106 protein-coding genes, 3 tRNA genes, 2 pseudogenes and 1 other annotated feature (1 of these 112 running past the window's edge) are annotated in these 114923 nt (G+C 54.3%); of the genes and pseudogenes, 56 read left to right on the forward strand and 55 right to left on the reverse strand.

Translation table 11 applies throughout. From position 1 onward, the window contains the following. Positions 1 to 245: 245 nt before the first annotated feature. The 4 genes from ACH1XZ_RS15570 to trpS form a co-directional block, all read right to left on the reverse strand. Positions 246 to 1370: an ABC transporter permease gene (locus ACH1XZ_RS15570; RefSeq protein WP_395596288.1), complete on the reverse strand. Its 1125-nt coding sequence runs from the start codon at positions 1368 to 1370 to the stop codon at positions 246 to 248. Continuing rightward, positions 1370 to 4099, reverse strand: a complete 2730-nt coding sequence (gene rbbA / locus ACH1XZ_RS15575) for a ribosome-associated ATPase/putative transporter RbbA (protein ID WP_395596289.1) — start codon at positions 4097 to 4099, stop codon at positions 1370 to 1372. The genes ACH1XZ_RS15570 and rbbA overlap by 1 nt, the downstream gene beginning before the upstream one ends. Further along, positions 4096 to 5163 carry an HlyD family secretion protein gene (locus ACH1XZ_RS15580; RefSeq protein ID WP_395596290.1) on the reverse strand — a complete coding sequence of 356 codons (1068 nt, stop codon included), beginning with the start codon at positions 5161 to 5163 and terminating at the stop codon, positions 4096 to 4098. The genes rbbA and ACH1XZ_RS15580 overlap by 4 nt, the downstream gene beginning before the upstream one ends. Before the next feature lie 261 nt (positions 5164 to 5424). Beyond that, positions 5425 to 6432 carry a tryptophan--tRNA ligase gene (gene trpS / locus ACH1XZ_RS15585; protein ID WP_395596291.1) on the reverse strand — a complete coding sequence of 336 codons (1008 nt, stop codon included), beginning with the start codon at positions 6430 to 6432 and terminating at the stop codon, positions 5425 to 5427. Positions 6433 to 6958: 526 nt separating this feature from the next. On the opposite strand from trpS, the gene ACH1XZ_RS15590 reads away from it, so the two are divergent. From ACH1XZ_RS15590 to bglB, 7 genes are all read left to right on the forward strand, one after another. Next, a complete protein-coding gene (locus tag ACH1XZ_RS15590) occupies positions 6959 to 7297 on the forward strand; it encodes a YebF family protein (protein WP_395596292.1) in 339 nt (112 codons plus the stop codon). 95 nt (positions 7298 to 7392) lie between these two features. Then, a complete protein-coding gene (locus tag ACH1XZ_RS15595; RefSeq protein ID WP_395596293.1) occupies positions 7393 to 7860 on the forward strand; it encodes a MarR family transcriptional regulator in 468 nt (155 codons plus the stop codon). Between the two features lie 5 nt (positions 7861 to 7865). Continuing rightward, on the forward strand, positions 7866 to 8933 hold the full coding sequence (locus ACH1XZ_RS15600; protein ID WP_395596294.1) for an HlyD family secretion protein: 1068 nt from the start codon (positions 7866 to 7868) through the stop codon (positions 8931 to 8933). Beyond that, positions 8923 to 9984 carry a DUF2955 domain-containing protein gene (locus ACH1XZ_RS15605; RefSeq protein WP_395596295.1) on the forward strand — a complete coding sequence of 354 codons (1062 nt, stop codon included), beginning with the start codon at positions 8923 to 8925 and terminating at the stop codon, positions 9982 to 9984. Before ACH1XZ_RS15600 ends, ACH1XZ_RS15605 begins: the two co-directional genes overlap by 11 nt. A 79-nt stretch (positions 9985 to 10063) precedes the next feature. After that, entirely contained in the window at positions 10064 to 11734 is a 1671-nt protein-coding gene (locus ACH1XZ_RS15610) for a hypothetical protein (protein WP_395596296.1), read from the forward strand. A 235-nt stretch (positions 11735 to 11969) separates the two neighbouring features. Beyond that, a complete protein-coding gene (locus tag ACH1XZ_RS15615) occupies positions 11970 to 14384 on the forward strand; it encodes a hypothetical protein (RefSeq protein WP_395596297.1) in 2415 nt (804 codons plus the stop codon). Further along, on the forward strand, positions 14381 to 15457 hold the full coding sequence (gene bglB / locus ACH1XZ_RS15620; RefSeq protein ID WP_395596298.1) for a beta-galactosidase BglB: 1077 nt from the start codon (positions 14381 to 14383) through the stop codon (positions 15455 to 15457). The genes ACH1XZ_RS15615 and bglB overlap by 4 nt, the downstream gene beginning before the upstream one ends. 85 nt (positions 15458 to 15542) lie before the next feature. Here the strand turns inward: bglB and ACH1XZ_RS15625 are convergent, their stop codons facing one another. The 5 genes from ACH1XZ_RS15625 to ACH1XZ_RS15645 all read right to left on the reverse strand — a co-directional run bounded on the left by ACH1XZ_RS15625 (position 15543) and on the right by ACH1XZ_RS15645 (position 18493). Further along, positions 15543 to 15788 carry a DUF3343 domain-containing protein gene (locus ACH1XZ_RS15625; RefSeq protein WP_395596299.1) on the reverse strand — a complete coding sequence of 82 codons (246 nt, stop codon included), beginning with the start codon at positions 15786 to 15788 and terminating at the stop codon, positions 15543 to 15545. Beyond that, positions 15785 to 16546 (reverse strand): putative 2-hydroxyacyl-CoA dehydratase activator YjiL, encoded by a 762-nt coding sequence (gene yjiL, locus ACH1XZ_RS15630; protein WP_395596300.1) that lies wholly within the window; start codon positions 16544 to 16546, stop codon positions 15785 to 15787. The genes ACH1XZ_RS15625 and yjiL overlap by 4 nt, the downstream gene beginning before the upstream one ends. Before the next feature lie 8 nt (positions 16547 to 16554). Continuing rightward, on the reverse strand, positions 16555 to 17706 hold the full coding sequence (locus ACH1XZ_RS15635) for a double-cubane-cluster-containing anaerobic reductase (RefSeq protein ID WP_395596301.1): 1152 nt from the start codon (positions 17704 to 17706) through the stop codon (positions 16555 to 16557). 77 nt (positions 17707 to 17783) lie between these two features. Next, positions 17784 to 18254, reverse strand: coding sequence for a GNAT family N-acetyltransferase (locus ACH1XZ_RS15640; protein WP_395596302.1), 471 nt, complete (start codon positions 18252 to 18254; stop codon positions 17784 to 17786). Next, positions 18251 to 18493, reverse strand: coding sequence for a DUF2164 domain-containing protein (locus tag ACH1XZ_RS15645; RefSeq protein WP_395596303.1), 243 nt, complete (start codon positions 18491 to 18493; stop codon positions 18251 to 18253). The genes ACH1XZ_RS15640 and ACH1XZ_RS15645 overlap by 4 nt, the downstream gene beginning before the upstream one ends. Positions 18494 to 18700: 207 nt before the next feature. On the opposite strand from ACH1XZ_RS15645, the gene ACH1XZ_RS15650 reads away from it, so the two are divergent. Continuing rightward, positions 18701 to 19645, forward strand: a complete 945-nt coding sequence (locus ACH1XZ_RS15650; protein ID WP_395596304.1) for a TauD/TfdA dioxygenase family protein — start codon at positions 18701 to 18703, stop codon at positions 19643 to 19645. A gap of 65 nt (positions 19646 to 19710) precedes the next feature. Here the strand turns inward: ACH1XZ_RS15650 and symE are convergent, their stop codons facing one another. Next, positions 19711 to 20049 (reverse strand): endoribonuclease SymE, encoded by a 339-nt coding sequence (gene symE / locus ACH1XZ_RS15655; protein ID WP_395596305.1) that lies wholly within the window; start codon positions 20047 to 20049, stop codon positions 19711 to 19713. 291 nt (positions 20050 to 20340) lie between these two features. Here symE and ACH1XZ_RS15660 point away from each other — a divergent pair. Continuing rightward, positions 20341 to 20640: pseudogene (locus ACH1XZ_RS15660) on the forward strand (helix-turn-helix domain-containing protein); the annotation flags it as partial. A gap of 162 nt (positions 20641 to 20802) precedes the next feature. Here the strand turns inward: ACH1XZ_RS15660 and ACH1XZ_RS15665 are convergent. After that, positions 20803 to 22239: an aminotransferase-like domain-containing protein gene (locus ACH1XZ_RS15665; protein ID WP_395596306.1), complete on the reverse strand. Its 1437-nt coding sequence runs from the start codon at positions 22237 to 22239 to the stop codon at positions 20803 to 20805. Positions 22240 to 22417: 178 nt separating this feature from the next. Between ACH1XZ_RS15665 and ACH1XZ_RS15670 the strand changes: the two genes are divergently transcribed. Then, positions 22418 to 22582: a DUF1127 domain-containing protein gene (locus ACH1XZ_RS15670; protein WP_333500526.1), complete on the forward strand. Its 165-nt coding sequence runs from the start codon at positions 22418 to 22420 to the stop codon at positions 22580 to 22582. 39 nt (positions 22583 to 22621) lie between these two features. Here ACH1XZ_RS15670 and ACH1XZ_RS15675 read toward each other — a convergent pair whose 3' ends face one another. Beyond that, the gene (locus tag ACH1XZ_RS15675; protein ID WP_395596307.1) at positions 22622 to 23263 is read right to left on the reverse strand and encodes a LysE family translocator; all 642 of its coding nucleotides are present in this window, start codon (positions 23261 to 23263) and stop codon (positions 22622 to 22624) included. A gap of 47 nt (positions 23264 to 23310) precedes the next feature. Beyond that, positions 23311 to 24054, reverse strand: coding sequence for a helix-turn-helix transcriptional regulator (locus tag ACH1XZ_RS15680; RefSeq protein WP_395596308.1), 744 nt, complete (start codon positions 24052 to 24054; stop codon positions 23311 to 23313). 291 nt (positions 24055 to 24345) lie between these two features. Here ACH1XZ_RS15680 and ACH1XZ_RS15685 point away from each other — a divergent pair, with 291 nt between their 5' ends. Beyond that, complete coding sequence (locus tag ACH1XZ_RS15685) at positions 24346 to 25716, forward strand: NAD-dependent succinate-semialdehyde dehydrogenase (protein WP_395596309.1); 1371 nt, start codon at positions 24346 to 24348, stop codon at positions 25714 to 25716. Between the two features lie 69 nt (positions 25717 to 25785). Here ACH1XZ_RS15685 and ACH1XZ_RS15690 read toward each other — a convergent pair whose 3' ends face one another. The 4 genes from ACH1XZ_RS15690 to btsT all read right to left on the reverse strand — a co-directional run bounded on the left by ACH1XZ_RS15690 (position 25786) and on the right by btsT (position 30192). Beyond that, entirely contained in the window at positions 25786 to 26331 is a 546-nt protein-coding gene (locus tag ACH1XZ_RS15690; protein ID WP_333496099.1) for a YfaZ family outer membrane protein, read from the reverse strand. Between the two features lie 435 nt (positions 26332 to 26766). After that, positions 26767 to 27720 (reverse strand): GTPase, encoded by a 954-nt coding sequence (gene yjiA, locus ACH1XZ_RS15695; protein ID WP_395596310.1) that lies wholly within the window; start codon positions 27718 to 27720, stop codon positions 26767 to 26769. Between the two features lie 10 nt (positions 27721 to 27730). Beyond that, positions 27731 to 27934, reverse strand: coding sequence for a YbdD/YjiX family protein (locus tag ACH1XZ_RS15700; protein ID WP_106930447.1), 204 nt, complete (start codon positions 27932 to 27934; stop codon positions 27731 to 27733). A gap of 107 nt (positions 27935 to 28041) precedes the next feature. Continuing rightward, complete coding sequence (gene btsT, locus ACH1XZ_RS15705; protein WP_395596311.1) at positions 28042 to 30192, reverse strand: pyruvate/proton symporter BtsT; 2151 nt, start codon at positions 30190 to 30192, stop codon at positions 28042 to 28044. Between the two features lie 298 nt (positions 30193 to 30490). Between btsT and ACH1XZ_RS15710 the strand changes: the two genes are divergently transcribed. Both ACH1XZ_RS15710 and tsr read left to right on the forward strand, forming a co-directional pair. Beyond that, positions 30491 to 31501 carry an Ldh family oxidoreductase gene (locus ACH1XZ_RS15710; RefSeq protein ID WP_395596312.1) on the forward strand — a complete coding sequence of 337 codons (1011 nt, stop codon included), beginning with the start codon at positions 30491 to 30493 and terminating at the stop codon, positions 31499 to 31501. A 204-nt stretch (positions 31502 to 31705) separates the two neighbouring features. Then, the gene (tsr, locus tag ACH1XZ_RS15715) at positions 31706 to 33373 is read left to right on the forward strand and encodes a methyl-accepting chemotaxis protein (protein WP_395596313.1); all 1668 of its coding nucleotides are present in this window, start codon (positions 31706 to 31708) and stop codon (positions 33371 to 33373) included. Positions 33374 to 33488: 115 nt separating this feature from the next. On the opposite strand, the gene ACH1XZ_RS15720 is transcribed toward tsr, so the two are convergent. The 14 genes from ACH1XZ_RS15720 to ACH1XZ_RS15785 all read right to left on the reverse strand — a co-directional run bounded on the left by ACH1XZ_RS15720 (position 33489) and on the right by ACH1XZ_RS15785 (position 46485). Continuing rightward, positions 33489 to 33965, reverse strand: a complete 477-nt coding sequence (locus tag ACH1XZ_RS15720) for a hypothetical protein (RefSeq protein WP_395596314.1) — start codon at positions 33963 to 33965, stop codon at positions 33489 to 33491. Continuing rightward, a complete protein-coding gene (locus ACH1XZ_RS15725; protein ID WP_395596315.1) occupies positions 33962 to 34711 on the reverse strand; it encodes a winged helix-turn-helix domain-containing protein in 750 nt (249 codons plus the stop codon). The genes ACH1XZ_RS15720 and ACH1XZ_RS15725 overlap by 4 nt, the downstream gene beginning before the upstream one ends. A 106-nt stretch (positions 34712 to 34817) precedes the next feature. Next, positions 34818 to 35786, reverse strand: coding sequence for a Csu type fimbrial protein (locus ACH1XZ_RS15730; protein ID WP_395596316.1), 969 nt, complete (start codon positions 35784 to 35786; stop codon positions 34818 to 34820). Continuing rightward, entirely contained in the window at positions 35777 to 37990 is a 2214-nt protein-coding gene (locus ACH1XZ_RS15735; RefSeq protein ID WP_395596317.1) for a fimbria/pilus outer membrane usher protein, read from the reverse strand. The genes ACH1XZ_RS15730 and ACH1XZ_RS15735 overlap by 10 nt, the downstream gene beginning before the upstream one ends. Continuing rightward, the gene (locus ACH1XZ_RS15740; protein WP_395596318.1) at positions 37974 to 38729 is read right to left on the reverse strand and encodes a fimbrial biogenesis chaperone; all 756 of its coding nucleotides are present in this window, start codon (positions 38727 to 38729) and stop codon (positions 37974 to 37976) included. Before ACH1XZ_RS15740 ends, ACH1XZ_RS15735 begins: the two co-directional genes overlap by 17 nt. A 2-nt stretch (positions 38730 to 38731) precedes the next feature. Beyond that, positions 38732 to 39226 carry a Csu type fimbrial protein gene (locus ACH1XZ_RS15745; RefSeq protein ID WP_395596319.1) on the reverse strand — a complete coding sequence of 165 codons (495 nt, stop codon included), beginning with the start codon at positions 39224 to 39226 and terminating at the stop codon, positions 38732 to 38734. A gap of 228 nt (positions 39227 to 39454) precedes the next feature. Then, positions 39455 to 39991, reverse strand: coding sequence for a helix-turn-helix transcriptional regulator (locus ACH1XZ_RS15750; RefSeq protein WP_395596320.1), 537 nt, complete (start codon positions 39989 to 39991; stop codon positions 39455 to 39457). Then, positions 39988 to 40629 carry an EAL domain-containing protein gene (locus ACH1XZ_RS15755; RefSeq protein ID WP_395596321.1) on the reverse strand — a complete coding sequence of 214 codons (642 nt, stop codon included), beginning with the start codon at positions 40627 to 40629 and terminating at the stop codon, positions 39988 to 39990. The genes ACH1XZ_RS15750 and ACH1XZ_RS15755 overlap by 4 nt, the downstream gene beginning before the upstream one ends. 181 nt (positions 40630 to 40810) lie before the next feature. Beyond that, positions 40811 to 43105, reverse strand: a complete 2295-nt coding sequence (opgB, locus tag ACH1XZ_RS15760) for a phosphatidylglycerol--membrane-oligosaccharide glycerophosphotransferase (RefSeq protein WP_395596322.1) — start codon at positions 43103 to 43105, stop codon at positions 40811 to 40813. Between the two features lie 185 nt (positions 43106 to 43290). After that, on the reverse strand, positions 43291 to 43782 hold the full coding sequence (locus ACH1XZ_RS15765; RefSeq protein WP_395596323.1) for a YjjA family protein: 492 nt from the start codon (positions 43780 to 43782) through the stop codon (positions 43291 to 43293). A 68-nt stretch (positions 43783 to 43850) separates the two neighbouring features. Beyond that, positions 43851 to 44588, reverse strand: coding sequence for a DNA replication protein DnaC (dnaC, locus tag ACH1XZ_RS15770; protein ID WP_035893348.1), 738 nt, complete (start codon positions 44586 to 44588; stop codon positions 43851 to 43853). A gap of 2 nt (positions 44589 to 44590) precedes the next feature. Then, positions 44591 to 45130, reverse strand: coding sequence for a primosomal protein DnaT (dnaT, locus tag ACH1XZ_RS15775; RefSeq protein ID WP_312657123.1), 540 nt, complete (start codon positions 45128 to 45130; stop codon positions 44591 to 44593). Between the two features lie 114 nt (positions 45131 to 45244). Beyond that, complete coding sequence (locus ACH1XZ_RS15780; protein WP_395596324.1) at positions 45245 to 45718, reverse strand: threonine/serine exporter; 474 nt, start codon at positions 45716 to 45718, stop codon at positions 45245 to 45247. Next, positions 45709 to 46485, reverse strand: coding sequence for a threonine/serine exporter family protein (locus ACH1XZ_RS15785; protein ID WP_395596325.1), 777 nt, complete (start codon positions 46483 to 46485; stop codon positions 45709 to 45711). Before ACH1XZ_RS15785 ends, ACH1XZ_RS15780 begins: the two co-directional genes overlap by 10 nt. A 278-nt stretch (positions 46486 to 46763) precedes the next feature. On the opposite strand from ACH1XZ_RS15785, the gene pobA reads away from it, so the two are divergent. The 4 genes from pobA (at position 46764) to bglJ (ending at position 50502) form a co-directional block, all read left to right on the forward strand. After that, complete coding sequence (gene pobA, locus ACH1XZ_RS15790; RefSeq protein WP_395596326.1) at positions 46764 to 47948, forward strand: 4-hydroxybenzoate 3-monooxygenase; 1185 nt, start codon at positions 46764 to 46766, stop codon at positions 47946 to 47948. 3 nt (positions 47949 to 47951) lie between these two features. Next, complete coding sequence (locus ACH1XZ_RS15795; RefSeq protein ID WP_395596327.1) at positions 47952 to 48851, forward strand: helix-turn-helix domain-containing protein; 900 nt, start codon at positions 47952 to 47954, stop codon at positions 48849 to 48851. Between the two features lie 287 nt (positions 48852 to 49138). Beyond that, positions 49139 to 49867 (forward strand): helix-turn-helix transcriptional regulator, encoded by a 729-nt coding sequence (locus ACH1XZ_RS15800; RefSeq protein ID WP_395596328.1) that lies wholly within the window; start codon positions 49139 to 49141, stop codon positions 49865 to 49867. Beyond that, positions 49828 to 50502: a DNA-binding transcriptional activator BglJ gene (bglJ, locus tag ACH1XZ_RS15805; protein ID WP_395596329.1), complete on the forward strand. Its 675-nt coding sequence runs from the start codon at positions 49828 to 49830 to the stop codon at positions 50500 to 50502. The genes ACH1XZ_RS15800 and bglJ overlap by 40 nt, the downstream gene beginning before the upstream one ends. Here bglJ and ACH1XZ_RS15810 read toward each other — a convergent pair. Beyond that, positions 50499 to 50957, reverse strand: a complete 459-nt coding sequence (locus tag ACH1XZ_RS15810; RefSeq protein ID WP_035893338.1) for a YbaK/EbsC family protein — start codon at positions 50955 to 50957, stop codon at positions 50499 to 50501. The two genes, bglJ and ACH1XZ_RS15810, sit on opposite strands and share 4 nt — an antisense overlap. A 340-nt stretch (positions 50958 to 51297) precedes the next feature. On the opposite strand from ACH1XZ_RS15810, the gene ACH1XZ_RS15815 reads away from it, so the two are divergent. Further along, positions 51298 to 52641 carry a PTS sugar transporter subunit IIC gene (locus tag ACH1XZ_RS15815; RefSeq protein WP_035893337.1) on the forward strand — a complete coding sequence of 448 codons (1344 nt, stop codon included), beginning with the start codon at positions 51298 to 51300 and terminating at the stop codon, positions 52639 to 52641. A gap of 36 nt (positions 52642 to 52677) precedes the next feature. On the opposite strand, the gene fhuF is transcribed toward ACH1XZ_RS15815, so the two are convergent. Then, complete coding sequence (fhuF, locus tag ACH1XZ_RS15820) at positions 52678 to 53466, reverse strand: siderophore-iron reductase FhuF (RefSeq protein WP_395596330.1); 789 nt, start codon at positions 53464 to 53466, stop codon at positions 52678 to 52680. Between the two features lie 101 nt (positions 53467 to 53567). Beyond that, complete coding sequence (locus ACH1XZ_RS15825) at positions 53568 to 54632, reverse strand: GGDEF domain-containing protein (protein WP_395596331.1); 1065 nt, start codon at positions 54630 to 54632, stop codon at positions 53568 to 53570. A gap of 230 nt (positions 54633 to 54862) precedes the next feature. Between ACH1XZ_RS15825 and ACH1XZ_RS15830 the strand changes: the two genes are divergently transcribed. After that, complete coding sequence (locus tag ACH1XZ_RS15830; protein ID WP_395596332.1) at positions 54863 to 55102, forward strand: DUF1435 domain-containing protein; 240 nt, start codon at positions 54863 to 54865, stop codon at positions 55100 to 55102. A 38-nt stretch (positions 55103 to 55140) separates the two neighbouring features. Here ACH1XZ_RS15830 and ACH1XZ_RS15835 read toward each other — a convergent pair. From ACH1XZ_RS15835 to rsmC, 4 genes are all read right to left on the reverse strand, one after another. Continuing rightward, a tRNA-Leu gene (locus tag ACH1XZ_RS15835) sits at positions 55141 to 55226 on the reverse strand. Between the two features lie 36 nt (positions 55227 to 55262). Continuing rightward, positions 55263 to 55348, reverse strand: a tRNA-Leu gene (locus tag ACH1XZ_RS15840). A gap of 27 nt (positions 55349 to 55375) precedes the next feature. Beyond that, positions 55376 to 55461, reverse strand: a tRNA-Leu gene (locus tag ACH1XZ_RS15845). 225 nt (positions 55462 to 55686) lie between these two features. Further along, positions 55687 to 56718 carry a 16S rRNA (guanine(1207)-N(2))-methyltransferase RsmC gene (gene rsmC, locus ACH1XZ_RS15850; protein WP_395596333.1) on the reverse strand — a complete coding sequence of 344 codons (1032 nt, stop codon included), beginning with the start codon at positions 56716 to 56718 and terminating at the stop codon, positions 55687 to 55689. 102 nt (positions 56719 to 56820) lie between these two features. Here rsmC and ACH1XZ_RS15855 point away from each other — a divergent pair, with 102 nt between their 5' ends. From ACH1XZ_RS15855 to ACH1XZ_RS15895, 9 genes are all read left to right on the forward strand, one after another. Then, positions 56821 to 57234, forward strand: a complete 414-nt coding sequence (locus tag ACH1XZ_RS15855; RefSeq protein WP_395596334.1) for a DNA polymerase III subunit psi — start codon at positions 56821 to 56823, stop codon at positions 57232 to 57234. Then, complete coding sequence (gene rimI / locus ACH1XZ_RS15860) at positions 57203 to 57649, forward strand: ribosomal protein S18-alanine N-acetyltransferase (protein ID WP_395596335.1); 447 nt, start codon at positions 57203 to 57205, stop codon at positions 57647 to 57649. The genes ACH1XZ_RS15855 and rimI overlap by 32 nt, the downstream gene beginning before the upstream one ends. A 14-nt stretch (positions 57650 to 57663) precedes the next feature. After that, positions 57664 to 58344: a pyrimidine 5'-nucleotidase gene (gene yjjG / locus ACH1XZ_RS15865; protein WP_395596336.1), complete on the forward strand. Its 681-nt coding sequence runs from the start codon at positions 57664 to 57666 to the stop codon at positions 58342 to 58344. A gap of 93 nt (positions 58345 to 58437) precedes the next feature. Continuing rightward, positions 58438 to 60027: a peptide chain release factor 3 gene (gene prfC, locus ACH1XZ_RS15870; protein WP_035894554.1), complete on the forward strand. Its 1590-nt coding sequence runs from the start codon at positions 58438 to 58440 to the stop codon at positions 60025 to 60027. A 404-nt stretch (positions 60028 to 60431) separates the two neighbouring features. Beyond that, positions 60432 to 61028: a molecular chaperone OsmY gene (gene osmY, locus ACH1XZ_RS15875; protein WP_395596337.1), complete on the forward strand. Its 597-nt coding sequence runs from the start codon at positions 60432 to 60434 to the stop codon at positions 61026 to 61028. A 128-nt stretch (positions 61029 to 61156) separates the two neighbouring features. Next, positions 61157 to 61318, forward strand: coding sequence for a DUF1328 domain-containing protein (locus ACH1XZ_RS15880; protein WP_064547200.1), 162 nt, complete (start codon positions 61157 to 61159; stop codon positions 61316 to 61318). A 121-nt stretch (positions 61319 to 61439) separates the two neighbouring features. Next, positions 61440 to 62498, forward strand: a complete 1059-nt coding sequence (locus tag ACH1XZ_RS15885; RefSeq protein ID WP_395596338.1) for a patatin-like phospholipase family protein — start codon at positions 61440 to 61442, stop codon at positions 62496 to 62498. Beyond that, entirely contained in the window at positions 62495 to 63274 is a 780-nt protein-coding gene (locus ACH1XZ_RS15890; RefSeq protein WP_395596339.1) for a metal-dependent hydrolase, read from the forward strand. The genes ACH1XZ_RS15885 and ACH1XZ_RS15890 overlap by 4 nt, the downstream gene beginning before the upstream one ends. Positions 63275 to 63421: 147 nt before the next feature. Then, positions 63422 to 64699, forward strand: a complete 1278-nt coding sequence (locus ACH1XZ_RS15895) for a NupC/NupG family nucleoside CNT transporter (RefSeq protein WP_395596340.1) — start codon at positions 63422 to 63424, stop codon at positions 64697 to 64699. Here ACH1XZ_RS15895 and ACH1XZ_RS15900 read toward each other — a convergent pair. Together ACH1XZ_RS15900 and ACH1XZ_RS15905 are read right to left on the reverse strand one after the other, a co-directional pair. Next, positions 64694 to 65557, reverse strand: coding sequence for a YjjW family glycine radical enzyme activase (locus ACH1XZ_RS15900; protein WP_395596341.1), 864 nt, complete (start codon positions 65555 to 65557; stop codon positions 64694 to 64696). The genes ACH1XZ_RS15895 and ACH1XZ_RS15900 overlap by 6 nt on opposite strands. After that, a complete protein-coding gene (locus ACH1XZ_RS15905) occupies positions 65529 to 67079 on the reverse strand; it encodes a YjjI family glycine radical enzyme (RefSeq protein ID WP_395596342.1) in 1551 nt (516 codons plus the stop codon). The genes ACH1XZ_RS15900 and ACH1XZ_RS15905 overlap by 29 nt, the downstream gene beginning before the upstream one ends. Positions 67080 to 67337: 258 nt before the next feature. Here ACH1XZ_RS15905 and deoC point away from each other — a divergent pair, with 258 nt between their 5' ends. The 5 genes from deoC (at position 67338) to ACH1XZ_RS15930 (ending at position 72347) form a co-directional block, all read left to right on the forward strand. Continuing rightward, on the forward strand, positions 67338 to 68117 hold the full coding sequence (gene deoC, locus ACH1XZ_RS15910) for a deoxyribose-phosphate aldolase (RefSeq protein WP_395596343.1): 780 nt from the start codon (positions 67338 to 67340) through the stop codon (positions 68115 to 68117). Between the two features lie 137 nt (positions 68118 to 68254). Further along, positions 68255 to 69577 (forward strand): thymidine phosphorylase, encoded by a 1323-nt coding sequence (gene deoA / locus ACH1XZ_RS15915; protein WP_333011457.1) that lies wholly within the window; start codon positions 68255 to 68257, stop codon positions 69575 to 69577. A gap of 52 nt (positions 69578 to 69629) precedes the next feature. Further along, positions 69630 to 70853 carry a phosphopentomutase gene (gene deoB / locus ACH1XZ_RS15920; protein WP_395596344.1) on the forward strand — a complete coding sequence of 408 codons (1224 nt, stop codon included), beginning with the start codon at positions 69630 to 69632 and terminating at the stop codon, positions 70851 to 70853. Positions 70854 to 70952: 99 nt separating this feature from the next. Further along, the gene (gene deoD, locus ACH1XZ_RS15925; RefSeq protein ID WP_035894565.1) at positions 70953 to 71672 is read left to right on the forward strand and encodes a purine-nucleoside phosphorylase; all 720 of its coding nucleotides are present in this window, start codon (positions 70953 to 70955) and stop codon (positions 71670 to 71672) included. Positions 71673 to 71855: 183 nt separating this feature from the next. Further along, positions 71856 to 72347: an REP-associated tyrosine transposase gene (locus tag ACH1XZ_RS15930; RefSeq protein ID WP_395596345.1), complete on the forward strand. Its 492-nt coding sequence runs from the start codon at positions 71856 to 71858 to the stop codon at positions 72345 to 72347. An 86-nt stretch (positions 72348 to 72433) separates the two neighbouring features. Here the strand turns inward: ACH1XZ_RS15930 and lplA are convergent, their stop codons facing one another. Next, positions 72434 to 73450: a lipoate--protein ligase LplA gene (gene lplA, locus ACH1XZ_RS15935; RefSeq protein ID WP_395596346.1), complete on the reverse strand. Its 1017-nt coding sequence runs from the start codon at positions 73448 to 73450 to the stop codon at positions 72434 to 72436. An 18-nt stretch (positions 73451 to 73468) separates the two neighbouring features. After that, the gene (locus ACH1XZ_RS15940; RefSeq protein ID WP_395596347.1) at positions 73469 to 74101 is read right to left on the reverse strand and encodes a YtjB family periplasmic protein; all 633 of its coding nucleotides are present in this window, start codon (positions 74099 to 74101) and stop codon (positions 73469 to 73471) included. Positions 74102 to 74207: 106 nt separating this feature from the next. On the opposite strand from ACH1XZ_RS15940, the gene serB reads away from it, so the two are divergent. The 7 genes from serB (at position 74208) to ACH1XZ_RS15975 (ending at position 82360) form a co-directional block, all read left to right on the forward strand. Next, complete coding sequence (gene serB, locus ACH1XZ_RS15945) at positions 74208 to 75179, forward strand: phosphoserine phosphatase (RefSeq protein WP_185668259.1); 972 nt, start codon at positions 74208 to 74210, stop codon at positions 75177 to 75179. 10 nt (positions 75180 to 75189) lie between these two features. Continuing rightward, positions 75190 to 76572: a DNA repair protein RadA gene (gene radA, locus ACH1XZ_RS15950; protein ID WP_395596348.1), complete on the forward strand. Its 1383-nt coding sequence runs from the start codon at positions 75190 to 75192 to the stop codon at positions 76570 to 76572. Positions 76573 to 76691: 119 nt separating this feature from the next. After that, the gene (gene nadR, locus ACH1XZ_RS15955) at positions 76692 to 77918 is read left to right on the forward strand and encodes a multifunctional transcriptional regulator/nicotinamide-nucleotide adenylyltransferase/ribosylnicotinamide kinase NadR (protein WP_395596349.1); all 1227 of its coding nucleotides are present in this window, start codon (positions 76692 to 76694) and stop codon (positions 77916 to 77918) included. 473 nt (positions 77919 to 78391) lie between these two features. Further along, positions 78392 to 79168, forward strand: coding sequence for an ABC transporter permease (locus tag ACH1XZ_RS15960; RefSeq protein WP_395596469.1), 777 nt, complete (start codon positions 78392 to 78394; stop codon positions 79166 to 79168). Further along, positions 79165 to 79830, forward strand: a complete 666-nt coding sequence (locus tag ACH1XZ_RS15965; RefSeq protein ID WP_395596350.1) for an ABC transporter ATP-binding protein — start codon at positions 79165 to 79167, stop codon at positions 79828 to 79830. Before ACH1XZ_RS15960 ends, ACH1XZ_RS15965 begins: the two co-directional genes overlap by 4 nt. Before the next feature lie 3 nt (positions 79831 to 79833). Further along, complete coding sequence (locus tag ACH1XZ_RS15970) at positions 79834 to 80853, forward strand: galactosyltransferase-related protein (protein WP_395596351.1); 1020 nt, start codon at positions 79834 to 79836, stop codon at positions 80851 to 80853. Continuing rightward, on the forward strand, positions 80846 to 82360 hold the full coding sequence (locus ACH1XZ_RS15975; RefSeq protein ID WP_395596352.1) for a stealth conserved region 3 domain-containing protein: 1515 nt from the start codon (positions 80846 to 80848) through the stop codon (positions 82358 to 82360). Before ACH1XZ_RS15970 ends, ACH1XZ_RS15975 begins: the two co-directional genes overlap by 8 nt. Here the strand turns inward: ACH1XZ_RS15975 and ACH1XZ_RS15980 are convergent. The 5 genes from ACH1XZ_RS15980 to ettA all read right to left on the reverse strand — a co-directional run bounded on the left by ACH1XZ_RS15980 (position 82357) and on the right by ettA (position 90644). Beyond that, the gene (locus ACH1XZ_RS15980; protein WP_395596353.1) at positions 82357 to 83622 is read right to left on the reverse strand and encodes a capsule biosynthesis protein; all 1266 of its coding nucleotides are present in this window, start codon (positions 83620 to 83622) and stop codon (positions 82357 to 82359) included. The two genes, ACH1XZ_RS15975 and ACH1XZ_RS15980, sit on opposite strands and share 4 nt — an antisense overlap. A 15-nt stretch (positions 83623 to 83637) precedes the next feature. Continuing rightward, entirely contained in the window at positions 83638 to 85659 is a 2022-nt protein-coding gene (locus tag ACH1XZ_RS15985; protein WP_395596354.1) for a capsular polysaccharide biosynthesis protein, read from the reverse strand. Positions 85660 to 85727: 68 nt separating this feature from the next. After that, complete coding sequence (locus ACH1XZ_RS15990) at positions 85728 to 87401, reverse strand: polysaccharide biosynthesis/export family protein (RefSeq protein WP_395596355.1); 1674 nt, start codon at positions 87399 to 87401, stop codon at positions 85728 to 85730. A 30-nt stretch (positions 87402 to 87431) separates the two neighbouring features. Beyond that, entirely contained in the window at positions 87432 to 88601 is a 1170-nt protein-coding gene (locus ACH1XZ_RS15995) for a capsule biosynthesis protein (protein WP_395596356.1), read from the reverse strand. 375 nt (positions 88602 to 88976) lie between these two features. Further along, positions 88977 to 90644 (reverse strand): energy-dependent translational throttle protein EttA, encoded by a 1668-nt coding sequence (gene ettA, locus ACH1XZ_RS16000; RefSeq protein WP_395596357.1) that lies wholly within the window; start codon positions 90642 to 90644, stop codon positions 88977 to 88979. A gap of 343 nt (positions 90645 to 90987) precedes the next feature. Here ettA and sltY point away from each other — a divergent pair, with 343 nt between their 5' ends. Further along, the gene (sltY, locus tag ACH1XZ_RS16005) at positions 90988 to 92925 is read left to right on the forward strand and encodes a murein transglycosylase (RefSeq protein WP_395596358.1); all 1938 of its coding nucleotides are present in this window, start codon (positions 90988 to 90990) and stop codon (positions 92923 to 92925) included. A gap of 63 nt (positions 92926 to 92988) precedes the next feature. After that, positions 92989 to 93312 carry a trp operon repressor gene (gene trpR, locus ACH1XZ_RS16010; protein ID WP_035894574.1) on the forward strand — a complete coding sequence of 108 codons (324 nt, stop codon included), beginning with the start codon at positions 92989 to 92991 and terminating at the stop codon, positions 93310 to 93312. A 111-nt stretch (positions 93313 to 93423) separates the two neighbouring features. On the opposite strand, the gene yjjX is transcribed toward trpR, so the two are convergent. Next, positions 93424 to 93942 (reverse strand): inosine/xanthosine triphosphatase, encoded by a 519-nt coding sequence (gene yjjX / locus ACH1XZ_RS16015; RefSeq protein ID WP_395596359.1) that lies wholly within the window; start codon positions 93940 to 93942, stop codon positions 93424 to 93426. Between the two features lie 53 nt (positions 93943 to 93995). Here yjjX and gpmB point away from each other — a divergent pair, with 53 nt between their 5' ends. Further along, positions 93996 to 94643, forward strand: a complete 648-nt coding sequence (gene gpmB, locus ACH1XZ_RS16020) for a 2,3-diphosphoglycerate-dependent phosphoglycerate mutase GpmB (RefSeq protein ID WP_035894576.1) — start codon at positions 93996 to 93998, stop codon at positions 94641 to 94643. On the opposite strand, the gene robA is transcribed toward gpmB, so the two are convergent. Then, complete coding sequence (gene robA, locus ACH1XZ_RS16025) at positions 94640 to 95509, reverse strand: MDR efflux pump AcrAB transcriptional activator RobA (RefSeq protein ID WP_395596360.1); 870 nt, start codon at positions 95507 to 95509, stop codon at positions 94640 to 94642. The two genes, gpmB and robA, sit on opposite strands and share 4 nt — an antisense overlap. A 211-nt stretch (positions 95510 to 95720) precedes the next feature. Here robA and creA point away from each other — a divergent pair, with 211 nt between their 5' ends. Beyond that, entirely contained in the window at positions 95721 to 96212 is a 492-nt protein-coding gene (gene creA / locus ACH1XZ_RS16030; RefSeq protein ID WP_395596361.1) for a protein CreA, read from the forward strand. A 39-nt stretch (positions 96213 to 96251) separates the two neighbouring features. Here creA and arcA read toward each other — a convergent pair whose 3' ends face one another. Further along, positions 96252 to 96968, reverse strand: coding sequence for a two-component system response regulator ArcA (gene arcA / locus ACH1XZ_RS16035; protein WP_015966004.1), 717 nt, complete (start codon positions 96966 to 96968; stop codon positions 96252 to 96254). Positions 96969 to 97064: 96 nt separating this feature from the next. Between arcA and yjjY the strand changes: the two are divergent. From yjjY to ACH1XZ_RS16070, 7 genes and pseudogenes are all read left to right on the forward strand, one after another. Further along, positions 97065 to 97206, forward strand: a pseudogene (yjjY, locus tag ACH1XZ_RS16040) (YjjY family protein). Positions 97207 to 97606: 400 nt separating this feature from the next. Next, a complete protein-coding gene (locus ACH1XZ_RS16045) occupies positions 97607 to 98293 on the forward strand; it encodes a tRNA/rRNA methyltransferase (protein WP_395596362.1) in 687 nt (228 codons plus the stop codon). 205 nt (positions 98294 to 98498) lie between these two features. Further along, the gene (gene thrL, locus ACH1XZ_RS16050) at positions 98499 to 98567 is read left to right on the forward strand and encodes a thr operon leader peptide (protein WP_072129079.1); all 69 of its coding nucleotides are present in this window, start codon (positions 98499 to 98501) and stop codon (positions 98565 to 98567) included. After that, positions 98506 to 98623: a sequence feature (Thr leader region), on the forward strand. Its footprint overlaps the gene before it by 62 nt. Before the next feature lie 24 nt (positions 98624 to 98647). Beyond that, positions 98648 to 101110, forward strand: a complete 2463-nt coding sequence (gene thrA / locus ACH1XZ_RS16055; RefSeq protein WP_395596363.1) for a bifunctional aspartate kinase/homoserine dehydrogenase I — start codon at positions 98648 to 98650, stop codon at positions 101108 to 101110. A gap of 1 nt (position 101111) precedes the next feature. Continuing rightward, positions 101112 to 102041, forward strand: a complete 930-nt coding sequence (gene thrB, locus ACH1XZ_RS16060) for a homoserine kinase (protein ID WP_333496050.1) — start codon at positions 101112 to 101114, stop codon at positions 102039 to 102041. Between the two features lie 3 nt (positions 102042 to 102044). Beyond that, positions 102045 to 103331 (forward strand): threonine synthase, encoded by a 1287-nt coding sequence (gene thrC / locus ACH1XZ_RS16065; protein ID WP_395596364.1) that lies wholly within the window; start codon positions 102045 to 102047, stop codon positions 103329 to 103331. 246 nt (positions 103332 to 103577) lie between these two features. Beyond that, positions 103578 to 103871: a DUF2502 domain-containing protein gene (locus ACH1XZ_RS16070; protein WP_395596365.1), complete on the forward strand. Its 294-nt coding sequence runs from the start codon at positions 103578 to 103580 to the stop codon at positions 103869 to 103871. A gap of 87 nt (positions 103872 to 103958) precedes the next feature. Here the strand turns inward: ACH1XZ_RS16070 and yaaA are convergent, their stop codons facing one another. Beyond that, positions 103959 to 104732, reverse strand: a complete 774-nt coding sequence (gene yaaA / locus ACH1XZ_RS16075) for a peroxide stress protein YaaA (protein WP_395596366.1) — start codon at positions 104730 to 104732, stop codon at positions 103959 to 103961. Positions 104733 to 104798: 66 nt separating this feature from the next. Then, complete coding sequence (locus tag ACH1XZ_RS16080) at positions 104799 to 106229, reverse strand: alanine/glycine:cation symporter family protein (protein ID WP_395596367.1); 1431 nt, start codon at positions 106227 to 106229, stop codon at positions 104799 to 104801. A gap of 252 nt (positions 106230 to 106481) precedes the next feature. Here ACH1XZ_RS16080 and tal point away from each other — a divergent pair, with 252 nt between their 5' ends. The 3 genes from tal to ACH1XZ_RS16095 all read left to right on the forward strand — a co-directional run bounded on the left by tal (position 106482) and on the right by ACH1XZ_RS16095 (position 109602). Continuing rightward, the gene (gene tal, locus ACH1XZ_RS16085) at positions 106482 to 107435 is read left to right on the forward strand and encodes a transaldolase (RefSeq protein WP_395596368.1); all 954 of its coding nucleotides are present in this window, start codon (positions 106482 to 106484) and stop codon (positions 107433 to 107435) included. Positions 107436 to 107590: 155 nt separating this feature from the next. Next, positions 107591 to 108178, forward strand: coding sequence for a molybdopterin adenylyltransferase (gene mog, locus ACH1XZ_RS16090; protein ID WP_035896213.1), 588 nt, complete (start codon positions 107591 to 107593; stop codon positions 108176 to 108178). A 125-nt stretch (positions 108179 to 108303) separates the two neighbouring features. Further along, complete coding sequence (locus ACH1XZ_RS16095) at positions 108304 to 109602, forward strand: MFS transporter (RefSeq protein WP_395596369.1); 1299 nt, start codon at positions 108304 to 108306, stop codon at positions 109600 to 109602. Positions 109603 to 109709: 107 nt separating this feature from the next. On the opposite strand, the gene satP is transcribed toward ACH1XZ_RS16095, so the two are convergent. From satP to ACH1XZ_RS16110, 3 genes are all read right to left on the reverse strand, one after another. Continuing rightward, positions 109710 to 110276, reverse strand: coding sequence for an acetate uptake transporter (gene satP, locus ACH1XZ_RS16100; protein WP_395596370.1), 567 nt, complete (start codon positions 110274 to 110276; stop codon positions 109710 to 109712). A 132-nt stretch (positions 110277 to 110408) separates the two neighbouring features. Beyond that, positions 110409 to 111134, reverse strand: a complete 726-nt coding sequence (gene msyB / locus ACH1XZ_RS16105; protein ID WP_395596371.1) for an acidic protein MsyB — start codon at positions 111132 to 111134, stop codon at positions 110409 to 110411. A gap of 27 nt (positions 111135 to 111161) precedes the next feature. Beyond that, positions 111162 to 111566 carry a DUF2541 family protein gene (locus ACH1XZ_RS16110; RefSeq protein WP_395596372.1) on the reverse strand — a complete coding sequence of 135 codons (405 nt, stop codon included), beginning with the start codon at positions 111564 to 111566 and terminating at the stop codon, positions 111162 to 111164. A 369-nt stretch (positions 111567 to 111935) separates the two neighbouring features. Here ACH1XZ_RS16110 and dnaK point away from each other — a divergent pair, with 369 nt between their 5' ends. Further along, positions 111936 to 113858 carry a molecular chaperone DnaK gene (gene dnaK, locus ACH1XZ_RS16115; protein ID WP_395596373.1) on the forward strand — a complete coding sequence of 641 codons (1923 nt, stop codon included), beginning with the start codon at positions 111936 to 111938 and terminating at the stop codon, positions 113856 to 113858. Between the two features lie 88 nt (positions 113859 to 113946). Further along, positions 113947 to 114923, forward strand: partial view of a molecular chaperone DnaJ gene (gene dnaJ / locus ACH1XZ_RS16120; RefSeq protein WP_185668290.1) — the 5' portion only. It continues 163 nt past the right edge of the window; only the first 977 of its 1140 coding nucleotides appear in the window; it begins with the start codon at positions 113947 to 113949; its stop codon lies beyond the right edge, outside the window.

Genomic DNA, 114923 nt, shown 5'->3' on the forward strand with positions numbered 1-114923 from the left:
ATGGTAGTGTGGGGTCTCCCCATGCGAGAGTAGGGAACTGCCAGGCATCAATTAGTGAAGAAGCCCATCCTGACGGATGGGCTTTTTTGCGTCTGTACCAAATGAAAGTACGGTGATGTTCCCGGGGTCACTACGTTCGCCCGGGCTACAGACGGCGCTGGTCGCCCGGACGAGGCGTTCAGCCGACTCCGGGATGGTGCACACTGCCGGATGGCGGCGAAAACGCCTTATCCGGCCTACAAATCTTATGCCATTTCCCCAATCGTCTTACGAAAACGTACCAGCGCAATCCCAAAGAATGCTCCGCCAATCGCCAGCAGCGTTAAAAACTGCGGCCAAACGATAGCAAAATCCGCACCGCGATAAAGAATAGCCTGCGCCAGGCTCACGAAATGCGTCGTAGGCATGGTGAGCATAATGTCCTGCACCAGCTGTGGCATACTCTCTCTCGGCGTCGAACCGCCGGACAACATCTGCAGCGGCAGCAATACGAGGATCATCAACAACCCCAGTTGTGGCATTGACCGGGCAATCGTCCCCATAAAAATGCCGATCGACGTGGTCGCAAACAGACTTAGCGCAACCCCCAGCATAAACAGTGGCACCGATCCTTCTATTGGCACTTGCAGGATCCCCTGCACCATCAGCATCAACGACAGCCCCGACACCACCAGAACCACCAGTCCCATCGACCAGACCTTGGCGAGCATAATCTCAAACGGCGTCACCGGCATCACCAGCAGGTGCTCAACCGTGCCGTGCTCTCGCTCTCGGATCAATGCCGATCCGGTGAGCACGATCGCCAGCATCGTAATGTTATTGATGATCGCCATCACTGCGCCAAAACGTGCCTGCTCAAGATTCGGGTTAAAGCGCATCCTCACTGCCAGCTCCACCGGCAGCGCACTGTTATCCCGATACCGCGCCACGAAGCTGTTCACCTCCCCGGTGATGATGTTCTGGATATAACTATTGCCGGTAAATGCCTGGCTCATGCGGGTGGCATCGACGTTAACCTGCAAATCCGGCTGCCTTCCTGCCAGTACATCCCGTTGAAAATTAGGTGGAATATTGATGGCGAAGGTATAGCGCCCGGCATCCAGCCCTGCGTCCATCTCGTCGGCGGTAATCAGCTCGGGTTCAAGGAACCACGGCCGATAGAAGCCGTTGATAATCCGCGACGAAAGCTGCGATTTATCCATATCGGCGATAGCAATCGGCGCCAGATGCAGCGAGCCCGGCATCACCGTTGCCGAAGAGTAGACCGAAACGGTAAAGGCGAACACAATCAGCGTCAGCATCGCCTTATCGCCTAACAGGCTGCGCAATTCCTTCACGCCGAGGTTATAAATATTGCGTAATCCGCGCATCATCCCTCCTGTTTTTTCAGCAGCCACACGCTTAATCCCAGCACCAGCGGCACGGCAATCAGGAGCGGAATGAACGAGGCCCACAGGTCACCTAGCCCCAGCGCTTTAGAGAAGGTGCCGCGGGCGATGGTCAGAAAGTGGCTGGTCGGGTAAATCTGGCCAATCCAGCGGCCTGGCCCTTCAAGCGACGCGACCGGATCGATCATCCCGGAGAACTGGGTGGCCGGAATCAGCGTAATGATCGCCGTCCCGAAGATGGCCGCAATCTGGCTCTTCATAAAGGTGGAGATCAACAGCCCCAGCCCGGTGGCGATGGTGACATACAGCAGCGCCGCCAGCGTCAGCGTCAGGAAACTCCCCTTATGCTGCACGCCAAAAACGAACACCGATAGCGCGCAGAGCAGCAAGAAGTTGAACATCCCGAGCACGATGTAAGGCATCTGCTTACCGAGTAAAAACTCGGTGCGGGTGGTGGGCGTCACGTACAGGTTGATGATCGAACCCAGCTCTTTCTCCCGTACCACGCTCAGCGCGCTGAGCATCGCCGGGATCATCATCAGCAGCAGCGGGATCACCGCTGGAACGATCGCCGGAAGGCTCTTCACATCCGGGTTATAGCGATAGCGTGTCTCGATAGAAATCAATGAGGTATCGCGATTGGCGGAAGGCTGCCGTCCGGCCATCTCCTGTAACCACGAAAGGTGCATCGCCTGCACGTAGCCGCGTACCGTTTCTGCGCGGTTTGGCATCGCGCCGTCAACCCATACGCCTATCTTTACCGGCGTACCGCGGGCAATATCGCGACCAAAGTTTGGCGGAATTTCGATAGCGACCGCCAGTTCGCCATCGCGCATTCGGCGGTCCAGTTCATCGTAGCTGTGCAGCGGCGGCTGCTCGATAAAATAGCGCGAGCCGGCAATGTTCTGCGACCAGCCCTGGCTGCTGACCGTTTGGTCGCGGTCGAGCACCGCAAAGCGCAGATCCTCTACGTCCATGCTGATCCCATAGCCCATGATAAACATCAGGATCACCGTTCCCAGCAGCGCCAGCGTCGATCGCACCGGATCGCGGCGCAGTTCCAGCGCTTCACGGCGGCTGTAGCTGAACAGGCGACGCAGACTAAAGGCCTGACGCGGCGGTTCGCTCTCGGGTTTAACGGGAACATCCACCATTTCCGCAACCGGAACGGGGTCGGAAGCCTCCTGTAAGTAGGCAATAAATGCCTCTTCCAGCGTGGCCGCGCCGCGTTTTTCGACCAGTGTCTGCGGCGTATCGCTCGCCAGCACTTTGCCCGCGTGCATCAGCGAAATACGGTCGCAGCGCTCGGCCTCGTTCATAAAGTGGGTGGAGATAAAGATGGTGACCTTATCCTGGCGCGCCAGGTCGACCATCAGCTGCCAGAACATATCGCGGGCCACCGGGTCCACGCCGGAGGTCGGTTCGTCGAGGATCAGCATCTCCGGGCGATGAATAACCGCCACCGCCAGCGACAGACGCTGGCGAATACCGAGCGGCAGCGCGGCGGGCAGGGCGTTCTCCACTTCGGCGAGCATAAAACGCTGGCTCATTTCGGCAACCCGTGCGGGAATTTCGTCATCCGGGATATGGAACAACTTCGCGTGCAGCTCCAGGTTCTGCCGTACGCTCAGCTCGCTGTAGAGCGAAAAGGCCTGCGACATATAGCCCACCCGGCGACGAGTCTCGATATCTTTTGGATCGACCGGCTGACCAAACAGCCAGGCTTCCCCTTCACTGGCGGGCAGCAGCCCGGTCAGCATCTTCATGGTGGTGGACTTACCGCAGCCGTTGGAGCCGAGAAAGCCGAAAATCTCGCCGCGGGCGATACGAAAGTTCACGTGATCCACCGCGACAAAGTTGCCAAAGCGCATGGTCAGCCCCCGCGCTTCAATGGCGATTTCTTCTTCGCGGGTATCGCGCGGTGGGATGACAACCTGCTGGTGTGCCTTGCGCTGCGCCTCCGGCAGCAGGGCAATAAACGCCTGTTCCAGCGTCTGGCTGTTGGTGTGGGTACGCAGTTGTTCCGCGCTGCCGGTGGCCAGCACTTCCCCGGCGTTCATGGCAACCAGCCAGTCGAAGCGCTCTGCTTCTTCCATATAGGCGGTGGCGACCAGCACGCTCATCTCCGGCTGGCGTTCGCGGATGCTGTCGATAAGCGCCCAGAACTGCGAACGAGAAAGCGGGTCCACGCCGGTGGTGGGTTCATCAAGGATCAGTAACTGCGGATCGTGGATCAGCGCACAGCACAGGCCAAGCTTTTGCTTCATCCCGCCGGAGAGTTTTCCCGCCGGGCGGTCGCGGAACGGTGCCAGCCCGGTGCTTTGCAGCAGTTCGTCAATGCGCGCTTCGCGCTCGCTTTTATCGTGACCAAACAGCCGCGCGAAGAAGTCGACGTTCTCGTAGACCGACAGAGTGTGATAGAGGTTTTTGCCCAGCCCCTGCGGCATCCAGGCGATTTTTGGGCAGACATCGCGGCGGTGCCGGGCATCGCGCATGTCGCCGCCGAGCACCATCACGTTGCCTTGCTCAATCACTCGCGCACCGGCAATCAGAGACAGCAGGCTCGATTTGCCCACCCCATCCGGGCCAATGAGTCCCACCATACGGCGGGAAGGGATGGTCAGCGTGATATCGTGCAGCGCGACGGTCGCGCCAAAATGCTGGCCGACGTGCTCCAGCCGGGCGACGGCGGGGTGGATATCCTGTTTCATTGCGGCAACCTCACCATCAACGCGGCAGGCCACGGCTGTTGGTTATCCAGCCGTACGTAGGCCATCCCCGGCAGGCCGGTTTTCACATACTCAAGGTGCTCGGCCAGCAGCTCTGGCGGAATGCGCGCTTTGACGCGGAACATCAGCTTAAGCCGCTCATCGCTGGTTTCGACAGTTTTCGGTGTGAACTGAGCAACGCTTGCCACAAAGCTGATATTGGCGGGGATCACCAGATCCGGCGCGGCATCGAGGATGATGCGCACCTCGCTGCCGATGGCGAGCAGTCCGGCCTGCTCGGTGGGCAGGAAGAAGGTCATGTAGACGTCGGCTAGGTCGACCATATTCAGCACGCGCCCCCCGGCGGCCAGCACTTCGCCCGGCTCGGCTACGCGGTACTGGATGCGTCCATCGCGTGGGGCTTTCAGTTCGCTATCGTCGATATCGGCCATGATACGGCGTTCGGTGGCCTGGGCAGCTTCGACGCGGGTTTGCGCCTGGATGATGCTGGTACGGGCGGCTTCAATGGCGGCGCGGGCAGCAGAAACCTGCGCGCGGGCGGACTCGAGTGCCGCCCTGCCACTTTCGGCGGCGGCACGGTCATCGTCGAGCTGCTGGGCGGAGACGGCGCCGCGCTGCGACAGCGTGCTGGAACGGGCGTGACGTTTGGAAGTAGAGTCCAGCTCTGCCTGGCGCTGTTTGACGATGGCTTCGCTGGCGCGCATTTCACTCTGACGCTGATCCAACAGAGCTTTGGCGGCGGCGACGGCGCTCTGCGCCTCTTTAATCTGTGCGGCTGCTTCCAGGCGCTGCTCGTTCAGCACCCGCGTGTCCATGCGGGCCAGCACCTCACCCTGACGGACAAACTGCCCCTCTTTGACGATGATTGATTCGATACGTCCGGCGGTCTTGGTGGCAATGTCCACTTCCGTGGCTTCAATTCTGCCGTTGCTGCTGGCGAACCCTGCTGGTAACCCCGGCGGACGAAGCATCCACCACGCCACGGCGGCAATCACCACCGCGATACCGACGATATACCAGGCCCAATGCTGCTTGAATTTGTCCATACGCTACCCGCTCTGTTCCCTGTTGCTGAGTGCGCGCGTTTCGTCTTGAAAGAAAGGAAAGGATGCTGTGAAGAGTGCTACTCATGTGGTCATCGTCAGCAATCCTGGCCGTAAATGAAACACGCATAAATATAGCTACTGTCAATGTCATACTAACACCGGCATTCAGTATGTCCATGCCGTTAACATGGGTTTGCGGAAGCATTAACACAATTAATCAAAGTGGATGAGAGCTCGGCAACGCCTGAGCCCTCATCGCGTTCAGAATAGCACCGGCAGCCCAAGCCCGCGTTTAACCGCGTGCAGCGTCTGCTGAGTGACCTCGTGCGCCCGTTCGCTGCCCTGGCGCAGCAGTTCCAGCAGCATGCCTTTATCCTGAATCACGGTCGCACGGCGTTCACGGATAGGAGCCAGCAGTTCCTGTAAGCACGCTTCCAGCACGTTTTTGCACTGTCGGTCTCCCAGTCCGCCCTGCTGGTAGTGCGCCTTCATGTCTGCGACCAGCGCTTTATCGGGATGGAATGCATCGAGATAGGTGAAGACCACGTTGCCGTCGACTTGCCCTGGGTCGGCTACGCGCAGGTGGTTGGGGTCGGTGTACATGGCGCTCACCGCCTGATGGATCTCTGACTCGCTGGCGCTCAGGGTCAGCGTATTGCCGAGCGATTTCGACATCTTCGCGCCGCCATCAATGCCCGGCAGACGGCTGACGTCGCTCAGCAGCGCTTTGCAGTGGCGCAGCACCGGCTCGGTGGTCAGGCTATTCATCTTGTGTACGATCTCGTTGGTTTGCTCGATCATCGGCAGCTGATCGTCGCCCACCGGCACGAGATCGGCGTTAAAGGCGGTAATGTCGGCGGCCTGGCTAATCGGATAGGCCATAAAGCCGACCGGCAGCGAGCGGGAGAAACCTTTCTGCGCAATCTCGTTTTTCACCGTCGGGTTACGCTCTACGCGCGCCACGGTGACGATATTCATATACAGCGCGGTCAACTCCGCCAGCGCGGGCAGGGCGGATTGCAGGCAGATGGTGGTGCGGCTCGGGTCAATGCCCACCGCCAGATAGTCGGCCATCACTTCCAGAATATGGTGACTGATTTTTTGCGGATTGCTGCCGTTGTCGGTCAACCCCTGCAGGTCGGCAATCAGAATAAACTGCTGATGTTCATGCTGTAGTTGCACGCGCTGGCGCAGTGAGCCGACGTAGTGGCCGAGATGCAGTTGGCCGGTTGGACGGTCGCCGGTCAGGATAGTATGGGTGGTGTTCATCAGTCGTTCCTTATGAGATATAAAGCCGAAAGACGAGACTGAGAAACAACAAAGCCGCCTTTCGGCGGCTTTGAAAAAAGATAACGTAACCCGAGCCGCCTGTTATGAAGGCAGCCACCAACGGTTGAAGCGGGTAACGGTCACGTTTGTGTTCATCTTTTTATCCTGCCACCAAACCGCCTGCGCTGTCTACCCCTTCACCATAAAACGGCGTTATTTCTGAATAAGGGTACACAGAAATATATAAAAATTGTCTTTTAGTAATATTAGACTTCATTATTTTGATGGTGTAAAAATAAATAGGATTATTAATAATAGAGGCGGCATAAAACAATTAAAGGAGATTATCGACAATCAGTATGCATATATTATGGTAACTCATCTTTTTTACTGAGTTATTTATTCGATATTTACGCAACAATACCAACGGGCGGGTTTACATACCCCCTGATGTTTCTAGAATACCCCGATGTGATAATACATTAACTCAACATAACCTACCTTCAGCATGAAAAAGACATTATTAGTGACTGCACTATTTTGTGGCCTGCTGACTGCGGGCATTTCGACGATATGCGTTGTCCATGAAACCTTCCACGATACGACATCGGCCTGTCGTCCGGATTTTTCCCGTAAAGCGCTGCTGCGGGTGAAAGAGGACTATTTACGCGGCCGCTTCCCGCGCTGGTATCAGGAAAAAAGTCAGCTCGGCACCATGACCCCCGAACTTCGCTTCGGCGAGGTGACTATCGAAGATGAAGAGTACCGGGTTCCTTTCACCGCGCGTGGCCCCATCACCTCGCTGGCGCGTATTGGCTTTGTTAACTGTACTTCCATGGACGTGGAGTACATGGCGGCCAGATAGCCCCGTTTTACAATCCATGCGGTTTAGCCTCTCTGTTCCTTGATACTTATCATGGTAAGTATTATCGTAGTGATACGAAATAACCGGAGAGTGTGATGACCGAAGATGAGCTGTTTGCCCGCCGCCCAATGGGTATGCGCATGGCGATGGTGGTACGCCAGTGGCGTTCAATCATCGATCACGCGATTACCGATACCGGCTTGACCCAGTCTAGCTGGACGGTACTAATGCAGCTTCATCAGTTGGGTGACAACGTTTCGGTCAGTGAGCTTGCACAGACGCAGGGTATTGAAATGCCGCCGCTGATGCGCACGCTCACGTTACTGGAACAGCAGGGCTACCTGCAGCGCACCGTCTCACCGTACGACAAACGCATTCGCCTGCTGACGCTCACCGACGAAGGTCGGGCTGTGCTCCAGACGCTAAATCAGGTGATTGAAGCCTTCCAGACGCGCGTCGCCAACGGCATTCCCGCCGACGACATCGCGAAGTTTAGCGACACCCTGAATCAAATAGCCTGCAATCTGCGGAATATCCGCGAAGAAAATAATAAAACCGACTAAACACCATGATGACGCCAGAACAGAAGTTTGCCCGCTGGGTAAGGGTCAGTATTGCCTCTTTCCTGCTAATGTTTCTCTATTTTATCGTTGCTGATATCTGGATCCCGCTAACGCCGGACTCCACGGTGATGCGCGTCGTGACGCCTATCTCTTCGCGCGTCTCCGGCTACGTTTCGCAGGTCTACGTGCACAACAACAGCACGGTGAAAAAGGGCGATCTGCTGTATGAACTGGACCCAACCCCGTTCCAGAATAAGGTCGATTCCGCTGCGTTAGCGCTGGCGCAGGCCAAGCTGAGCAATCAGCAGCTTGATGCCCAGATTGCCGCCGCACAGGCGAACCTCAAGACCGCGCAGCTCACGGCCCGCAACGACCGCGTGACCTACGATCGCTACCAGAGCCTGAGCCGTATGCAGAACGTCTCGCAGTCGGATCTCGATAAAGTCCGCACCACCTGGCAAACCAGCGAGCAGTCGGTCAGCGCGCTGCATGCGTCTATCCACAACCTGCAAATTCAGCGCGGCGAGCGTGATGATAATCGCAACGTCACCCTTCAGCAGTACCAGACGGCGCTGCGGGAAGCGCAGCTCAACCTCGACTGGACCAAAATCCGCGCCGAAGCGGACGGCACCGTCAGTAACCTCCAGCTTAGCCCCGGCCTGTATGCCTCGGCGGGTAGCGCGGTGATGGCGGTGGTGAATCAGAAAACCGATATCGTGGCCGATTTCCGTGAAAAGAGCCTGCGCCATACCAAACAGGGTACCGATGCGGCGGTGGTGTTTGATGCGCTGCCGGGTCAGGTGTTTGACGCGAAGGTGACCAGCAGCGATGCGGGGATCCTCGCCGGCCAGGAAGCGGTCAACGGCGAACTGTCGCAGCCGGAGCAGTCCACCCGCTGGGTGCGTGACGCACAGCGTATGCGCATTCACGTGGCGCTGAACGAACCGCTGGATAAAACCCTGCCAACCGGCGCGCGCGCCACGGTGCAGCTGTATAACAGCGAGAGCGGCTTTGCCCGCTTCTTCTCAGGGCTGCAAATTCACCTGATTAGCTGGCTGCACTATGTCTATTAAAACCCTCGCGCAGGTCTTTACCCCTCACGGCAACATCGTCTACACGGCGAATGATTTCCGTCAGACCTTGCGCATTGCCTTTGCCGGTATGGTGGCGCTGAGTATCTCGACGTTTTACGATACTCACTACGGCGTGTTCTTCGTCGTTTACCCGCTGCTGTTAATGTCTTTAGTACCGGTATTTAACCGCCACGTCGCCAAGCAGTTTATCTTCAGTGCGTCGTTGAACTGCCTCGAAATGGTACTGATCATCGGCTATCTCAGCCAATGGCCAGTGATTATGACGGCGGTAGTGTTTGCGCTGTACGTGGTGCGTTTTCGTTTTATGAGCCAGGGGCCGCTGTTCCTGTTTGGCTCGATGGGCGTGGTCTGCCAGAGCGTGATGCTCAACTTTATGAGCTACCCTACCGCCAACTGGCACACGCTGCTGTTTTCCAATATTGAGGCCAGCGTGATGGCGGTGGTATTGAGCGCGCTGATGCATTACCTGATCCCGGATGTCGAACCGCGTAAGCCGCCGCCGCTGATTGAAAAAGACGCGGCGCGGGTACGCCACGAATCGCTGCTCTCGGGCACGGTGGCGACGATTATCTTTGTCATCTTCCAGGTAAGCGACCTGAGCGACTCGCTGTCGGCGCTGATGGCCGGGATTTTGATCCTCTTCCCAATGCACTATCGCGGCGCGGTGATCAGCTCCATCTGGCGCGTGGCGGGCGTGGTGCTGGCCTGCCTGTACATTCTGGTGATACAGCTGATCCTCTACGATCACAGTAGCCATATGCTGTTGATGATGCCGCTTATCGGCTTAGGGCTGGCGTTCAGCGCGCGGCTGCACGTGATGGAGAAAGTGGGGGCGGGCGTCGGTTTCGCCAGTATCACCACCATCGGCATTATGTTTGGTCAGAACCTCCAGCCGGACGGTGACCTGGTGTTCAGCGATGTGTATCGCGCCACTTCGGTGACCATCTCGCTGCTGGCGACCCTGACGATGGTGTTTATCCTGCACCGCCTGCTCAACTGTTTCGCCCCAACGCGCTTTATTGTGAAGTAGCGCACTTCAGGACGCTGAATCTTCTCCCCCATTTGTGCTAACAATAGCCGCTCGCCGAGGTGGCGTGAGGGAGAAGACGATGTGGAAAACGCGTGCGCTGGAACTGAATAATCAAGAGTTCTGGAACTGGGAGAAAGCCTGCGAGCTGGTGCAGTGGGCGGCCCGCCATGATTTTAATACCGTGATTGTCGGCCAGGTCGACCTGTTCGACAAGCTGGTCTCGCCGAAGGGCTACACGCCGCACCAGTACAACGATCGTCTCTCCAGCCAGCAGCGCGCCCGCTGTGTCTATCTCAACCGTCTTGCCGGTTACTGCCACAAGCAAGGGCTGCGTTTTTACCTCCAGGCTAAAGAGCTCAGCTTCCCCGCCGACCTGCTGGCGGCGCACCCGCAGCTGATTGATAAAGACGGCAGCATCCGCTTTGATGTGGAATTCTGGTGTCAGTATCTGGCGGATAAACTCATGCTGCTGTGCCAGCAAATTCCCGCCATGAGCGGGCTGCTGGTGGCGCTCTCTAATACCGACGGCCTGCTGCCGGTTTCTCGTCCCAACTGGGAATTGACCGGGCAGGACGACCCTTCGCCGCACATCGACCCGCGCAGCCTGTCGCGCTATACCCAGTGCTTTAGCGCCATGGCGCGGGCGATGATGCGCGAGAACAAACATCTGGTGCTGCGCGCCTTCCCGGCGGGTAACCACGACATCGCCAACGTGATGGAGGCGGTTCGCACCCTGCCGGAATGCGTGTCGGTGTCGATAAAACTCACGCCGGAACGCTTCTGGCCGACGTTTCCCAATAACCCGGCGCTGCTCGACGTGGAAAATCGCGACGTCTGGGTGGAGCTCGATCTGGTAGGCGAAGAGGTGGGCTGGGGCGTGTTTCCGTTCCCGCGCATCGACGAGCTACAGGGGCGTCTGCTGTGGTGCCGTGGCAACAGCAGCATTAACGGCGCGGTATGCAAAACCAGCTGGGAAGGGGTCGACAACCACTGGGTGATCGGCACGTTGAGCGAGTGCAATCTGGTGGCCTGTAGCCAGATCCTCTCGCGGGAAAATGAACATCTGACCCGCGCGCTAATGCTGACCCACTGGCTGGATGAATGCTACGGCTGGCGGCCCGATGAGGCGACGTTCGAGGAATTTCAGTCACTGATGGCGCAGGCCGGGCAGGTGCTGTATCAGGCCATCTACGTGCGCGATCACGTCTTCCACCGCCACAGCCAGGTACCGGCAAGCTACGGTCAGGCGGTGTGGAGCCTGTACGGCCAGCTCAACCGCAACCACTGGCTGCCGGGTTCCGAGCGCGACATTTTCTTCAGCGCCAGCGACGTGGAGACCTCCGGGCGCAACCTGTCGCTGATTGCCGAAGAGAAAGACGGTGCCTGGCAGGCGGCGGTCACGCTGCGCGAACAGGCGCTGGCCTTTGCCGAACGCGCGGCGTTCCCGTATTCACTGCAAAAACGCTGGCAGGAGGAGTGGCAGGGCTTCGACCTCTACTGCCTGCTGTTCCGCCACGCCCAGAAAGCCTTCTTCACCCTCCACTTTGCGCGGCTGGTGGAAAACAGCTGGAGCATGCGCGAGATTTGCCAGGTTAATATTCAGGAGCTGTACCGCTGCGCGGCGGAAATGGACAGCTTCTGCGCCCAGCACACCGACGCGTCGCCGGGGCTGCACGTGATGTTCGACCCAACCCGCGTGCGCATGCTGGCCGACAGCCTGAGCCACGAGCTGACGCAGTTGAAAGGGTAAAGTGTGATGGCGATCACCATGCCGTTGACCGCTGTGGCGGGGAAACGTGAATTTCCCCGGTTCATCATGGGCAGATAGCTATCATCATGTGATATCCATCACGTTTTATCCCCGAGTCCGGTCAGGATTGTGAATGACCGGGCAGTTCCGCAAAACCCCGTCCTTATCCGCATAGCCTGCGGTTTTTCATTTCCAGAAAATAGTGCGCAATTACTTAGCGGTTATTGAGGAAAGCATGATGAGGCTGGTTGCGGGCAAAGCGCTGACGCGTTTTACGGTGTCACTGCCGCACAATGAGCGGTTTGCGGAGTTTTTCACGGGCGAAGCGGTCGATGAGCCGATGGACTACCGGTTCGCCAACGGCAAAGGCCCGGCGGCGGAGTCATTTTGTCGACGCATCTTCCGCCGAGACTTTGCGCAGCGCGCCGTGTCGCTGGAGAAGGCGTTACCGGCGGCTGAAGTCAGCTGGACCGGACGCAGCGATACCGTCACTTTTTCCGGCGTGCAGACGGTCGCCACCCACAGCCAGCGCTGGCTGCGCGTCACCCTGCATGCGCCGCAAACGGATCGCTATCCTTTCGAGATTGCCACCTGCGGCGGCGCGCGTATCTGGAGCGGCAACGAGCAGGTTGTCTGCTTCACGCCGTTTACCCGCAATACGCTGCAAACGCAGGCCGTTGAGATTCCTCTCCAGCAGGGGGAGAACGCGCTGCTTATTCACCTCGACGAGCTGTTTGAGCGCGACGCCATTTTTGCCTTCCGCATGATCTATCTTGGTGAGCACCCGCTTGAGGCGGGGTTACCAACGATGGATACGGCGTATGTGGAAACGCTGGCGCAGTTTATGGACGCGCTGCCCGCCACCATCACCGTGCGCAACCAGCGTCTGGCGCTGACCTGCCCGGCGAATCTGACCCTGACGCTGCGCGGCGCGGTGCACAGCCTCGGCAACGACTGCATTCCAACGATCCCGCTGGATTTCGGCCTGGTCACCACCGGCAACGGCGAGCTAACGCTTCCGCTTCCCGCCTCTATCGACATGGGCCACTACCGCCTGACGCTGACCGCCTCGCTGGGGGAGGTCACCATGAGCCGCGCGCTTAGCGTGACCGTGCTGCCCCAAGAGGCGTTGCCCGGCGGTGAAGGCGTGCTGGAGACCCGCAAACGCGTGGCCCTGAGCTACATCGCCGAGCACGGTGTGCCGCGTACCGGGCGTTTGCTCGCCATGCTGCACGTGGGCGATACCGGCCCTCTGGCGCAGGAACTGCTGATTCGCACCCTGCAACGCATCAGCGCTCGCCAGGACTGTTCGGATTTCTCGATGGTGCCGCTGCTGTGGATCTGGCATGACTTCCACGGCGAACACTTCCCGGCGGTGCTGTGGAAACGCGTACGCTCCGCGATTGTCGGCTATCGCTATTGGTACGACGAACTGGGCAACGACGTAATGTGGTACTGGAGCGAAAACCATGCGCTCTGCTTCCATACCGCGCAGTACCTCGCCGGACAGATGTTCCCGGAGGAACGCTTTATTGCCTCTGGCCGCACGGGCCGCGAACAACAGGCGTTGGCCGCCCAGCGCCTGAACGCCTGGTTCGATGCCGTCGAGCAGCAGGGCTTTGTCGAGTGGAACTCCGCGCCTTACTACCCGGTGGACCACATCGGCCTGTTCGCGCTCTACCAACTGGCCGACGATGCCGCGCTGCGTCAGCGCGCGCGCCATTTGATCGACCGTCTGATGCAGACCAGCGCGCTGCACTACCAGTCCGGCATTGCTGCGGGCACCATGGGCCGGGTGTATGAGAAAGAGCTACTGGCAGGCCAGATGACCGAGCTTTCCGCCTTCGGCCACGTGGCCTGGGGCGGCGGGCACGTCAACCGCAAGTGCGCCTCGCTGCCGTTTTTCTGCCTGAGCGACTACGTGCCGCCGTTGGAATCGGCACGCAACGCGCGTTTAACTCACGGTACGCTCAGCGCCCACTACCAGTGCGGCGGCGGCAACATTGTGGCGTGGAAACAGCCAGCGGTAAGCCTCTCGAGCTGCGTGGATCACCACAGCGGCGAGCGCGGGCATCAGCAGCATTTGGTGGATGTGCAGTTTGCCGCGTGTCCCGATGCCCGATTGTGGGTAAACCATCCGGGCGACGTTGCGCCGGGCAGCGAAGCGCGTCCCTCCTTCTGGGCGGGCAACGGCGTACTGCCGCGCGTGATGCAGGTGGAGAATCAGGCGATGCTGCTGTGGCAACTGGACGCGCGCGACGCACTCGGCTGGACGCACTTGCATCTTCATGCCGAAGCTTTTGAGGAAGTGCTTCCGCTGGCGCAGGGCTTTGCCGTGCGGGCGGGTAACGCCTTTGTCGCCGTGCTGTGCTCGCAGCCGCTCACCGTCAACGGCGATGAGGTGCGTGCCGAAGGCCGCCGCGTGGCGTGGTGGCTGGAGGTGGGCGAGGGTGATTTTAGCGCCTTCTGCCAGCGCGTTCAGGCGCTGCGCATTGAACATCAAGGCGATGTCGCGCGGGTGATGGATAGCCAGCACACGCTGATGCAGCTCGACGAACAGGGTAACTGCCAACACAACGGCAAGGCCGCCGCGTTCCCGACGCTGGTGGGCAATGAAATTCAGGTCACGCTGTCAGGAGACGCGCAATGAACAACGCAGCATTAAACGGCCTGCTGGAGCAGGTGGTTCAGGGCTTCTGCCGCCTGAAAAATATGGGTGAAGTCGGCACCAGCGGCGGTGAAGGCTTTGCCATCCACTTCGAAGAGTGGGAATGGGAAGTGGGCGTCGGCCTGTACGGCTTCTGGCAGTATGCTCGCCAGCAGAATGATGCCCGCCTCCAACAGTCGATCCTCACCTGGTATGAAGATCAGCTGGCAAAAGGGCTGCCGGAAATCCAGATCAACACCACCGCGCCGATGATCACCCTCGCGCTGGTGGCCGGGCACAGCGGGCGAGACGATCTGCTGAAGGTGGTGAACGACTGGGCCGACGCGCTGTTGCGTACTCTGCCGAAAACCGAAGAGGGCGGCTTCCAGCACGTGGTGAAAGAGCAGCCGAACACCGGTCATCTGTGGGACGATACGCTGTTTATGACCTGCCTGTTCCTCGGCACCGCAGGTGTGGTGCTTAAGCGCAAAGATCTGATCGACGAAGCCTCGTACCAGTTCCTGCTGCACACCCGCTACCTGTGCGAACCGGCGAGCGGCCTGTGGTATCACGGCTGGACGTTTGTCGGTAAACATCACTTTTCTGGAGCCTTCTGGGCGCGCGGCAACGCGTGGATCACCGTGGCGATCCCAGAATTTATCGCTCTGCTCGGCGACAGCCTGGACGCCAGCGTGAAGCGCTATCTTTCGGTGGTGGTCGCGCGCCAGGTGAATACCTTGTGCGATCTTCAGGCCGACAACGGCATGTGGCACACGCTGCTCGACGATCCGTTATCGCCGCAGGAATCTTCCGCCACGGCGGGGATCGCTTACGGTATGCTGCGCGGCGTGCGAATGGGAATCCTCGACGAGAAGGTGGCCGAAAACGCGATGCGCGCCTGGCACGCGCTACGCGACAGAATCGACGATGGGATCTTACTGGAAGCGTCGAAAGGGACGATGGTCGGGCCGGATCTGCAATATTACTGTGATATCGCCATGGCGCCGGTGCCGTATGCGCAGGCGCTGATGATGCTGTTATTGCTGGAGTTACAGCAGGAGAAATGGTGCCGCTAATTGCCTGATGGCGCTGCGCTTATCAGGCCTACGCCGCCGTTTGTAGGCCGGGTAAGGCGCAGCCGCCACCCGGCAAAACACCAAACTACGCCGGGAACGTATGCAACAACACAAACCCTTCGCCGCAGCGATAAATACTCTCCGTTGCGCCGGGCATCACCCAACGTAACTCGCTGCCTTCCTCGCAATGCAGATAAATACACAGCCCGCAGCCGCCGCGAAGCTGGCGCGGAATATCCGCCACCCGGAAGGATATCTCTGCGGCCTGGAGCGCTTTGCGGGTTTGCACCACGCCCAGCGTTGAGTGGAACAAAAACAGATACTCCGTCATTTTCTCATCCGTTGCCCAATCATCGCCGCGCCAATCGCCCCGGCAAACTGCGCGTCGGGATGCGTGTGCACCGGCATGTTCACGTGCTCTGAAAGCATCCGCCCAAACGCCGCGCAGTGGCTAACGCCGCCGGTAAACAGCAGCGGCCCTTGCGCCGACAGTCGGCTAATAAAGTTGGCGCTACGTCGCGCCATCGCGTTAACCACCCCCGCCAGAATCGCCTCCGGCGGGACGCCCGCGGAGCGCAGGCTAATCACTTCGGATTCAGCAAACACCGTGCACATACTGGTAATGGCGTGCGGCTCAACCCCTTCCGTCAGCGCATCCAGCTGCTCGACGCTGGCCCCTAGCGTGCGGGAAATCACCTCCAGAAAGCGCCCGGTCCCTGCCGCGCATTTGTCGTTCATCAGGAAATCGGTGAGGTTGCCGTCCTCATCCAACTGAATCACCTTACTGTCCTGACCGCCGATATCAATCACCGTACGGGTTTCCGGCAGCAGCAGCCGCGCGCCGCGCCCGTGGCAGGAGATCTCCGTCACCTGCTTGTCGGCAAAATCAACCAACTGGCGGCCGTAACCGGTAAGCGTCAAAAATGGCCGCACTTCGAGCCCGGCGCGCAGCGTTTCCCATGCCTCAACAATCGCATCGGCGGGGCGAAACGGCGTGGGTGAGAGGAAACGACGGCGGATAACGCCGTCTTCCAGCAGGATACCTTTGGTGGCGGTCGACCCTGAATCAATGCCTATTGATAACGTCACGTGCGCTCCTACAGCATTTCAATAAAGGCCGCCACGCGGGTGCTGAGCTGGCCGATATCCGCGGTGGAGTAGTCGGTCTCGATGGCGATATAGGGAATGTTGTGCTGCTGGCGCACGTGGCGCTTAATTGCCATCGATTCAACGGCATAGGTATGACAAGCCTGCAAAATCACGTCGACGACGCCATCGGCCTGATACTCTTCCACCATCTGGCTGAGCAACGTTAAACGCTGGTCGTTCGGCGAGATGCACGAGCAGCCGATGGCGAGGTACTTGTCGGTGAGCGCGTCGTACACGTCGCCGTCCTCGTCGACGCAGCGCTCGGTGGCCTTCGCGCCGGTGCAGTTTTCAAAACCGACTACCCAGCCGCCGTTGTCCTCAATGGCTTTGACCACTTTCTCCGCCGCGCCGCCGATCGGGCAGCCGGTGATCAGAATGCGCGGGCGCGCGTCCAGCCGCTTGCCGCTCTCCCACTCCTGACGCACGCGCTCGGCCATGCCGTTCAGCTCATTAATCAGCGCCTCTTTATCGAAGCGGAAGGTTGCGCCATACACCACTTTCAGAATGTCGCTGCCGCTTAATGCCGGTGGATTGAGCTGCCCGACGCGGTAGAAGTTGGCCAACGCCCGGCGCTCGCGGTTCTTGAGGGCGATCGCCTCGCGCAGCGATGCTTCGGAAATATGCGTGCCGAAACGTGCTTCAACCGCCTGCTGAAGACGCAGGATTTCCGCCTTCCACAGCGCGCGGGAAGCCGCGTCGGCGGCGCTGTTCGGCAGCTGCATAACGTGCACTGGCTTAAACTCGGCCATGTACTCGTACATCTTCTTTTTGCCGTCGCAGGTGGTTTCACCCACCACCAGATCGGAGAAATAGAAGTAGGGGCATTTGTCAGTTTTGCCAAAGCCGTAGCTGCTTTTGATAAGCGGGCACAGATTGCGTGGTAGGTCTTTCTCCGCTTCTTCGATGGTTTCATCCGACGTAGAGCAGAGCGACACAACGACCGCGCCCGCCGCCATCGGGATCTCCTGCGGCATAAAGGTGCAGTAGGTGCCGACCAGCGGCGTGCCTTGCTCTTTGAGATCCATCACGGTGAGAAAGCCTTTCTGGCGGGCTTCGGAGAACTGATCGAAAATGGCGGGTAGATCGGTGATAAGCGACATGATTTTCCTTCCCCGTAACACGGGAGACGATAAAATGAGTCGCCATTATAACCCTGTTTAAAGTATGGTTTTGTTGATCATGCCCCAAGCTCTCGGCTGTAGACCCGCGAAGATTCTCCCCACGGATGGTAGCCTAACCCGTTAAATATGAACCCTGATTTCTCGTAAAACCCGTCGATGTCGGTGCACAGATGCAGCTGGCTAAACCCCAGCGTGTGGGCGTGCCGCGCGATATGCTCAATCAACCGCCGCGCCACCCCCTGCCGACGATATTCCGGCTCGATATAGAGCGCACACAGCCACGGGTACAGCTCGCCGCGGCTGATAAAGTCGTTGGTAATCAACCCCGCGCAACCAATGATCCGCTCGCCGTCCTGCAGCCAGTACCATTGCGGCAGCGGATTTTTCGCCCCCGGCGTGCGGCGCAGCGCATCGTCGTAAACCATCATCGATGCTTCCGAGGCCCACTGCTGCTGGAAATAGGCGATAACCGCCTCCATCTGCTCGGGATGGTCGCGTAAAGAACGAATAACGTACTGTGAACTCATAGAATTTTCTTCAGATCCATCTCTTCCTGAATGCGCTCGCTCCACGCAAAGTGGGTGCGAATCGCCTCATCAATGCCAGCGTTATAAAAGGCTGGCCCCAGCTTCTCGATAATAAAATCGATAAAGAACTCCGCGTCGAACTGCTCCAGATCGAGGTCGAACTGTTTGGCGCAGTAATCCGTTAGCTGATCGCGCAGCTTCTCGCGTTCGGCGGGGGTGAGGGTGATTTCCGTGCTCATAAAGACTCCTGTGCTATTCCCGGCGGCGCTGCGCTTGGCCGGGCTACCAGCTTGTAGCCCGGGCGAGGCGTTTACGCCGACCCCGGGGCGGCTCGATGCCGAATAATGCAATCCCATCTGCGACCTATCAATATCACAAACTCGACTTTGTGACCTGGCGGAATATTTCTATATTCGGGTTTCTGACGATTTTAAAGGGGCGCAATCATGACTGCTGTGAACACTGCTGATACCGATTTTCCTTTACTGAACGTACGCCGCGTAGCGGGCAATATCGGCGCGGAGATCCGCGACATTCGCCTCTCTGCAAACCAGGATGCTGACACTTTCGCCCAGCTCGACGCGGCGCTGGTCAAATACAAAGTGCTGTTCTTCCGCCAGCAAGGTCACCTGACCGATGCCGAGCATCAGGCTTTCGGCGCGCGCTTCGGCAAGATTGTTCCCCACCCAACGGTACCGTCCCCGGAAGGCACCAAACTGTTCGAACTCGATGCCTCCAAAGGCGGCGGCCGCGCCGACTCCTGGCACACCGACGTCACCTTCGTTGACGCCTTCCCGAAAATCTCCATCCTGCGCGGCGTCACCATCCCGGAATACGGCGGCGACACCGTGTGGGCCAACACCGCCCGTGCCTACGAGCAGTTGCCGGAGACGCTTAAGCGCTTCGTCGACACCCTGCACGCAGTGCACAGCAACGATTATGACTACGGCGCCGAGCGCGTGGTCGTCGAAACGCACCGCCTGGCGCATCACCAGAAAGTGTTCGTTTCATCCCTTTGGGAAGCCGAGCACCCGGTGGTGCACGTCCACCCGGTCAGCGGCGAACGTGCGCTGCTACTGGGGCATTTCGTCAAACGGCTGGTGGGCTTCAGCTCACGGGAATCCGCGCAGCTGTTCGAACTGCTACAAAACCGCATCACCCGCCTCGACAACACCGTGCGCTGGCAGTGGCAGCAGGACGACGTGGTGATTTGGGACAATCGCAGCACCCAACATTACGCGGTCAACGACTACGGCACCCAGCCGCGCGTGGTGCGTCGGGTAACGGTGGAAGGGGAGATTGCGGTGGGGGTGGATGGCAGTAAAAGCCGCACGGTTTCACGACCGCAGGATGCGGCGAATGGGGAAGGTGCGGTGGAAAAAGTATCGTAAAATTGTAGGCCGGGTAAGCGCAGCGCCACCCGGCAATAACACGCGCTCAATCGCGCAAACTGACCTTACGCCTCCCGTCGGCGAGCCTTACTCGAAATCACCCCAATAAACTCCTGCACCTGCTTTTGCTTACGCGCAGATAGCTTGCTCACCTGCCGCAAAGAGCGTGTTAGTTCAGGCTCTGGTTGCTTTGCGGTGATCACAATACAGCCGTTCATCACCTTTACATCCACCTCGGTACCGGTGACAAAACCGGCGGCTTCCAGCCACTGGCCCTTCATGGTGAGCGCGGGAATGCGGGTGTAATCCGGATAACGACTCGCATAACTCACGGTAAGGAGACGGTTATTGGTTGGGGAGACTTCTGGATCGCACGGATCTGCAATAGAATGGACGGTAGTCATGATGGCTATTCTCCTGGAATAGTGATTGTGATTAGCGAGGCGCTCGTGTTCCACCACGGGTGCCTTGCGAAAAATAACACCTGTAAAAACAACCAGTAAATAAAAATAAAGCCAGCTAAAAATAGACAATAATAAACGCGTAACTGGAAATATAAATACGGGAATTAAATCGAAGGGAAATATAAAGTGGGCCGGATAAGCAAAACGCCATCCGGCAATAATATTTGTGAAGCATATTAACACCCGCGCTGAATTCGAAAAGTTGACCCGCTATTACAGGGAGAACAAAGAATGATCACGGACGCTGATGAAAACCCGCTTATCGACTTCCTGGCGAGCAAAATCGCGGACTACGAAGATAACAGCGAACGTTTTGCAGAATTCAACAAGGCCATCGCTGAGATGCCGGTCGGCGTTGCGCTGCTGCGTACGTTGATTGACCAGCACAAGCTGTCTTATGCTGATCTTAAAGAGGAGATCGGCTCTAAGTCACTGGTGAGCCAGATCCTGTCCGGCCAGCGTTCTTTGACTATCGCTCACATTAAGGCGTTATCTGCGCGTTTTGGTGTGAAACCGGAGTGGTTCTTTTAACCGTCATAAAGCGAGATGGGGCTGCTTTCGGGGCAAACCCGCTGCCTGATGGCGCTTCGCTTATCAGGCCTACATGAGATCTGATGTGTAGGCCGGGTAAGGCGTAGCCGCCACCCGGCATAAACGTGAAGCGCCACGTTATCAGTAATCTCAGACCTGCCATCAACGATGGGCGGTGGTTTCATCCCACTCCATCGCCACTTTCACCGCCATCCCCAACTGCACCATCACCTCCCGATGCTTCTCAATCGGCGGCAGCGCGCAGTTGATCCGCAAGCAGTTCCGGTATTTCCCCGACGCGGAAAACAGCGATCCCGGCGCCACCTGGATCTTCATCCGGCACAGCTGCTGGGCGACGCACACCATATCCACCTGTTCGGGCAGTTCGACCCACAGCATAAAGCCGCCTGTCGGGCGAGTAACGCAGATCCCGCAGGGGAAGAACTCGCGCAGCCAGCAGGTGTAGATCTCCATGTTGCGTTGGTAGATCTGCCGCATCCGTCGGACGTGGCGGTGGTAGTGGCCTTCGCGGATAAAGTTAGAGGCGGCAAGCTGGGTTGAGGGTACGTTGGTGCCGCTGGCGGCGTACTTCATTTGCAGCAGCTTGTCATAATAGCGGCCCGGCGCTATCCAGCCAATGCGCAGGCCGGGGGCAATGGTTTTGGTAAACGAGCTGCACAGCATCACCCGGCCGTCGATGTCCCATGAGTGGATGGTGCGTGGGCGCGGGTACTCGGTTGCCAGCTCACCGTAAATATCATCTTCAAAAATCACGATATCGTAGCGCTGGGCAAGGCTCAGCACCGCGCGCTTGCGGGCGTCGGGCATGATAAAGCCCTGCGGGTTGTTGCAGTTGGGGACGAGGATCACCCCTTTGATCGGCCACTGATCCAGCGCCATTTCCAGCGCTTCGATGCTGATCCCGGTGTTGGGATCGGTTGGGATCTCAATGGCCTTCAGCCCTAACCCGCGCAGCAGCTGCATGGTGCCGTAATAGGTGGGGGATTCAACGGCGATAATGTCGCCGGGCTGGCATACCGACAGCAATGCCAGCGAGAGTGCGCTGTGGCAGCCGCTGGTGATGATCAGCGAGTCGGCGGTCACCACCGATCCGCTGTCGAGCATCAGGCGGGCGATCTGTTCGCGCAGTTCGCGGCGGCCGGCTAGCTCGTCATAGCTCAGCACATCAATGATGTTGTGCTGCACCACCCGGCTCATCTCGCGCCAGAGCGGCTTCAGGCTGGGCTGGGCGACGTCCGGCGAGCCGCCGCCGAAAGGGATAATGGATTTATCGCCGCGGGCTTCCAGCATATCCAATACCTGATCCCACTGGGTTATCTCCACCGGGCGCTGTACCGGGCGCGACATGTGCGGCACCGGCGGCTGGGCTTTCTGCGGGGCGACGAAGTAGCCAGAACGCGGCTGCGGGGTGATCAGTTGGCGCTGCTCCAGCGTCTGATACGCCTGCTGCACGGTGCTGATGCTGACGCCGTGTTCCTGGCTCAGGCTGCGCACGGAGGGCAGCTTCTCGCCGTGGCGATACAGCCCTTGTTCAATCCGCTCGGCCAGCAGGTTGGCCAGATGTTGGTAACGCGTCATTGCTGTATCCCCAGTTATCGCCATACAGATGAAAAAACCAGTACAGTCAGGCGAGAAAAACCGCACGCAGATACCGTTTTAGCGAATCTGTATGTTAAATAAAAGTGTTTTTTGAATCTGTATTGCAGGGCCCGAAATCCGCGAAGATAAAGCCTCTGACAAGGTGAGGAGGTGGAGTATGGAATTTCACGAGAACAGGGCGAGACAGCCTTTTATCGGCTTTGTGCTGGTGGGACGTTTTATCAAAAAATGGTGGATACAGCAGCAAACGCGCCGCATATTGCAGCGAATGAGCGACGAACAGTTAAGAGATATTGGGCTGCGACGCAATGAGCTGCGTTAAAATACGGGCAGCGTGGTAACTGACGCTGCCCGACACCGTTTATCCCATGATTAACTGCCAGACAATCCAGCCACCGAAGCCGATCAGTATGCCACCGGCGGCACGTTCAATTTTCCAGACAAGATTGCCCAAACGGCGCTGAACCTGCGGCAGCGCGATCAGCACGATCAACAGCAGATCCCATAGCAGCACGACGCTGGTCATCCAGATCCCGCATATCGCCTGCTGCGCCACGGTTACGTCCGGGCCCAGCAGCGCCGTCATCAGCGCCAGATAAAACAGCGCATTCTTCGGGTTCAGCAGTGAAGAGCCCAACCCTAATAATAGCTGTTTGGTTAGCGAAGGCCGCGCCGATGTGACGTGCTGCCACGCCAGCGGCCCAGCGCGGCTTTGCAGCAACTGACGACCCACCCAGAACAGATAGCCCGCACCCAACAGTTCGATAAAGGTAAACAGCAGCGGCATCTGACGCAGCAGCCCCGCGCCAACGACCACCAGTAAAATGTACAGCCCGTTTCCCGCCGCAATACCAAAGCACAGCCCAACGCTGCCGCGCAGCCGATAGCGGATGGCGTAACCGACGAGTAAGAAGAAGTCCGGCCCCGGGCTGAGCAGCGCCATAAAGTGCGCCAGCGCCAGTGCGGGAAATGCCGGAGGGAATAACGATGTGACCTGTTCCATAGCGACCTCAATGAAAAGCGTGAGGCCAGCGTATGCCTGTGGGAACGTTAATTATTGTCGGATATTGATCTACCCAACGCGTACTGACGCGGCGTGGCGGCCGTGTAGTTAACGAAGGTTTTGTGGAAGTGGCTCTGGTCGGCGAAGCCGGTCTGGTAGGCCACGTCGGCGATCTCGTCCCCGGCGCGCAGCCGTGCTTTGGCGTACTCGACGCGGGAGTTGTTGAGAAAGCTGCCGGGGGTCAGGCCGGTATCCTGCTTGAACGTGCGGATTAGGGTCTCTTTGCGCAGCGCGAAGCGGGCGGCGAATTCATCAAGGGAGGGCGGAGAGACAGGATCAGCCAACAGCGCCTGCTGCAATTGCTGGCTGGTGGCGCGCCGCGTTTCTTCACCGTTCGCGTTCAGTGAAAGGGCGGATAACAGCGCGGTCAGCGCGTCGGCGGACATCTGTTCAACCACGGTGAGATACAGACGGAACAGCGCGTCGTGGCGAATCACCTGTCGGGCTAATGGCAGCAGCGTGTCGATATAGAGCATATGGTAGCTGCGCGGTTTTCCCTGTATCGGGTTGCAGCTGTGCGGCGCGTTGGCCGGGATAACGATAAGGTCGCCGGGGGATAAAAGATACGCCTGCCCATCGCAGACGCAGCGCGTGCCGCCTTCAAGAATCGCCCCTATTGAGAGCTGCGGGTGGCTGTGGCGCTTATAGGCCTGCGTGCTCTGCCAGGTGCTGCGCCGCTCAAGCCCGGGCAGTCGGGTGAAGGTTTGATGAATATCGCGTGGTGTGGTCATTCGTTCGTCCCGGCGGTTTTTTATTTTTATACCACATCGGGGGAAAGCGGGCAGGGTCGGGTGAAAATCAAACGATTCGCTTTAGTTCACATTAACGAATTTAATGTATCAAATAACTGGTATCGCACTCACAGTTCGCGTTGAAATTATTCGCCTCATACCTGTCATCCTCCATCCTGTCCGGCGGGGGATATTTATTCGGAAACCTCCGTTTATACCCAACTTTACGTCCGTAACCAGCCAGATTGACTACCCTTAATACCCTAAGCGGTAAAAACAAGGAGATTCATGATGGCTTACCAGACAGTTAATCCTGCCACTAACCAGCTTATCAAAGCGTACCCTTCCCATTCCGACGCAGACGTTGAAGCGGCGCTGAAAGCGGCCGATGCGCTTTATCATTCCGACTGGGCAAAAGGGGATATCGACCAACGTCTGCCGGTGCTGCATAAACTGGCTGATTTGATTGATGCCCGCGCTGAGGAGCTGGCCAAAATTGCCAGCCAGGAGATGGGTAAACTGATTGCCCAAAGCCGCGGCGAAGTGAAGCTGTGCGCGCAAATCGCCCGCTACTATGCCGACAACGCGAAGCAGTTTCTTGCGCCGGTGAAGTACAAATCTGAGCTGGGCGAGGCGTGGGTCGAACATCACCCCATCGGCGTGTTGATGGCCGTTGAGCCGTGGAATTTCCCTTATTACCAGCTGATGCGCGTGCTGGCGCCGAACCTGGCGGCGGGTAACCCGGTGCTGGCGAAGCACGCCAGCATTGTGCCGCACTGCGCGGAGGTCTTTGCGCACCTGGTACGTGAAGCGGGCGCGCCGGAAGGGGCGTGGGCGAACCTGTATATCTCTCAGGATCAAGTGGCGAATATTATCGCCGACGACCGGGTGCAGGGCGCGGCGCTGACCGGCTCCGAAAAAGCGGGGAGCGTGGTCGCGGCGCAGGCGGCGAAGCACATCAAGAAATCGACCCTTGAACTGGGCGGTAACGACGTTTTCGTGGTGCTGGATGATGCCAACCTCGATAAAGCGGTGAAAATTGGCGTGAATGCCCGTTTGAACAACGCCGGGCAGGTCTGTACCGCGGCAAAACGTTTTGTGCTGCATGAGAAAATTGCCGACGCCTTCCTGAGTAAATTTACCGAAGCTTTTAAGCAGGCAAAAATCGGCGACCCGCTGGATGAAAGCACCACGCTGGGACCATTGTCATCAAAAGACGCGCTGGAGACGCTGACCAAACAGGTCAACGACGCGGTGAAAAACGGCGCGAAGCTGCATCTTGGCGGCAAGCCGGTGCAGCGTGACGGCAGTTTCTTCGAGCCCACTATCCTGACCCATATTTCCCGCGATAACCCGGCGTATTTCGAAGAGTTTTTCGGCCCGGTCGCGCAGATTTATGTCGTTAAAAACGATGATGAAGCGGTCGCCCTCGCCAATGATTCCCACTACGGCCTGGGCGGTGCGGTCTTTAGCCAGGATATTGAGCGGGCGAAGAAAATGGCGTCGCGCATTGAGACCGGGATGGTGTACATCAACTGGCTCACCGATACCGCGGCTGAACTGCCGTTTGGCGGCGTTAAGCGTTCCGGCTACGGCCGCGAGCTGTCAGATCTGGGGATTAAAGAGTTTGTGAACCAGAAGCTGGTGGTGGTTCGTCGGTAACGGCTCCCATAAAAAAAACCTGCCGGTCAGGCAGGTTTTTTGTCGGTATAGCGCGCGTTTTCGGTTTTATTAGAAAGTCACGCCGCCGCCCACGTAGGCGCCGTCAATCAGCGTGTGGCCTGGGCGACCGTCTTTACCGTCAACGCTCACGTGGCGGTAGCCCACTTTCAGCGTTACCGGTTTGATAGGGGTCCAGCTCACGCCGCCGTTGGCTTCAACGTAGTTTTTCACGCTGTTGTTCAGCCCTTCTGGTGCGACATAGCCTTCACCAAATACGTTAATGCTGTCGGTCAGCGCCACGTTCACGCCGCCACCGATAGGGAAGGCCACGCCGTTATCGCCTTTTTTCGGCCCGAGGTAGATGGCTTTCGCGCCAGCGTTCAGCATGACCGGGCCCACTTCAAAGTTATAACCCGCGCCTACGCCGCCGGTCTGCGTACCGTCATCGGTATTTTTCAGCCAGTTGCTTTCCGCATACAGGCCGGAAGAGGATTTGCCCATTTCCAGATTAAGGTTGGTGAAGTTCTTACCTTGCTCAATGCTGCCGCCCATCGCCAGTGCGGAACCGGATACAGCGGTCAGAGCGGAAAGGAGCAGGATATTAAGCTTTTTCATGGTGTATTCCTCGTCATCAAATTAATCTGAGGACACCTTAACAACTGGATTTTACTTCTGCAAATGTGACTCATGTCGATTTTTAATACTGCTTTTGTAATCGTTGTGATGCCTTTTTGTTACTTGGGTGTTTGTTTTTGCCGGCGTCAAATATTAGCCTTTTACTGTTTAGCGTCCGTTTAGTTTTTGGCTAAACAGACCTTGAACAGAGCGGGGGATATTGGTTGGCAGTGAATTAATTGTCTTTCTAATAATTTCCAAAAACGCTCCAATTGTCATGAATGAAAATGGAAATTTACATTTCTACGCATTTAATTACCCCTCCTGGCGGAGGGCGAGCGTGATTTAAGCTGTTGCGTAGCCCGGCCAAGCGAAGCGCCGCCGGGATTTGCGCCGAGCCGTTCCCGGCGGCTCTTCGCTTGGCCGGGCTACGGGTTATTTTTTCAATCCTGCGAAAGCGCTGCGGATTTCTTCTTCCGGTAGCTGAATGCCAATAAACACCAGCGTACTGTGCGGCGCTTCATCGCCCCACGGTCTGTCCCAGTCGGCGCTGTAGAGGCGCTGCACGCCCTGGAACAGCAGGCGATTCGGTTCGCCGTCAATCCACAGCATGCCTTTGTAGCGCAGCAGCTTGTCGGCGAAGTCCAGCAGCAGGTTTTCCATCACGCGGGAAACGTCGCTGATATCCACCGGGTAGTCCAGTTCGACCACGATAGACGACACGTCGTTTTGCTGGTCGGCCATAAAGTGGAAGCGCGGCTTCGAGGTGACGTTCTCTTCCAGCATAAAGCCGTTGGTGTTGAACAGCAGGCCCAGGTCGATATCACCGTGGGTGACGGTGTAAATCGGCGCGCGGGCGTTGATGCGGGCCAGGCGCTCGCGTAGCTTCTCGGCTTCACCGGCGACGTCGGTTTTGGTCAGCAGAATGCGGTCGGCGTAGCCCACCTGCGACTGGGCGATGGTGAACTGGTTCATCTGTTCGTTGGCGTGCACCGCGTCAACCAGCGCAATCACGCCGTCCAACAGGTAGCGCTCGCACAGTACCTCGTGGGAGAAAAAGGTCTGAATGATCGGGCCGGGGTCGGCCATGCCGGTGCACTCAATGACCAGACGGTCGAAGCTGATGTTGCCCTGGTCGAGGTTATCGAGCAGGTCTAACAGCGCGTCTTCCAGCTCGTTCGAGCGGGTGCAGCAAATGCAGCCATTGGTCAGGGTTTTGATCTGGGTGGCGCGGTCGCCAATCAGCTGATCGTCGACGGAGACTTCGCCGAACTCGTTTTCAATCACGGCAATTTTGAAGCCGTGCTGTTCGTTGAGGATGTGGCGCAGCAGGGTGGTTTTGCCCGCGCCGAGGAAACCGGTAAGTAGGGTAACTGCAATCGGTGCCATGATGTCTCCTTTAACAGCAGCGCATGCCGCCTTTTCCATCGCCGCCGTAGCGTGCCTGTTGGCGCTCGCGGAAGAACGCTTCGTAGGTCATGTACGGTTTATCCGGATGGTTGGTCTGCATATGTTCGACGTAGTTGTCGTAATCCGGAATGCCAATCAGCATTTTTGCCGCCTGACCGAGATATTTTTTTGCCTGACCTAAGTTACCAAACATTGTCTCATCCCGATAATAGATAAAGCCGGATGGCGGCTAGCGCCTTATCCGGCCTACGAGAGCTGAACGTGTAGGCCGGATAAGCGCAGCGCCATCCGGCATCAGGTTTAGTGGTGCGAAGAGGTCTTCACGCCGCCTTCCGGTACCGGCACGTACGGTGTTTCTTTGTCGGTACGTTTATCGCTATTGCGCACCTGCATCCAGGTTTTGAAACCGTAGAAGATGATGCTGTACACCACCACCAGGAACAGGATACTCAGGCCTGCGTTGGTGTAGTTGTTGATAACGATGTGGTTCATGTTGGCAATCTGCTGGGCAGTCAGTTCGCCACCGGCAGCAATCTTCTCTTTGTACTGGTTAGCCATGTAGAAGAAGCCTTCCATCTGCGGGTTGGTGCTGAACAGTTTCAGGCCCAGCGCCCAGGTGGTGCAGATAAGCAGCCAGACAGCCGGGATGGTGGTCACCCAGATGTACTTGGTGCGCTTCATCTTAATCAGGATAACCGTACCCAGTACCAGTGCCACGGCGGCCAGCATCTGGTTAGAGATACCGAACAGCGGCCACAGGCTCTTCACGCCGCCCAGTGGGTCGACCACACCTTGATACAGCAGGTAACCCCACAGGCCTACGCAGCCCGCCGTCGCAACCACGCCAGCCACCAGAGAGTCGGTTTTCTTCAGGAACGGCACGAAGTTACCGAGCAAATCCTGCAGCATAAAGCGGCCCGCACGGGTACCGGCGTCCAGCGCGGTGAGGATGAACAGCGCTTCAAACAGAATACCGAAGTGGTACCAGAAGCCCATATCGGCCATCGGCAGCACTTTGTGGAACACGTGCGCAATACCGACAGCCAGCGTTGGCGCGCCGCCTGCGCGGTTCAGTACCGACGGTTCGCCGATATCTTTCGCCGTTTGCAGGATCTGCTCAGGGGTGATGACGAAGCCCCAGGAGCTGACGGTCGCCGCCGCGTGGACGGTCACATCTTTCAGCTGTGCGGCAATCAGCGCCGCGTTCTCACCGCCCATCTCATGCAGGTTTGGCATGGTGATGCCAAGGCCCGCCGGAGGCGTGTTCATCGCGAAATAGAGGCCAGGTTCGATGATAGAGGCCGCAACCAGCGCCATAATCGCCACGAAGGACTCCATCAACATGGCGCCGTAACCAATCAGACGCGCATCGTTTTCGTTCGCCAGCAGCTTCGGCGTGGTGCCGGAGGAGATCAGCGCGTGGAAGCCAGAAACCGCACCACAGGCGATGGTGATAAACAGGAACGGGAACAGCGCGCCTTTCCACAGTGGGCCGGTGCCGTCGATGTACTGGGTCACCGCTGGCATTTTCAGATCCGGGTTGAGGATCACGATGCCGAGCGCCAGGCCAACGATAACGCCGATTTTCAGGAAGGTGGCGAGGTAGTCGCGCGGTGCCAGAATCAGCCATACCGGCAGCAGGGCAGAGATAAAGGCGTAGCCAATCAGCGCGAAGGTGATGGTGGTGTCTTTAAAGGTCAGCGCCGGGCCCCAGTACGGGTCGTGGGCAATCACGCCGCCGAAGTAGATAGAGGCAACCAGCAGCACGATACCTATCACCGACACTTCGCCGACGCGACCTGGACGGATAAAGCGCATGTAGATACCCATAAACAGCGCAATCGGCACGGTCGAGCAGACGGTGAAGACGCCCCACGGGCTTTCTGCCAGGGCTTTCACCACGATCAGCGCCAGCACCGCCAGGATGATTATCATAATCAGGAAGCAGCCGAACAGGGCAATGGAGCCCGGCACGCGGCCCATCTCTTCTTTGACCATTTCACCCAGCGACGAACCGTTACGGCGCGTGGAGATAAACAGCACCATAAAGTCCTGCACCGCACCCGCGAGTACTACGCCCGCCAGCAGCCAGAGGGTACCCGGCAGGTAGCCCATCTGCGCGGCCAGTACCGGCCCTACCAGCGGGCCCGCACCGGCGATAGCGGCGAAGTGGTGGCCGAACAGCACGTAGCGGTTGGTCGGCACGTAGTTCAGGCCATCGTTGTTAATGACCGCCGGCGTTGCGCGCGTGGGGTCGAGCTTCATCACCTTCTGGGCGATGTAGAGGCTGTAGTAGCGATACGCCACCAGATAAACAGAAACCGACGCGACGACGATCCACAGGGCACTGACGTGCTCACCGCGGCGCAGGGCGACGACCGAGAGGCAAAATGCACCGATGATTCCGAGAATCACCCAGGGTATGTGCTTGAATAGCTTTTTCGTATCCATAGTAAAACCTGGTTCTAATAGGATGAATAATCAGCCGAAGCTGCCGTTGTTTTGAGTTTGGGTTTGAGGAGGTATTGACCGTTATGCTGATGACAAGCTTGCCAGAGATACGCGCGCGTAAAGTTGGGTAAATCGGTGAGCGGTTGAAAGCGATGGCTAAGCGGTCAGAAATGACGGCGAGTGGTTTCTTAAGCAGCGGGATAACGGCGAAAATGTGATGTATATCACTATGTTAAGCTGATTAAATTTCTCGCATCCGTCTACCCTATACGCCAGCCCTACAATATGGAGAACAACAATGACAACGATCAACATCGCGCTCAAGGATGCCTACCAACTGGCTTTCGACGTCCTTATTTCAAACGGATTCTCGGCAGATCACGCCGATGCTATTGCCCGCAACGTCACCGCGGGCGAGCGCGACGGCTGTGCCTCGCACGGCCTGTGGCGTCTGCTGGGGATTGTGGAAACGCTGCGCAAAGGCAAGGTGTCGCCGGATGCGGAACCGACGGTCGTCGACCAGGCTCCTGCAATCGTAAAAGCGGATGCCAACGGGGCGTATTCACTTTGTGCCTATGAAAAGGCGCTGCCGCTGCTGATTGAAAAAGCCCGCCAGTGCGGGATTGCGGCCCTGGCGATTAACCGCTGTGTGCACTTCTCTGCGTTGTTTGCCGACGTGGAACCGCTGACCGACGTGGGGCTGGTGGGCTATGCCTGCACGCCAAGCCACGCGTGGGTGGCCCCTGCGGGCGGTACCCAGCCGCTGTTTGGCACTAACCCGATTGCCTTTGGCTGGCCGCGCGGTGAGAAGCCGCCGTTTATTTTCGATATGGCGACCAGCGCCGCAGCGCGCGGTGAAATTCAGCTGCATCAGCGGGCGGGTAAGGCGATTCCGCAAGGTTGGGGGATTGATAGCGACGGCCAGCCGACCACCGACCCACAGGCGGTGCTGGACGGGGCGATGCTGACCTTCGGTGGCCATAAGGGCTCGGCGCTGGCGGCGATGGTGGAGCTGTTCGCCGGTCCGCTGATTGGCGATATGACCAGCGCCGAATCGCTGGCGTGGGATAACGGCGCGGGCGGCCTGCCGTACGGCGGTGAGCTGATTCTGGCACTCGATCCGCAACGTTTCCTGGGGAGTGAGGCCGAGGGGCATCTGGCGCGCGCCGAAACGCTGTTTAGCGGTATGCAGTCACAGGGCGCGCGATTGCCGGGTGAGCGACGCTATCTGGCGCGTGAGCAAAGTGAGAAGCAGGGGCTGGCACTTTCACGTGACCTGTACGATGAGATTTGTGCGCTGCGCGGGTAATGTGCATCCCCGGCGGCGCTTCGCTTGGCCGGGCTACGGGATCTGTCAATTCGCACCCATCGGCTCCCTCTTCCCTCTGGGGAGAGGGAGCACATCGCACTCTGATGCAAAATCGTGCCACTACCCGTATTAATAGTCACAATTTCTATAAAGTTTTTCTTTTCCACGCCGAAAACTCGTTATTCGTCCGGAGGAAAGAGAAACATGTTAAAACGTATAAAAATCGTCACCAGCCTTGTGCTGGTTTTGGTGTTGTTTGGCCTGTTACAGCTGGCATCAGGGGGCCTGTTCTTTAACTCTTTAAAGCACGACAAAGAGAACTTCACCATTTTGCAAACCGTCCGTCAGCAGCAGTCAGGGCTGAATGAGAGCTGGGTGGCTTTGCTGCAAACCCGTAACACCCTGAACCGTGCGGGGATCCGTTACATGATGGATCAAAACAATATCGGCAGCGGCGCTACCGTCGCGGAGCTGATGCAGATTGCCACTAAATCGCTGTCGCAAGCGGAGAAAAGCTGGGCTGGGTACGAAGCGATGCCGCGCGATCCGCGTCAAAGCGAAGCGGCGGCGCTGGAAATTCAGCGTAACTACGATATCTACCACGGCGCGCTGGCCGAGCTCATCAAGCTGCTGGGCGCAGGGAAAATCAACGACTTCTTCGACCAGCCGACCCAGGGCTATCAGGATGGCTTTGAGAAGGCTTACGTCAACTACCTGCAGCAGAACGACAGCCTGTACGATCTGGCGGTCAACGACAGCAATGCCTCTTACACTCAGGCCATGTGGATCCTGTTCAGCGTGATGATCGCCGTACTGGCAGTGATTATCTCGGTCTGGCTGGGCGTACGTAAAACGCTTATCGCGCCACTGAATCGTTTAATCGACAGCATTCGCCACATTGCGGGCGGTGACCTCGTCAAACGCATTGACGTGGAAAGCGATAACGAAATGGGCGAGCTGGCGCATTCTCTGCGCCATATGCAGGGTGAGCTGGCACGTACCGTGGGCGAAGTTCGTCAGGGTGCCGACGCTATTTACAGCGGCGCGAGCGAAATCGCTATGGGCAACAACGACCTCTCTTCACGCACCGAGCAGCAGGCGGCCTCTCTGGAGGAAACGGCGGCGAGTATGGAAGAGCTGACCGCGACCGTGAAGCAGAACGCCGAAAACGCCCGTCAGGCGAGCCATCTGGCGCTGAGCGCGTCGGAAACCGCGCAGAAGGGCGGTAAAGTGGTGGATAACGTGGTGCAGACCATGCGTGATATCACCGCCAGTTCGCAGAAAATCGCTGATATTATCAGCGTGATTGACGGCATTGCCTTCCAGACCAACATTCTGGCGCTGAACGCCGCGGTGGAAGCCGCACGTGCCGGTGAGCAGGGTCGCGGTTTCGCGGTGGTCGCGGGTGAAGTCCGTAACCTGGCGCAGCGCAGCGCCCAGGCGGCACGGGAAATTAAAAGCCTGATTGAAGACTCGGTAAACCGCGTCGACCTCGGTTCTACGCTGGTGGAAAGCGCGGGCGAGACCATGGATGAAATCGTTAACGCGGTAACCCGCGTGACCGACATTATGGGCGAAATCGCTTCCGCTTCGGATGAACAGAGCCGCGGTATCGACCAGGTGGGTCTGGCCGTATCGGAAATGGATCGTGTGACCCAGCAGAACGCCTCGCTGGTCGAAGAGTCCGCCGCTGCCGCAGCCGCGCTGGAAGAGCAAGCCAGCCGACTGACCCAGGCGGTCGCTGTATTCCGTATCCAGCAAAGCCAGGCAACCGCCGCGCGCGAACCCGTCAGCGCGGTGAATGCACCGGCAGTGGGCAGCCTGCGTAAAGCCGCAGCGACCGACACCGGGGAAAACTGGGAAACCTTCTGATACCAAATGCGCCCCTGTCCGGGCGCATTCATTCAGCAATGGCTGGTAATGAAGGGGTATCCGTAGAGGTTGTCGGGCGAACGGAATTTATCATGGAAGGACGTATCGCCCGCCGTTAACCCGCACAAACGAGAATCGGCGAATAAAAATTACTGATAATCATTGCGTTATCAGGTGTTTTGCGGATGCTCAGCAGTCGCTTCTGGCCTGGGGTGATCCCCAGCGCGTATTTTTCAAAGACGCCAGCAGGCACGTTATCGTGACCAAATTTCTCGACCTGCGTGATGCGTAGCTGGTAGAACGTTTCGTGAACGTAGTTCCACTCAAAGCTCTCCTGGCGCGACACCTTAGAGTGCTGGCCATCGTTAACCACCTCGCCGTTCATGTTGAAATAACCGGTACCATCCGGTGCGAAGTGCATTACCACCATCCCTTCAAATAAAAACCGGTTGTCCTGATGGCTGTCTTTATAGGTGAGGCTACCCTGACAGGTCATTGAGAGCCGCGTGGTGTTGCGTATCCATAGTGAGGTTCCAAGAATAATCAACAGATTAAGCAAGATGAAACCGATGAGCCGTTTGTGCTTTTTCACTTTTGCCACTCGTAGTAATAGAGCGTCTGGCAGGCGCTGGCTTTGCCGAGAAACTGGGAACATTGGGAGAGCACCAGACGACCTTCATCGCCATACAGCAAGGGATCCTGAATATGCGCATAAAAGACAGAGTGATTCAGGCAGGAAAACGCCCCGTCTTTTTGAATCTGTGCGATCAGCTTTTTAGCCTGTTCCCTGAAGACATCCGCCAGCGGCGCGAGGGTATAGACCGGGCAGTTGCCGATATGCTCCAACAAATAGATATCGGCCTGCTGTTGCCGGTTTTTCCAGACGATGGCCGTGCTACAAAGCGCCAGTACGATGAGGGTGACTATCGCGTATACGGCGGCACATTTTCTCGGGCGGGGGGCTTTTTCACGCTTCAATACCGGGGAAGCCGGGAGGGGAGTGAGCGGGGCGATAGAAATATCCGCGCTGAGCATAAACCCCACTTTTGGCACGGTGACAATAAACAGGCTGTCAGGCACCAGCGTGGCAAATATTTTGCGCAGAATACTGATGTACTGATTGAGCGAGTTGCTGGAACCACGCAGCCCGCGCTCGTCCCAGACTTGTTCAAGGAACGTTTCGCGTTCGACCACCATGCCGTGGTGGGCAATCAGCAGATTGAGGATCGTTTGCGCCGTGCAGGTTAATATCTGGCTTTCCGAGTCGGGATCGTTTTGTAATGTCAGTGAACCATCCTCGTTGTCATAAACGAGTACGTTCGCGAGCAGATATTTCATGGTTTTCAGGCGATCCGGATCGGGTAAAAAAACGACGTTAACGTATGTCTAGCCATTTTAGCCTGCTTTGTTATCGGTAACATTGATCCGGCTCGCCCTATTTTGATTAATAAGTAAGCGTAATAACGACGTCGTCGCTGAACAGGCCTGTGCCGCTCAGCGTCTGTGGCGGCACGGTGCCGTAGACGGTGAAGTTCTGCACGTTTCCGTCCTCGTGCGTAACCTCTAGCGTGTTGCTGCCCGTCTGCTCTCCCCACGGTATGGTTGTGCCTGCATCCTGCCACAGCGCGTATTGCAGGCACTGATGCCGATCGTTACAGAGCTGCCGCTGGCTCCCTGAAGCGTGTTCACCTGCGCTTATTCCCAATGAGTAGTGCGTGCCTACCGGGCAGCGAGAGCGAATGGTGGCCGTCGAGGAGATGCGCGACATCAGTGATGTGCTGTTGACGGTGCCGAAGTCGAGCGGCGTTACGCTCTGGATAAAACAGCTGTCAGACAGCGTTGCGCTGGCGCTGGATGAGTTGTCGATGGCTTCCCCTTCGTTCTCACCATCCTGGCAGTTGCGCAACGAAGCCGTGCTCGTCGCGCTGTTCCAGGTCAGCCTCAAGCCCATCGTATAGTTAAAATAGCTGCGTACCGGCAGGTTGCTCTGCCCGGCGGGTATGGACGCCTGTAGAGGGAACGTCCCGCCGACGACCTGGTTGCCTCCCGCGGTCAGTGAGGTTTGTAGCGCGCGTCCCGATGCCTGTGAGGTCAGCTCCTGGCTGGTATCAAGGGCGCTGTAAAGGCGAAACAGCATCGTGTATTGCTTGCCTTCTTCATCGCCGTTTGAGGTCATTTTAAACGGCGAGGTATCCAGGCTGCTCAGGCAGACCTTAAAGTAACGCGTTTCGCCATAATCGGCATAACAGCTGAATTTAACGTTCGCGTGTGTCGTACTCCCGCTGCCGGTTACCAGCGTACCAAATGCGGAGGTTTCCCCCTGGGTTATCCAGCAATTCGAAGCGTGAACAGGGCGACACAGAAAACCCGCGCAAAGCAGAAGAAGTAAGGCGAGGGGGATTTTTAATGACACAGCAAGGTTCCCAGATTGATTGTCGTTCTGCCCTGAGCCGCGGGGAGGGTGACTTCACAGCGCCCTGACGGGGTTTGGAATTGAAGTGCGCCGGGCATCGGTGGGCTTTCCAGCCAGATAAAACCATCGCGCCCGACGATGGATTGGCTATCGCCAAAGGTCACAAGGCTGCCGACGGGCAGCGGCCTGTGCTGCTGATCCATAACTTGCGCACTGACCAGAGATGAACGATGAACCTGAAAATCGACTTTTACGGCTTCACTCTGCCCGGGCGTTGCGCGCATTTCCGTCAGCGGCGTGACGACATCAGGCGGTAAGCCCAGCGGGTCGAGCGAGATTTTACTTTTTTGATAACGGGGCAAATCCGTCAACAGTAAGAAGCCGTTGTCATCCGTTTTGCCCGCCGGACGGTTTTCTACCGCGATGGGGACGCCGCTGATGCCATCGGTGGTGACGAGTGCAATGCCCTGGCGGTTATAGCGCAACGCATAAGGGTGTGAGTCCAGCAGGATGAAGGAGCCTTCTCCGCTGAGGTAGCGGTTGTTGCTTTGATTATCGCGGTCCATCCCCACATGCCACTCGCCGTATTGGCTCAGATAGCCCAGGTCAGCGTGTTGTTGTCGGGTGCTCGCGTTATTCTGGCTGAGCTGCCATGACCAGCCGCCTGACTGATAATCCGGTTGGTGGCGATAGTCCGCGCGCGTAGATTGATTGCTCATTTGCAGTGAAACCGTGTCTTTACGGCCAAGCGGAACCGACAGCATCAGTTGAATCGTTTTGTCGCCAGAGCTCAGCGCATGCGTAAACGCGAAGGTGGTGGAGATACGGTTACTAAAGGATTTTGACCAACTGGCGTTCAGATATCGAGCACTATCCTGCCGTACCCATCCTGCTCCCAGCGTTCCCCACCCCGATAGCGTTTGGCTGACCCAGAGATTGTCAGTGCGCCTGACCGGTAGGCTACCGGAAAGGCGCGCAATGTCTGTCCATTGCTCGCTGCTGCGGCTGGTGCTGGCGGCGAGCCCCAGCCCTTGTCCGTTCCACTGGTAGCCTACCCCCCACTTTACACCATCTCCCTGCGGGCTTTGGCTGCCCGCAATATGGCTGCTGACAATGCCTGCGAGTGGAGAGACCAGCCAATCTTCCGATACGCCGAGGTTATGCGCGTCGCGGTGCTGCTCAGTGTGGGTGCTGAGGGTCAGGCTGTTGTTGAAACCGTAGCGCCAGCCAGCGTCCAGCAGGGGGGTGGCGGCGTAGTCGTTTGAGCGCTCGGCATAGCGTTGGCGCAGCCAGCCGATATCCAGCGAACTGCTGCTGATACCTTGCGCTAGCATGTTGGGCGCACCATATAAATCGAGCGTGACTTCCCGGCGCTGGCCGTTGATATCAGTGATCACCACCTGAGCCTGACCGCTACCTGAGAAGGTAGGGAGCGTATTGAGTATGTAGTTCCCGGGCGTCACCTGCTGATGGCTCTGTTGCAGCCCATCAATATACAAATCGACCGTAGACGGTAGCGCGACGCTATCGCTGAACGCCGTGCGTGGCGCGGTATTTAGCTGTGGGTCGAGTTGAAAATTGCGTGCCAGATGCAGCCCGCCAAAGCGCACCTGACGGCTCCAGCCCACGCCCGTGGTTACGCTATCGCCGACGGCAATACTGGTGAGCCAACGAGGGAAATCATACTGCCAGGTCGTCATGAGCCGGGTATGCATGGCCGCCTCTGCATTGTCTCCGCGTTGAAAACGGCTGTTCGTGCTGTTGCTGAGCTGACCCGGCAGCCAGCCGGAGGTCTGGAGCTGGCTTTGTAAGCTGGTTTGCTTGAGCGTGGTGGTTTTACTGGAATAGAGCGAGTAATCCAGCGTGAGATTGCCCATCTCCTCGGCCTGAGGAAGCGCATCGGGGGCATGATTTGGCTGTGCGTCCAGGTTCTGGACGTGGGTGAGTTCGCTTTCGGGAAGCGTAAGGGCAAGCTGTTGCTGCAGGCTATCGAAGTTGACCTGAATGTGCTTTTCCGCCGAAAGGTTAATCCACGGCGCGTTCGCTTTCGGCGCAGAGATGCCCAGTTTTACGGCATCCTCAGCGCTTATCCACAACGATCCGTGGTCTACGCGGACGGGCCATAGCCCGTCGTACAGATAGCGGTTAACGGCAATGGAGAGATACTGTGTGGTTTCAGCGGATGGCTCAGCGTGGAGCGACATTGTTATTAACCACAGCAGCAGGATGCACGCTGAGCTGACTGGCTTGAGTATGTTCATTCAGATAAGCGCGCAAGGAGGAGAGCGAATCACGGTGGCGGCGTTTAAACGGCAGCGCGAACTGTTTCCCAGGAAGCACATAGCCTGCCAGGCCTGCGAGCGTATCGACTACCTGCCCGTTGTTGGCAATGGCCTGGACGTTGCTCAAGCGGATATGGGTATTGCCCTTGTTCTGACACCATACGTTCTGGTTTTCCTGCTGGCAGGAGAGTTGAGCCGTTTCGTCCTCTCGGGTGAGTTCCTGTGGGGCGATAAAGAGCGGTATGGAGTAGCGCAACAGGAAATGGACGCCATTTTGGTCAGGAGCGTTGAGGTGGCCGTGAGGAAGTTCATCAACCAACAGACGAAAGCTCTGCTCCTGTGGATGGGCAACGGGGTTGAGGACCACAATGCGTACCAGCTGACGCTGCCCTGGCGCTAGCGATGTCACCGCTGGGCTACTGACGACGTTATTTGTCAGCGTCAAAACATCCTTCCCTGAGGACTGCGTCCAGTCATAGACGCGGATCTGCGCATGAATGATCTGGTCCCCGGTGTTGGTGAGGTACAGCGCACCGGCGCGCTGGGAGGTCGTAAGATTCAGCATCACTGGCGCTACCTGTAGGGTGGCGCAGTGCGCGTAGTGAGTGAACACGGAAAGAATGGCTAGCCAGAATAGGGCAAAGAGCGAGAAACGGCGCATGCTCAGTACACCAGATTCAAGGTGACATCATCGCTGTATAACCCGGCTTTGGCATTGGTCAGGGCACCTGCTTCAATAACGCCGACAATGGTTTCGGATTGGGTTTGTCCGGTGCCGGTGCCTTCAATCCCGCCGCTGGCGTTCATCGGGGTTTTCTTGCTTTCGTCAGCATATAATTTGTAGGCAATGTTTTGCGCCCCAATGCTGCTGTCTTCTGGTTTCAGCCAGAAGGTGCCGTCACTGTCGCCATCGCTGCTGGCAGCGGAGAGAGTAAACGGCGTACCGTTGGTGCACAGCACGCTGAGTTGGGTGGAGGTATTAATTTCGCTGGATTCATCCGAACCGTGGCTGGCGAAATTCAGATCGTTGGCCTGCAGCGTGCAGGATTTCAATACCTCCAGTGAAACGTGCATGGTCGCAGTAGCAGGGCTATCTGCCAACGCGGCGTGCGGAATAATGCAAAACAGGCTGAAAATGACGATAGGCATCTTTTTCATAGATAAACTCCGATAGATAAATTGATGCAGTCATGGAATAAGCATATTTCTGGCTGGTATTCGCGCAGATAGTAAAATCAGCCCCCACTGAAGGATACTTTTATCCGTTAAATCTCAGCCTATTCCGAATAATGTAATTGGAATGTTCATTGTGCGTTTCCAGCTTATTTCTGCCAGGAAACGCTACGGTAATATTTACGTCTCATCACTTATGATTTCGTTAAGTCATTACTGATAAAGTGAACTATTATTTATTGTGCGAATTTTTCGATGCAATTCGGCCAGCGTATTACAGTTAAATTTCGTCATCGCATTACGGCGATGGGTATAAATTGTCTTCGGTGATTTGTGCAGCATATTGGCAATGTCTGAGGGTGAATATCCCATTATTATCAATAAGCAAACGTGGATTTCGGAGTGCGTTAGCGGCGGCTCTCGGCGTAGCGTTCGGCGAAAATCAGGTTTTTTAAACTGCTGGCTCATCGCTTTTAGCGACAGCTTATCGCTGAAGACGCAGGCCCGTTCTGGCGGCAGGAATTGTTGAACTTCCTGTACTCGATTGTGTTCGGTTACGATCAGCCATTTTGATTCGCTATTATCGCTGAGGATCTGCTCGCGCAATTTAAATACGCTGTCATCGTTCTCCAGATTAAACCATTGGGGCGTTGGGGCCGGGTTAATCATATAAGGCAGGGCATGCTTTAAACCCAGCCAAAGGAAATAGTTGTTGCTCAAGATAACCAGTTGATACGGTGGGTAGATCATGATGATTTATTCCATAAGAATCCCTGGCCATAATTAGCGTGTGAATCTCGGGCTAATTGATAGTCGGCAAGGGTTTCAATCCCCTCGACAAGGACTTCATCGGCGATGTTTTTGCATAACCGGGCAAGTTTGAGAAAGGGCTCCTTGCATTCGCGACTCGTCCAGAACGCATGTTTATCGATTTTGGCCCCAGAGAAGCGGTAATCCTGTTCGACCAGGCAGGGCAGGATGTCGTCATGGACATCATCGGCCCAGACTGCGATACCCATTTTCCTCAGTGCGGCAATACGTACGCGGAGCTGTTGGCTTTCAGCCGGTGAAAGCTGTGGCAGTTGCTCAAGGTCAGTCAGCTCAATGGCAATGTTCTCAAGCGTGCCGGGTTCTTCGCTAAGGCGCTGTAAAAAGTCAGGCGTAAGCAGAACATCGGCATTGGCGTTCAGGTAGTACTTGCCAGAAGAGGGGGTGCTGAGCACGTGCTTCAGTTGGGCAAAGAAAAGCGTGATTCTGGTTTCCAGCGCCATTGTGCTGAAAAAATGCTCAAGGTTAATTTGCGACGGTGCAGTGGAAAGAACTTCCCAGGCGACGATATTTTCATCATCTAAGAAGCGAATGGATTCGAATTTATACCCAGTGAGCATGATTACGCAGCAATGTTTACCAATAATTTGTGTGTTGGTAAATGCTAGTTAATCTTATTTTGTTGGTATATTTATAAATATAAATTGAGTTTATATGGTGATTTAAGCTGGTTTTTAATTGGTATAAAGCTTTATATGCTTTCATAAGGGGTGGCGTACCCCCTATGAAAGCGCGCCAATTTTACCCTTCGGCGTCGATCACTTTAATCTCGACCATGCCAATCCCCAACTGACGTGGTGAATGGCCGAGGATATTCCCTTCGTTGGTTGACTGAGGGGCTGGTGGGACGATCACCAGCGTGTCGGCGTCAGTAGGGTTATCAAAGTGCAGGGTGGTGGTGGTCACGTCGTGACCAAGCGTCAGGAGCTGTTCGCTTTTGCCGACGCGAACCGGGATGGGCTTATCGGCATTAGGGCCGAAAGCTTTGGCGGTGATCACCAGGTCGAAGCGCTTCGGCAGCGGATGCTGGTATTCAATCTTCACTTCCTGGCCAAGCTGCGCGTTAGACCAGCGTCCCCAGGATTCAGGGCGAGAAATCCCGCTGAAGGTTTTCACCTCTTCTGGCGCACCCGCGACGTTGAAGATAAAGCTGTCTGCTTTATAGCGAATATCGTTATCGACGGTTTTGAGCGAGTCGACGTTGCCTTTGTAGCGCACCATGTCGATAACCGTGTCTTTAAACTCGGTTTTACCGCTCCACTGGGTTTTATCAACGTGCTGTACCTTCTGCTCACCGCCAAGCTGGCCTTGGGAGACACACCAGTCGGTGGAGAGTGACAGGTTTTGCGACCACAGTTGACCCATCTTGTAACAGCGGTCGACCCAGACGAAGTTATCGCGTGGGGCGAAATCTGCCAGCTGATAGCGCAGCGGGGCGGAATATTCACTCTCTGGCAACGGCTCAACGCGATTATCCGAAACGCGCAGCAGCAGCGGCAAGCGGAAATGGCTGCCGGAGAAGGCAATCATGTTTTTCTGGGTATCGATAGAGAAGTTTTTGATCTCTTTCGGGAAGTTCCACAGGCGAATAATGTCCGGCTTCCAGGCCAGCACCTTTTCTTTCATATTGAGGAACACTTCCGAGAGCGACTGCCCTGAAAGGCTGCTGCGGCCAAGGCCGATAAAGTTATCGCCGCCCAGCAGGTCCAGCACCGTTGCGCCGTTATCCATGGTATTACGTTTCACGGCCAGCACGTCCTGCTCGTCCGGCTGGTCGCCGCGGATCACAAAGAACAGGTTGCTGCGGTCCTGCTTGTTGAGGTAATCCCAGGCGGTATTTTTCATCGCCAGATGGTCAGATGAAACCACGATAATGGTGTTCTTAAAATACGGCGATGCTTTGATCTTATTGATAAATTCCGCGATGTTTTCCTGGCTACAGGTCACGGCGCTGAACGACTGGTTAGCTTTGCCGCCAATCTCATACTTTTTGCGGTTGCAGGTGCGCGAGATAAAGCCGTCCGGGTGGTGGGTATCCACGGTCAGGGTAAACAGCGAGAAGCGCTTGCCTTCACGGGAGAGCGATTCGAATTTCTTCCAGGCTTCATCCAGCACGGTGTCATCGTAATAGCCCCAGTCGTTTTTGTAGCTCGGGTCGGCGACGGTGGTTTTCAGCTCTTCGGCACCGTACAGATAGTCAAAGCCGTGCGACTTCAGGAACACATCTTTTCCGGCAAAGCGCAGGTTGGCGCCCTGCACGAAGTAGTTTTCGTAGCCGGAGTTTTTCAGGATATCGCCAAGGCAGATATTCTGCGGGAAGAAGCTCGACAGCGAGGCGGAGGCGTTGCCTTCGAACGGCGCAAACAGTGGAATGCCACACTGCGAAGCGACCATACCGGCGATGGTGTAGTCGGTTCCAGGCAACTGCATGGTGTGGCTAAAATCGAGGCTCTCGTTTTTTAGCGCACCCAGTTCAGGCGTCAGGTTAGGGAAGGCCTCATCGTCGAAGTAGGTCCGCTCCAGACTTTCGCCATAGATATAAACAAGATTCAGCTTCGGCTTAGGAATCGTCTTTGATGGCTCTTTGTAGTAGGCCGAGAAGTCAGGGTCGCCGTCGCGGGACTGGGATTTCACCAGTTCGCTAATCTGACGAAACGCCGGGCTGGCATCCACGGAGCCGACGGCCAGAACTAGCGCTATCAGGCTGTAGCCAAAATGGTGAGGATGATGTCGACGGCGGCGAAGTACCCAGCCGAGCGCGCTGAAGACGACGACAAGCCCAACCACAAGCCCAATACCCGGCAGGATATATTTACCCACGCCAGCGCCCGTCAGGCTGTTGGTTAATGTGTAGAGAACGGCGTCATTAATCCCGTCACCGGTGAAATAGTCACTGGCGTACAGGGTGATATTCAGGACCACAAACAGGCCCAGTACCGTTAAGGTAGCGGCAAACCACCATTTATTTCGCCCCGCTTTCCACGCATAGATGGCAATGGAAGCAAGAAAAAGCACGAGGGATAACAACTCTGACACTACGCATCCTCAACAGCGCCAGGTTCTCTGGCTGAACAGAAGTTAACTTCACAATGTAATTGTGCCGTCATCTGTCTGCAATTCTATCGTAGCGAAAGTGTGCTGTTATTCGGAATTGGTTTAGAAATGAACGTTTTTTGTGCGGATAATTTTGCGGCGAGCGAGCGCTCGCCGCAGGAATAATATTAAGAAATGAAGCTAACGCCTTGTTTCAGTACGAAATCACAGGCTTTTGCTTTCACTTTTTTGCCCAGTTCGGTGTTGCCCAGGCTATCGAGGTCCAGTTTCTGGCCATCTTTCGCGTTCAGCAGACCCTGAATACCTTCCATATAGCCGGTATCCTGTTTCTGTTCTGCCTGCGTGTTGAGGCCCAGTTTATCCAGTACCTGGTTTTTCACGTTGTCCACGTTGGTCACGGAAGCCAGCTTTTCTTTTGCGCAGTAGCCCATGATCCCGGCGGCATTGTTCATGCTGCTGGAGCTCAGAGACTGGCTGCCGCCGTTAAGCAGGCTGGTGAGTGAAGAGAGCGACGTGCCGCCAGTCTGTGACGTGCTGCTACCGCCGGTAAGTTGGGTAGCTGCGCTGCTCAGATCATTTAACGATACGGCGCCCGCAGCGGTAGAAACAAACGCGCTGGCAATAATAACTCGGCAAAGCATCGATTTTACTGATTTCATGGGTGTACTCGTGTGTGCTATTAAAAGTTGGCGTGATGAGTATACGCCTATCATTCACCGGATTTATCTTAATACTCTTTGCCGGTGACGCGGCTGCGATAACTATCCCAGTTGAAAATGACCCATAGGCTGTTACCAAGACGCATGCGATCCATCACACGCTCGCCAAGCATCTTATTCATTTCGTCGAGGTTGCTGTTCGTCAGCATGCCGGTCGGTCGTTTAGACGAAGAGCGACGATCGACAATCTGATTGATGATCACTTTTTCATAGCGCGATTCAGTTTGCATACCGATCTCATCGATCACCAGCAGATCGACATTGCTGAGATCGCTTAGCAGCTGCTCTTCGCTGGTTTCCCGATTGCCGAAGGTTTCTTTCATGGCTGACATAATGTCGGCAACGGTGATGATCAGCACCGATTTACCGCGCAGCAGCAGCTCATTGCAGATGGCCGCCGCAAGATGGTTTTTTCCGGTGCCCGGTTTGCCAGAGAAGATAAAGCTCGCGATATTACCGTCGAACTCCTCCACGTACTGTCTCGCTTTTGCCAGCGCGTTCATCTGGCCTTCGTTTTCAACGCGGTAGTTATCAAACGAACAGTTCTGATGCAGCGGACGAATACCAGAGCGGTTAAAGGTACGCTGCATTTTCATGGCGCGGTTCTCACGCGCCAGCGCCGCGGCGCGGATCTCGCCCTGTTCTTTTTGCCAGGCCAATAGCTCTTCGCCGGTTTTAAATGCCGGTTCGATATGCGCCGGCATCATTTTCTGCAGGCGCTTCATTAATTCACCAACGTCTTTCATGCTCAACCTCTGAAACCCGGTGGAATATGACTGTCAGGCTCGCTGACGGTGTTGATATCACGGCGCGTCTGGCCGTTATTATTGGCTCGTCCCATTTGTACGCTACGCGCCAGCTTTTGCTGCCACTGTACATGATGGAACACTTTCCCTTCAGCCTGCCAGTAGGCGACGAAAGCGGCCAGCTCTTCCGGCGTAACGGGCTCGCTTAAGGCAATGCCCCACAGTGCGGAAAGACGCAGGAACTCGGCGTCTGGCTGCCAGCCTGCGTACATCGCAAATTTACCCATTGGAACAGCAATAGGGGCTGGCGTCGGCTCTTCAAAAAATTGTGCGTCCAGCGTCACGTCGCTACCCGGTCGGGATAGCTTTTCTTCCAGCGCCAGGAGTTGCGCCAGACGTTCCTGCGTAATGGCATAGAACGCGGGCTGATTATTGGCAAACACGGCGAGCGCGCCGCCCTGAGTTTGCGCAAGAATCGCAGCTGGATCGGCGACGAAAGCGTCAATTCCGATCACGTTAGGCGTTAAAATACGAGAAGACATAACACAATCTCAATACTGAAAAAACAACGGGAAGGGGGCGGGATAACCGCCGTAATACTGCACATAGTAGCACAAGCTACGCGATGGGCGGCACTTCCCGTACCGCCGTTTTCCTTACACCCGCGGGCGCTTGCGGTAGAGCCACAGGCCAGGAATAGAGAGCCCGATGGAGAGCGCGCCGACGATGGATGATGCCTTAAGGAAGTTGCTCAGCAGCATGATCATCAGATCTTCGGAATAGCCGAAGTGGCTGATTTTTACCGCAGAAATCATCGCGGTATAGGCCGATATACCTGGGAACATGGGGATGACGGCCGCGACGGTAAAGATTTTCGGGTGCGCCAGATACCAGCGCGACCACTGAATGCCGATGCTGCCAACCAGCATTGCCGCCAGGAAGGTGGCCCATTCGATATTAAACCCAGCGGCCATCATGGCGAATCGCGAGGTATGGCCGATAGCGCCAAGCAGCGCACACCAGCGCAGGGCGCGCTGTGGGACGTTAAAGACCATCGCAAACCCGACGGCCGGAATGGCTGACAGCAGCGCATCCTGCGCCAGCAAGTAGATAAAATGAATCACACCCATCCGCGAAGCCCCCATAACGTCATGGCCATCACCACGCCAACGCAGGTGGCGAGCGTCAGCAGGCTGGCAATCGCCCAGCGCGCCAGGCCGGTGTTGATGTGGCCTTTGAACATGTCGGCGACGGCGTTAATCAACGGGAAACCCGGCACCAGCAGCAGCACGCTCGCCGCCATGGCAACCGTTGAGGTCTGATGGAAGGCGGGGAGTTGCAGCATGAGCCCCGATACCGTGGTGGCCACAAAGGCGGTCAGGCCAAAGTTAATCTGGGGATGCATAGAACGGTGCGTGAGTAACTGGCGAATATACATGGCGATGGTGCTGGCGCAGAAGGTGATGAACGCGCCGTCCCAGCCGCCATTGTTGAGCTTGCAGAAGCAGGCGCAGGAGAGACCAACCATCAGCACAACCAGCCAGCGGGGGTAGCGCAGCGGTTTTATCTGCGTAAAGCGCTTCCCGACGTCTTTATAGTCCAGCAATTTGTGCTCGGCCATGATGACGATGTGTTGCACTTCGGTCACCACATGCATGTTAATGCCACGGTCACTATTTTTGCGCGTAGAGGTCAGGCATAGCCCGTCTTTTATCGTCGTCAGCACGATGGCGTTCGACGAGATGGCGCTTTCGACGCTGTCCATTCCGAGTGCGCGTCCCAGGCGCGTTGATAGCTCTTCAACCAGGGCGCTTTCCGCCCCATGCTGCAACAAAAAAAGACCGCATTGAATACATAGCCGCGTGACGACGCGTTGTTCTGACTGATCGACTTCCATAATGGCCCTGGTATCGAGAACGCCTGTGTTATGACCTACTTTTACCCGAAGAGCGCGGGGAGGCTATCTGGTCAGGATCAAGTAATGTGCAAAAATTCGGCGGCCCATCGCTTTTGCCCGAGAGTTGATATCGCCCACACTTTCGTAAAACTGTTCAAAAGTGCAATTTTTGAACGGATTCTGGCCTTCTTTTTCCGCACTGACTTATCAAAAATGCATTCTGAAACTTTATTGATACACAAAACAAACAAATAATTAACCAGAGTGTGAGGTCTCCCATGAACACGCAAGTTGCCATTATCGGTGCCGGGCCTTCAGGGCTGCTGTTAGGTCAACTGTTACACAACGCCGGTATAAAAACCGTCATCCTCGAACGTCAGACGCCTGAATACGTGCTGGGGCGTATTCGTGCCGGGATCCTGGAGAACGGCACCGTTGAGCTGCTGCGTGAAGCGGGTGTTTCTCGCCGTATGGATGCCGAAGGGCTGGTCCATCATGGTGTAGAGTTTCTGTTTGCTGGTCAGCGTATTCCAGTCCCGCTGAGTGAGTTAACCGGCGGCAAGAGCGTGATGGTTTATGGGCAGACTGAGGTCACGCGCGATTTGATGGAAGCGCGACAGGCCAGCGGAGCGCAGACGATTTATGGCGTTGAGCAGGTGGAATTACATGATCTGAAAAGTGATAAGCCTTTTGTCACCTTCGTGAAAAACGGTGAGCTTTGCCGTCTGGATTGTCATTTTGTGGCGGGTTGCGATGGTTTCCACGGCGTTTCTCGCCAAAGCATTCCGCGAGATATTCTGCGTGAATATGAGAGCATCTGGCCGTTTGGCTGGCTGGGTTTGTTATCCGATACTCCACCGGTTAACCCGGAGCTGATTTATGCGCACCATGAACGCGGGTTTGTATTGTGTAGTCAGCGCTCACTAACTAGAAGCCGCTATTATCTGCAGGTACCGCTAACCGAGAACGTAGACCAATGGTCTGATGAACGTTTCTGGGATGAGTTAAAGCGGCGTCTGCCGGAGGATCTGGGACAAAAGTTAGTGACTGGTCACTCACTTGAGAAAAGCATTGCGCCGCTGCGCAGCTATGTTGTGGAGCCCATGCAGTATGGACGGATGTTCCTGGTGGGCGACGCGGCGCATATCGTACCGCCGACCGGGGCTAAAGGGCTGAATCTTGCCGTTTCAGATGTGAATTACCTGTGGCGAATTCTGCGCCAGTACTATCAGCATGGGCGTACCGATCTGCTCAGCTGCTACTCTCAGCTGGCGTTGAACCGGGTATGGAAAGGCGAGCGCTTTAGCTGGTTTATGACGCATCTGCTGCATGATTTCCAGGACAAGAGCGCGTTTGATAGAAAAATGCAGGAAGCCGATCGCCAGTACTACCTGGGTTCACGAGCCGGTCTGACGACGATTGCCGAAAACTATGTTGGTCTCCCTTATGAGCGGGTGGAGTAAAGAATGAAACGAACGGGTGTCGATGCAACGCTGCCGGATGCGGTGCCGGTTTTTAAGCTTTATGGTGAGCATATGGGCTGGCCGACACCTGATTTGTTGCATTGCGAGTCGATTGTTAAACGTAGCAGCCTTTATGAATGGCACATCCGCGTGCATCAGCATGCTGAGCTGGTACAGCTTCTTTATCTGCATAAAGGGCAGGCTGAAATTGAGATAGAGGGCGTTCGCCGGGTGGTTAATGAGTCTTCTATTCAAGTGATCCCTGCGCTTTGCGTGCATGGTTTTCGTTTTTCGCCGGGAACACAAGGTTACGTGCTTTCTCTGGCACTGCCGCTGTTAAACCGCCTGGAGGTACAATTTGGCCGGCAGTTGGACATTCTTAGCCGACCTGACTGCGTTCCCGTTAAGCGTTCCAGCCACCATATTCGCTCCGTGTTTTCCACGCTATTAGATGAATACATTCAGGACCATGATGCGCGCGAGATGATGCTCTATTCGCTTTTAAGCGCGCTACTGGTCTGGCTTAATCGGCAGGGAACGTTGCGCGTAATGACAGAGGATAAAAGTGAGCGGAAGCGCCTGGTGTTACGTCAGTTCAGCCGATTGATTGAGAGTCACTATCGGGAGCACTTATCGTTAGCCGAATATGCACAAAAACTTCGTATTTCCACGACGCATTTGAACTGCTTATGCCGCGAGTTTCATGGTGCCAGTGCATTGAGTGTTTTACACCAACGCCTATTGCTTGAAGCAAAACGAAGCCTGCAGTATACCAGTATGACAATCACTCAAGTGTCTGATTATCTGGGCTTTACTGATGTTACTTATTTTTCTCGCTTCTTCCGCAAACGGGGCGGGATGACGCCTAAGGAATTTAAGACGAGAATGGTACCGTCGAAATAGGTATATTCTTGTGATTATTTAATTTTGCTTATAGGTAAGTTAATATTTTCTAAGTTACTTGTTTAGAATTGCAGGATTATACTTATATAGTTAGTCGTGTTAGTTAGTAAAGTATCTCACATCAGTAATATCATGCAGCGGTATGGTTTATCGGATAGTTAACCATCAGCAGTATGCCGCTATTTAAAGGAAATCGAAATGGATTCGTTCATTTCCTATGAATACATCTTTTGTTTTAAATTTAAATATATTCAGGAAATGAATCTTCGAAAGGATACGGAGGTTATATGTTGCCAGAGTACTGCAAGTTTGCGGTGATTATCAGCAAGATACCGGTTATGCAGTCCGGTCTGAAAAGTATCATGCAAATGAATTTCCCTGATTACGAACTCAATTTTTGCCTATCACTAGAGCAGTTAACGCTGCTTCAACTTCGTCGTACCGATGTGGTTATTGTAGATTTATCCGGCGATATAGGTAATCCGCGTAGTCTCTATGAGCAATATTATACGCTGCTCTCACAATACCGTGATATTCATTGGATATTTATGATCGGCCGGCAACACTACGCGTTGGCTGTTGAGTTCTTAATGCGGCCGGAAAGTACGTTGCTTTCTGATTCAGACTCAGTTGAACGCGTGATTAAAGCTATTCAACAGGGCAGTGCGTATGCCGGTAACGTGAGCGAGTCCCTGCTGGCTCGAAACCAGGACGACGCTGATATCGAAGATGATAGCAACCGATTAGTCGTGCTCACGCTTTCTGAGCGAAAGGTTCTGCGTCTACTTGCAAAGGGATGGGGTATTAATCAGATCGCCGCTTTGCTGAAAAAGAGCAATAAGACCATTAGTGCGCAAAAGAATAGTGCGATGCGCCGCCTTTCTTTACGGAGTAACGCAGAGATGTATGCCTGGCTCAACAGTAATCAGGGTATGAAAGAACTCAACCTCTATTCAGCCTACGGGGAACAAATCGAATGGAAAAGCACGCCGGGAAGCAGTGCATTGCTATCATAGAACCGTGCATTATGACAGCTGTCGGGTTACGTCATTTATTAATGTCTTCTCATAGACAGCATATTATTTTCCATTTTTTTCGCACTATTACCGAATTTAAGCAGGCGGCGAAGCAAAACAGGTTTGATGCTGTGATGTGCTGTCTTTCAGGAACCCGTGAGCTTCGTATTGAAGGTTTGCAGGCCATGGGGGACATTGCTCAGGATTATCCGGCGATGAAACGTTTGATTCTGGCCGATGATAATGAGGAAGCCTCACTTATTCAGCTTCTGTCCCCAACCTATATGCACGGTATTTTGAGCAAGTCAGATTCGTTGATTGAACTGCAACAACGCGTATTGGCATTACTGATGGAAAAAGAAGAACCTTCTGACGACATTGAGCTGCACTTTTCCATGCGCAGAAATCGTTTTCTTAGCCCCACCGAGAATTTGATTTTGCGTTACATGACCTATGGGTACTCGTTGATGGACATTTCTCAGCAGTTGGGCAGGAATATCAAAACTATCCGCGCGCATAAATTTAATGCGATGAGTAAGCTGGGTGTAAATTCTGATATTGAGCTACTGAGCGCCGCCGATCTATTGGTCTCTCTTCACGACATCAATGCTGCCGTTACGCCATCGGCTTGCTAGAGACACACATCAACCCATGTTGCTGCGGTAAGGCTGGCCATTCTTTCCGGTGAGATACGTACCGCGCTATGAATGGCGCCTGCGGCAGGGAGAACCTCGTCGTACTGTTGCAGAGAAACGTCGCAATAAACATCCAGCGGATTCTCAAGGCCAAATGGGCACACGCCACCGACGGGGTGCCCAGTAAGAATAACCACCTCATCACTGCTCAGCATGCGTGCTTTTGCGCCAAAGGTCTCTTTGAGTTTCTTGTTGTCTAAGCGGGCATCACCTTTAGCAACAACCAGAATTACACGATCTTTCACCTTCAGAGAAAGCGTTTTGGCAATTTGTCCTGGCTCAACGCGATGAGCAGCGGCGGCAAGCGCGACGGTCGCTGTACTTTGCTCAAGCTCGATGATGTTGATGTCGGGCGCATGCTCGGCAAAGAAATCTCTGACAGACTGCAGGCTCATGGTGCTCTCCTCAAAATTCGGCGAGTCACTCTGTCATAAAGCTACCTTGGTTGTAAATAAACGGACGAAGTTGTGCAAAAATTGTTTGTTTTTTGGATCTTCTTCACAATCAATGCAACCGGTTACTGTAACCGGTTGCTGTTCTTCATCAGGCGATTGATACTGCAGAGGTAACTTCCTTTGTATCTATAATAAGAGCCGTGTATGAACTGTATCTATACGAACATCATCATTGCTGGTCGCAGACCCGTAACTCCTGATGCTTCACAGTATGCCCAGTTGCATTTCGGCAAAATCGTTGTTGCTGTGCTTACGTCTAAAGCCTGTCAGGAGGGCTGCTATGTCTGCTAATCACGCTGCATTTAATCTGATATTTCGCTTTGTAGAAAATTACGTTAGTCCGGTTGCGGGACGCATTTCCTCTCAACGCCACGTTATGGCGATTCGTGATGGCTTTATCTCTGCGATGCCATTCATGATTGTAGGATCGTTTTTGCTGGTTTTCGCCTATCCGCCGTTTTCTCCCGACACCACCTGGGGCTTTGCCCGGGCGTGGTTAGATCTTGCTAAAGAGTTTGAAGGCCGTATTTTGACGCCGTTCGACATGACGATGGGCATTATGTCTATCTATATCTGTGCGGCTATCTCCTATAACCTCGGCAAACACTACGAAAAGAGCAATCAGCTCGATCCGTTCATGTGTTCAATGCTGTCTATCATGGCATTCCTGCTGGTTGCGGCGCCAAAAACCAGCGGCCATCTGCCGGTCGATAGCCTGGGGGGAACGGGGATCTTCACCGCGATCCTGGTGGCCGTTTACTGCGTGGAGATGATGCGTTTTCTGAAAGTCCGCAACATCGGGATCCGCCTGCCGGATCAGGTGCCGCCGATGATCAAAAACTCTTTCGATCTTTTGATTCCGGTACTGGTCGTGGTACTGACGCTATATCCGCTGAGCCTGTTTATCCAGAGTCAGTTCGATATGCTGATTCCACAGGCCATCATGTCCGTATTCAAACCGCTGGTTTCTGCTGCGGACTCCTTACCGGCCATTCTGCTGGCTGTACTGATTGGTCATCTGCTGTGGTTTGCAGGGATCCATGGGGCGGCCATTGTCTCCGGTATGCTGCAGATGTTCTGGCTGACCAACCTTGGTCTGAACCAGACTGCGCTGGCACAGGGGGCTCCGCTGCCGCATATCTTCATGGAAGCGTTCTGGACCTTCTTTATCGTGGTTGGGGGCTCCGGTGCAACGATGGGTCTGGTGTTCTGCTATCTGCGTAGCCGTTCAGCACACCTGCGTTCTATTGGCCGTCTGAGCGTGGTGCCAAGCCTGTTCAACATTAACGAGCCGGTTATTTTTGGTACCCCAATCGTAATGAACCCAGTGTTCTTCATTCCGTTCCTGCTGGCACCGATGGTCAACGCCATCCTGGCGTGGGCGGCGATGAAGCTGGATCTGATTGGGCGTGTGATTTCCGTCGTGCCGTGGACGGCCCCCGCACCGATCGGTGGTGCGTGGGCATTAGGTTGGGACTTCCGTGCAGCGATTCTGGTTGTGCTGTTGGCCTGCGTTTCTGCGGTAATCTACTATCCGTTCTTCAAAGTGTATGAAAAACAGTTGTTAGAACAGGAAAATGAAGAAGCGCAGCGTGCGGCTGAAGAGAGTGAGCAAGCGGCTTAAGACAGTAAAAAAATAACGGGGCGAAAGCCCCGTTGTTTATTTCAGCGTGCAGTCACCGCACTGTTGAACGTCCGGGAGACGGTAACGCTGGCAGCAGGTACGACGTACCAGAAGCCCGTCACGTAATACGACGGTGCGCCATAAAGGGTTGTCCTGACCATCACCCAGCGTTTTGGCGAAGAAGCAGCGTTGGCGTAACGCGTTAACCTGCTCTTCACCTAACAACGTTTTCATTTCACCGAGATACCAATTAATCAGATACCCGGTATTGCTCCAGATGAGCTTGCCGTTAATTTCTCCCGTGGCTTCCAGCGCCTGGATTACCGGCATTAATGCCTGAATGACCAAGTCATCCATGCGGTCGATGGCCGGTTTCTGGCTGACGCGCAGGTCGGGTTCAACGTCGATCCAGAAGCAGGCTGCACGGCCCGTTTCGTGAAACTCAACGTGGAAGTTGTCAGGGCTAAGCGAGAGGGCTGACTTTTCTGTCAGCAGAGCGAGCATTAAAGGCGGTACCAGCAGACCGATATACCACTGAGCCCAGAGGGAAATCAGCGGTTTATTTTCTCGTGGCTGCGTCGGTTGATTGCGATAAATATGGTCGGAATACACCGCCAGCAACGAACTTAACTCCGTTGGCTTAGCCCATTCATTGAGCGTTCTGGCACAATCAGGTGCCGTTTCATCCAGGCGGAACAGTTCCAGCAAATGCGGTCGCAGTTCAGTTATTTTGGCGCGCACCGACTCGGCGAACGTGCTTTCCTTTACAGGAAGCGGCGTGCGCCAGATAAGGTCATCAGCGATCGGTGCGGAACGATAGGCCATAGATAAGCTAGTTTTAAATCTAAATGATAATGATTAGCAATCCTAGCTATAGATAAAAGCAAGCGCAAGAAGTTTGTCTCTTGCGCCTGCTTTTTGTGAACTTAAACGGCGGGAGCCTGCTCGTAGGTCAGGATGTTGTTGCGACCCATGTTCTTCGCCTCATACAGCGCTTTATCCGCTCTCTGCATGGCCAGTTCGATATTGCTATCTTCCAGAGGCGCGACCCCGATGCTGATGGTGACGTGGGTGGCGACGCTTGCGTTAAACATGTGTGGAATACGGAGATCGTACACCTGCTGGCGGATGCGCTCAGCGGTCTGCATGGCGGTATCAACATCACAATGCGGCAGAACAACCATAAACTCTTCGCCGCCAAAGCGCGTCACAATATCCCTTGAGCGAACGGCGTTACGAATAGCCGCTGAAACGCGCATCAGAGCCTGGTCACCCATCATATGGCCATAGTGATCGTTGTAGGCCTTGAAGTGGTCGATATCCAGCAACAGAACGGAGTGTTGCGCTTTCCCGATAGACATCAGCGAGTCCAGGCGGAACTGGAACCCACGCCGGTTATAGAGCCCAGTAAGCGGGTCGAGCATGCTCAGGCCATTCAGGGTCTCCCGTTCTTCCAGCAGTTTATACATCAATCCCTGGGCAAACTTATCGTTTCGTCGCTGAATAACGTGCTGAATAGCAATACCTATTAATGGTAGTGCCATACAGTAGGCCATTCTCCACCATTCATTTGTTGGACTCGTTATCAGGCAAACAATAAATGTCGGCAACGAATGTAGGGTGAAAGCAACGATATTATTTGAAAAAGCAATCGTTCCGACAAATAGCACGCTAAATAGCGCAACCATTTGAAAATTGTCATTTGGTAAAGCGAGCACCAAAGTTTTACTTAAAATATGCCAGCCCCACAGGCAGCCGAATATAACCGAAATTATTGGTAGATTTGGCCGGATACTGGCATATCGCCAGTTCCACGCTAGCAGCACGCAGCTGCCCACCGCTATCAGCATTGCGGGTAGAGGAAAAATATTAACGTCATAAATCGGGCTGAAGACGGACAGCGTCGATGAGACCAGATTCAAAAACAAAAATAGCCGGAACGTTAGCTGATATTTTTGCGCACGCAGGGTGCGCCAGGATTGTACAGTCATTGTTGAATGTTGTAGTCAGCCTTTAATATATAAGTAAGTGCATCAAAAACAAGAATAAAGCATGGGTAAAAGAGCGCGAATTCTTTATATTAGACATGATATTTTTGTACACGTTATCACCATACAATATACATGTCATTAATGATTATGAAACCTTAGCTTATCAGCAGACAAATAACAAAAAATAGCATATGATATTGGTAATCATTATCATTTAGATGGACGCTATCATGTTGCAAAGAACGCTAGGCAGTGGCTGGGGAGTACTGATTTCGGGAGGAGCGATCGCTATCCTCAGCACGATGGGACTATCGGTTGATGTCTGGCGTGGGATGATCGTGTGCGGGCTGCTGCTGAGCGGAGCGATGATCTGGCATCGTCGTTTGCGACATTTTGTACTGCTGCCATCATGCATTGCATTTGTTGGCGGTCTTGTACTGATAACAATGAATTTGAAACTAATGGGATGAATACAGGAGAGTAAAACTCAGAGAGGGAACGAGGAGTCTGGTGCGAGGGGGGGGACTCGAACCCCCACATCCTAAGGACACTAACACCTGAAGCTAGCGCGTCTACCAATTCCGCCACCTTCGCACAGATTATCTCGTTTCTTTTGTTATATCGCTTCGTTGGTGCGAGGGGGGGGACTCGAACCCCCACATCCTAAGGACACTAACACCTGAAGCTAGCGCGTCTACCAATTCCGCCACCTTCGCACACTGCGAACGATATAACGTGGTTTATGGTGCGAGGGGGGGGACTCGAACCCCCACATCCAAAGGACACTAACACCTGAAGCTAGCGCGTCTACCAATTCCGCCACCTTCGCATACCATTGACTCTTTATGAAAGAATCATTACCACGGGGGCGAATTCTAGAGATTTTACGCTGGGCGTCAATAGTTAATTATCGAACTCGGCGCGATTGCCGAAAAAAAAGGCGTTTCTTCGGCTATAAGGGGACAATGTAGGCCGGATAAGCGATAGCGCCATCCGGCGCTGCTCGGCGCCACGCCGGATGACGGCGTAAACGCCGTATCCAGCCTACATCTGATTAGGCTTTTTTAGCCTGACGGGTCAAAACGGTGCGGTACACTTTAAAACGGCCAGTCTGGGCAATCACTTCGTGGAAACCGAACATCTCGTCCAGCACCGCCGGATACGGCAGGAAGGCGTTCGCCACAATACGCAGCTCGCCGCCGCTGTTCAGGTGACGAACCGCGCCGCGGATCAGCGTTTGTGCGGCATCCAGGCTGGTTTGCATCCCATCATGGAACGGTGGGTTGGAGATAATCATGTCGAAGCGACCGTTAATCTCAGAGAAGACGTTACTGGCGATGACTTCACCTTCAAAGCCGTTAGCCGCAAGCGTTGCACGGCTGGCTTCAACGGCTGAAGCGCCTACGTCACACAGCGTCAGACGTACTTTAGGTGAATGGCTGGCAAGAGTTGCTGCCAGAACACCTGCGCCACAGCCGACGTCCAGCACTTTGCCTTTGGTATGTGGGGTAAGGGTAGAAAGCAGCAGCTGGCTACCCACATCAAGACCGTCGCGGCTGAATACGCCAGGCAGGGTTTTGATGGTCAGATTATCCAACTGGTATTCGTCCCAGAAGCTTTCGGCATCGAAGGATGGCTGTTTTTCCAGGCGACCGTGATACAGGCCGCAGCGACGTGCGCTGTCGACTTTATTCAGCGGGGCGTATTCGGCCAGCATCTGCTCGGCGCTACGCACGCCGCTGCGGTTTTCGCCGATAACGAAAATATCGGTACCCACCGGCATCAGAGACAGAATGTTCATCAGTTGGAACTGTGCTTCCGGCTTATTTTTCGGCCAGTAGTAAATCAGGGTGTCGCAATCCGCAACGTCCTCAGCCTGAGCGACCAGGCTAAAACGAACGTTGTCGCCCATCTGGCGGTTCAGTACCTGCCAGTGGTGAAACTGTTGGGTATGCGCACGGCTTGCCGCGGTATCCAGACGTGCGGGCAGGTCATCCTGCAGATCGCCGGCAAAGAAAATACGGCTCTGTTCGAAATCATCACTGTGGCGCAGCAAGACTTCACTTGCCGGGGTAAAAGCAGACATGAATTAATCCTCAATAAACTTAGGCGGGGATTATAGTGTGTAATTGGCGCAGTTTCGATGAATTTGCTATATTTGCGCCCTTGATAGACAGGAGCGTTTCACATGACATCCCGGCGAGACTGGCAATTACAACAGTTGGGTATCACCCAATGGGCATTACGTCGCCCCGGGGCACTGCAGGGTGAAATTGCGATTACGCTTCCGCCGCATGTAAAACTGGTGATGGTGGCCGAGACGTTACCGCCGCTCTCCGAGCCGCTGATTAGCGATATTCTCCGCGCGCTGCGCCTCACCCCGGATCAGGTTTTACCGCTGACGCCGGACCGCGTCGCCATGCTGCCCCAGGACAGTCGCTGTCACTGCTGGCGTCTTGGTAACGACACGCCTGTCGCGCTAGAAGGCGCGGTGATTTCGACACCGCCGTTTAATGAACTGCAAGCCAGCGCGCCAGCGCGTGCTGCACTTTGGCAACAAATTTGCGCCCATGAACACGATTTCTACCCTCAGCACGACTGATTTACCCCGCGCCTTTCAAATTGAAACGCGCGCGCATGCGTTTCCCTGGAGTGAAAAAACCTTTGCCAGCAATCAGGGTGAACGCTATCTGAACCTCCAGATGTCAGTCGACGGGGAGATGGCCGCATTCGCCATTACTCAGGTTGTGCTGGATGAAGCGACGCTGTTCAACATTGCTGTCGACCCCGCATATCAGCGTCGTGGTCTGGGGCGTGAGCTGCTGAAACATCTTATTGATGCCCTGGAAGCGGCTGGCGTGGTGACGCTGTGGCTGGAAGTTCGTGCTTCGAACCACGCGGCCATCGCGCTGTATGAAAGCTTAGGCTTCAATGAAGCGACCATTCGTCGCAACTATTACCCCACGGCGGAAGGCCGTGAGGACGCCATCATTATGGCGCTGCCCATTAGTATGTAAGACAAGGTGAAAAGATGAAGAAGTGGGACTGGATTTTCTTCGATGCCGACGAAACGCTGTTTACGTTTGACTCGTTTAGCGGCTTACAGCGGATGTTTCTCGACTATAGCGTGACCTTTACCGCGGAAGATTTCCAGGACTACCAGGCGGTCAATAAGCCGCTGTGGGTTGACTATCAGAATGGCGCGATTACCTCGCTGCAGCTTCAGCATCAGCGTTTTACCAGTTGGGCGGAGCGTCTGAACGTGCACCCCGGCGACCTGAATGACGCCTTTATGAACGCGATGGCGGAAATCTGCGCCCCGCTGCCGGGCGCGGTTTCGCTGCTGAACGCCCTAAAGGGCAAGGTGAAGATGGGCATCATCACCAACGGCTTTACGTCACTTCAGCAAATTCGCCTGGAGCGTACCGGGCTTCGCGAACACTTTGATCTTCTGATTATTTCTGAAGAAGTGGGCGTGGCAAAACCGGATCGTAGGATCTTTGACTATGCCCTGGAACAAGCCGGCAATCCGGACCGTTCCCGCGTGCTGATGGTTGGCGATACCGCCGAGTCCGATATTCGCGGTGGGATGAACGCCGAGTGGGCAACCTGCTGGCTGAACGCGCATCAGCGTCCGCTGCCGGAAGGCATTACGCCTGACTGGACGGTGACCTCATTGCCTGAACTGGAGTTACTCCTGTGTAAACAGTGATTGCCAGCCCCCCTTTGATGGGTAAAATAGCCGCAATTTTTTCGTATTCAACCTGCGCGGTGCGAAGCCGTGCTTACTCAAGAAGATTGAATTATGACGTTGTCTCCTTATTTGCAAGAGGTGGCCAAGCGCCGCACTTTTGCCATTATTTCCCACCCGGATGCCGGTAAAACGACAATCACCGAAAAGGTGCTGTTATTCGGACAGGCTATTCAGACTGCCGGTACGGTAAAAGGCCGTGGCTCCAGCCAGCATGCAAAATCTGACTGGATGGAAATGGAAAAGCAGCGTGGTATCTCCATTACCACCTCCGTAATGCAGTTCCCGTATCACGACTGCCTGGTGAACCTGCTGGACACCCCGGGGCACGAAGACTTCTCCGAAGATACCTACCGTACCCTGACGGCGGTGGACTGCTGTCTGATGGTTATCGATGCCGCTAAAGGCGTCGAGGATCGTACGCGTAAGCTGATGGAAGTTACCCGTCTGCGTGATACGCCGATCCTGACCTTCATGAACAAACTCGACCGTGATATCCGCGACCCGATGGAAGTGCTGGATGAAGTTGAGCGCGAGCTGAAAATCGGCTGTGCGCCGATCACCTGGCCAATTGGCTGCGGCAAGCTGTTCAAGGGCGTTTACCACCTCTATAAAGACGAAACCTACCTGTATCAAACCGGTAAAGGCCACACCATTCAGGAAGTGCGCATTGTGAAAGGCCTGAACAGCCCGGAACTGGATGCCGCAGTGGGTGAAGAGCTGGCGCAGCAACTGCGTGACGAGCTGGAGCTGGTGCAGGGCGCTTCTAACGAGTTTGATAAAGAGCTGTTCCTGGCCGGTGAAATCACCCCAGTATTCTTTGGTACCGCGCTGGGTAACTTCGGCGTTGACCATATGCTCGATGGTCTGGTGGAGTGGGCGCCTGCGCCGATGCCGCGTAAAACCGACACCCGTCTGGTGGAAGCGCAGGACGAGAAGTTCACCGGTTTTGTCTTCAAAATTCAGGCCAACATGGACCCGAAACACCGTGACCGCGTGGCGTTCATGCGAGTGGTGTCCGGGAAATATGAAAAGGGCATGAAGCTGCGTCAGGTCCGTATCGGTAAAGACGTGGTGATTTCTGATGCGCTGACCTTTATGGCGGGTGACCGTTCGCACGTTGAAGAAGCCTACCCGGGCGACATCATCGGCTTGCACAACCACGGTACCATCCAGATTGGCGATACCTTCACCCAGGGCGAAATGATGAAGTTCACCGGTATCCCGAACTTCGCGCCAGAACTGTTCCGTCGTATTCGCCTGAAGGATCCGCTGAAGCAGAAACAGCTGCTGAAAGGGCTGGTTCAGCTTTCCGAAGAAGGTGCTGTGCAGGTGTTCCGTCCTATCTCCAACAACGATCTGATCGTGGGTGCGGTGGGCGTGCTACAGTTTGACGTGGTGGTTGCGCGTCTGAAAAGCGAATACAACGTAGAAGCTATCTACGAATCGGTTAACGTCGCGACCGCCCGTTGGGTTGAGAGCAAAGACGTGAAGAAATTCGAAGAGTTCAAACGTAAAAACGAAGTTCAGCTGGCGCTGGATGGCGGCGATAACCTGACCTACATCGCCCCAACCATGGTGAACCTGAACCTGACTCAGGAACGTTATCCTGAGGTTGAGTTCCGCAAAACTCGCGAGCACTAAAAACCCTTTCAGGGTGCGGCATTCGCTGCACCCTGACACTTTTCCTTCCTAATTAGCCGCTTACGGAAAGTTCTTAATTCCTTCTCTTTTTCCGCTAACTGTCTGTTTTTTGCTCAACGAAGCGGGCGATTTCAAAATTGTGATCTATATTTAACAAAGCGATGACATTTACGTTGGCTTTAAATTCTGATAATTCGTCTTGGTTTAGTTCTTAAAGCTAACGTCTATTCTCGTCGCAATATTAATAACTGGCTCAGAGCGCAATTTCGCGGTGTTTGATGACCCTGGTGGATTCAGGGAAGCCGTGAGAAGTCTGCGAGCAGGGAGTTTTGACCCTATTCAGCAATGCAACCTGCGTGTTGCTGGTGCTCGAATAATGAGCAAATACATACAGGAATATATAGATGACGATGAAAAAACTGACGATGTCCAAAACGCTGATTGCCGTGATGTTGACCTCTGCTGTCGCGACCGGTTCCGTCTATGCTGAAACGTCTACGATGGATAAGGCTCAGGCGAGTGCAGAAAGCGCAGGCAGTAAAGTGGGTAACTTTATGGATGACAGCACCATCACGGCGAAGGTAAAAGCCGCGCTGGTGGATAACGATAACATTAAGAGCACTGATATCTCGGTGACGACAGAGAAAAAAGTCGTGACGCTGAGTGGCTTTGTTCAAAGCCAGGCTCAGGCTGAAGCCGCCGTTGCGGCGGCGAAAACCGTTGAGGGCGTTACCTCTGTCAGCGACAAACTTCACGTCCGTGACAGTAAAGAAAGCTCGATGAAAGGATATGCCGGTGATGCGGCAACGACCAGTGAAGTGAAAGCAAAACTGCTGGCTGATGACATTGTTCCCTCACGTAACGTGAAGGTTGAGACGACAGATGGGGTTGTGCAGCTTTCGGGGACCGTGAAGTCCCAGGCACAAAGCGATCGTGCTGAAAGCATCGCTAAAGCCGTTGATGGCGTGAAAAGTGTCAAAAATGATCTGAAAACGCAGTAATAAGTGGTGATTTTGCCTGCTGAAATTTGGCAGCGGGCAAAATCTGCACCACACTAAAAATAGTGCATATGAGTGGAGTGAGAGCTCATAGCAAGCGGTCGACATTAACTATGGTAAAGGAGAAGCTTATGTTTCGTTGGGGCATTATATTTCTGGTTATCGCGTTAATTGCCGCCGCATTAGGATTTGGTGGACTGGCAGGTACCGCTGCATGGGCAGCAAAAATCGTATTCGTTGTGGGGATTATCATCTTCCTGGTGAGCCTGTTTACCGGGCGTAAACGCCCCTAGAACGTTACGCGTTAGCTAGCATGACACTAAAGCCAGTCCAGCGGACTGGCTTTATTAGTTTTAGCCGACCTGAAATTAGGCTACTTTGTAAGTCTGGTGAATAAAAAACAGGTAGGCAGAGGTGGGGCAGCGTATACCCGTCACGCTTGGCAATATTGCGCCATTATCGCTGAGTCGTTTTAAACCTGGCCGCACGGCATTGGTTTGTGAAGGGGGAGGACAGCGGGGAATTTTCACCGCTGGGGTGCTTGATGAGTTTATGCGGGCACAGTTCAATCCCTTCGATCTCTATTATGGCACCTCTGCGGGCGCGCAAAACCTTTCCGCCTATCTGTGTAACCAACCGGGCTACGGGCGCAAAGTCATCATGCGCTACACCACGCGGCGGGAGTTTTTCGACCCGGTACGCTTTGTCCGCGGTGGCAACCTTATCGATCTTGACTGGCTGGTCGGGTCTACCGCAGGGCAGATGCCGCTCGCGATGGAAACGGCTGAACGCCTGTTTGAGTCGGGAAAATCCTTTTATATCTGTGCCTGCCGAAGTGATGACTATACCCCCAGCTACTTTTCGCCCACCAGGCAGAACTGGCTCGATATTATTCGGGCGTCCAGCGCAATCCCGGGTTTTTACCGCCCCGGCGTTGCACTGGATGGCATCAGCTACCTTGATGGCGGCGTGAGTGATGCGATCCCGGTGCGCGAGGCGGCAAAACAGGGGGCTAAAACGCTGGTGGTGATCCGTACCGTTCCATCGCAGATGTACTACACGCCGCAGTGGTTTAAACGTATGGAGCGCTGGCTGGGCGAAAGTAGCCTACAGCCGTTGGTGAACCTGGTGCAGCACCATGAAACGACCTACAGTGAAACCCAGCAATTTATTGAGAACCCGCCGGGTAAGCTGCGCATTTTTGAAATCTACCCGCCGAAACCGTTGCTGAGTATGGCGCTAGGCAGCCGCATCCCCGCGCTGCGTCAGGACTACAAAACAGGCCGCTTATGTGGACGTTACTTTCTGGCGACCATTGGTAAACTGTTAGCGGAGAAACCACCGCTAGTGCGTCACCTCAAACAAGGCCGTTCTATTCCCCCGGTTCCCGTGGTGGAAGATATGCCTGATATTGCGATGAACGACGTGCCGCCAGTAAACGATGCACTCTTTGATGATAAGGATCTGGCGTGAACGGCCGTTTTATTGATACCCATTGCCATTTCGACTTCCCTCCCTTTACCGGTGATGAAGAGGCGAGTATTCAGCGTGCGGCGGCCGTTGGCGTTAGTCAGATAATTATTCCCGCCACCGAAGCCGACAACTTCCCTCGTGTGCTGGCGCTGGCCGAACGATTCTCTCCGCTGTATGCCGCCGTTGGCCTGCACCCGATTGTGGTAGAACGCCATAGCGATGAGAGCCTGGCACGGCTGGAAGCGGCCATCGCCCTAAAGCCAGCAAAATTGGTGGCGGTGGGGGAAATTGGTCTCGATCTCTACCGGGAGAACCCGCAGTTTGAACGTCAGCAGTACCTGCTGGATGAGCAACTGCGGTTGGCGAAGCGTTACGATCTGCCGGTGATCCTGCATTCGCGGCGTACCCATGACAAGCTGGCGCTGCACCTGAAACGGCATAACCTGCCGCGAACCGGCGTGGTACACGGTTTTGCCGGTAGCCTCCAGCAGGCGGAGCGCTTTGTCCAGTTGGGTTATAAAATCGGCGTAGGGGGAACGATCTCCTATCCTCGCGCCAGTAAAACCCGCGATGTGATGGCGCAACTGCCGCTTTCCTCGCTGATCCTTGAGACCGATGCGCCGGATATGCCGCTCAATGGTTATCAGGGACAACCTAATCGCCCGGAGCGGATTGCGGATGTGTTTATGCACCTCTGCTCGCTACGAAACGAGCCGCCCGAGGAAATAGCCGCGGCGCTACTGGAAAATACCCATGCACTCTTTTCGTTGCCATGAAGTGACGTAGATCTCATTACTCATCATTTAGTCGTTACTGTTGCGTAAAACCTGTGACATTTAGCAAAAAAGATAATTACGGGACGTTATAATCGCCGCGATTGGTTTGCCGTAATTATTATATTTTTCAATACACAGGGACTCTGTATGCAAATCCTCATGGGGCTCATCGGCATGGTGGTGTTGCTCGCCATTGCCTTACTTCTCTCCAGTAATCGTAAAGCGATTAACCTCCGAACCGTACTGGGTGCCTGGCTGTTGCAGGTGGGCATCGGTGCATTAATCCTCTATGTACCCGCCGGGCGTAAAGTCCTGCTGGCGATGTCTGAAGGCGTTGCCAACGTGATCGCCTACGGTAATGAAGGTATCGGCTTCCTGTTTGGCGGACTGGTTTCCGACAAGATGTTTGAAGTCTTTGGCGGCGGCGGCTTTGTGTTTGCGCTGCGCGTGCTGCCGGTTATCGTCTTCTTCTCTTCGCTGATTGCGGTGCTGTATTACATCGGCATCATGCAGTTTGTGATTCGTATTCTGGGCGGCGCGCTGCGTGCCGTGCTGAAAACCTCGCGGACGGAATCGCTTTCTGCCACGGCAAATATTTTTGTCGGTCAGACAGAAGCGCCGCTGGTGGTGCGTCCTTATATCGCCACCATGACGCGTTCTGAACTGTTTGCGGTCATGTGCGGCGGCCTGGCCTCGGTGGCGGGCTCCGTACTGGCAGGTTACGCGCAGATGGGCGTGCCGTTGGAGTACCTGATTGCGGCCTCGTTTATGGCGGCACCGGGCGGCCTGCTGTTTGCCAAAATCATCATTCCGGAAACCGAAACCCCGCACGATTCACCAACGCTTGAGAAGGATGCGAAAAACCCGGATGCGCCAGCGAACGTGCTGGATGCGGCGGCATCAGGTGCGGCATCTGGTATGCAGCTGGCACTGAACGTGGGGGCAATGCTGCTGGCGTTTATCGCGCTGATTGCGCTGCTGAACGGTATGCTTTCCGGCATTGGCGGTTGGTTTGACCATCCGGAATTGTCGCTGCAGTTGATCCTGGGATGGATCTTCTCACCGCTGGCGTGGGTGATTGGCGTGCCGTGGCATGAAGCGACGGTGGCGGGTTCATTTATCGGCCAGAAGCTGGTGATTAACGAATTTGTGGCTTATATGAACTTCGGTGAATACCTGAAAGCGGATGCTGAAGTCGCGGCGGCCGGTCTGCAGGTTATCTCTAACCACACTAAAGCGATTATCTCCTTCGCCCTGTGCGGCTTCGCGAACCTCTCCTCGATCGCCATTCTGATTGGTGGTCTAGGCAGCATGGCGCCTAACCGTCGGCAGGAAATTGCGCAGCTCGGCCTGAAAGCGGTGGCCGCCGGGACGCTCTCCAACCTGATGAGCGCCACCATTGCGGGCCTGTTCCTCGCCCTATAAGTACAGCGCCGGAGGGATAAGCCTCGTTATTCCTCTGGCCTGTAGCGCCAGGCTGATGGCCTCAATGTCCATCGGCCCGGCGCTATCCCACATCTTTGCCTCACCATAAACGCCGTGCGCGTGAAAGGCGTTCAGCCGGACAGGAATATCCCCCAGCTCGGCGATAAACGCGCTCAGCGGCGCTACCTCCTCCAGATAATCGCTCTGCCCCGGTATGACCAGTAACCGTAGCTCTGTGAGCATACCGTGCTGAGCCAGCCACTGAATGCTCTGCTTAATCCGCGTGTTGCCGCGCCCCGTCAGGGCCTGGTGACGGTTGCTATTCCAGGATTTTAAGTCGACCATCACCCCGTCACACACCGGCTGTAGCTTCTCCCAACCGCTTATCGGTAGCTCGCCGTTGCTGTCGACAAGACAGGTCAGATGCGCAAGGGCGGGCGTGGATTTCAGCGTCTGGAAGAGGGCGATGACGAATGGCAACTGCGTGGTCGCTTCGCCGCCGCTGACGGTGATACCCTCGATAAACGGCGCGACCTGCATGACCTGCTGAAGCACCTGCTCCACGCTCATGGTCTGCGCCATCGGCGTGGCCTGCTGCGGGCACATATGCAGACAGGTATCGCACTGCTGGCACACGTCTGCCTGCCAGGTGACTTTCCCGCCATTCACGCTTAACGCCTGGTGCGGACACTGCGGCACGCACTCACCGCAGTCGTTGCAGCGTCCCATCGTCCACGGGTTATGGCAGTTTTTACAGCGCAGGTTGCAGCCTTGCAGAAACAAGGCCAGGCGGCTGCCGGGCCCATCGACGCAGGAGAACGGGATGATTTTACTGACTAAAGCGCATCTGCTGTTCATGGCTCACGACACGAGGTTGACGTTCCAGGATACGCGTATTGCGGGCGGCTTCTTCACCCAGCCACGTGGTGTTAGTGCGGGAGCCTTCCTCACGATATTTTTGCAGATCGGACAGGCGCACCATATAGCCGGTGACGCGCACCAGATCGTTGCCGCTGACGTTAGCGCTGAACTCACGCATCCCCACTTTGAATGCGCCGAGGCAGAGTTGCATAACCGCCTGCGGGTTGCGCTTCACGGTTTCGTCCAGGGTCAGAATATCGCTGATCCCCGCGGTGTAGTGGGCGTGATGCGGCGCAACGGCCAGCAGATGGCTGATAGGATCTGGTTCATCGCCGTAAGGCAGACGAGCGCCCGGCGTGGTGCCGATATCCGAGCTGATGCCTGACTGGGCGTGCAGTAAAGCACGCTGCTGCCAGCCGTACTGTACCGGCGCACGGGCGACGAAGTTGGCAAGTTCGGCGCTGATGCGGTAGGCCAACTGATTAGCCTGCTCGTCTTTGCCGTAGCGCCCGGCAATTCCCTCGCGCTCGCACAGCATATTAACCGCCTCGGCGAGCGAGTAGATACCAAACATCGGCACAAAACGATCCGGGTCGATCAACCCTTCGCTCACCAGGAAGCTATTCTCAAAGAAGTGCGACTGCTCGTAGAGGAAGCGACAGCGGGCATCGATGATATCGATTTGCAGCTGGCAGTAGCGCGGCAGCACGTTCGTGAAGAAGTCATCGACCGATTCACTGCGCTGCGCCACCTGCTGGAGGTTCAGGCGCACCAGGGTGCTGCCACCGCCGGCAAGCGGCAGCGAGTTGTAACAGCTTACGATGCCATATTGACCATTTGTGAATATTTTATCATTTGCTGGCCCGTTGGCGATGTGTGGCTTGCTGCACTCACAGATATTTTGCGCCACCTGTAACAGTAAATCATCCGGCGTATTTTCCGGGTCGTAGATAAAGGTCAGGTTTGGCGCAACCTGCTTTAACTCAGCATCTGCACGTAAAATGGCGCGCGTGACAGGCGTATCGTGCGGGCCAATATTCACGTGGGTGAAGGCGTCAGGCAGCGTGCGGTCGAGATAGCGCCAGAAACGTTTTATTCGAATATCAATTTCATCTTGTGTTAGAATTCTAACATAAGGCGATAACAGCGCATCAAGATGACCGAGGTAAACCGGCATCGCCGTCACCGAAGGGACGTGATGGTAGAGGATGGTCAGCAGTGAAAGGGCATCGTCCAGATCTTCGGCGCCCGCTAGCTCCAGCCATTCGGAACCGTTAGCCAGAAACCGCGCGTAGTCCGGTAGGACGTAACGCGGTTTATACGGCGCATGCCCTTCATACATATCGCAAATGACACCTTCGGCCAGCGCCGCCCGCGCTTCCTCAGAGAGTTCTGGGTACGGCAGGGCATTTTCGGCCTCCAGGGCCAGAAAATGACGTTTCTGTTCCGGGGTTAGCACGGCGCTTGTCACAATGTGCTGGCAGTGTTGCATCAGCGATGAATCATTCGATGTTGGCATGTTCGGTTCCTCAGACGAGTGATAGGCGAAGTGTATGAAAAACGATGAGGCCGTCTTTTGATCCCAGCGGCTGAAGTGGCGTTTTAGCTGCCGTTTCTGGTGTAAAAGTTTGATGTATGTCTCGTTATTGTTATGCAATTTTGTACGAAGTTTTCACTAAGTGTGATGAAAGTCGAAGTGTGAACGCGGGGCGGTGTTACAATAGTCACAGACCCGCAAGGTAACGATTTACACGGCAATACGCCGTCGGAGAGAAACATGACTGATTTAAAGGCAAGCAGCCTGCGTGCGCTGCAGTTGATGGACTTAACTACCCTGAATGAAGACGATACCGACGCGAAAGTGATCGCGCTGTGTCATCAGGCGAAAACGCCGGTGGGCAACACCGCCGCTGTCTGCATCTATCCGCGTTTCATCCCGATTGCGCGTAAAACGCTGAAAGAGCAGGGAACCCCGGACATCCGCATCGCCACCGTCACCAACTTCCCGCACGGTAACGATGACATCGAGATTGCGCTGGCGGAAACCCGCGCGGCTATCGCCTACGGTGCGGACGAAGTTGACGTGGTATTCCCATACCGCGCGCTGATTGCTGGCAACGAGCAGGTTGGTTTTGACCTGGTGAAAGCCTGTAAAGACGCCTGTGCGGCGGCAAACGTGCTGCTGAAAGTGATCATCGAAACCGGCGAACTGAAAGAAGAAGCACTGATTCGTAAAGCCTCTGAAATCGCCATCAAAGCCGGTGCTGATTTCATCAAAACCTCTACCGGCAAAGTACCGGTAAACGCGACCCCAGAAAGCGCGCGCATCATGATGGAAGTCATCCGCGATATGGGCGTACAGAAAACCGTGGGCTTCAAGCCAGCGGGCGGCGTTCGTAGCGCAGAAGACGCACAGCTGTTCCTGTCTATCGCTGACGAACTGTTCGGCGCGGACTGGGCTGATTCCCGTCACTACCGCTTCGGCGCTTCCTCTCTGCTGGCTAGCCTGCTGAAGGCGCTGGGCCACGGCGACGGTAAGAGCGCTAGCAGCTATTAATGCATTATCGTAGCCCGGACGAGGTGCATGTGCGCCGACTCCGGGATCTCCCCGGCGGCGCTACGCTTGGCCGGGCTACAGGAACGTAGCGCGGGCGCAAGCCCGCTGCATTTAACCTGATTAATCAGGAGGGTACTTTGTTTCTCGCTCAAGAAATTATTCGCAAAAAACGTGATGGCCACGCGCTGAGTGATGAAGAAATTCGTTTCTTTATCAACGGGATTCGTGACAACACCATCTCTGAAGGGCAGATTGCCGCGCTGGCGATGACCATTTTCTTCCATGATATGAGCATGCCGGAGCGTGTCTCGCTGACCATGGCGATGCGAGATTCAGGCACCGTCCTGGACTGGAAGAGCCTCAACCTCAACGGCCCGATTGTCGACAAGCACTCTACCGGCGGCGTCGGTGACGTCACCTCGCTGATGCTTGGCCCAATGGTCGCAGCCTGCGGCGGCTATATTCCAATGATCTCCGGTCGCGGCCTCGGCCATACCGGCGGTACGCTCGACAAACTGGAAGCCATTCCGGGCTTCGACATCTTCCCGGACGACAACCGTTTCCGTGAAATTATTAAAGACGTGGGTGTGGCGATTATTGGGCAGACCAGCTCGCTCGCACCGGCGGACAAACGTTTTTACGCCACCCGCGATATTACCGCGACGGTGGACTCCATCCCGCTGATTACCGCCTCCATTCTCGCCAAAAAGCTGGCAGAAGGTCTCGATGCGCTGGTGATGGACGTGAAAGTAGGCAGCGGCGCGTTTATGCCGACCTACGAACTCTCTGCGGCACTGGCTGAAGCCATTGTGGGCGTTTCCAACGGCGCAGGCGTTAAAACCACGGCGCTGCTGACCGACATGAACCAGGTGCTGGCCTCCAGCGCAGGTAACGCCGTGGAAGTGCGCGAAGCCGTGCAGTTCCTGACAGGTGAATACCGCAACCCGCGTCTGTTCGACGTCACGATGGCGCTGTGCGTTGAGATGCTGATCTCCGGTAAGCTCGCCAAAGACGACGCCGAAGCGCGCGCAAAACTGCAGGCCGTGCTCGACAACGGCAAAGCGGCGGAGATCTTTGGTCGCATGGTGGCAGCACAGAAAGGCCCAACCGATTTCGTTGAAAACTATGCGAAATATCTGCCAACGGCGATGCTAAGCAAAGCCGTCTATGCTGATACCGAAGGTTTTGTCAGCGCGATGGACACCCGCGCGCTGGGCATGGCGGTGGTTTCTATGGGCGGCGGTCGTCGCCAGGCTTCTGACACCATCGATTACAGCGTTGGCTTTACCGACATGGCCCGTCTGGGCGACAGCGTTGACGGACAGCGTCCGCTGGCGGTGATCCACGCGAAAGATGAAGCAAGCTGGCAGGATGCGGCGAAAGCCGTGAAAGCGGCAATTAAACTGGACGATAAAGCGCCTGAAATTACGCCAACCGTCTATCGTCGCATCACCGAATAGTTATATACTGATCTGATCGCTTTTTTGCAGCGCAAGATGTATGGAGAACAAGATGAAACGTGCATTTATTATGGTGCTGGACTCCTTTGGGATTGGTGCAACGGAAGACGCAGACCGCTTTGGCGATGTCGGCGCAGATACGATGGGCCACATTGCAGAAGCCTGCGCCAAAGGCGAAGCTGACAATGGCCGTAAAGGTCCGCTGAATTTGCCTAACCTGACCCGTCTGGGTCTGGTGAAAGCGCATGAAGGTTCCACCGGTAAAATTGCTGCCGGCATGGACGGCAACGCGGAAGTGGTGGGCGCATATGCCTGGGCGCATGAGCTCTCTTCCGGTAAAGATACGCCGTCTGGTCACTGGGAAATCGCTGGTGTGCCGGTTCTGTTCGACTGGGGCTACTTCAGCGACCACGAAAACAGCTTCCCGCAGGAACTGCTGGATAAACTGGTTAAGCGTGCCAACCTGCCGGGCTACCTCGGCAACTGCCACTCTTCCGGTACCGTGATCCTCGATCAACTGGGCGAAGAGCATATGAAAACCGGCAAGCCGATTTTCTATACCTCTGCCGACTCCGTGTTCCAGATCGCCTGCCACGAAGAGACCTTTGGCCTGGATAAGCTTTACGAGCTGTGTGAAATCGCGCGTGAAGAGCTGACCGAAGGCGGCTACAACATTGGTCGCGTTATCGCGCGTCCGTTTGTGGGCGACAAAGCGGGTAACTTCCAGCGTACCGGTAACCGTCACGACCTGGCCGTTGAGCCACCGGCGGCGACCGTTCTGCAGAAACTGGTCGATGAGAAACACGGTCACGTGGTTTCCGTCGGTAAGATTGCGGACATCTACGCCAACTGCGGTATCACGAAAAAAGTGAAAGCCACCGGTTTGGACGCGCTGTTCGACGCCACCATCAAAGAGATGAAGGAAGCCGGTGATGAGACTATCGTCTTCACCAACTTCGTTGACTTCGACTCTTCATGGGGCCACCGTCGCGATATCGCGGGCTACGCTGCGGGTCTGGAACTGTTCGACCGCCGTCTGCCAGAGCTGATGGAGCTGGTGGGTGAAGATGATATTCTGATCCTCACCGCTGACCACGGCTGCGACCCAAGCTGGACCGGTACTGACCACACCCGTGAGCACATTCCGGTGCTGATCTACGGCCCGAAAGTCAAACCGGGTTCGCTGGGTCACCGTGAAACCTTCGCGGATATCGGCCAGACGCTGGCGACCTACTTCGGTACGTCCCCAATGGAATACGGCAAAAATATGCTGTGATGCAATTGCCCGGTGGCGCAAGCTTACCGGGCCTACGGTTTTGTCGGCCTGATAAGGCGTAGCCGTCATCAGGCAGTAACAACGTGATAAGGATAAAAGATGGCAACCCCACACATTAATGCAGAAATGGGCGATTTCGCTGACGTAGTTTTGATGCCGGGCGACCCGCTGCGTGCGAAGCACATTGCTGAGACTTTCCTCGAAGATGTCCGTGAAGTGAACAACGTTCGCGGCATGTTAGGTTTCACCGGGACTTACAAAGGCCGTAAGATCTCCGTTATGGGTCACGGTATGGGCATCCCATCCTGCTCCATCTACACCAAAGAGCTGATCACCGACTTCGGCGTGAAGAAAATCATTCGCGTAGGTTCCTGCGGCGCGGTACGTGCTGACGTGAAACTGCGTGACGTGGTTATCGGCATGGGCGCGTGCACCGACTCTAAAGTGAACCGCCTGCGCTTTAAAGATCACGACTTCGCCGCTATCGCTGACTTCGGCATGGTGCGTGACGCGGTTGACGCGGCTAAAGCACTGGGCGTTGACGCTCGCGTAGGTAACATCTTCTCCGCTGACCTGTTCTACACTCCAGATCCAACCATGTTCGACGTGATGGAAAAATACGGTATCCTGGGCGTGGAAATGGAAGCGGCGGGTATCTACGGCGTAGCCGCAGAATTCGGTGCCAAAGCGCTGACCATCTGCACCGTATCCGACCATATCCGTACCCACGAGCAGACCACTGCCGCTGAACGTCAGACGACCTTCAACGACATGATTAAAATCGCGCTGGAATCCGTTCTGCTGGGCGATAAAGCTTAAGATTGTCTGTGCCCGGTGGCGCTTCGCTGACCGGGCCTACGATCTGTTGTAGGCCGGATAAGGCGCAGCCGCCATCCGGCAATTTTACGCATGTACTGCGAACCTCCTTCCCGAATTACCCTCTCCGCATTGCCATTTGTCCTTCACCGGTTATGTTTGAATTTTGTTTAAGGGATAAACAAAATGTCGAACTATCGTCGTTATTACATGAACGGTGGAACCTGGTTTTTCACGGTTAACCTGAAAAACCGGAAAAGCGATGTGCTGGTCCGTCAGATTGCAGAATTACGATCAGCCATTCGTCGTGTGAAAGAAACTAAGCCTTTTCAGGTAGATGCTCTGGTCGTGCTACCTGAACATTTGCATTGCATCTGGACCCTTCCCGAGAACGATTGTGATTTTTCGTCCCGTTGGCGGGAGCTCAAAAAGTTATTTACCAAATCAATAATGTGCCATGAAGTGTGGCAGCCACGTTTCTGGGAGCACGCGATTCGCGATGAAGAAGATTACCGCCGACATGTCGATTACATCTATATCAATCCCGTAAAGCATGGTTGGGTGACGTGCGTCCAGGATTGGCCGTTTTCGACATTTCATCGTGATGTTCGAAAGAGCATTTATCCGGTTGATTGGGCGGGGGATATGAATGGGCTTGAGGCAGGGGAGCGGCGGTAATGCCGGATGGCGCTTCGCTTATCCGGCCTACAGAAAGCACTCGTTTGTAGGCCGGATAAGGCGTTAGCCGCCATCCGGCAATGCTCTTAGCGTACAGCCCCCGACACCCACTCAGCCAACTCTCGCAGCTCGCTCTCCTGTTCCGGAAACTCCGCAACCAGCGCCTTGCAGGTTTGTTGCAGCACATCTGCACGATACTGACAGCCCTGTAAACGCTCCGCCAACGCCTCCAGCGGTGCGGGGTTCAGGCTATCGGTAAACACCTGCGTGCGGGTGATAATGCCTTTCTCGACGTCGAAGTGCAGCTCTACGCCGCCCCAGGTGAAACGTTCATCAAGCAGGTGGCTGAACGCCGGGGCCTGACCAAAATTCCACTCCCAACTGCTTTGACGCGCAAACGTCTCGGCAAAGTTCGGCAGGTCTGGCGTTTTATCCGGGGAGATAATTTCAGCTTCCACTCGCTCACCGTAGTGGCGGAAGAACGCCTCGGTGACGGCTTCGCAGATTTGCTCATGAGTGATATCGGGCAGTAGCTCGACCAGGTTAGCCACGCGTCCACGCACCGACGTAATCCCTTTAGCCTGCAGCTTTTTCTTATCCGGGTTCAGGTAGTTAGCCAGACGGCTAAGGTCGGCGTTTAGCAGCAACGTGCCGTGGTGGAAGCCACGGTCTATGGTCTCTCGGTAGGCAGAGCCGGAGACTTTGCGGTCGCCTTCTTCGGTTTTTACGATCAGGTCGTTACGCCCGGAAGCTTCCGCCGTAATGCCCAGCGAATTCAGCGCCTCGAGCACAATGGACGTAGAAATGGTTTTGTCATACTCCGGCTTACCGGCCATAAAGGTAAAACAGGTGTTACCGAGGTCGTGGAACACCGCGCCGCCGCCGCTGCTGCGGCGAGCCAGACGGACGTTGTCCTCTTCCATGCGGCGGGTGTTGCACTCTTTCCACGGGTTTTGCGCCCGGCCAATCACCACCGTATCTGCATTGCGCCACAGAAATAGCACCCGCTGCGTGGCGGGCATCTGGCGAAAAATACACTCCTCCACGGCGAGGTTAAACCACGGGTCGTGAGAGTCTGAAAGCAGCAGGCGTAGCGTTGACATAGCGATTTCCTTTTCTGATTAATCTTTATCTTCGTCCTGCACCGGCTTGTTGGCGGTGAGCAGGAACGGCGACTGCTGCCAGCGTGTACGCTTGCCGCGCAGCAGCGTGCGGGCAAGTACCACGCCGATAGCCAGCGACAGCAGCAGCATCAGGCGGAGAATGTTGGTGGTGTTATCCACCTGACGAGATTCGGTGGCGATGGTGTGGGTATCCAGCGTCAGACGCAGATAGCCAAGAGGGCCATTTTTCCCCTGAATAGGTTCGACGATTTGCTGGTTAAAGTAGCTGCCCGCTTTTTTGCCATCCAGCGCCAGGCGGTCACGCAGATCGACCTGTTCACCGGTGCGGACAATCAAATCACCCTGCTCATCATACACGCCAGCATCGAGGATTCGGCTTTTCGTGGTGAGTTGATTCAGCAGCTGGCCTATCTTTTTTTCATCCGGCGTTTCGCTTTTCATCAGCGGCACAAGGTTGAGCGACACCTGAAACGCCAGCGTTCTGGCCAGTTCTTCTAGCTGCGGATTTCGTTGTTTCTGGCTTTGTTGACTGAACCAGGAGGCGCCCTGCATCAATGCCACCAACAGAGCGAGACAGATCAGGACAATCGCGGTGCGATGCAGTCGAAATTTCAGTTTTGCGCGAACCATATTCCACCTTTGAAAATTTACAGCTTAATGTTGCCAGAAGCGCTGGTTACAAGGTAGCCTCATGCGTTATTTTCCTGGGCTTAATATAGTGAAGATTGGAGCTGTAATGCCAAACAGTTTGACCTGGTGCGATCTGTCAGAAGATGTCTCCCTGTGGCCTGGATTGCCGCTTTCCCTAAGCGGCGATGAAGTGATGCCGCTGGATTACCACGCCGGTCGCAGCGGTTGGCTGCTGTATGGCCGCGGGTTGAATAAAGCCAGCCTCACCACCTATCAGCGTAAGCTGGGGGCGGCGATGGTGATTGTTGCGGCCTGGTGCGTTGAAGACTATCAGGTTATTCGCCTGGCGGGGTCATTAACGCCGCGCGCAACGCGCCTGGCGCATGACGCTGGGCTGGACGTTGCCCCGCTGGGCAAAATCCCGCACCTGCGCACGCCGGGCCTCCTGGTGATGGATATGGACTCCACCGCAATTCAAATTGAGTGCATCGACGAAATCGCCAAACTGGCCGGTACCGGCGAACTGGTGTCGGAAGTGACCGAGCGCGCGATGCGCGGTGAATTGGATTTCAGTGCCAGTCTGCGCCAACGTGTTGCCACGCTCAAAGATGCCGATGCCGATATTCTGCGTCAGGTGCGTGAAACCCTGCCGCTGATGCCGGGTCTGACTCAACTGGTACTCAAGCTTGAAACGTTGGGCTGGAAGGTGGCGATTGCCTCCGGCGGCTTTACCTTCTTCGCCGATCACCTGCGCGATAAGTTGCGTTTAACCGCAGCGGTCGCTAACGAACTCGGCATTCGTGACGGCAAGCTGACGGGCGAAGTGGTGGGCGATATCGTCGACGCGCAGTATAAGGCGAAAACCTTGCTGCAACTGGCTGAGAAACATGAAATTCCCCATGCTCAGACGGTGGCGATTGGCGACGGCGCCAACGACCTGCCGATGATCAAAAAAGCCGGGCTGGGGATTGCGTATCATGCCAAACCAAAAGTGAACGAACAGACGGAAGTCACTATCCGTCATGCCGATTTGATGGGGGTGTTCTGCATTCTCTCCGGCAGCATGAATCAGAAATAAAGAGGTTAACGTGGCGAAAGCTCCTAAACGCGCATTTGTTTGTAATGAGTGCGGTGCGGATTACCCGCGCTGGCAGGGGCAATGCAGCGCCTGCCATGCGTGGAATACCATCACCGAAGTGCGTGTTGCGGCTTCCCCTACGGTCGCACGTAATGAGCGTCTGAGCGGCTATGCGGGTAATGCCGGTGTCGCGAAGGTGCAAAAACTATCGGATATCAGCCTGGAAGAGTTGCCGCGCTTTTCCACCGGCTTTAAAGAGTTTGACCGCGTGCTGGGCGGCGGTGTGGTGCCCGGTAGCGCCATCCTGATTGGCGGTAACCCTGGTGCGGGGAAATCAACCCTGCTGCTGCAAACGCTGTGCAAGCTGGCCGAGCAGATGAAAACCCTGTACGTCACCGGGGAAGAGTCGCTACAGCAGGTCGCCATGCGCGCGCACCGTCTGGGGCTTCCTACCGCCAATCTGAATATGCTCTCGGAAACCAGCATCGAGCAGATTTGCCAGATTGCGGAAGAAGAGCAGCCGAAGCTGATGGTTATCGACTCCATCCAGGTGATGCACATGGCGGACATTCAGTCCTCGCCGGGCAGCGTGGCTCAGGTGCGCGAAACCGCAGCCTATCTCACGCGTTTTGCGAAAACGCGCGGTGTGGCGATTGTCATGGTAGGCCACGTGACCAAAGATGGCTCGCTGGCAGGGCCAAAAGTGCTCGAACACTGTATCGACTGCTCGGTACTGCTCGACGGCGACGCGGACTCGCGCTTCCGTACGCTGCGCAGCCATAAGAACCGTTTTGGTGCGGTGAACGAACTGGGCGTATTCGCCATGACCGAACAAGGCCTGCGAGAGGTGAGCAACCCTTCCGCTATCTTCCTGAGCCGCGGTGATGAAGTCACCTCCGGGAGTTCGGTGATGGTGGTATGGGAAGGTACGCGTCCGCTGCTGGTCGAGATTCAGGCGCTGGTGGATCACTCGATGATGGGTAACCCACGCCGCGTTGCGGTTGGTCTTGAGCAGAACCGCTTAGCGATTCTGCTGGCGGTGCTGCACCGTCACGGCGGGCTACAAATGGCAGACCAGGATGTGTTTGTTAACGTAGTGGGCGGCGTGAAGGTGACGGAAACCAGCGCTGACTTAGCCCTGCTGATGGCGATGGTTTCCAGCCTGCGCGACAGACCGTTGCCACAGGATCTGGTTGTCTTTGGCGAAGTGGGGCTGGCCGGTGAAATTCGTCCTGTACCGAGCGGACAGGAGCGTATTTCGGAAGCGGCTAAACATGGCTTCCGCCGCGCGATTGTGCCAGCGGCAAATGTACCGAAGAAAATTCCGGAAGGCATGAAAGTCTTTGGCGTCAAAAAACTCGCCGATGCGCTGGACGTTTTTGACGATCTCTAACGTTTGACCCCCGGCGACATACTGTGTCGCCGGTCTTTTTCCCCGGAGAGTACCGTGAGTGCATCCGGGTTTTTTGTATAATGGGTAGATGGTTTACCCCAATTCAGCAGGAGGCTCTTGTGTCGTCGTTCGACTATCTTAAAACCGCAATCCGTCAGAAAGGCTGTACTTTACAGCAGGTCGCTGACGCCAGCGGCATGACCAAGGGCTATTTAAGCCAGCTTCTCAACGCCAAAATTAAAAGCCCCAGCGCGCAAAAGCTTGAGGCACTGCACCGTTTTCTCGGGCTGGAGTTTCCGCGCCAGCAGAAAAATATCGGCGTGATATTCGGTAAGTTTTACCCGCTGCATACGGGCCACATCTATCTGATCCAGCGTGCTTGTAGCCAGGTTGATGAGCTGCATATCATCATGGGTTATGACGACACGCGCGACCGCGCACTGTTTGAAGATAGCGCCATGTCGCAGCAGCCGACTGTGTCAGACCGACTGCGCTGGCTGCTGCAAACCTTCAAGTACCAGAAGAACATCCGTATTCACGCCTTTAATGAAGAGGGCATGGAACCGTACCCGCACGGCTGGGACGTGTGGAGCGCGGGCGTAAAGACCTTTATGGAAGAGAAGGGCATCGAGCCCAACTGGATTTACTCTTCTGAAGAGGCCGATGCGCCGCAGTACCTCGAGCATCTCGGTATTGAAACGGTGCTGATTGACCCGAAACGGACCTTTATGAACATCAGCGGGTCGCAGATTCGTGAGAATCCATTCCGTTATTGGGATTATATTCCCACCGAAGTGAAACCGTTCTTCGTGCGTACGGTGGCGATCCTTGGCGGCGAATCCAGCGGGAAATCGACGCTAGTGAACAAGCTGGCGAATATCTTTAATACCACCAGTGCCTGGGAATATGGTCGAGACTACGTCTTTTCGCACCTGGGCGGTGACGAGATGGCGTTACAGTATTCCGACTACGACAAAATCGCGCTGGGACATGCCCAGTACATCGATTTTGCGGTGAAGTATGCGAACAAAGTGGCCTTTATCGATACCGATTTTGTCAGCACACAGGCATTTTGTAAGAAGTATGAGGGGCGTGAACACCCGTTTGTACAGGCGCTGATTGATGAGTACCGTTTCGACCTGGTTATCCTGCTGGAAAACAACACCCCGTGGGTAGCCGATGGTCTGCGGAGCCTTGGCAGCTCGGTTGACCGCAAGGAGTTCCAGACTTTGCTGGTCTCTTTGCTTGAAAAGAACAATATCGAATTTGTGCATGTCGAAGAATCAGACTATGACTCCCGATTCCTGCGCTGCGTAGAGTTGGTTAAAGAACTGATGGGGGATTAACCCTCCCGCACGGCACTTGCGTAGTGCCGTGCTGTTTCATCATTACGAATAATATTTATAATGGCAGCCATTAATTCTTTAATATCATAAGGGTATTTTTTTTGGCTGTCATTATAAACTGGGCATTTATAATGTCGCATTTAGCATGCGTGGTTTTCTTAAAAAGCACTTTGATTATAAATAAAAATATATCATTTAATATATTCTAACAAATCATTTAAATTTAATTAAATGCGATAATGCTAGTTATTATAGTCATTAAAAGCTAAATTCCATTTTCCAATTTATATCATTGGAATACATCAAGGGAATAGTGTGGCAGTTTTTATTTATTGTTTTTATGATTTTTGTAATTAATGCTTCAACCTCTATTATTCACATCCCTGAAGATGTCCATCCCCTGTGATTTTTTGTCAGTCGCTATGGTCGTATAAGGCCAGGGCGGTAGCATGCCTGAATGGAAGCAACATCTTATGGCCAGAAGCGGTATCGAAGTCCAGCGTGCGGCAGTTTGCGCGCTTTTTTTACGTGAAATTAAAACACGTTTCGGCAAGTATCGGCTGGGTTACTGCTGGGCCATTCTCGAACCCGCCGCGCATATGCTGGTGATGTTAGCCGTATTTGGTTATGTCATGCACCGCACGATGCCGGATATTTCATTTCCCGTTTTTTTGATAAACGGCATTATCCCTTACTTTCTTTTCAGCCATATTGCCACCCGCTCCATTAGCGCAATCGACGCGAACCAGGGGTTATTTAATTACCGACCGGTAAAACCTATCGACACGATCCTGGCAAGGGCGCTGCTGGAAAGCCTGATTTATGGCTGTGTCTATATTGTCCTGATGTGTGTAGTCGGTATAGCCGGTGAGGTGTTTAGCGTCACACAGCTTGTCACCCTGGTGGTGACGTGGTTGCTGCTGATTCTCTTTTCCTGCGGGCTAGGAATGGTGTTCATGGTGGTGGGGAAGACGTTTCCTGAGATGGAGAAGTTTCTGCCTATCCTGATAAAGCCACTCTATTTCGTCTCCTGCATTATGTTCCCGCTGCACGCCGTACCGCGTGACTATTGGCCCTATCTCCTCTGGAACCCCATTGTGCATATCGTTGAACTGAGCCGTGAATGCGTGGTGGCGGGCTATGTGAGCCAGGGCGTGAGCCTGCCTTACCTGGCTTTTTGCACTCTGCTAATGCTATTTTTCGGGCTTGCTCTTTATCGCCTGCGCGAAGAGGCGATGTTGACATCATGATCCGCATTGAGAACCTCACCAAATCCTATCGTACGCCCCAGGGGCGGCACTATGTCTTCAAAAACCTCAATATTGAGCTGCCTAGCGGAAAGAGCGTGGCGCTTATTGGCCGCAACGGCGCTGGGAAATCGACGTTGTTACGCATGATTGGCGGAATAGACCGGCCAGACAGCGGCAGGATCGTCACCACTAACACCATTTCATGGCCCGTAGGTCTTTCCGGTGGTTTCCAGGGCAGCCTTACCGGGCGCGAGAACGTGAAGTTTGTCGCCCGACTGTATGCGCAAAAAGGCGAATTAAAAGAGAAGGTCGCTTTTGTCGAAGAGTTTGCCGAACTCGGGAAATACTTTGATATGCCGATTAAAACCTACTCGTCGGGGATGCGTTCGCGGCTGGGGTTTGGTTTAAGCATGGCGTTTAAGTTTGATTATTATCTGGTTGATGAAGTGACTGCGGTGGGAGACGCCAGGTTTAAGCAGAAGTGTGCGGATATGTTCAGAGCTCGGCATAAAGAGTCGAGTTTTCTAATGGTGTCGCATAGTTTGAATAGTTTGAAGGAATATTGTGATCTAGCGTTGTATTTTGATAAGAATGGACATGCTCATTTGTTTAACGAAGTCAATATCGGCATACAACGTTATAATAGTGAAGAGCTAATCTAATATATGTGCAAGAAAAGCAATGGGATTCTGACTTGTATTGTACCTATTGATTTAAGAAGAAGACCAAAGGATATTATCTCTAGGGCTATTAACCTCTCTAAATCTGCTATGGTGGATAATGTAAATATTTCTTTTGGTATTAATTATTCAAATGATAGATACGAGAATTTATTTATTGAAAAAATGAGTGTTTTCTCAAATGTTGCTATTGAATTAGTAAAGGGAAAAAGAGAGGTTAATTTATCTTCACTTAGAAATGCGGCATTCTCCAATGTTGATACGGATGATTTGGTTTTGTTAGATGTCGATATTTATCCTGATTTTAGTCTTTTCATAAAGGATATTAAAAAGAATTACTATGAAAGAGATAAATTTATAATATATCCCTGCTTGTATTTGAGTAAGTCTGGAAGCAAAGCTTTAAAAAATAGTTGTCTTAGGGAAATGGATTTATTGAAGAAATATTTTTTATTTCATCGTATGTATTTCTTGCATTTAGCAAGCCCGTCATCAATCACTTTGATGAAAAAAAACACATATAAAAAAATTGGTGGGTTTAACGAGAGTTATATAGGGCATGGGTATGAAGATTTTGATTTTCTAATTCGGCTTTGTAAGTTCTATTCAATCTTACCTAAAGATACTGATTCATTTATCGATAAACCATCAAGGTCACCACTGTTTGCTGTTGGGTTTCGACGATTTCTTGGACGGTTATGTTTTCCTAAGTTGTTAAGTAAAGAGATACTCCTTCACGTTTATCATGATAAATATCAGTGCGAAAATGATAGTTATTATGAATATAAAAGAGATAATTTTTGTTTTTTCGAAAGTGAACATTATGCTTTTTTTAATAATGAAATTAGTGGGGGTAATGACACATTGATTTCTGAATTTATCAATTATGTATCGATGAATAATGGTTCCATTCATGATTATTCAATTTATTTTGAGAATAAACCTGGTCATGTTGATAGGTTGGATACGTTTAAACGAAGATTGAGGTTTTTATTAAATGGATAAGTCTAATTTTTGCTCTATTAAAAAAATCAATAAACTTATAAAGGACCCAAATCTATTTTTTTATGATTTGTTCAAAAAGAAATTAGGAAATAGAGTCAATCTTTATAATGATAAATTAGAAATGGTGTGCAGTGTTGGGCATAGTATAAATTATGATGAAATAAGAAAAGATGGAGTTGTAAGTTATATAAAAGATAATCTCAATGCAGGGTGTTGTGTTAGACATAAACATGATTACGATAGCGTTATTATATGGAGCGGGCATCTGAATTTACTTGTAAATATAGTTGGTGCATTGAAAAAAATGTCATCTATGTCTATGAAAATATATACGTTAAATGGTGGGTATCATGTGGAAGTCGACGCGAATACTGATTTTAATATCAGTAAAATAACTCTGGATCTATCCAAACGTTCTGATTTTGTGGTTGAGTTATATAATCAGATTGATGAGGGTTATGTTTTTAATGTTTATCTTTATGATGTAGATTCTGACGGTTTAGCAACAGCACGATCAAGACATGTATTGGCGAAAAAATTTCATTTGAGTGAAATGCATATGATCTACAATAGCCATGAAATAGATAAGTTTAGCGTTGATGCTGTATATACGTGGGTAAATCAGACTGATCCAGAATGGCAAAGAAAATGGCTGGATTCATTCCCTGAAATCAAATTTGATCCTGATCGATTTACGGATAATGATGAGTTAAAATATTCCCTTAGATCAATAAATAAATATGCAAGGTGGATAAATAAGATATATATAGTCTCCAATTGCGCCAGACCAAATTGGTTGAAAGACAACCCTAAAATTGAATGGATTTCTCATGATGAAATATATCCAAGTGAAGAAATGCTTCCAACATTCAACTCACATTCAATTGAGTGTTGCTTACATAATATTAATGGGTTAAGTGAGAATTTTATTTATTTTAACGATGATGTTGTTTTAGGGCAACCGTGCCTTAAATCAGATTTTTTTGACGATGCTGGTAGATCTATTTCATATTATGAACCTTATGGAATGGTTTATGATGGTTCCATGAGGGAAAGTATTCCTGATTATATGAAAGCATCTATTAATTCATGTCGACTGCTAAAAAAAATTGCTCCGGATTATAGCGCAAGAAGCTTAACAAGGCATGTGCCTCATGCATTGAAAAAATCTATTTTGCAGGATATTGATGAATGTTTTAATTTTGAGGTTAATAGGACAAGGCAGTCAAAATTAAGAAGCGACACTGATATTAATTTAACATCTTTTCTATATCATCATTACTCTTATATAGCTAAGGAATCTGTTTCTGGTGATATTAAAAATATAATTGTGCGACCATCTAATATTAAAATGATTGTTGATGGACAAGCATTTGCTCATAAAATTATGTGTTTTAATGATGGCGCAGGCAGCGCGGTGGACAAAAATTATAAGATTGCCTCAAAAAATTACCTCAATAGGCGATTCAGTGAGTTAGCTCCATGGGAAAAAGAAATTAATGATTAATTTTTGTATGTTTTGTACTTATCGATAGAGATCTTTTTACTCACTATTTCTTTCACTTGGGAGGAATTATTTTTAATATGGGTGTTATCTTTCCCATAAAACACCGCATTAATCTGCGTCGTTTCCAATAAATACCCTCGAAACTTACCCAACAACTTCATATCCGGCCTAGACCCCGCCGTCCAGAACTGGTGCAGATGCCCCTGATACGTCAATCCTTTCATGTCGTACAGGGCATCGCCCATCACCTTCAGCGATTTATTGTGTATCAGCGCTGACAGCCCCGCCGTACTGTTGATTGTCACCACTGCTTTTGCATGTTTCAGCATTTCAGGCATGGGTAAATCGTGTACGTATAACACGCGGTTTTCTACCCCGTATTTCTTACTGAGCTGCTTGATTAAAGGCGCATACAGACGATGGCCACGATCCATCGGGTGATGCTTAAACACGAGAAACTTTGTCACAGGTGCTTTCGTCGCGAAGGAATAAATCACATCATTAATGTACTCGCGAACATCGTTATAGGGGCTGTGCTGCCTGATTTGGCTATCGTTATAAACCTGCAGAATGGCCAGATAAAAACGATTATCCAGCTGGTTTTGCAAGCGCGGGAGCACGTGTCGCTCTCTGAAGGCATACCAGTGTTTACGCCTCCACGCGCGGATCCAGCAGCGCATTTCATACCAAGGAGAGAACGACTTGTGGTGCCGGTAGTGCGGGTACTGTTTCTGGTTAAACCAGCCAATGAGGTAATACCAGGTCGCATGCCAGTAACGCTGAAGCGTTGAAGGCTTTAGGGATTGAATAACGCGCGGTGGCATCTCCGGCAACTGGCGATAAAAATCGGGATCCTTCGGAAGGGAAGAGTAGGCGTTAACACCGCCGACCTCGAGCGTAATGAAGTGCGGGCGGAGATAGCCTTCTTCGAATGCCAGGAAGCGTAGACCCTTTGAGTTAGCCCACTGGCGTGCTGCCTGGTGTAAAGGACGGCAATCGCCAAAGCAAACGAGAGTATCAAAGGGATAGGTTTGCCAGACTTCTTTGAGCCAGTGGGCAAACTGCGCAGGCGTTTGGGTGTAGTGCAGCACGGCGCGCTGGCGGCAGTAAAAATAGTCTCCGCCGTTAAAAACTACGTTGACGGCTTCGCGGCCTTTACTCTCTAACCAAGTGGCCAGTTCCGAAAAGAAGGGTCCCATTGGACCTTGTAAAAGCAAATAGCGCTTACCTGCCAGCAGGTTGTTCATTGTGGTGCTTTCCATGCACCCTCCTGATTCTTATTTAAATTTTACGCGGTAAAAATTGATGGCTTTACGGCACAGGCGTACCAACCGGTTGGCTTTTTTCTTTGCCGCCATTGCGGGTCGGGTTTGCGTCATCAGCCATGCCGCAGCCGCTTCGACCGTGATGACACGCTGGTCATGCGGATGGATATAGGTTGGATAGGCAATAAGGGTCTGGTAAATCAGATCCTGCAGCGTCAACGACCGTTGGCGGCGGGTATTGGGATGCTCATCCACGGTAAGCCCCCATCCGGCATAGAACGGCTGGCCGTAGCAGTACACCTGCTTACCGTGTAACAACGCTTCAAACCCGGAAAGCGAGGTCATGGTGTGAAGTTCATCAGCCTGCTGAATACACTCGATAATATCCGCATCAAGGGCCACGCAGTCGGCCAGGCGTGACATCTCCGCTTCGGCAATATGGCCGGGACGATTGCCGGTGAGTACATCGGGGTGCGGTTTATAAATAATAAATGCGTGCGGATATCGTTCACGTACGGTATGCAGGAGTGCCAGATTGGTATTGATGCTGAGCGTTCCTGTCGCAATTGATGCATCGTTTTCCACCTGTCCTGGTACCAGCAGCACGCGTTTACCCTCGGTCGGTGGGCACTGCCAGCCTTTGCCGAGGTTGTACTTGCTGAGCTTATTCGCCACTAGATGCTGATGAAGTTGCGCTGCTCGCTGATTTTGTTCAGTACTCAGGAGAGAGTGGCTGAGAAGTTGCTCCAGATCGCTGGGACGGGTGGCATCGTAGTAGATCCCCGTCTTGTCTAGCACCAGTGAAAGCGGGGCCAGCAGATCTGAACCAAGGCCTGATGAACGCAAAAAGCCATCTTCCATTCGCCAGATAGGGAGGTTGCGAGCTTCCGCTCTTTCCTTCCAGCATGCCTCACCTTGAATCCCCCAGACGATGCAGGCCGCCGCCTGTTTGCAGCGGCGGGAGAAACTCACTTGATTATCTGACGTTCGTAAAAAGGGCTTCACGATACTGCTTTTCCAGAGCGTCATTCCCGGCGCCCATAAATGCCCCCGCCGGGCAAGGTGATGGGTTCGGTTCAGATGTAGGTAGTCCAGCACATCGAAAAGGGTGGCCCGTTCGCCGGTATAGGGATCAATATAGCGGGAGTACTGAAGCCAGGCGGCGCTGACCAATGCCGTCAGCGGCGCAGAGCCACGCCGTGCGGCGAGCGCTGGTGCATCGGGATGCCTATCGTCCGTTATCCCCCATCCGGCGTACCAGGGCAGTCCGAAGCAGACGACCTGTTTGCCGGCCATCAGCGCTTCAATACCGTACTGTGACGTGACGGTGTAGACCGTTGTGACGTGTCGCAGCAAAGACTGTGGGCTAACGTCTTCGGTGAATAGCTTAATTCGCGCGTTGATTGGCAGCGCGTTGAAATAGCCGCGCTTTTTACCGCTGAGAACATCGGGGTGAGTTTTGACCCAGATTTCTGCCCGAGGGTGCTCGCGGCAGGCGCTGGCCAGCATTGCGGAAAATTGTTGCTCGTTTGCCCCGCCAAGCGCCACGGAGATATCGCCAAAGGTCTGGTCGATAACCAGAACGACCTCTTTGCCCGATACGCGCGCAGAAAAGGGCGGAGCGTGGTTATATTTCGAGAGATCGTGGTTAACCATCATCGCGATAGCGCGCTGCGCCTCGATTTCCTGATAGGGATTGACGGCGGCGGCCTGAATCAGCTTTTCCAGACGGCTGGGCGTGCGGGCATCGTAATAAATACCTAAGTCATCCATTACCATTGCCAGCGGCGGCACGCCATTCACACCTAGCCCTAGCGAGCGAGTGAAACCATCTTCTAGTCGCAGAATAGGGATGCCTGCTTGCCGAGCCAGCTTGATAGGGCGCTGTGTCGAAGGACGCTCTCCCCATACTGCGATGGCGCGAAGGCGGGTTGACGCGAGGTTGTGACGGGGCGTCAGCTTGATGCCGGGTTCACCGAGAAACGCTTCAAGGTGTGGCGTTTTCCAGATGCCTGATGAATAAATGCCAATCATCCTGATTACATTCTCTATCGCTATGGTGGTGTAGCAGCGGCGGGATAGCCCGCCGCTCATACAGGGGGTTACAGATCCAAAATCACTTTTGCCGCAACGGCTAACTGGTAAAGGATGGTGGAAATACCGCGCGTAACTTCGATGTTTTTCGATTCATATTTCGGCAAGACCATAATTTCGTCGCCAGCTGCGACGGCATTAACATCGTCGGCGTTCAACGCTTCGCCATCCTGGCGGATAACGATGATTTTCGACTGTCCTGATTTTTGCGTCAGGCCGCCGCATTTTTTAATGTAATCATCAACATCAAGCTTTTCTTGCCAGCTGACGGCGTTGGGGAACAGTACGGAACCGTGCACCATCACCAGCGACGTTTTCTCCGGGATGGTGATGATGTCGCCATCTTCCAGCAGCACCGAATCGAGGTTGCTTTCATTGAGCACCACCTGGCCTTTGGGAACGACGTTACGGGCTTTGGCAACAAAGCGGCTGACCAACTGCGCTTCCTGTACACGCAGGCGAGCCTCTTCCTGTGTTGCGGATTGTGAAGAGAGGGATGCTTCCTCCAGTTTTTGCAAGGAGAGGTCGAGCATCTCTTTTTGCCGCAAAGCAACGGACTGGCGGTACAGCTGGATGCTGTCCATCCGGGACATGCTGTTGGTCCTGATCTGTGAGAGCACCTGTTTCATGGTGCTGCCGTAAGGCAGCACCAGCGCATGCTCGCCGGAATGCGCGCCTTCAATGCGCACCTGGATAGTGCCCGCGTAGCGGTCGGAGCTGATGATCAGCTTATCGCCATCCTGTAGGCTTCTCCCGGCGGCGCTCCCCAGCGGATAGTATTCTGTCCGCTTGACCGTGCCCTGCTGTCGCACGATGGTGAAATGGGTAGAGCCAGGCTTTGGACGCGCCCAGTTCAGGGCCTCCTGAACGGGAATAGAGCCTTCAGAAAACTCGAATTCATAGCCGTTATAGACGTCGCCCTCAACGCTAAAGGTCTGTTTTCTGGCGCCAACCACGATGGTATCGCCATCGGCAAACTGCGAGAGCGTGAGCGTGCCGTTGAGCAGGAAATCGTACAGATTGACGTGGGTACGCGTTGATTTTCCGCGTTTTATCGCAATGTCGATGTAGCTGCCGCGTTCACTGTCTACGCCACCGGCTTTGCTCAAATAGGAGAGTAGCGAGTCAGATGCCACGCCGCCGTAAAGTCCGGGATTTTTGACATACCCCGTGACAAAGACCTTCACCGGTTGCGCCTGCAATAGGGAGGCATACACGTTGACGTTAGCTTGGTACACCTCTTTTACCTTGGCGGTGACCAGGCCGTTGAGCTGGCTGTTGGCGACGCCGGTCACTTTCAGCGGGCCAATATTCGGCACGAAAATATTACCTTTAGGGTCGACCGTCAGCGCGCCGTCGAAGGTAAACGCGCCCCAGAGGCGAACCTGCACGGTATCACCGAGCCCAATCACGTAGTTCGGGTTAAAGCCGATGCTGGCCCCGCTATCTACTGAAGCGCCGGTAAAGAGCTGCGCGCCGAACATCCGGTTATCGGTGGGTAATAGCGGCGACGGCGGGGTGTTATCAAAACCGCTGGTGTCGGCAGCGTTACCATTTTGCGGCGTCAGCACGGAAGGGAGCGTGGCCGCGCCGGTCAATTCAGGGTCTGCCGTTACGCCAACGGCAAATGTGGTGTTCGATTGCAGCAATAGAAATAAGAAAATGAGTGTGGCTCGTTTCATAGAGGATCCGGTTCAGTGTTGGCGTTAGCGTCAGTCTCGGTGATCGTCGATAATGGTCAGCAGCAATCGGGCTACCCCATACAGCAGGCAGCAGACCAGCAGCCAGCTCATTAGCAGGTAAGGGACGTCAGGAAATGCTGATTCTTGCGCCTGCTGCGGGGTGCTGATGGTAGCGAGCGTTTTTAACTTTCTGGCGCTTTCGACCCGCGTTTTTTCAAAGGCTTTGAGTGCGAGCGCGTACAGATCGCCTGCAAAAACGGCCTGCGACTTTATCTCTTCAAAATCGGCGGCCATGCTGTTGAGTTTTTTGCCATCAGGCGCTGTTATCTTGCTTTGTTCTTGATCGATTTGAGATTGCAGAGAGCTGATGGCGTTTTTGGCGCTGACAACCTGTGGCGCATCGCTGCGCAGGTAGGTCAGTAGGTTGCGTAGGTCCGCCTCCATCTCAATTTTTTTCGCCAACAGCGAATTCACAAGCGTTGTCGCCGCTTCCGCTGAAGCCAGCGGATCCAGAATGTTGTGGTTGTTCTGATAGGTGATTAACGCCTGCTTGCTGGCGTTTAATCGGACTCTGGCCTGCTGTAACTGTTCTTCGGCAAACGTCATCTGTTCACGCGATATCTGGTGAGACAGTTCATTGATAAAACGCTCTGACTCTTTTAGCACCGCGTGGTTAAATTGAAGGGCGAATGCAGGCGTGAACCCCTGCGTCTGGATAGTCAGCAGGCCATTTTTTTCATCATAGCTCACCGAAATACGCTGGCGATAATAGTCCAGCAGTTGTTCGTTCGTGGTGTGCGTCGATAAATGATAAAAAAAGTCTAAGCCACTCTCACCAAACGCCTGATGGAAATTCAGTTGTTTATCGAGAATATGCATCATATCCGGGGAATTTATATATTCTTTCAGATACAGCGAGTCTTCGGCCGATGAAGAGGTGGCCCCCCCTAATAACAGGCCGACGTTCAGGCTGGCGCTATCAATATCAGCAGGGCGTTTGACGGCGACCTTTGATTCGCTGACAAAGCGCGGTTGACTGAAAATAAGCAGATAAACGAGCAGCAGTAGCATGGGGGCGGCGATCATAATCAGCCACAGATAACGTTGTATTTCAACGTGCTGTAGTTTTTTTACTGTCTTCCGATAGCCCGTTGTCGTTGCGAGTAATACCGCCGATATACGCGGAGAAATCATTTTCATAGCTTCGCTGATTTAAACCTTTTAGGAAATATAAAATAGTTATTATGAATAATAGGTTTGCTATCGCGCGAAGCGATAAACATAGAAGAAATAAGACATGTCAATTCCTTATGAATGTCATTGATTTATTTTTTTAATGGCGCTGTTGCTGTGGATTTATTTCATGAATAAATTAAAGGCGAAAAATTTTTTTTGATCGAAGCGTTATTTTTAACACAGCTATTAAACTATCTCAATCCTGGTGAGTAAGAAATACCGTGAATGAAAATAATCATATTTGAATATATTATTAAACGGAAGGGAAGTATAAATGGGAGGTTTATTTTACAGGTAAATAAAAAAGGCGAATAACCTGAGTTATTCGCCTGATGAAGATTACTTCGCGATACGTTTGTATTTGATACGCTTCGGCTCCAGCGCATCAGCGCCCAGCGTGCGTTTCTTATATTCTTCGTATTCGGTGAAGTTACCTTCGAAGAACTCGACTTTACCTTCATCCTGGTAGTCCAGAATGTGGGTCGCAATACGGTCAAGGAACCAACGGTCGTGCGAGATAACCATTGCACAGCCCGGGAACTCTAACAGGGCGTTTTCCAGCGCGCGCAGGGTTTCGATATCCAGGTCGTTTGTCGGTTCATCGAGCAGCAGCATGTTGCCGCCAACCTGCAGCAGCTTCGCCAGGTGCAGACGACCACGCTCACCGCCGGACAGTTCGCCAACGCGTTTGCCCTGGTCGACGCCTTTGAAGTTAAAGCGGCCCACGTACGCACGGCTTGGCATCTCGGTGTTGCCAATCTTCATGATATCCAGCCCGCCGGAAACTTCTTCCCACACGGTTTTGCTGTTATCCATAGCATCACGGAACTGGTCAACGGACGCCAGCTTCACGGTCTCGCCAAGTGAGATGGTGCCGCTATCAGGCTGTTCCTGACCGGACATCATACGGAACAGGGTTGATTTACCCGCGCCGTTCGGGCCGATGATACCGACGATAGCGCCTTTCGGTACGGAGAAGCTCAGGTCGTCAATCAGTACGCGATCGCCATAGGATTTACGCAGATTGCTCACTTCAACGACTTTATCGCCCAGACGTGCTCCAGGTGGAATAAACAGTTCGTTGGTTTCGTTACGCTTCTGGTATTCGGTATTGTTCAGCTCTTCAAAGCGTGCCAGACGGGCTTTGCCCTTAGACTGACGGCCTTTCGCGCCCTGACGAACCCACTCCAGCTCTTTCTCAATGGATTTACGGCGAGCCGCCTCCTGAGACGCTTCCTGAGCCAGACGCTGATCTTTCTGCTCCAGCCAGGAGGAGTAGTTACCTTCCCACGGAATACCTTCACCGCGGTCAAGTTCGAGGATCCAACCGGCAACGTTATCGAGGAAGTAACGGTCGTGGGTAATCGCCACAACGGTGCCTTCGAAGTCGTGCAGGAAGCGTTCCAGCCAGGCCACGGACTCTGCATCCAGGTGGTTAGTTGGTTCGTCGAGCAGCAGCATGTCTGGCTTTTCGAGCAGCAGACGGCACAGCGCGACGCGGCGGCGTTCACCACCGGAAAGTTTTTCGATTTTCGCATCCCAGTCCGGCAGACGCAGCGCATCAGCGGCGCGTTCAAGCTGCACGTTCAGGTTGTGACCGTCGTGCGCCTGGATAATTTCTTCGAACTTACCCTGCTGGGCAGCCAGCTTATCGAAGTCGGCGTCTGGCTCTGCGTACTTGGCGTACACTTCGTCCAGGCCTTTCAGCGCGTTAACCACTTCGGCAACGGCTTCTTCAACCGATTCACGAACGGTATGTTCAGGGTTCAGCTTTGGTTCCTGCGGCAGGTAACCAATTTTGAGGCCCGGCTGTGGGCGAGCTTCACCTTCGATATCGGTATCGATACCGGCCATAATGCGCAGCAGGGTGGATTTACCGGCACCATTCAGGCCCAGAACACCGATTTTTGCGCCAGGGAAGAAACTCAGCGAGATGTTTTTAAGAATATGACGTTTCGGCGGAACCACTTTGCCGACACGATGCATGGTATAAACGAATTGAGCCACGTGGACTTCGCCTCTTTTATATACCCGTCATACTTCAAGCTGCAGATGCGTTGGCTGCGCTCGCTCACCCCAGTCACGTACTTATGTACGCTCCGGGGGATTCGCTCCCTTGCCGCCTTCCTGCAACTCGAATTATTTAGGGTAGGTGATGAATAGAGTTTTCAAAGGCGAAGTGTAGCTGTTTTCAACGCCCAATCCCAGCAGGCAAATTCTGCCGTGCCGATGTCCCAATAAAACGTAAAAAAGTGTGCATTGCGTGGAACATTTATCATTCAGTGGTTAGCATCAATTTATTACGCGGCATGATGCTGTACTGACGTAACGTGACAACGAGGAAGAGCTTGTGCAAAAAGCCCAACAATTGACGTGGTGTCTGCTGGCTGCCGGTCTCTGTCTGCTGACTTTCAGCAGCGTTGCCCGCGCCGATTCGCTGGATGAACAGCGCAGTCGCTATGCGCAAATCAAACAGGCCTGGGATAACCAGCAGATGGATGTGGTTGAGCAACTGATGCCAACCCTGCGTGACTACCCGCTGTACCCTTATCTGCAATATCGACAGCTGTCGGGCGATTTGATGAATACCCCGGCGCTGGCGGTCACCAACTTCGTGCAGGCGAACCCGACGCTTCCGCCTGCGCGCACCTTAAGAAACCGCTTTGTGAATGAACTGGCCCGTCGGGAAGACTGGCGCGGGCTGCTGGCGTTCAGCCCGGAGAAGCCTGGAACGGTGGAAGCGCAGTGTAACTACTACTATGCCAAATATTCCGTGGGGGATACTCAGGGTGCCTGGGACGGTGCGAAAACGCTGTGGTTGACGGGGCAGAGCCGTCCGAACGCCTGCGATAAGCTGTTTGGTGCCTGGCGGGCTTCCGGCACTCAGGATCCGCTGGCCTATCTTGAACGTATTCGTCTGGCGATGCAGGCAGGCAATACAGGGTTAGTGAAGGTACTTGCCTCGCAGATGCCGTCGGAATACCAAACCATCTCCTCGGCCATTACCGATCTCGTGAACAACCCCAACAACGTGCTGACCTTCGCGCGTTCAACCGGTGCGACGGATTTTACTCGCCAGCTGGCCGCGGTCGCTTTCAGCAGCGTGGCGCGTCAGGATGTAGAAAATGCGCGCCTGATGATCCCGATGCTTGTGCAGGCGCAGCAGCTTAACGATGAACAGACGCAGGCGTTGCGTGATATCGTCGCCTGGCGCTTGATGGGCAATGACGTGACCGATGAACAGGCGCGCTGGCGTGATGACGCCATCATGCGTTCGCAGTCAACGTCGCTGGTTGAACGCCGCGTACGCATGGCGTTAGGCACGGGCGATCGCAGCGGGCTTAACACCTGGCTGGCGCGTTTACCGATGGAAGCCAAAGAGAAAGACGAGTGGCGCTACTGGCAGGCCGACCTGCTGATGGAGCGAGGGCGTGATGATGAAGCCCGTACCATTCTGCTCTCCTTGATGCAGCAACGCGGCTTCTATCCGATGGTCGCCGCGCAGCGTCTGGGTGAGCCGTATGCGCTGCGCGTAGAAAAAGCCCCGGGAACTCTCTCCCCCACCCTGACCAGTGGTGCGGAGATGGCGCGCGTGCGCGAGTTAATGTACTGGAATCAGGACAACACCGCACGCAGCGAATGGGCGAACCTGGTGAGCAGTCGCAGCCAGACCGAGCAGGCCCAGCTGGCGCGCTACGCTTTTGACCAGCACTGGTGGGATCTCAGCGTGCAGGCGACCATCGCCGGTAAGCTGTGGGATAACCTGCAGGAGCGCTTCCCGCTGGCTTATAACGATCTGTTTGTGCGTTACACCTCGGGTAAAGATGTCCCTCAAAGCTATGCGATGGCGATTGCCCGCCAGGAGAGCGCGTGGAATCCGAAGGTGAAGTCACCGGTCGGTGCCAGCGGTCTGATGCAGATTATGCCGGGCACCGCGACTCATACGGTGAAGATGTTTAATCTGCCGGGCTACAGTAACCCCGTACAGCTGCTGGATCCGGAAACCAATATTAATATTGGTACCAGCTACCTGCAGTACGTCTATCAGCAGTTCGAGAACAACCGTATCTTTGCTTCGGCGGCCTATAACGCCGGGCCTGGACGCGTACGCACCTGGCTTGGCAACAGCGCGGGGCGTATCGATGCGGTGGCGTTTATCGAAAGCATCCCGTTCTCGGAAACCCGTGGCTACGTGAAGAACGTGCTAGCCTATGACGCTTATTATCGTCACTTTATGGGTCAGAAAGAGGATGTACTCAGCAGCAATGAGTGGCAACGACGTTACTGATGCGTAAGACCTGTGTTATGCTTGTACTCGTTTAAGAGTACATGCATAACATGGTGGCCCGACATGACCCAACAATCCCCTTATTCAGCCACGGTGGCTGAGCAGCGCAACCAGGAGTGGCTTCGCTTTGTGGAGCTTCTGCGTCTGGCGTATACCGATGAACTCGCGCTGCCGTTACTCAATCTGATAATGACTCCAGACGAACGTGAAGCGCTGGGAACTCGCGTGCGTATTATTGAAGAACTGCTGCGCGGAGAAATGAGCCAGCGTGAGCTGAAAAATGAACTCGGCGCGGGGATCGCGACGATCACACGTGGATCTAACAGCCTGAAGTCAGCGCCGGTAGAGCTGCGTCAGTGGCTGGAACAAACCCTGCCAAAAACCTAATCCGTCATCTGGCGTGGTACGGTAGATTGCCTGACGGCGCTGCGCTTATCCGGCCTACCCATAGTTGTAGGCCGGAGAAGGCAAAGCCGCCATCCGGCAGTAGTGCGGCGGTTACCGACAATACAGGTCGTTATGAAAGGGGCTGAGCGCCAGCACAACTGCCTGATGATACACGCTGCTGCGCGTGAGTACGCCAGCGGTGAACACGCCAATAGCGCCTTCTTTGTTGCCAATCTTATCAATGCCGGTGTACTTCGACATGATCGGCCCTAACGCTTCTCCAGCGCGTACCTGTTCAAGGATAGCCTCCGGCAGCGGCAGGGTGGCGGAACGGGCTTCACCGCGCAGTTTGTTATTCTCAATCACCACCCAGCTAAAGGTGGCGCCTTCATCGATCCCTGCTTCAATGGCTACCCAGAAATCGGCTTCTGGGCGAGCTTCACGCGCGTTAGCCACGCGGTTGCGCGCGCCTGCCCGCGTCTCAGGACTACCGAACGGCTGCTCGGGTACACCGGTATCAACGGAAACCGGTGTGATTTGGCAGGATCCTTCACCAAAAATCTGGTCAAATGCGGCAAGAATAGCCTGAATTTTGGCAGGATTGGTGGTAGCAGCGACAACTTGATGCATAATCTACACAACTCAGCTAATAAAATGTCATCGCAGTATAACGGATAAAAAACATGTTACAGGTATATCTTGTTCGCCATGGCGAAACGCAGTGGAACGCCGAAAGGCGTATTCAAGGCCAGTCCGATAGCCCCCTGACGGCTAAAGGAGAGCAGCAGGCCGTACAGGTCGGTGAGCGTGTACGCACCTACGGTATCACTCATGTCATTGCCAGCGATCTGGGCCGTACACGTCGTACCGCCGAGATCATTGCGGATGCCTGCGGCTGTGGTGTGACGTTCGATGCGCGTCTGCGCGAGCTTGATATGGGCGTACTGGAGCAGCGTCACCTTGACTCGCTCAGCGCCGAAGAAGAAGCGTGGCGTCGGCTGGTGGTCAACGGCACGCCAGACGGCCGTATTCCTGAAGGTGAGTCGATGCAAGAGCTGAGCGAACGCATGCGTGCGGGGTTAAATGCCTGCCTCGACTTGCCTGCTGGTAGTCGACCGCTGCTGGTGAGCCATGGTATTGCGCTGGGTTGCCTGGTCAGTACTATCCTGGGGCTGCCTGCCCATGCGGAACGCCGCTTGCGTCTGCGTAACTGCTCTATCTCACGAGTGGATTATCAGGAAAGTTTGTGGCTGGCGCCGGGCTGGATAGTTGAAACGGCAGGGGACATCTCACATCTGGACGCCCCTGCGTTGGATGAGTTACAGCGTTAACGACGGATCGGAATCAGGTACTCGCAGCGCAGCATAATTGGCGGTTCCTGGTTCCGGGCTTCATCCTGCGGGAAGAAACGCTCGATATCCTGGCCCTTACGGCGCGTCAGATTCAGCATCGGCATACAGGTGCCGTACAGGGTCAGAATAAACTCCTGCAGACCCGTTCCGAGCCCTTCATAGGTGAACATCACGTATTCGCCGCCTTCAAGGGTCACCGGATGCGCGTTGTTGATATGGCCATTCGCCAACTCTGGCGTCAACGCCGTGGTGTAGAACACTTCCTGTTCATCATCTTTTTCCAGGCTCGGACGCGGCTCATGCATGCCGTACAGAATCGGTGGAAGAGACGGTGAGTTGCCGAGGAAATCGGTCCAGAACTGTACGCGCATTTGCTGGCGGAAATCGGAAATCTCTTCCAGTTTGCAGGTGTAGCTCTGGGTGACGCCCATCAGCTGTGTGGTTGGCAGCGTCACAAACTCGTACTTCGGCATCGTAAATTCACCCAGACGCAGCGGCGGACGCATACCAAACGAGCTCCAGTCTGGAGAACGGCGGTAAAGCGCGGGCGTCAGCGAGAACTGCTTTTTGAACGCACGAGTGAAGGTTTGCTGGGAATCGAAGCGATACTGCAAAGCGATATCAAGGATAGGGCGCGCGGTCAGGCGCAGCGCAACGGCTGATTTAGAGAGACGGCGAGCACGGATGTAAGCGCCAATGGCATGGCCGGTAACGTCTTTGAACATACGTTGCAGGTGCCATTTGGAATAACCCGCTTTTGCTGCCACATTATCAAGCGATAAAGGCTGATCTAAATGTCCTTCCAGCCAAACGAGGAGATCGCGAATAATCCCAGCCTGATCCATAAAATGCCCTCATCCTTAATTTCTTAGGTGCCTGTTACCAAAGTAGCGGATAATAGCATCTTTTGCTGTTTTAGCATTCAGTGTTTTTTTTGTGCATAAGTGCGTTTTTACATTAGAAATAACGCTTATTTTTGTAAAGCTGTGATCTTAAAACACTTTCCTGGTGGATGTTGAATAATTCATCAACGCAATCAACGAAAATGGTAACAATATGAAATACAAGAAATTAATGGCTGGCCTGTTACTAGGTGTCTCCAGCCTGGGCGCTCACGCTGAGCAGATTGGTTCTGTTGATACGGTTTTCAAAATGTTTGGCCCCGATCATAAAATTGTGGTGGAAGCTTTTGACGATCCGGATGTCAAAAACGTGACCTGCTATGTCAGCCGTGCCAAGACCGGTGGCATTAAAGGCGGGTTAGGTCTGGCGGAAGATACTTCCGATGCCGCCATCTCCTGCCAGCAGGTTGGGCCGGTGGAGCTGAGCGATAAAATTAAGAACGGCAAAGCGGAAGGTGAGGTGGTCTTTAAGAAACGCACGTCGCTGGTGTTTAAATCACTGCAGGTCGTACGTTTCTACGATGCAAAACGTAACACGCTGGCCTACCTTGCCTATTCCGACAAGGTGGTTGATGGGTCGCCGAAAAATGCGATTAGCGCCGTACCTATCATGCCGTGGGCTGAAGCACCGGCAGCGGCAAAATAGAGGCAAAAAAAACGGCGCTGTAAGCGCCGTTTTGTTGTCTTATTCCTGCAGCTCGCCACAGAAGCGGTAACCTTCGCCGTGGATAGTGGCGATGATTTCCGGGGTATCCGGCGTAGACTCGAAATGCTTACGGATGCGACGAATGGTGACGTCAACCGTACGGTCGTGTGGCTTAAGCTCACGGCCGGTCATTTTCTTCAGCAGTTCAGCACGAGACTGAATTTTACCTGGGTTTTCGCAGAAGTGCAGCATCGCGCGGAACTCGCTACGTGGCAGCTTGTACTGCTCACCGTTCGGGCTCACCAGAGAGCGGCTGTTGATGTCCAGTTCCCAGCCGTTGAACTTGTAGCTTTCAACGCTACGACGTTCTTCACTGACGGTACCCAGGTTCATGGTACGGGACAGCAGGTTGCGCGCACGGATGGTCAGTTCGCGTGGGTTGAACGGTTTGGTGATGTAATCATCTGCACCAATTTCCAGACCGAGGATCTTGTCGACTTCATTGTCGCGACCGGTCAGGAACATCAGAGCGACGTTCGCTTGTTCACGCAGTTCGCGTGCCAGCAGAAGGCCGTTTTTACCTGGCAGGTTGATATCCATGATCACCAGGTTGATGTCATTTTCAGACAGGATCTGATGCATTTCCGCGCCATCGGTCGCTTCGAACACATCGTAGCCTTCTGCTTCGAAAATACTTTTTAACGTGTTGCGTGTTACCAACTCGTCTTCAACGATAAGAATGTGCGGGGTCTGCATGTTTGCTACCTAAATTGCCAACTAAATCGAAACAGGAAGTACCAATAGTCCCTGACCTGCCTGATGCATGTCGAAAATTAACATGATCGGCGTAACATGACTAAAGTACGTAATTGCGTTCTTGATGCACTTTCCATCAACGTCAACAACATCATTAGCTTGGTCGTGGGTACTCTTCCCTCTGGACCCGACAGTGTCAAAAACGGTTGTCATCCTAACCATTTTAACAGCAACATAACAGGTAAAGAGGCACCAGACCGCCAATAAACCTACGCTTCGTTGACATATATCAAGTTCAATTGTAGCACGTTAACAGTTTGGTGAAATCATCGCTCCGGAATGATAACGGCTATCACATTTTTTCCACAACTCAAGTAGTTGCACAGGTTAACTGATAAATACGGTGAATCCAATTGTTATTGTTCTACGGTAATGGAAATAGTTCGTATAAACATAGAGATATGCTACTTCTGTTAACATTACAAATTGATAATTTCGCCCTGAATAGTTTAGCTTTTTTTATATGTTATGAAACATCATTTCAGTGATTTTTGTTGCAATTTTGTAAATTCGCGCTGCGCAATATGTTGAAGTACATCACATTATTGCCCAATAACAGGAAATTAAGAGAACTTTAAATGCGCTTATCTATTGTGCTGGTTTCTCCAGCAAGAGCCGAAAATATCGGTGCTGCTGCCCGAGCAATGAAAACCATGGGATTCCATGATTTACGTATCGTAGACAGCGTCGCGCATCTTGAGCCAGCGACACGATGGGTGGCTCACGGTTCGACCGATATCATTGATGGCATCACGTGTTACCCGACGCTGGCGGAGGCGCTGCACGACGTGGACTTCACTGTTGCTACCACCGCCCGCAGCCGTGCCCGTTTCCACTACTACGCTACGCCGCAGGAATTGCTGCCGATGCTTGAGGAAAAAGCGCAGTGGATGGGGCACGCCGCGCTAGTGTTTGGCCGCGAAGATTCCGGGCTGACCAACGAAGAACTGGCGCTGGCCGATGTGCTGACCGGCGTACCGATGGTGGCAGACTACCCCTCGTTAAACCTGGGGCAGGCGGTGATGGTTTATTGTTATCAGCTCTCCTCGCTGTTACAAACCGCGAACCCGACGGCAACGGAAGGTGACGGGAATCAGCTGATTGCGTTAAGGGCGCGTATCACTGCTTTGCTTGCGCGCCTGGATGTCGCCGGAGATGTAAAAATGGCTGACTGGCTGCAACAACGTATTGGCTTACTAACGCATCGCGATACGGCAATGTTGCATCGTTTGCTGCATGATATTGAAAAAAATATGCCGGAGTAAAATTCTGTCATCGTGTTTACGTATGGTGTTATACCCCAACATTTTGCTTAACTTATGGCTGTTGTGGTGGTTTATCGGTAGTTGTTTGGGCTGATGTGAAGTGGTTGCGGAACGTGACGAAGTTAAAAATTCATTGACTTAGACGGACAGATACTTTAACCAATATAGGTATACAGACAGAGAAATAACAGAGCACACAACATCCATGATTCGCATCAGCAGCATTATGACCATTACCACCACCACTATTACCACAGGTAACGGTGCGGGCTGACGCGTACAGGAAACACAAAAAAAAGCCCGCACCTAAACAGTGCGGGCTTTTTTTTCGACTAGTGATCAAGGGGTAAAACCATGCGAGTCTTGAAGTTCGGCGGTACATCAGTGGCAAATGCGGAGCGATTCCTGCGCGTTGCCGATATCCTGGAAAGCAACGCCAGGCAGGGGCAGGTAGCAACCGTGCTCTCTGCCCCGGCAAAAATCACCAACCACCTCGTGGCGATGATTGAAAAAACCATTGGTGGCCAGGATGCGCTGACCAATATCGCCGATGCCGAACGAATCTTTGCTGAACTGCTTCAGGGACTCGCTAACGCCCAGCCCGGCTTTCCGCTCGCCGACCTGAAAGCTGCCGTTGAGCTGGAATTCTCCCAGATTAAACACATCCTGCACGGCATCAGCCTGCTGGGTCAGTGCCCGGACAGCGTCAACGCAGGGCTTATCTGCCGCGGCGAGAAACTGTCGATTGCTATCATGGCTGGCCTGCTGAGCGCTCGCGGCCATAAGGTGACCGTGATTAATCCGGTCGAAAAACTGCTGGCCGTTGGCCACTACCTTGAATCTACTGTCGATATTGCTGAATCTACTCGTCGTATCGTGGCAAGCCAGATCCCATCCGATCACATGGTGCTGATGGCTGGCTTTACCGCCGGCAACGAGAAGGGCGAGCTGGTAGTGCTGGGGCGTAACGGCTCCGACTATTCCGCCGCCGTGCTGGCCGCCTGTTTGCGCGCCGACTGTTGTGAAATCTGGACCGATGTCGACGGTGTTTACACCTGCGACCCACGCCAGGTACCGGATGCGCGGCTGCTGAAGAGCATGTCGTATCAGGAAGCGATGGAGCTCTCCTACTTCGGCGCCAAAGTTCTTCACCCTCGCACTATTGCCCCAATCGCCCAGTTCCAGATCCCTTGTCTGATTAAAAATACCGGTAATCCTCAAGCACCCGGTACGCTTATCGGTGCCAGCAGCGATGATGACTCACTGCCAGTGAAGGGGATCTCTAACCTTAACAACATGGCGATGTTCAACGTCTCTGGCCCTGGCATGAAGGGCATGGTTGGCATGGCGGCGCGCGTGTTTGCGACCATGTCTCGCGCCGGGATCTCGGTGGTCCTGATTACCCAATCTTCTTCCGAATACAGCATCAGCTTCTGCGTGCCGCAGAGCGACTGTGCGCGGGCGAAGAAAGCGATGGAAGATGAGTTCTATCTGGAGCTGAAAGAAGAGCTGCTGGAACCGCTGGCCATCATGGAGCGTCTGGCGATCATCTCCGTGGTGGGCGACGGTATGCGCACGCTGCGCGGCATCTCGGCGAAATTCTTCGCCGCGCTGGCTCGCGCCAATATCAATATCGTGGCGATTGCCCAGGGCTCGTCCGAGCGCTCTATCTCCGTCGTAGTGAATAACGACGATGCGACGACCGGCGTGCGCGTGACTCATCAGATGCTGTTTAACACCGATCAGGTGATTGAAGTGTTCCTGGTGGGCGTGGGTGGCGTCGGTGGCGCGTTGCTTGAGCAAATCAAACGCCAGCAGGCATGGCTGAAGAAAAAACATATCGACCTGCGCGTGTGCGGTGTGGCGAACTCCCGTGCGCTGCTCACCAGCGTGCATGGCCTGAATCTTGAAAACTGGGAAGCCGAACTGGCAGAAGCCAAAGAACCGTTCAACCTGGGACGCCTGATTCGCCTGGTGAAAGAGTATCACCTGCTGAACCCTGTCATTGTCGACTGTACTTCAAGCCAGGCGGTGGCGGACCAATACGCAGACTTCCTGCGCGAAGGTTTCCACGTGGTGACGCCGAACAAAAAGGCCAACACTTCGTCGATGGATTACTACCATCAACTGCGTCATGCTGCTGGGCTGTCGCGTCGTAAATTCCTCTACGACACCAACGTCGGTGCGGGCCTGCCGGTGATTGAAAACCTGCAAAACCTGCTGAACGCGGGTGATGAACTGCAGCACTTCTCCGGGATTCTTTCGGGTTCACTGTCGTTTATTTTCGGCAAGCTGGATGAGGGCATGAGCCTGTCCGAAGCCACGGCGATGGCACGCGGAATGGGCTATACCGAACCGGACCCGCGTGACGACCTGTCTGGAATGGACGTGGCGCGCAAGCTGCTCATTCTGGCGCGTGAAACCGGACGCCATCTGGAACTCAGTGATATTGTGGTTGAATCCGTACTGCCAGAGCGCTTTGATTCTTCAGGCGATACCGAAAGCTTTATGGCCCGTTTACCGCAACTTGATGATGAATATTCCGCTCGCGTGGCGAAAGCGCGTGATGAAGGCAAAGTGCTGCGCTATGTTGGCAACATCGAAGAAGACGGCGTATGTCGGGTAAAAGTGGCCGCCGTCGATGGTAACGACCCACTGTATAAAATCAAAAATGGCGAGAACGCGCTGGCGTTCTACAGCCGCTACTATCAACCGCTTCCGCTGGTTCTGCGCGGCTATGGCGCAGGCAACGATGTGACGGCAGCAGGGGTATTTGCTGACCTTCTGCGTACGCTGTCATGGAAGTTAGGAGTTTAACATGGTTAAGGTTTATGCCCCGGCTTCCAGTGCCAATATGAGCGTCGGGTTTGATGTACTGGGTGCCGCTGTGACGCCGATTGACGGCAGTCTGCTGGGCGATAACGTATCGGTTGAGGCGGCAGACCGCTTCAGCCTGCAAAATCTGGGGCGCTTTGCGGATAAACTGCCGAGCGACCCGCATGAAAACATCGTCTACCAATGCTGGGAACGCTACTGCCAGGAAATTGGCAAGAACGTGCCGGTAGCGATGACGCTGGAAAAAAATATGCCGATCGGTTCAGGCCTGGGTTCCAGCGCTTGTTCCGTGGTCGCCGCGCTGGTGGCGATGAACGAATTCTGCGGTAAGCCGCTGGATGAAACCCGCATGCTGGCCCTGATGGGCGAGCTGGAAGGGCGGATCTCCGGTAGCGTGCATTACGATAACGTTGCACCGTGCTATCTGGGCGGTATGCAGCTGATGATTGAAGAGAACGACATTATCAGCCAGCAGGTACCGTGCTTCGATGATTGGCTTTGGGTGCTGGCCTACCCGGGGATTAAAGTCTCGACGGCGGAAGCGCGGGCCATTTTGCCTGCCCAGTATCGTCGTCAGGACTGTATTGCCCATGGTCGTCACCTGGCGGGCTTTATTCATGCCTGCTACTCCCGTCAGCCTCAGTTGGCGGCGAAACTGATGAAAGACGTGATTGCTGAGCCGTACCGTACCAAACTGCTGCCGGGCTTCAATGAAGCGCGTCAGGCGGTGGCTGGTATTGGCGCTATTTCCTGCGGTATCTCCGGTTCCGGGCCAACGCTGTTTGCCCTGTGCGATAAAACGGAAACGGCGCAGCGCGTGGCGGACTGGCTCGGCCAGCATTATCTGCAGAATCAAGAAGGCTTTGTTCATATTTGCCGGCTGGACACAGCGGGCGCACGAGTAGTGGGATAACCGATGAAACTCTATAACTTAAAAGATCACAATGAGCAGGTCAGCTTTGCGCAGGCTGTGACTCAAGGGCTTGGCAAACACCAGGGGCTGTTCTTCCCGCATGACCTGCCGGAATTCAACCTGACCGACATTGATGACCTGCTGACCCAGGACTTCGTTACCCGTAGCGCGAAGATCCTCTCCGCGTTCATTGGCGATGAAATCCCGCAGGCTGAGCTGGCGGCGCGTATCGGGAAAGCGTTCACCTTCCCGGCGCCGGTAAACCAGGTACAGGAAGACGTAGGTTGCCTGGAACTGTTCCACGGCCCGACCCTGGCGTTTAAAGACTTCGGCGGCCGTTTTATGGCGCAGATGCTGACCCTTATCGCGGGCGACAAACCGGTAACCATCCTGACCGCAACCTCAGGCGATACCGGCGCGGCCGTGGCGCACGCTTTCTACGGCTTGCCTAACGTTAAAGTGGTTATCCTGTATCCGCGCGGCAAAATCAGCTCGCTGCAGGAAAAACTCTTCTGTACCCTGGGCGGCAACATTGAAACCGTCGCCATTGACGGTGATTTCGATGCCTGCCAGGCGCTGGTTAAACAGGCCTTCGATGATGAAGAACTGAAGGTGGCGCTGGGTCTGAACTCCGCCAACTCTATCAACATCAGCCGCCTGCTGGCGCAGATTTGCTACTACTTTGAAGCGGTCGCGCAGCTGCCGCAAGAAGCGCGCAATCAGTTGGTGATTTCTGTGCCAAGCGGTAACTTTGGCGACCTGACCGCTGGCCTGTTGGCGAAATCGCTGGGTCTGCCGGTGAAACGCTTTATTGCAGCCACCAACGCCAACGACACCGTGCCACGCTTCCTGCAGGACGGCAAATGGGCGCCGAAGGCCACTCAGGCCACCTTGTCTAACGCCATGGATGTGAGCCAGCCGAACAACTGGCCGCGCGTGGAAGAGCTCTTCCGTCGCAAAATCTGGCGTCTGAACGAGCTGGGTTATGCGGCGGTAGATGATGAAACCACCAAAGCGACCATGCGTGAATTGCAGGGGATCGGCTACACCTCTGAGCCGCACGCGGCGATTGCCTATCGCGCACTGCGTGACCAGCTACAGCCTGGCGAGTACGGCCTGTTCCTTGGCACCGCGCATCCAGCGAAGTTTAAAGAGAGCGTTGAAGAGATTCTGGGTGAAACGCTGCCTCTGCCAAAAGCGCTGGCGGACCGCGCCGACCTGCCGCTGTTATCGCATAACCTGCCGGCTGACTATGCTGAGCTGCGTAAGCTGATGATGAACAAGGCGTAAAGTCTCCGTTTCCCCTTTCTAAACGAAGGGGGAAATAGGGAGAAATTATGCAGAGATATGGTAGGGAAAAAGGAGAAATTCCCAATAAATGCGGGTGCTCAGAATATAGGATTGCGGAGAATAACAAGCTGGTATTTACCACAGTAATCTTTATTCATCAGCCATATTGGCGAATGATGAATAAAGGAGTTACCTATGTTAAAACCTGCGATGTTAGCACTAGCAATGCTGTTGGCAGCTCCGGTTATGACACAAGCGGCAGAAATCACTTTGCTGCCCGCTGTAAAGCTGCAAATTGGCGACCAGGACAATCACGGCAATTATTGGGATGGCGGACACTGGCGTGACCATAGCTGGTGGAAGGATCACTATGAATGGCGCGACAACCGCTGGCATGCTCACACGCCACCGCCGCCGCACTATGATAACCATGGTCACGACGATCATCACGGCGATCGTGGGCACGACGATCGTGGACATGGTGACAATCGCGGCCACGGGGACGATCACCGTCCGCTGCCGCCAAATAACCATCGCTAAACAGTAGGCCGGATAAGGCAACGCCGCCATCCTGCAATCGTCGCCGATCTGCCTGATGGCGCTATGCTTATCAGGCCTACTGGTTTATTACTGCTCGTGGCGTTTGAAGACCAGCTCTTCAGCGCTCGAGTTTTCCGCATCGAAGAAATACCCTTCGCTATCGAACCCGGTCAGCTGCTCCGGCTTGCTCAGACGATTTTCAATGATGTATCGGCTCATCAGCCCGCGCGCTTTTTTGGCGTAGAAGCTGATGACCTTGAATTTGCCGTTCTTCTCGTCGAGGAACACTGGTTTAATAATGCGACCTTCAAGCGCCTTCGGTTTCACCGAGCGGAAGTATTCGTCTGAGGCGAGATTAATCACCACGTCGTCGCCCTGTGCTTCTAGCGCTGCGTTCAGCGTTTTAGTGATTTCATCCCCCCAGAACTGGTAGAGATCTTTGCCGCGTGGGTTTTCGAGGCGAATGCCCATTTCCAGACGATAGGGCTGCATCAGATCCAGCGGACGCAGTACGCCGTACAGGCCTGAGAGCATCCGCAGGTGCTGCTGAGCAAAATCGAAGTCCGCCTCGCTGAAGGTTTCCGCCTGCAGTCCGGTATAGACATCGCCCTTAAACGCCAGAATGGCCTGACGCGCGTTATCGGGCGTGAAGTCCGGGTGCCAATCGTGGAAGCGCGTCGCGTTCAGGTCAGCGAGTTTGTCGCTAATGCCCATCAGCGCCTTTATCTGCGGTGCGGAGAGCTTACGCGCTTCGCGGATAAGCTGCTGGGAGTGCTCCAGCAGCGCGGGCTGGGTAAAGCGTTTGGTGGTCAGCTCGCTTTGGTAATCGAGCGTTTTGGCCGGGGAAATCAGAATCAGCATATCCAGTCCTTGCAGAAAATTTCACGCAACTTTAACAAAAAAACGGCGCAAAGTGATCGATTGCTGTCATTGGCGCGGTGGTTGATCCCAACTCTCTGGTGCCAGCTGCTGAGCGATTTCCGGGTAATAATCGGGATCAAATACCGGCGTCACGCCGAGCTTACGCTGGCGCAGATAGTCCAGTGCGATAATGCGCACCACCGGTGAGAGCAACAGAATCGCCGTCAGGTTGGTGATGGCCATCAGCGCCATAATCACATCCGCCATTTGCCAAACCACCGGTAGACTCAGCAGGCTGCCCAACACCACCATCGACAGCGTCGCGATGCGTAGCAGCCAGATTGCCCACGGCTTATCCCAGCGTAGAAAGATCAGGTTGTTCTCGGCGTAGATGTAGTTTGCCACGATGGAGGTGAAGGCGAACAAGATCATCACCACGGCGACAAAGCTGGCACCCCATTCCCCAACCAGCACGCTCATGGCGTGCTGGATAAGCTGAATACCGTCATAGCTGGTGGTTTTCGTGCCATGGCCGGCCAGCAGGACCACCATCGCGCTGGCGCTACAGATAACGATGGTATCAATCAGCACGCCAATCATCTGCACAATGCCCTGCGCCGCCGGATGCGGTGGGAAGGATGCGGCGGCTGCGGCGGCATTAGGCGTTGAGCCCATACCGGCCTCGTTGGAGAACATGCTGCGCTGAAAGCCGCTGGTGATGGCCTGGCTCACGGTGTAGCCAGCGGCACCAGCCGCCGCTTCCTGCCAGCCAAAGGCGCTGCGGATAATCAGATTGACGATGGAAGGCAGCTCGACAATGTGCCACAGGGTGATCAGCAGGCACGTCAGCACCCATAGAATCGCCATAAAGGGTACTAACCACTGGCTCAGACGTGCGGCCCCTTTCAGGCCGCGCATAATCACCAGCAGCGCGAGGATCGCCATGACTCCACCGGTCACGCCGCCAGGTACGTTGAAGGCATACTGCAGCGCGTGCGCCGTGGAGTTGGCCTGAACGGTATTAAAGATTAATCCGTAAGCTGCCAGCAGGAAGAGCGAGAAGAGTACGCCCATCCAGCGCATTCCCAGACCCCGAGACATATACCACGCCGGGCCGCCGCGGAACTGACCTTTGGCATCGCGCTCTTTGTAGAGTTGGGCAAGCGAGCACTCCGCAAAGCTGCTGGCCATACCGATGATGGCTGCGACCCACATCCAGAACACCGCGCCGGGGCCGCCGACGGTTATCGCCAGCGCGACGCCGGCCAGGTTGCCGCTACCAACGCGAGCCGCGAGACTGATACAGAGCACCTGGAAAGAGGTGAGTCCGCCTTCGCGCGGTGTCAGGCTTCTTTTCAGACTTTTGCTAAACTGACGAATGTAGCGAAACTGGATGTAGCCGGTTCTCCAGGTGAACCAAATGCCGCACCCGAGGAGCAGGTAAATCATTACCGAACCCCACAGTATCTCGCTAATAAAAGACAGGAAATCAGGCATTAAACGTCCTCTTGTCTATGCCGAAATTGGTGGCTGTTTACGGGAAGAACACGTTCCTTCGCACGATTCGATTCAGCCAATGTAAGCGTTACCACTTTTTGGGCGAAGAATCTCAACCCGTAAAGTTTGATGCTTCAGTTTATCATACTCTGCGGTCTGGTGATGTCGGCGGTTGCGCTGAGGTCGGGGCGTGATATTATCGAGGCAGACCGGTTACATCCCCCTAACAGCTGTTTAAAGAGAAACACTATCATGACGGATAAATTGACATCTCTGCGTCAGTACACAACCGTAGTGGCTGACACCGGAGACATCGCAGCAATGAAGCTGTATCAGCCTCAGGATGCGACAACCAACCCTTCCCTGATTCTGGGCGCCGCACAGATCCCTGAATACCGCAAACTGATTGACGATGCGGTTGAGTGGGCGCGTAGCCAGAGCAGCGACCGTGCTCAGCAGGTTGTAGATGCAACGGACAAACTGGCCGTAAATATCGGTCTGGAAATTCTGAAACTGGTCCCGGGTCGTATCTCTACTGAAGTTGATGCGCGTCTTTCTTACGACACCGATGCGTCCATCGCGAAAGCGAAACGTCTGATCAAGATGTATAACGATGCGGGTATCAGCAACGATCGTATCCTGATCAAACTGGCTTCTACCTGGCAGGGTATCCGCGCCGCGGAGCAGCTGGAAAAAGAAGGCATCAACTGTAACCTGACGCTGCTGTTCTCCTTCGCGCAGGCCCGTGCTTGTGCTGAAGCTGGCGTGTTCCTGATCTCCCCGTTCGTGGGCCGTATTCTGGATTGGTACAAAGCCAATACCGATAAGAAAGAGTACGCACCAGCGGAAGATCCAGGCGTGGTTTCTGTTAGCGAAATCTACCAGTACTACAAACAGCACGGCTACGAGACTGTTGTTATGGGCGCAAGCTTCCGTAACATCGGCGAGATCGTTGAACTGGCTGGCTGTGACCGCCTGACTATCGCCCCTGCGCTGCTCAAAGAGCTGGCAGAAAGCGAAGGTGCTCTGGAGCGTAAACTCTCCTACACCGGCGAAGTGAAAGCGCGCCCAAGCCGCATCACTGAGTCCGAGTTCCTGTGGCAGCACAACCAGGATCCAATGGCGGTAGATAAACTGGCGGAAGGTATCCGTAAGTTTGCCATCGACCAGGAAAAACTGGAAAAAATGATCGGCGACCTGCTGTAATTCAGCCTGTCTGTCCGACAACAGCCCGCTTCTCTCAAGAGAGCGGGCTGTTTTTTTGCCTATTGACCTGCGTGGATAACCCGTTTGGGGTCTTAGTATTGCCGCCCATTCGCGTGTATTATTCTGCTTAACGCTACGGTTTTAACGGAATAATCATGAACACTTTACGCATTGGCTTAGTTTCTATCTCTGACCGCGCCTCCAGCGGCGTTTATCAGGACAAAGGTATCCCGGCACTGGAAGAGTGGCTGGCGTCAGCGCTGACGACCCCTTTTAAGGTGGAAACTCGCCTGATCCCTGATGAGCAAACCATCATTGAGCAAACCCTGTGTGAGCTGGTGGACGAGATGAGCTGCCACCTGGTGCTGACTACCGGCGGTACCGGTCCGGCGCGGCGCGATGTTACCCCGGATGCGACGCTGGCGATTGCCGACCGCGTGATGCCGGGCTTTGGCGAGCAGATGCGCCAGGTGAGCCTGCACTTTGTCCCGACCGCCATTCTTTCCCGTCAGGTGGGGGTTATCCGCAAGCAGGCGCTGATCCTCAACCTGCCGGGTCAGCCGAAGGCGATTCAGGAGACGCTGGAAGGGGTGAAAGACGCTGATGGTAAGGTGCTGGTGAACGGCATCTTTGCAAGTGTACCGTATTGTGTACAGTTGCTGGAAGGACCTTATATCGAGACCAATAGCGATGTCGTAGCAGCATTTCGCCCTAAGAGCGCGCGTCGCGAGACTTTATCCTGAATGTGATGCTTTTCTGACATAACCTATCATTCCTTTGGAGTGCGATAGGGTTTACGGTATAGTCATTTTTGCTTTACACATATCGTAAACTTATATCAACAGCTCAACTTTGCGAATGGTTTGTTATGTCACATTACACCCGACCTCTGAATCGACAAGATTATAAAACGCTGACGCTGGCGGCCTTAGGTGGTGCGCTGGAGTTTTATGATTTCATCATTTTCGTCTTCTTCGCCGCCGTCGTCGGGGAGCTTTTCTTCCCAGCCGACATCCCTGAGTGGCTGCGCCAGGTGCAGACCTTTGGCATCTTTGCCGCTGGCTATCTGGCTCGCCCGCTGGGTGGCATCATCATGGCGCATTTCGGCGATCTGGTCGGGCGCAAAAAAATGTTCACCCTTAGCATTTTGCTGATGGCGGTGCCGACGCTGGCGATTGGCCTGCTGCCGACCTTTGCCACCGCGGGGCTGGCCGCACCGTTGCTGCTATTGCTGATGCGTATTTTGCAGGGCGCGGCAATCGGCGGGGAAGTGCCGGGGGCGTGGGTATTTGTCGCTGAACATGTGCCTGCGCGCCGCATCGGTATTGCCTGTGGCACGTTGACGGCTGGGCTGACGGTAGGGATCCTGCTGGGCTCGGTAGTGGCAACGCTGATTAACACCCAGCTTTCCGCGCAGGCCATTCATGATGGCGGCTGGCGTATCCCGTTCCTGCTGGGCGGTATTTTCGGCCTGGTGGCGATGTACCTACGTCGCTGGTTGCAGGAAACGCCTATTTTCCTTGAGATGCAGCAGCGCAAAGCGTTGGCGCAAGAGCTGCCGATTAAATCCGTTGTCCTCAAGCACAAGCAGGCGGTGGTGGTCTCGATGCTGCTGACCTGGCTGCTGTCGGCGGGCATCGTGGTGGTTATCCTGATGTCGCCGGTCTGGCTGCAAAAGCAATATGGCTTTGCTCCCGCGCTGACCTTACAGGCCAATAGCGTGGCGACGATTATGCTCTGCGTTGGCTGCCTGTTGGCAGGGCTGATTGTCGATCGTGTGGGGGCCAGCAAAACCTTTATCGTTGGCAGTATCTTGCTCGCCTGCTCAAGCTGGTTCTTCTACCACCTTGCGGGAACGCATCCTGAACAGCTATTCCTGCTCTACGGGCTGGTAGGGCTGTGCGTCGGCGTGGTCGGCGCGGTACCGTACGTGATGGTGCGCGCCTTCCCGGCGGAAGTGCGTTTTACCGGGATTTCTTTCTCCTACAACGTCTCCTACGCCATCTTCGGCGGCCTGACGCCGATTGCCGTCACCATGCTGATGGGCGTATCGCCGATGGCACCAGCCTGGTACGTACTGGCACTGTCGTTGATTGGCCTTGGGCTTGGCATCTGGCTGCGTAAAGAGATTCCCACTGCAAGCCGTAGCCCGGCCACATCAGTGTAAAGGTGAAGCGGGGAGTTTCGTCGATGAAGAGGGTACAAGAATCCCTCGGTAGTTTGCAGACAAAAAAAACGCCGGACATGCCGGCGTTTTTCACGATGACACAAGGATTAGTGCTTTTCACCAATCGGCAGTACGGTGCGACCGAACTGTTCGTTCAGCACTTCACCCATTGCCAGATAAATGGCGCTCGCACCACAGATCAGGCCAACCCAGCCAGCAACGTGGATAACCGCTTCGTTGCCGTTGATATTGCCAATGGCCAGCAGGGCGAACAGAACCGTCAGGCTCAGGAACACGAACTGCAGCATGCGTGCAGCTTTCAGCGTACCGAAGAACATGAACAGCGTGAACACGCCCCACAGGCCCAGGTAAGCGCCGAGGAACTGTGCGTTAGGCGCGTCGGACAGACCCATCTTCGGCAGCAGCAGAATAGCAACCAGCGTCAGCCAGAAAGAGCCGTAAGAGGTGAATGCGGTCAGACCGAAAGTATTCCCTTTTTTGTATTCCAGCAGGCCCGCGAAAATCTGCGCGATACCACCGTAAAAAATACCCATTGCGAGAATAATACCGTCGAAAGCAAAGAAACCCGCATTGTGCAGGTTTAACAGAATGGTGGTCATGCCGAAGCCCATCAGGCCCAGCGGTGCCGGGTTAGCCAACTTAGTGTTGCCCATAATTCCTCAAATCATCATTGAATGGTGAAGTTCTTTCCCCATATACGGGGGCGCGGCATGATAATCATGGTCATACCGGCTGTCTATGATCTGAACGGGGGAAAATGAAATATTTTCTCCCGCAGAGGTCGATTAACCGGCGCGTTGCAGCGCGGCTTTGGCAATAACTCGACGCAGACAGGCAATGCGCAGCACCGCAGGGATGGTCACACGATAAGCGCTTCCGCTGACGGCCTTCACGCCGTTTACCGCTGCGCCCACCGGGCCGCCAAGACCTGCGCCGCGCATCAGGCCGTGACCAATCACGCTGACGGCCGCATGTTTGTGCAGGATATGACTCAGCTGTTCACCCAACAGATGTTCAATACCATGATCAAGACGATGATGGTCGATGAGGTGCGACAGCAGGGCTTCCAGCTCCATGACCTTCAATTCAACGGCGGCATGAAAGCGCGCTTTCTGCTCATCGTTCATGCGCTTCCAGGCGTTGCGAACAAACTGTTCCAGCAGCATTTTTTCGATGGCCGGCGTCGGCATGGCTTTGTCGGCTTTAAGGCCCAGTCGTTTAGCCACATCGCGCAGAATTTCGCGGTACAGCTTGCCGTGACCGCGAATCTGGTTGGCGATACTGTCGCCGCCGAAATGCTGGAACTCACCGGCAATCAGCTGCCAATTGCGACGATGCTGCTCCGGATGTCCGTCCATCGACATATAGAGTTCGTTATGCAGCAGGGTGCTGGACAGGCGACGCTTACCTTTTTCATTGTGGGTCAGCAGTTGTGCAAGGTTGGCCAGTTGCTCTTCGCTACAGTGCTGAAGAAAAACGAGGTCTTCATCATTCAGGTATGAAACTTTCATTGAGGTTATCGCTTCGCAGAGGGCTGGTTAGTCGTCGCCGATGATTTTTAAAGAAGCCATATCGGAAGAGTTCACGGTATGCCCAGAGAAGGTGATTTTGGAAACGCAGCGTTTATTGTCGTTATCGCTGTTGATATTGATCCAATCGGTCGTGCTTCCTTCTTTCAGGGAGGACGGCACGTTCAGGCTCTGGCTGCTGCTGCGTGCGGCCTTGAAGTAGACGGATGCGCCGCTGAGTTCGGCATCACCGCGATCGACGGTCAGCTTGATGCGTTTGACGACACGACAAACCGGCAGCTTAAGCGTCAGATCGCTGGTTTCATTACGGGGTAAAGCAATGACGCCCAGCGTTTTATGATCGTTGGCGTAGGCGGAAGACGCTAGCATCAGGCCGAAAGCCAGGCCCGCAGAGACTTTTAATAATGTTTTCATTTTATTCCTTACCGGATTGACCCTTTAACAACATCAAAGGTAAAGGCGGATTTTATCCCTCTCCGATATGGCTTTCTGCGCTCAATCATTTCAACTTATGACAATAATCAACTGAATATATTGATGTTTTTATATATTTAATTTGAATGATTTGAATCCTGAAGAGGGCAATATGCTCGGACGAAAACCGCACTGAATGAAAAAATTTTACTTTTGCCCCTTGATGGATGACGTTGCGACCCCATCTTGTAGTCAACCGCAGTGAGTGAGTCTGAAAAAAAACGATTCAGGGCAGTTGAAACCGTAGGTTTCGCCCTTATTACAGATTCACAACCACATGTTGACTGAATTTTTAGTGGAGACGTTTAGATGGGTAAAATTATTGGTATCGACCTGGGTACTACCAACTCTTGTGTAGCGATTATGGATGGCACTACCGCTCGCGTTCTGGAGAACGCCGAAGGCGACCGCACCACGCCTTCTATCATTGCTTATACCCAGGATGGTGAAACTCTGGTTGGTCAGCCGGCTAAACGTCAGGCAGTGACAAACCCGCAAAACACCCTGTTTGCGATTAAACGCCTGATTGGCCGCCGCTTCCAGGACGAAGAAGTTCAGCGTGACGTTTCTATCATGCCTTACAAAATTGTTGCCGCAGACAATGGCGACGCATGGCTTGATGTGAAAGGCACCAAAACTGCGCCACCGCAGATCTCTGCTGAAGTGCTGAAGAAAATGAAGAAAACCGCTGAAGATTACCTGGGTGAACCGGTAACCGAAGCTGTTATCACCGTACCTGCCTACTTCAACGATGCTCAGCGTCAGGCAACTAAAGATGCTGGCCGTATCGCAGGTCTGGAAGTCAAACGTATCATCAACGAACCAACCGCAGCTGCACTGGCTTACGGTCTGGATAAAGAAGTCGGCAACCGTACTATCGCGGTATACGACCTCGGTGGTGGTACCTTCGATATTTCCGTTATCGAAATCGACGAAGTTGATGGCGAAAAAACCTTTGAAGTTCTGGCAACCAACGGTGATACCCACCTGGGTGGCGAAGACTTCGATACCCGCCTGATCAACTACCTCGTTGACGAGTTTAAGAAAGATCAGGGCATCGACCTGCGTAACGACCCGCTGGCGATGCAGCGCCTGAAAGAAGCCGCTGAGAAAGCGAAGATTGAACTGTCTTCCGCTCAGCAGACCGACGTGAACCTGCCGTACATCACTGCAGACGCGACCGGTCCTAAACACATGAACATCAAAGTGACCCGTGCGAAACTGGAAAGCCTGGTAGAAGACCTGGTTAACCGTTCTATCGAGCCGCTGAAAGTTGCGCTGCAGGATGCTGGCCTGTCCGTATCCGATATCCAGGACGTTATCCTGGTCGGTGGTCAGACTCGTATGCCAATGGTGCAGAAAAAAGTTGCTGAGTTCTTTGGTAAAGAACCGCGTAAAGACGTTAACCCGGACGAAGCTGTTGCTATCGGCGCAGCAGTTCAGGGCGGCGTTCTGACCGGTGAAGTTAAAGACGTGCTGCTGCTGGACGTTACCCCGCTGTCTCTGGGTATCGAAACCATGGGCGGTGTGATGACTGCGCTCATCAACAAAAACACCACCATTCCAACTAAGCACAGCCAGGTGTTCTCTACCGCTGAAGACAACCAGTCTGCGGTAACCATCCACGTGATTCAGGGTGAACGTAAACGTGCATCCGATAACAAATCACTGGGTCAGTTCAACCTGGACGGTATCAGCCCAGCACCGCGCGGCATGCCGCAGATCGAAGTGACCTTCGATATCGATGCTGATGGTATCCTGCACGTTTCCGCGAAAGACAAAAACAGCGGTAAAGAGCAGAAGATCACCATTAAGGCTTCTTCCGGTCTGAACGAAGAAGAAATTCAGAAAATGGTTCGTGAAGCTGAAGCGAACGCTGAATCTGACCGTAAGTTTGAAGAGCTGGTTCAGACCCGTAACCAGGGCGACCATCTGCTGCACAGCACCCGTAAGCAGGTTGAAGAAGCCGGCGAACAGCTGCCAGCTGATGACAAAACTGCCATCGAGTCTGCGCTGACCGCACTGGAAGCGTCTCTGAAAGGCGAAGACAAAGCGGACATCGAAGCGAAAATGCAGGCGCTGGCACAGGTTTCCCAGAAACTGATGGAAATCGCTCAGCAGCAGCACGCACAGCAGCAGGCGGGTGCCGCAGGCGCTGATGCTTCCGCGAACAATGCGAAAGACGACGACGTTGTTGACGCTGAGTTCGAAGAAGTGAAAGACAAAAAATAATCGCCCTGATGCAGGGTAATTAATCAGCACGGGCGAAGAGGGTTTCCTCTCCGCCCGTGCTCGCATGTTAAGGGGCTGAAAAAAACCAATGGCAAAGCAAGACTATTACGAGATTTTGGGCGTTTCCAAAACAGCGGAAGAGCGTGAAATCAAAAAGGCGTACAAGCGCCTGGCCATGAAATTCCACCCGGACCGCAACCAGGGTGATAAAGAGGCCGAAGCCAAGTTTAAAGAGATCAAAGAAGCGTACGAGATCCTGACCGACGCGCAGAAGCGTGCGGCCTACGATCAGTACGGTCATGCAGCCTTTGAACAGGGCGGCATGGGCGGCGGCGGTGCCGGTGGTTTCGGCGGCGGCGCGGACTTCAGCGATATCTTTGGTGACGTATTCGGCGATATCTTTGGCGGCGGTCGCGGTCGTCAGCGCGCGTCCCGTGGTGCAGATCTGCGCTACAACATGGATCTGACGCTAGAAGAAGCGGTTCGTGGTGTGACCAAAGAGATCCGCATCCCGACGCTGGAAGAGTGCGACATCTGCCACGGCAGCGGTGCTAAAGCGGGCTCACAGCCACAAACCTGTCCAACCTGTCACGGCTCCGGCCAGGTGCAGATGCGTCAGGGCTTCTTCGCCGTACAGCAGACCTGTCCACACTGTCAGGGCCGCGGTACGCTGATTAAAGATCCGTGCAACAAATGCCACGGTCACGGTCGCGTTGAGAAGACTAAAACCCTGTCCGTTAAAATTCCGGCAGGCGTGGACACCGGCGATCGTATTCGTCTGACCGGCGAAGGCGAAGCGGGCGAGCACGGTGCACCGGCAGGCGACCTGTACGTACAGGTCCAGGTGAAGCAGCACGCTATCTTTGAGCGTGAAGGCAACAACCTGTACTGTGAAGTGCCGATCAACTTCTCTATGGCCGCTCTGGGCGGTGAGATTGAAGTTCCGACGCTCGACGGCCGCGTGAAGCTGAAAATTCCAGGCGAAACGCAAACCGGTAAACTGTTCCGTATGCGCGGCAAGGGCGTGAAATCCGTTCGCGGCGGCGTGCAGGGCGACCTGCTGTG

It is taken from the genome of Kluyvera chengduensis, from assembly GCF_044197065.1.
Taxonomy (GTDB): domain Bacteria; phylum Pseudomonadota; class Gammaproteobacteria; order Enterobacterales; family Enterobacteriaceae; genus Kluyvera; species Kluyvera ascorbata_C.

Coding starts and splice junctions, on each gene's coding strand:
- ACH1XZ_RS15570 (WP_395596288.1), bottom strand. CDS start 1,370: ATGCGCGGATTACGCAATATTTATAACCTCGGCGTGAAGGAATTGCGC.
- rbbA (WP_395596289.1), bottom strand. CDS start 4,099: ATGAAACAGGATATCCACCCCGCCGTCGCCCGGCTGGAGCACGTCGGC.
- ACH1XZ_RS15580 (WP_395596290.1), bottom strand. CDS start 5,163: ATGGACAAATTCAAGCAGCATTGGGCCTGGTATATCGTCGGTATCGCG.
- trpS (WP_395596291.1), bottom strand. CDS start 6,432: ATGAACACCACCCATACTATCCTGACCGGCGACCGTCCAACCGGCCAA.
- ACH1XZ_RS15595 (WP_395596293.1), top strand. CDS start 7,393: ATGACCGAAGATGAGCTGTTTGCCCGCCGCCCAATGGGTATGCGCATG.
- ACH1XZ_RS15600 (WP_395596294.1), top strand. CDS start 7,866: ATGATGACGCCAGAACAGAAGTTTGCCCGCTGGGTAAGGGTCAGTATT.
- ACH1XZ_RS15605 (WP_395596295.1), top strand. CDS start 8,923: ATGTCTATTAAAACCCTCGCGCAGGTCTTTACCCCTCACGGCAACATC.
- ACH1XZ_RS15610 (WP_395596296.1), top strand. CDS start 10,064: ATGTGGAAAACGCGTGCGCTGGAACTGAATAATCAAGAGTTCTGGAAC.
- ACH1XZ_RS15615 (WP_395596297.1), top strand. CDS start 11,970: ATGATGAGGCTGGTTGCGGGCAAAGCGCTGACGCGTTTTACGGTGTCA.
- bglB (WP_395596298.1), top strand. CDS start 14,381: ATGAACAACGCAGCATTAAACGGCCTGCTGGAGCAGGTGGTTCAGGGC.
- ACH1XZ_RS15625 (WP_395596299.1), bottom strand. CDS start 15,788: ATGACGGAGTATCTGTTTTTGTTCCACTCAACGCTGGGCGTGGTGCAA.
- ACH1XZ_RS15635 (WP_395596301.1), bottom strand. CDS start 17,706: ATGTCGCTTATCACCGATCTACCCGCCATTTTCGATCAGTTCTCCGAA.
- ACH1XZ_RS15640 (WP_395596302.1), bottom strand. CDS start 18,254: ATGAGTTCACAGTACGTTATTCGTTCTTTACGCGACCATCCCGAGCAG.
- ACH1XZ_RS15645 (WP_395596303.1), bottom strand. CDS start 18,493: ATGAGCACGGAAATCACCCTCACCCCCGCCGAACGCGAGAAGCTGCGC.
- ACH1XZ_RS15650 (WP_395596304.1), top strand. CDS start 18,701: ATGACTGCTGTGAACACTGCTGATACCGATTTTCCTTTACTGAACGTA.
- symE (WP_395596305.1), bottom strand. CDS start 20,049: ATGACTACCGTCCATTCTATTGCAGATCCGTGCGATCCAGAAGTCTCC.
- ACH1XZ_RS15665 (WP_395596306.1), bottom strand. CDS start 22,239: ATGACGCGTTACCAACATCTGGCCAACCTGCTGGCCGAGCGGATTGAA.
- ACH1XZ_RS15670 (WP_333500526.1), top strand. CDS start 22,418: ATGGAATTTCACGAGAACAGGGCGAGACAGCCTTTTATCGGCTTTGTG.
- ACH1XZ_RS15675 (WP_395596307.1), bottom strand. CDS start 23,263: ATGGAACAGGTCACATCGTTATTCCCTCCGGCATTTCCCGCACTGGCG.
- ACH1XZ_RS15680 (WP_395596308.1), bottom strand. CDS start 24,054: ATGACCACACCACGCGATATTCATCAAACCTTCACCCGACTGCCCGGG.
- ACH1XZ_RS15685 (WP_395596309.1), top strand. CDS start 24,346: ATGGCTTACCAGACAGTTAATCCTGCCACTAACCAGCTTATCAAAGCG.
- ACH1XZ_RS15690 (WP_333496099.1), bottom strand. CDS start 26,331: ATGAAAAAGCTTAATATCCTGCTCCTTTCCGCTCTGACCGCTGTATCC.
- yjiA (WP_395596310.1), bottom strand. CDS start 27,720: ATGGCACCGATTGCAGTTACCCTACTTACCGGTTTCCTCGGCGCGGGC.
- ACH1XZ_RS15700 (WP_106930447.1), bottom strand. CDS start 27,934: ATGTTTGGTAACTTAGGTCAGGCAAAAAAATATCTCGGTCAGGCGGCA.
- btsT (WP_395596311.1), bottom strand. CDS start 30,192: ATGGATACGAAAAAGCTATTCAAGCACATACCCTGGGTGATTCTCGGA.
- ACH1XZ_RS15710 (WP_395596312.1), top strand. CDS start 30,491: ATGACAACGATCAACATCGCGCTCAAGGATGCCTACCAACTGGCTTTC.
- tsr (WP_395596313.1), top strand. CDS start 31,706: ATGTTAAAACGTATAAAAATCGTCACCAGCCTTGTGCTGGTTTTGGTG.
- ACH1XZ_RS15725 (WP_395596315.1), bottom strand. CDS start 34,711: ATGAAATATCTGCTCGCGAACGTACTCGTTTATGACAACGAGGATGGT.
- ACH1XZ_RS15735 (WP_395596317.1), bottom strand. CDS start 37,990: ATGTCGCTCCACGCTGAGCCATCCGCTGAAACCACACAGTATCTCTCC.
- ACH1XZ_RS15740 (WP_395596318.1), bottom strand. CDS start 38,729: ATGCGCCGTTTCTCGCTCTTTGCCCTATTCTGGCTAGCCATTCTTTCC.
- ACH1XZ_RS15745 (WP_395596319.1), bottom strand. CDS start 39,226: ATGAAAAAGATGCCTATCGTCATTTTCAGCCTGTTTTGCATTATTCCG.
- ACH1XZ_RS15750 (WP_395596320.1), bottom strand. CDS start 39,991: ATGATCTACCCACCGTATCAACTGGTTATCTTGAGCAACAACTATTTC.
- ACH1XZ_RS15755 (WP_395596321.1), bottom strand. CDS start 40,629: ATGCTCACTGGGTATAAATTCGAATCCATTCGCTTCTTAGATGATGAA.
- ACH1XZ_RS15765 (WP_395596323.1), bottom strand. CDS start 43,782: ATGAAATCAGTAAAATCGATGCTTTGCCGAGTTATTATTGCCAGCGCG.
- dnaC (WP_035893348.1), bottom strand. CDS start 44,588: ATGAAAGACGTTGGTGAATTAATGAAGCGCCTGCAGAAAATGATGCCG.
- dnaT (WP_312657123.1), bottom strand. CDS start 45,130: ATGTCTTCTCGTATTTTAACGCCTAACGTGATCGGAATTGACGCTTTC.
- ACH1XZ_RS15780 (WP_395596324.1), bottom strand. CDS start 45,718: ATGGGTGTGATTCATTTTATCTACTTGCTGGCGCAGGATGCGCTGCTG.
- ACH1XZ_RS15785 (WP_395596325.1), bottom strand. CDS start 46,485: ATGGAAGTCGATCAGTCAGAACAACGCGTCGTCACGCGGCTATGTATT.
- pobA (WP_395596326.1), top strand. CDS start 46,764: ATGAACACGCAAGTTGCCATTATCGGTGCCGGGCCTTCAGGGCTGCTG.
- ACH1XZ_RS15795 (WP_395596327.1), top strand. CDS start 47,952: ATGAAACGAACGGGTGTCGATGCAACGCTGCCGGATGCGGTGCCGGTT.
- ACH1XZ_RS15800 (WP_395596328.1), top strand. CDS start 49,139: ATGTTGCCAGAGTACTGCAAGTTTGCGGTGATTATCAGCAAGATACCG.
- bglJ (WP_395596329.1), top strand. CDS start 49,828: ATGGAAAAGCACGCCGGGAAGCAGTGCATTGCTATCATAGAACCGTGC.
- ACH1XZ_RS15810 (WP_035893338.1), bottom strand. CDS start 50,957: ATGAGCCTGCAGTCTGTCAGAGATTTCTTTGCCGAGCATGCGCCCGAC.
- ACH1XZ_RS15815 (WP_035893337.1), top strand. CDS start 51,298: ATGTCTGCTAATCACGCTGCATTTAATCTGATATTTCGCTTTGTAGAA.
- fhuF (WP_395596330.1), bottom strand. CDS start 53,466: ATGGCCTATCGTTCCGCACCGATCGCTGATGACCTTATCTGGCGCACG.
- ACH1XZ_RS15825 (WP_395596331.1), bottom strand. CDS start 54,632: ATGACTGTACAATCCTGGCGCACCCTGCGTGCGCAAAAATATCAGCTA.
- ACH1XZ_RS15830 (WP_395596332.1), top strand. CDS start 54,863: ATGTTGCAAAGAACGCTAGGCAGTGGCTGGGGAGTACTGATTTCGGGA.
- rsmC (WP_395596333.1), bottom strand. CDS start 56,718: ATGTCTGCTTTTACCCCGGCAAGTGAAGTCTTGCTGCGCCACAGTGAT.
- ACH1XZ_RS15855 (WP_395596334.1), top strand. CDS start 56,821: ATGACATCCCGGCGAGACTGGCAATTACAACAGTTGGGTATCACCCAA.
- rimI (WP_395596335.1), top strand. CDS start 57,203: ATGAACACGATTTCTACCCTCAGCACGACTGATTTACCCCGCGCCTTT.
- yjjG (WP_395596336.1), top strand. CDS start 57,664: ATGAAGAAGTGGGACTGGATTTTCTTCGATGCCGACGAAACGCTGTTT.
- prfC (WP_035894554.1), top strand. CDS start 58,438: ATGACGTTGTCTCCTTATTTGCAAGAGGTGGCCAAGCGCCGCACTTTT.
- osmY (WP_395596337.1), top strand. CDS start 60,432: ATGACGATGAAAAAACTGACGATGTCCAAAACGCTGATTGCCGTGATG.
- ACH1XZ_RS15880 (WP_064547200.1), top strand. CDS start 61,157: ATGTTTCGTTGGGGCATTATATTTCTGGTTATCGCGTTAATTGCCGCC.
- ACH1XZ_RS15895 (WP_395596340.1), top strand. CDS start 63,422: ATGCAAATCCTCATGGGGCTCATCGGCATGGTGGTGTTGCTCGCCATT.
- ACH1XZ_RS15900 (WP_395596341.1), bottom strand. CDS start 65,557: ATGAACAGCAGATGCGCTTTAGTCAGTAAAATCATCCCGTTCTCCTGC.
- ACH1XZ_RS15905 (WP_395596342.1), bottom strand. CDS start 67,079: ATGCCAACATCGAATGATTCATCGCTGATGCAACACTGCCAGCACATT.
- deoC (WP_395596343.1), top strand. CDS start 67,338: ATGACTGATTTAAAGGCAAGCAGCCTGCGTGCGCTGCAGTTGATGGAC.
- deoB (WP_395596344.1), top strand. CDS start 69,630: ATGAAACGTGCATTTATTATGGTGCTGGACTCCTTTGGGATTGGTGCA.
- deoD (WP_035894565.1), top strand. CDS start 70,953: ATGGCAACCCCACACATTAATGCAGAAATGGGCGATTTCGCTGACGTA.
- ACH1XZ_RS15930 (WP_395596345.1), top strand. CDS start 71,856: ATGTCGAACTATCGTCGTTATTACATGAACGGTGGAACCTGGTTTTTC.
- lplA (WP_395596346.1), bottom strand. CDS start 73,450: ATGTCAACGCTACGCCTGCTGCTTTCAGACTCTCACGACCCGTGGTTT.
- ACH1XZ_RS15940 (WP_395596347.1), bottom strand. CDS start 74,101: ATGGTTCGCGCAAAACTGAAATTTCGACTGCATCGCACCGCGATTGTC.
- serB (WP_185668259.1), top strand. CDS start 74,208: ATGCCAAACAGTTTGACCTGGTGCGATCTGTCAGAAGATGTCTCCCTG.
- ACH1XZ_RS15960 (WP_395596469.1), top strand. CDS start 78,392: ATGGCCAGAAGCGGTATCGAAGTCCAGCGTGCGGCAGTTTGCGCGCTT.
- ACH1XZ_RS15965 (WP_395596350.1), top strand. CDS start 79,165: ATGATCCGCATTGAGAACCTCACCAAATCCTATCGTACGCCCCAGGGG.
- ACH1XZ_RS15970 (WP_395596351.1), top strand. CDS start 79,834: ATGTGCAAGAAAAGCAATGGGATTCTGACTTGTATTGTACCTATTGAT.
- ACH1XZ_RS15975 (WP_395596352.1), top strand. CDS start 80,846: ATGGATAAGTCTAATTTTTGCTCTATTAAAAAAATCAATAAACTTATA.
- ACH1XZ_RS15980 (WP_395596353.1), bottom strand. CDS start 83,622: ATGGAAAGCACCACAATGAACAACCTGCTGGCAGGTAAGCGCTATTTG.
- ACH1XZ_RS15985 (WP_395596354.1), bottom strand. CDS start 85,659: ATGATTGGCATTTATTCATCAGGCATCTGGAAAACGCCACACCTTGAA.
- ACH1XZ_RS15990 (WP_395596355.1), bottom strand. CDS start 87,401: ATGAAACGAGCCACACTCATTTTCTTATTTCTATTGCTGCAATCGAAC.
- ACH1XZ_RS15995 (WP_395596356.1), bottom strand. CDS start 88,601: ATGAAAATGATTTCTCCGCGTATATCGGCGGTATTACTCGCAACGACA.
- trpR (WP_035894574.1), top strand. CDS start 92,989: ATGACCCAACAATCCCCTTATTCAGCCACGGTGGCTGAGCAGCGCAAC.
- yjjX (WP_395596359.1), bottom strand. CDS start 93,942: ATGCATCAAGTTGTCGCTGCTACCACCAATCCTGCCAAAATTCAGGCT.
- gpmB (WP_035894576.1), top strand. CDS start 93,996: ATGTTACAGGTATATCTTGTTCGCCATGGCGAAACGCAGTGGAACGCC.
- robA (WP_395596360.1), bottom strand. CDS start 95,509: ATGGATCAGGCTGGGATTATTCGCGATCTCCTCGTTTGGCTGGAAGGA.
- creA (WP_395596361.1), top strand. CDS start 95,721: ATGAAATACAAGAAATTAATGGCTGGCCTGTTACTAGGTGTCTCCAGC.
- arcA (WP_015966004.1), bottom strand. CDS start 96,968: ATGCAGACCCCGCACATTCTTATCGTTGAAGACGAGTTGGTAACACGC.
- ACH1XZ_RS16045 (WP_395596362.1), top strand. CDS start 97,607: ATGCGCTTATCTATTGTGCTGGTTTCTCCAGCAAGAGCCGAAAATATC.
- thrA (WP_395596363.1), top strand. CDS start 98,648: ATGCGAGTCTTGAAGTTCGGCGGTACATCAGTGGCAAATGCGGAGCGA.
- thrB (WP_333496050.1), top strand. CDS start 101,112: ATGGTTAAGGTTTATGCCCCGGCTTCCAGTGCCAATATGAGCGTCGGG.
- thrC (WP_395596364.1), top strand. CDS start 102,045: ATGAAACTCTATAACTTAAAAGATCACAATGAGCAGGTCAGCTTTGCG.
- ACH1XZ_RS16070 (WP_395596365.1), top strand. CDS start 103,578: ATGACACAAGCGGCAGAAATCACTTTGCTGCCCGCTGTAAAGCTGCAA.
- yaaA (WP_395596366.1), bottom strand. CDS start 104,732: ATGCTGATTCTGATTTCCCCGGCCAAAACGCTCGATTACCAAAGCGAG.
- ACH1XZ_RS16080 (WP_395596367.1), bottom strand. CDS start 106,229: ATGCCTGATTTCCTGTCTTTTATTAGCGAGATACTGTGGGGTTCGGTA.
- tal (WP_395596368.1), top strand. CDS start 106,482: ATGACGGATAAATTGACATCTCTGCGTCAGTACACAACCGTAGTGGCT.
- mog (WP_035896213.1), top strand. CDS start 107,591: ATGAACACTTTACGCATTGGCTTAGTTTCTATCTCTGACCGCGCCTCC.
- ACH1XZ_RS16095 (WP_395596369.1), top strand. CDS start 108,304: ATGTCACATTACACCCGACCTCTGAATCGACAAGATTATAAAACGCTG.
- satP (WP_395596370.1), bottom strand. CDS start 110,276: ATGGGCAACACTAAGTTGGCTAACCCGGCACCGCTGGGCCTGATGGGC.
- msyB (WP_395596371.1), bottom strand. CDS start 111,134: ATGAAAGTTTCATACCTGAATGATGAAGACCTCGTTTTTCTTCAGCAC.
- ACH1XZ_RS16110 (WP_395596372.1), bottom strand. CDS start 111,566: ATGAAAACATTATTAAAAGTCTCTGCGGGCCTGGCTTTCGGCCTGATG.
- dnaK (WP_395596373.1), top strand. CDS start 111,936: ATGGGTAAAATTATTGGTATCGACCTGGGTACTACCAACTCTTGTGTA.